The organism is Clostridium sp. CM042 (genome assembly GCF_055080995.1).
On record NZ_CM143646.1, the window covers coordinates 1,555,960 to 1,671,302 of the forward strand.

Sequence of the window (115,343 nt, forward strand, 5' to 3'; positions counted from 1 at the left end):
TTATCAGATTTTTTTGCAATTTCTTTAAATGCATCACTTAACCTATCTATAATATCTTTTCTTTGTATTACCGTAAAATGCCATGGCTGCGTATTATTAGCACTCGGTGCATAAATACCTGCATCTATTATATCTGTCACATGTGCTCCATTAACTTGTTCTGGTAAGAACGCCCTTGTGCTTCTTCTATTTCTTATATTTTTTAAAGTTTCATTCATTTTAAAATCCTCCTAATAATATCAAATAATTAATTTACGCTACCTAAAATAAACATTTATTTTTATTGTCATTAGTTATAATAATACTACTATATTAGTTTAATGTAAGTACGCACTTTTACAACATATAGTCACTAAAATTATACCATCAATATATTTTATTTATTAACAATAATCAACGAGACTTGTAACTGCAACATGAACACAGTTTATTTTTAAAAAAGAAGTAGAGCATTTCCTAAAATTATATAGGACTTCTCTACTTCAATAATATTTTTGAGATAAATCTACAGGTAATATCTTATATCATCAATTACAATTCCTGAAATCAGAATCATGATATTTACAATGAGTATCACATTAACAAAGTTTATAACTTGAAACCTTTCTTTCCACTGCTTATCATTTCTAAGTGATCTTCTTGCGTTTCTCTTTAATATAAAACCAGAATAAACAATTAAGCCAAGTCCTCCTACAATGAATAATGTACTACGTACAATTTCTAGTATGACTTTAGTGCCACCATGTTTTACTAAAATAGCTCCTAATATAGATATTAATATTAATATTAGGGATATTATTAATCCCAATATGATTGATTTAATAATATCCTTAATAAAAATTAAAATTTTGTCCATATAGTTATCCTCCCCTATACATTTATATTAAATCATAAAATTATTTTAATATAAATGGCACGCCACAAAATGATTTGGAGCTACTTCTTTAAGTAGTGGTGTTTGCTCACTACATAAAGAAGTAGCATAGCTACATCTTGTCTTAAATCTACATCCAACTGGAGGATTTATTGGGCTTGGAACTTCACCTTTAAGCATTATCTTTTCTCTTGTTCTTTCAAGTCTTGGATCAGGAATTGGAATTGCTGATAAAAGAGCTTTAGTATATGGATGAAGAGGATTTTTATAAAGTTCTCCACTCTCTGTAATTTCAGCAATAACTCCTAGATACATAACAGCCACCCTATCAGACATATGTTTAACCATTGAAAGATCATGAGCTATAAATAAATAAGTAAGTCCCATTTCTCTCTGAAGTTTAATGAGAAGATTTACTATCTGTGCCTGTATGGAAACATCAAGGGCTGATATAGGTTCATCACACATTATGAATTTAGGTTCAACAGCTAAGGCTCTTGCTATTCCTATTCTTTGCCTTTGTCCACCTGAAAACTCATGAACAAATCTATTACTATGTTCTTTATTAAGCCCAACTAGTTGTAAAAGATTCTGAATTCTATCTGTTCTATCTTTATCATTAGCAGCTATTTTATGAATATCAATTCCTTCTGCTATTATGTCTCCAACTGTCATTCTTGGATCTAATGATGCATATGGATCTTGAAAGATTGTTTGTACTTCTTTGTAAAATGCTTTCTTTTCAACCCCATGTATTTTATGAACATCCCTTCCCTTATATAGAACACTACCGGAAGTTTTATTATACATTCCTATACAAGTTCTACCGCAAGTAGTCTTACCACAGCCGGATTCCCCAACAAGACCTATTGTTTCACCTTCTCTTATTACAAAACTCACATCATCAACTGCTTTTAAAACTGCATCTTTTCCTACATCAAAATATTTCTTTAAATTCTTAACTTCTAATACTACATCTTTTTTATTTTCTGTCATTATAAAACACCCCCGCCAACTTCAAAAGGTATATTTAACTTTGGAGCCATTTCATGATGTAGCCAGCAAGATGCCTTATGTTCTCCCCCAAATTTATATGCAGGGGGTTCCTTTGTTAAACATATCTTCATACAATGTGAACATCTCTGTGCAAATCCACAGCCCTTTGGAGGACAAACCATATCAGGTGGTGTGCCTTTAATAGCTACTAGTTTTTCCTTATTTTCAAGATCTAATCTTGGCACTGCTTTAAGTAATGCCCAAGTATAAGGATGCTTAGGGTTGTAGAATATATCTTCAAAACTTCCTCCTTCAACTACCTTGCCAGCGTACATAACAAATATCCTATTAGCGAGGTCAGCAACCACTCCAAGGTCATGAGTAATTAGTATAACCGATGTTCCTAGCTTTTGTTGAAGACCTTTAATTATATCTATAATCTGTGCTTGTATTGTAACGTCTAAGGCTGTGGTTGGCTCGTCAGCTATTATCATACTTGGATTACATGCAAGTGCTATGGCAATCATAACTCTTTGCCTCATACCACCTGAAAATTCATGTGGATATTGCTTAAGCCTTCTATCCGCATTAGGAATTCCAACAAGCTCCAACATTTTTAAGGCCTCTTTTAAAGCCTCATTCTTATCCATGCCTCTGTGAATTATTAAATTTTCTGCTATTTGGTTACCAACTTTCATAGTTGGATTTAATGCTGTTAAAGCATCTTGAAAAATCATACTACATTGCTCACCCCTAAACTCTTGCCACTGCTTCTCAGTAAATTTTAATATATTTTTACCTTTATATATAATTTCACTACCTTCTTTAACAACACCTTGTGGTGATTGTATTAGTCCCATTATTGCCTTAGAAGTAACAGTTTTACCACATCCTGATTCTCCAACTATTGCTATACATTCTCCTTTATCTACGTCAAAGGACATGCCTCTTACCGCTTGCACTTCACCGGCATAAGTATTATATGATACTTTTAAATTTTTAACTTCTATTAACTTTTCCATAGTTTGCCTCCTACTATTGACGAAGTTTTGGATCAAGTGCATCTCTTAAACCATCACCAAACAAGTTAAATGCTAACACTGTTAAACAAATTGCAAAAGTTGGAAAAAATAATTGATATGGATAAAAAGCCATTGCACTTTGTCCATAGGATATAAGCACACCCCAGCTTGTATTTGGAGCTTGAAGTCCGAGTCCTAAAAAGCTTAGTCCTGCCTCTGCAAATATATATCCTGGTATGCTAGTTGCAATAGTTAATATCAATACTCCTATTGTATTTGGAATTAAATGTTTTATTATAACTCTCGTTGGGGAAGCACCTAATGCCTCAGCTGCAAGTATATATTCATTTTCCCTAAGTTGCATCAACTGCCCTCTTATCATTCTTGATGTACCACACCATGATGTAATGGTCAATGCAATAATTAAAGTTGTAATACTATTACCTAAAACCACTATTATTAGTATTGTTAAAAGTAATGATGGAATACTAGTTAATACCTCTATAATTCTCATCATAACCTCATCTATCCATCCGCCAAAGTAAGCCATTACACCTCCGTATAAGCATCCAATAATAATTTGTATAGCTGTTGCAATTAACCCTATTGCAATGGATATCCTACCACCATACCAAATCCTTGCGAATAAATCTCTTCCTAGTGAATCAGTTCCAAACCAATACTCACTACAAGGTAATATATTCTTCTTGCTTCCATTAACCGTCTTGAAATCATTTCCATTTATATACGGACCAAAAATAACCATTAATATCAATACTATTAATACTACTAAAGATATCATTGCAATAGGATTTTTTTTAAGTCTTCTCCAAGCATCCTGCCAGTATGTTATATTGGGTCTTGTTATCATATCAGCATTTTGCTGTTCACAATCAATTAATTCAAACTCTTCTTTTTTAAATTTTGTCATTGATAACTCCCCCCTTTATTTTTTACCACCTGTAAGTCTTATTCTTGGATCAACAACTGTATACAATATATCGGACATAAATATACACAATATATACATAGCCGTAGTTAATATTGTTTGTCCCATAATTATTGGAAGATCTAGTCCTTGAACTGCTCCTATATAATAAAGCCCCAGTCCCGGAATAGAAAATACTCTTTCAATAAAAAATGATCCCGTTATACACATTACAATAGTCATAGGAAGAAATGTAACTATTGGTATCATTGAGTTTCTCATTATATGCTTAGATATTAATCTCCTACTTGATAATCCTTTAGATTTTGCAGTTAACACATAATCTTGATTAATAACATCAAGCATAGAAGTTTTTAAAAGTCTTGAATAATGTGCAATATAACCAAAACATCCTGCTAATGTAGGTAGAACTGTATACTCCCATCCACCCAGCCACAAATCTTTACCCTTAGGCCACCCTATTACTGGAAACCACCCAAGATTTCCTGCAAACCATTTTTGAAGTAGTAATGCAAATACAAAGGATGGTATAGAAATAAGAAAAACAGCACCTGTTATTACGGTATAGTCAACCCATGTACCTCTTTTCATAGCTGCAAGAACCCCCAGTGCAATACCAATGATTACACCTACTACCATTTGTTGTATTCCAAGTCTTGCAGATGCTGGCAGCTTGTCTTTTATTATAGATCCCATGGTTTGTCCAGGATAAACTATGGATTCACCAAAGTCCCCTCTTAACATACCTGTAATACACTTAACATATCTTTCACCAACTGGTCTATCATATCCATATTTTTTATAAATTTGTTCTCTTATATTTGTTGGTAATTTTTCCACTTTTGAAATTAGTGGATCACCTGGCACTGCTTGCAATAAAAAGAAAGTAGCTGTTGCTATTATAAAAAGCGTGAGTAACATTTCCCCAAATCTTCTAATAGTATAATGAATCATGAAACTCTCTCCTTTTTTATAACGCGCAGGGCTCACAATGAGCTCCTGTGCATTATTATTATGATTACTATTTTCTACCAGAAGTGTATGCCCATCTCCATTCATAAGTGGCTCCAAAATGAGGATACATGAAATCTTTAACATAATTTTGTAAAAATCTTCTTGTATCTTGGTAATAAACTGGAGCTAAAGCAACGTCATCTTTAACTAGCATTTCTTCAAGTTTTTGATATTGTTTCACTCTATTTGCAGGGTCTATCTCAGTTTCAAGATCTTTCATTATCTTATTATACTGTGGGTTATTATACTTTATTGTGTTATTGTTACCTTCACTAGCAAATAATTCTAAAAAGTTTATTGGATCATCGAAATCCCCTGACCATGCACCGAAGTAAACATCCCATTTTCTATCTTTTTTAGCTTGCTGTAAAAGTGGAACAGTTCCAAATACTTCTACAGATAAATCTATTCCTAAATTCTTTTTGAATTGTTGCTGCCACCATTCATTAGTTTGTTTTGCAACTGAGGAATCTCCCACAGTAATATATTTAAGCTTTATCTTGCTTAAATCAGTTGTATCTTTTCCAAGCTCTTTAAGTCCTTCTTTAAATAATGCTTGAAGTTTTTCAGGTTTGTTTACATACTCATTTGCTAGGTCTTTTAATGGTTCCTTAACTTCATCTCTGTACACATCTTTTCCTGATTGTAATGACTTTGGAATCCACCCATAAGCTGGAGAGTATCTGTTCACAAGTGTATTTATATAGTCTTCTCTATCAAATGCTAATGACATTGCAAGTCTAATCTTTTTATTTGACATTAATCCATTTGGGCCACCATCATTATTTAAGCCTAAATACCAAGTCTCTGCAACGTCCCCTTCTCCATATTGAAATTTTCCTTCCTTTGCTTCGGCTTGCCACTTCTTAATATACTCTTGCCTAGATCCAGTAACGTCTAGTTGTGAACTTTCAAATAATTGAGCTTGAGTTGAGAATTCTGGAATGGCATTCATCTCTACCGTTTTAATGAATACGTTATCAGCATCCCAATAGGTAGGATTCTTTTCAAAGGTTATGCTGTTATTTTTTACCCATTCCTTTATTTTATAAGGTCCACAATAAACTTGTTTTGCAATGTCTGTTTTCCAGTTGTCTCCACCTTTTTTTATAACATCAAGTCTTATTGGTCCGAAAGCATTAAATGATAATTTTTTTTCAAAATATGATGTAGGTCTAGCTAAAGTTATAACCAATGTCTTATCATCTTTTGCCACTACCCCAACATCTTCAGCCTTTCCAGTACCCTTATTGAAATCCTCAGCACCTTTTATTTCATATGCATAGTATGCATATGAAAAGGCATTATCCTTTTTCAGAAGTCTTTGGAATGAATCCACGTATTGCTGAGCTGTAACTGGCACTCCATCGCTCCATTTATAATCTCTTAAGTGAAAAGTCCAAGTTAACCCATCCTTAGATGTTTCCCAGCTTTTAGCTCCTGCTGGTTCAATTTTGTCTTTCCCATCTACAACCTTTGTTCTTGCTAAGCCTTCTTGTATTTCATTTATTGTTGTTCCAGAGTCTGTGTCCGATGCTTCATTTGGATCTAGCGTCAAAGGTTCAATAAATACTAGCTTTAAATGTTGATCATCATCCTTTTTAGTACTAGTATTCGTTGAAACTGTTGCTTTGTCTTTTTTGCATCCCACTAGGCCCGTTGCAACCGTTAACATCATTGTTGACGTCAGCAGCAAACTAAGTATTCTTTTTGTTTTCACTAAATAATCCCCCCTAAATATTAAATAATTTCTATATAAACCTTATACTAAGTATAAGGGAATATATCCTTAACATTTTGGTGTTTTAATTCTTAATTAACTCAATATCCTCTTATTATTAACATTAATGTCATTATTTTCCATTTTATTATATATTAATCTATAATTTGGTAATTTGCAATACATTTAAATATTTAAAATTAGTTCTTTATTCTTTTTCCATTACTTTAAAATATAAGGTATAATTAAAGTTGATAAATTTAAGCATAAGAGGTGGAATAAATGATAGAAATAAATGATGCAGTAGCCGCTCTCATAGAAAGTCTAAAAACTTCAGATGATAAGCAAAGATCTGCGATAATAAATAAACTTTCTCTAGATTATAATAATGCAATACCCATGTTGTGGTCAAAAGTAATAACTGAGGATAACCCAAGAGGACTACTTTCTGTTTTAAGGGATATTTTAAAAAAGGAAAAGCCAAAAGGAATGTTCAAAAGAACTATTGGTAATTCAAAGGAAAAACTTAGCGCTCTTCTTTCACATTCAGATCCAAAGGTGCGAAAGAATGTATGTGGTGTTATTGGAGAACTAGCAGACCCTGCATATTTAGAAGCTTTATATAATGCCTATAACTCTGAGGATAAACTATTTGTAAGATATTCCTACGTACTTGCAATCGGAAACTGCGGTAGCGAAAATGACGCAGAAAAATTAAAGAAAATGTTTGAGGACGTAGTAACAAATGAAAAAGCTTGTCAAGAAAATGACTCACTAGTAACAACTAATAAGCATATTAATGAGGAAAAGCTTGCACTTACAAGAGCCATCGATAAATTGTCACCCACAGCGCGCCATGAGTTTATTGGGTTTGAAAGTCCTGTACCTATGCTGCTAACTGTTATGAATTATCAGTATCAGCTTACTTTAGCTGAGCTAGATGATAAATGGATTAATGGTAGACTTGTAGATGATGGTATACTTATTTGCGAGAAGGATTTAGATAAGATTTACACATGCAGGACCTTTTATGAACTTTTGTATCCTTTAGCTGAGTGTGAAGATTTAGACTTTGATTATAAGGTAATAGCTGATGCAATTATAAATGCAAATTTTGTAGATTTTTTAAATCAGTGTCATGATAATGATTCTAATGACCCTTTTGGATATAGAGTTGAATTTAAAACTATGGATTCTAATAGAGAAAGGTCAGAGTTTGTAAAAAACTTATCTAGAGAATTAGATGAACTTTCTTGTGGAAACTTAAGAAACAGCCCTTCCTCATATGAAGTTGAAATTCGAATACTTGAAAGAAATAATCTCTGCAGTGTATTTGTCAAACTGTATTCCGTAAAGGATAATAGATTTGACTATAGAAAAAATGACTTAGCTACATCCATAAATCCTGTAACTGCGGCTATTGCAATAAAATCAATAGAAAAATGGCTAGACTCTAGCGCTAAAGTTATAGACCCCTTTTGTGGCGCTGGAACAATGCTTATTGAAAGAGCTAAATTAGAAGAATTCGGATCTTTAACAGGAGTTGATATATTTAGAACAGCTATAAACGCTGCAACAATAAATTCCAAATTAGCTAATGTGGATATAGACCTTATAGCTGAAGATATATTAGAATTTGTGCCTTATGGCCAATTTGATGAGATGATAACAAATATGCCTTTTGACAATAAGTCCACCACTCATAATAAATACGCGGACTTATATAGTGAATTTGTAAATAAAATTCCTGATTTTATAAGACCGGGAGGAATGGCATTTATTTATACAATAGAAAAACAATTATTTAGGGAAGTTCTGCTGGATAATGATCAACTTGAATTACTTCAAGAGATAAAAATTGAAAGTGGTAGGCTTACACCTCATGTATTTGTGCTAAAAGTAAAATAATGCACATGAAATACATACTGACTTCTTATTTACTTGAATTTGCCTTATAACAAAAAAGATGCACCTAATGAATAGGTGCATCTTTTTCTTTTACTAATTTATTCAACCCACCAAGCATCTTTTGGAGCAACTGGTAAATGTCTTTTGTGTTTAGAAACTGTATACAATTTCAATATCTGGTTCTCATATTCTTCTGTGATATCTTCACCTCTTAAATACATACAAACCTGATGATTTAACTGCGTTACTTCTTCTAGGTTTGATTTGTTATCCCACATACCAGTGGTAGAAACTTTATCAATTATAGATTGGGGTGCATTAAATATTTTTGCCATTTCGTAAATTATACCTTTTGTTATTCCCGCAAGTGGTCTTACATCTGCTGCATTGTCACCATACTTAGTCACCATTCCTAGAGTTAACTCAGCCACATTTGAGAATCCAGCAACTAAAACATCATAAACTTCAGCTATTCTATATATCACGGTCATTCTTATTCTAGATTTTGTATTCCCTATATCTACTTTCGAAGAAGGTAAATTATGAAGAAGCTCAATGCATTCATTTACAGGGCCCATTACATCATATGTCCTAAATACATCTGGCTGTATAATTCGTATTGCAAGTTCTATACCAGCTCGGTCTGGGTTAGTTCCAAAAGGAAGAGATAGATTAATTAACTCAAGTCCTGATTTTTTAATAAGCATGCTTGTAACAAAGCTATCTACTCCACCCGAAAGATTACAGACATAACCTTTTTTACCAGTTAGTTTAGCATACTCTTTTAAGAAAGTGCATATTTCTTCTATCATTCTATGTGCATACTTTACATCTGACTCATCTTGAAGAGGATAAGATATACCAAATTCACTAATTATTTCTTGTTGTTTAATTTTATCCATATAGAACCCCCTTAAACTTATTTATACGTTTATTATAACACATATTATGTAGATATTGTTAAAACATTAACATATTACCTCTTATAGTTTTAATACTAATATGATTTAAAGTATAAGATTTATTTTATAACCGCACTTTGGACATATATCATCACTAGTATTAACATAAATATGATATGCATCTCTTGTAATAAGCTTGTAACCACACTTTGGGCAGTATGTTGAGTTATCAGTATTAGTTACATTACCCACGTATACATAGTTAAGGTATTCTTTTGCTATATCTCTATCTTGTAGCATAACCTCAAGCTTTGTAGCAGGGTTTTTCATCTTGTAACCCGGGAAATATCTTGATAAGTGAAGTGGAATATCTTTATTTACTGAGGCTATGAATTCTGCAATTTCTTTAATTTCGTAACTAGAGTCATTTTCTCCACTTACGAGTAGTGTAGTTACCTCAATATGACACTCTTTTGATGATATCTTAATAGTATCCATTACAGGCCTAACACTACCTCCACATACGTCTTTATAATACTTGTTATTAAAAGCTTTTAAATCAATATTCATAGCATCCACATAAGGAAGGAGTTTCTTTAAAGGTTCTTCTTTTATATAACCATTAGTCACCAACACTATATTTATATTTTTCAGTGTTTCTTTTAATAGCCTTGATGAATGGTATACATATTCATACCATATAGAAGGCTCATTATATGTAAATGCCACTCCAATATTATCCCCAAGGCTTTTGCATATTTCCACTAATTTTTCTGGAGGTATATATTCGCTACTTGCTCTCCCTTGTGATATAGAATGATTTTGACAAAAGTCACAACTAAAATTGCACCCAAAGCTTCCTACAGAAAGTATATTGCTACCTGGTTTAAAATGATATAAAGGCTTCTTTTCTATGGGATCCTTTGCAATAGAAGTTATTTCTCCATAATTTATTGTATAAAGCAATCCATCTCTATTTATCCGTACATTACATTTGCCATATGCCCCCTCTTTAACAAGGCAATTATGAGGGCAAAGTTTGCAACCTATTTTATCTCCTTGTTTTTCATAAAATAAAGCTTCTTCTTCCATGTCCACAACTCCTATTTATGTCTAATAACCTCAAATTTTTCTATTGTATAATTTTCATTTGGAGAAATTGATGCTTTATTTAACACAATGCTTATTTGCTCCTCTATGGTATTAACACCTTCAAGGTCTGGTAATAGCAGTCCACTCTTACTGCCACTTCGTACAACCACTCCATATTTTTTAGGATTTAGTTGTTCTTTTAAAGCTGCTATAGGCTTAGTTAAAACATCTACAGAAAAGACAATATCCTCAAGCTCTCCAACTGATACATTACTAAACCTTGGGTCGCCTTCTCCTGCTTCAATGGCATTTCTAATTATTTCTTTTGAAGTATTCTCAGTTACTGGGAAAATGGTACCTATGCAACCTCTTAATGCTCCAAATTTTTTAAGAGACACAAAAACTCCTCTTTTATTATTTATCATTTCAGAGCTTACATAGCTTGGTACATCCATTAAATTACCCTCTGTTAGGTAATGAGTAAGACTTTCTCTTGCTAGCCGAACATAAACATCTTCATTGTTTACTCTTTCATTATATTTTTTTCTTTTCTGTACAATAATTTCTGATAATATATCTCTGTCACTGTTTTTAAGTTCAAATTTCATTACCGCATATCCAACTCCAAAAGTGCCTTCATAAGAAAGAAGTTCACCCTTTATATCATTACCTTCCATTGCTCCAAGCATTATATAATAAGACCTTAAACCACACTCTCCAGCATTTTCAATCATTTCAGGATTTATGTTAAATACTCCTGCTACATCACCCTTTGTTAGTAGACTTATTATTTCCTTATCAAATTTTTCTCCATATGGACTATAATCATAAGGCCCTTCATCTTTAAGACGATGAGAAAGATCACCGCTGCCAATAAATACAGCGTTTTTATTGCTTTCCTCTACGGACTCCTTGATGAGTTTACCAAATTTATATAATTGTATGGGGGTAAGCCCACCGTATGTAATATGAACAAGCTTAAAGGAATTATATTTATCTTTAACAAAATACAATGGAACTATGCTGCCGTGATCTAATTCATATTCTCTGCCATAACTTTTAAGGTTGCTGCTTGTTTCCCTGACTGTTGGTATATTGTTTTCATCAGACTTATCCATAATTTTTTGTGTCAAATCCATGTCTATTTGAAGGTTCATAGAAACTTTTGGAGCGCCAAATTGCTTTAAACTACCCGAAATAGAATTTTCAAAAGAAAGCGCTATAGCATCTGAAAACATAGTACCATGTGGCGTCACTACAATTATTACCTCTGGTTTTATTTCTGCTATTTCACGTCCAATACTTTCACAAGCGTCATATGTGTTTTTTATCTTTTTTTCCTCTCCACGTCCCACCTCTGGAATTATTATAGGGGGATGTGGCATTGTAACATAAGCTATTATTTTACCCATTACAATCACCTCTCATATTAATTACTATAAATATTTTGCCCACTACTTGCAGTTCATATCCATAAAGATTAATCATCTTCTGCGAAGCTATTAATCATCTTCTACGAAGCTGTAATACACCTTTAAGATAACTTTTTTCTAATGAGATTGTAAAAAAAGAGATGCATCTGCATCTCTTTAATTTTATATTTATAACGCTACTGTTGCACCCTTTAAATATGCTAGTTCTTCTCCTTGTAAATATGGAGAAAGTTTCTCAAATACAGTTCTATGATAATTATTTAGCCACGCCTTTTCGTCATATGTTAATAAAATCGCATCTATAGCTTCTAAATCTATAGGACAAAAAGTTAACGTCTCAAACTTCATAAATTGTCCACCATATTGAGTTTTTTCATCTTCCTTAACAGTAACTAAGTTTTCTATTCTTATACCATGTTTTCCATCCTTATAAACTCCTGGTTCATTAGACACTATCATCCCTTTTTCAAGCTTAATAGTACTCGGAACCATAGATATTCTATGTGGCCCCTCATGAACATTTAAGAAGAAACCTACTCCATGTCCTGTTCCATGTTTAAAATTCATACCTGCATTCCAAAGTGGAATTCTAGCTATAATATCCAAATTTGAACCAGTGGTTCCATATAAAAATCTCTGCATACTTAAATCAATCATTCCTCTTAAAACTAGAGTGAAATCTGTTTTTTCCTCGTCAGTTAAGGGACCTACTGCTAGAGTCCTTGTAATATCTGTTGTTCCATCTAAGTACTGAGCACCAGAATCTAATAAATAAAGGCCCTCTTTCTTTATAGTAGCCTGATTTTTTTCTGTAGCAGTATAGTGAGGCATAGATGCATTTGCTCCGTAAGCTGAAATCGATGCGAAACTTAAATCATAAAAATTTTCTCCTTCTTTTCTTATTTCGCAAATTTTATCTGATGCTTCTATTTCAGTAATATTACGTGTTTTTATAGTTTTTTTCATCCAGTTTATAAATTTAACCATAGCCACGCCATCACGTACCATTGCCTTTCTAACATTTTGAATTTCAACATCATTTTTTATACCCTTAAATTTTGTAGTTATATCCATAGCTTCTACCGTTTTAATCTTTATGGCACTATATATCCAAGTACTATTTTTTACTGGATCAAATAATATTGTTCCGGCTTTAATATTCGCCAAAAATTTCCCTATACTATCGTACGGCATTATTTCTACATTATCCTTTTCAAGCTCAGCTCTAACTTCTGAATTAATTTTTATATCATCTATAAATAAATAACATTTTTCCTCTGAAATAACTGTATAAGCTATTGTTAAGGGATTACATTTTACATCTCTTCCTCTAATGTTTAATAGCCATGCTATATCATCGAGTCCTGATATAACATAGTAGTTTGCTCCCATATTCTTCATTTCTTGTACTACCTGTGCAAGTTTTGCTTGTCTTGACTTTCCTGCATACACTATATCGTGCAAAATCACCTCACTGGAAGGTCTTGCTGGTCTATCTTTCCATATTTTATCTATTAGATCTTCATTAACTTCAAATGAAAATTCCTTATTTTCTAAAGCTTTCTCTAACCCTCTAAAATACTCTACTGAAATAACCTTGCCATCAAAAGCAACCTTTGCTCCTTTGTTAAGAGATTCCTTCAAAAATTCCTCAACAGTTGGAACCCCACTCTCTCCCATTCTAAATAAAGTTACACCTGTACCTTGTAATTCACTTTCTGCCTGAATGAAATACCTTCCGTCTGTCCAAAGACAAGCATCCGTAAGTGTTATAATTGCAGTACCAGCAGAACCTGTAAATCCGGTTATAAACGTTCTAGCAGTATAATGTTCTGCTACATATTCACTTTGATGTGGATCCGAACTAGGTACTATATATGCCTCTATACCTCTTGCTCTCATCTCATTTCTTAACTCTTCAATTCTTTCTTTTACATTCATCATATTCACCCCATTAATTTGCAAGCGTTTACTTACAATATTTATGTTACTTGCTTAAGTATACCATAGATAAGATAGGATTATTCAACCAAAAACTGTGGGTTTATATAATTTTTAAGTTTTGCAACTGGTATTTCAAATAATGGAAGATAGCAAATTGAAGTTATCCCCTTTCTATGAACGATTTTTACGGAATATAAAATTTATTAACTTTCATTTATGATAAATAAAGTTAAAAAAGGCTCTAGCAAAATTGCTAAAGCCCTTTATTTTAGTGGCGAGAAAAATATATATTAAAAATAAATAGATCTTTTGGATCTTTATAGATTAATTACGCCATTTAATGTTGGTTTGTTTTCATTTATTGAATTTAGCTCTATTATATCTGGTAATTTCCAATTTCTTTCTCCTCTATTAAATCTCTGTGGTAATATATATTTAGCTGCCTTATAACCTTTTTTCCGGTGCTTCATTATATCTTCCTCAAACATCCTTTTTACTTCATTCATATGACACCTATTTATTTTAATTTGTTTAAACTTAAGCTCACTTACAATTTTCAAAAACCTATCTACTTCACTTTGAAAAACTTTAGCAAAAAAAGCATTTTCTTTATTACCATCACAAATTAATATTGGATTTAGTTGACTTTCATTTATAATAGCTTTCAATTTAAATACATCTTTTTTATTCTTCCCAATAAAATAACCATAATTAATATAATTAGGATCACCATCTTCGGGAAAAATCACATTATATAACAATTCTTCTTCTTCTTTCATTTTAATCCTCACCTTTCTAATAAAATACTAGATTAATAAAACTAAAATTTTCAAAGCCTCAAATATATATATTCGTTATAGTTATTATAGTAGTTAATTGTAAAGAATATGTTATGAATTTGTTTAGACTTAACTACGCATTGTTAATTTTCAAAACATTCTTTAAATTTCTTCTTAATAATTAAAAAATCCTCTAAATCATTTAAAAACTGAAATAATAATGCAGCTCCACAGGTGATGATTTAACTTAAAATAATTGTTTTTCAACTATAATACTTCTTCCCAAATTAGGAACTTCCACTTCTTTAACATATTTATATCCTAATGCATAATAAAAATTTTGTGATGTTATACTTGAAGATATCTGTATTAAGTTAATGGACTTTTTCTTAGCTTTATCTTCTATAAAAGATATTAGTTTTGAGCCAACACCACGTTTATGATAATCGATATTCACAAAAACAGTATAAATCATATTATTTTCCAAACTTGCAGTGCCAATTAATTTTCCATTTAATTCAGCAACAAATATATCACGTTTTTTCGCTTTTTCTATCATGTACTCAGGTATATATCGATTACACATATCATTAATAATTTCTTCGGGATAGTCTTTGCTATTTATTTCAGTCAAGTTTCTTCTTATAATTTCGCACAGTTTTGAACTATCAATATCATTAAATTTTCTAATAATAATATTTTGAAATTTCATTATTTACACCTCTCCATATTAATTTCATGCTACTGTACCCTTGTTTCCACTGATGCATCATATAACAAAAAAACTTTGAATTTAAAGGTTTTTTATTTATTTTCTAGAGTGCGATCCATATTTCTATTGACTTTGCTGAGATAGCGATAGATACTCGGCTCTGAACAATAAAGTTGTTTTGCTACTTCACTTACAGCTCCCTTAAGCATAAAAACACCTTTTCGGTTTAATATATCAATGATATTGATCCGTTCATTCTGCGATAATCGATCAATAGGGATGTTATTGTCGTCTAATACCTTATTTAAAACTGTTTCTGTTACTTCGGCAATAGATCCCGAAAAGGTCTCAGTATTATCATTAAAAAGGGAATTGACAGATTCATAGGTGCTATTTTGCTCAATTAATTTATCTGGGTGACAAAGCTTTAATATTTGGTCGCTGATATCTACATATTTTTTATCGTCGAAATTGATGCACAACATTCCCACAAGCTCATCGTTTTCGTTCTTAATAAACATGGTTGAAGATCTTAATATACGTTGATCTTTAGAAACTCCATTATAGTTGAGTTTGTAGTTGTTATTTTTGTAACTCTTATCTGAGATTATACTCAGTGCAAGATTAGTCATGGGAGCACCAACGGTTCGTCCGCTGACATATCCATTTGCTATAGCAACTATAGAATTGGTATCATATCCAAAATCATGTAAAGCAACTTCATAGTCTGGTCCTAAGGACTTTCCTAAAAATTCTACAAGAATACTATATTGTTTTAACATAATGTCATTCATTTTTTCACCTACTCTTATATATTTATTACACCACTTTATATGAAACCTCATAACTAGTGTATTTATTTTAGAAATTTTAAAATCAAACTTATAATATGCTATATAGATTATCACAATAATAGAAAAGTTACAACGTAACCGATATTTTTCAATAATATATTATCAACGAGATAACTTATTATCGATAATAAGTTCATATAAAGCGATAAAAACTCCTTCAACTAAGTAAAAGCTATGATATTTCCCATCTAATAGTATTCTTTTACATTTATTAGTAATAATTTTATTGAAACTGTTGACTGAATATTATTGTAGTGATAAAATTATTCTATAGGGGGTGTAAAATATAAAAGCCATTATATTACAAGGGGGTATAAAATGTGAAAAAAATTATTGACACTAAGAAAGCTCCGTCCGCAATAGGACCATATTCACAAGGAACTGTAGGTTCAAAATTAATATTTGTTTCAGGACAGCTTCCAATTGATCCAAATACAGGTCAATTTGTAATAGGTAATATTAATGAACAAACTAAACAATCTCTTGAAAATTTAAAAGAAGTATTAAAATCTCAAGGATCTGGCTTAGATAAAGTTTTAAAAACAACTGTTTTCTTAAGTGACATGAATAATTTTGCAGATATGAATAATATTTATGAAGCAGTATTTGGGGACGCTAACTATCCAGCACGATCTGCTGTAGAGGTTGCAAGGTTACCTAAAGATGCCTTAGTAGAAATAGAAGCCATTGCTTTAGAATGCTAATTGCAAAATGGTTTATTCATTCAACATAATTACATTTTAAATAAATAAATAAATAAAATGGAGGTTTTTATTATGAGCATAAAATATATACCAGAACCATTTAGAATTAAGATGGTAGAGACTCTTAAGATGCTTACACGTGAGGAAAGAAAACAAAAGATTGCTGAAGCAAAATACAATATGTTTAACCTTCGTGGTGAAGATGTTTATATTGATTTATTAACAGATAGTGGAACTAATGCAATGAGTCAAGAACAATGGGCTGGTATCATGAGAGGCGACGAAGCCTATGCTGGTTCATCAAGTTACTATAAGCTTGTAGAAGCAGGTCAAGATATTTTTGGTTATAAATATATTCAGCCAGTTCATCAAGGTCGTGCAGCAGAGAAGGTTATGTTTGGATTATTAATGGAAAAAGGTAAATACGCTATCTCTAATACCTTCTTTGATACAACAAGAGCACACGTAGAAGCAACAGGTGCAAGAGCTATTGATTGTGTTGTTGCCGAGGCTAAAGATCCAGCTAAAAGATCACCTTTTAAAGGAAATATGGATGTTGAAAAATTAGAATCTTTAATTAAAGAGTACGGTGCTGATAAAATTGGTCTTGTTGTTATGACAGTTACAAACAATTCAGCAGGTGGTCAGCCAGTATCTGTAGAAAACGTAAGAGAAACATCAAAGATTTGTAAAAAATATGGTATTAAGTTATGTATCGATGCTGCACGTTATGCTGAAAACTCTTACTTAGTAAAACTAAGAGAAAAAGAATTTGCAGATAAATCAATTAAAGAAATTGTAAAAGAAATGTTTAGTTATGCAGATATGTTTACAATGAGCGCTAAGAAAGACACAATTGTAAATATGGGTGGATTAATTGGCATTAAAGATGATGATAAACTATTCCAACTTTGTAAAGCACGTACAATTTTATTCGAAGGTTTTATTACTTACGGCGGTCTTTCAGGTCGTGATCTTGAGAGTTTAGCAATTGGTCTTTATGAAGGACTTGATGAAAATTACCTTGACTATCGTATTGGACAAATGGAGTATCTTGCAGCACGACTTGATGACGCAGGCGTTACGTACCAATCACCAGTAGGAGGCCATGGTGTGTTTGTAGATGCAAAGGCATTGCTACCTCAAATTCCATACTATGAATTCCCAGGGCAAGCCCTTGCGATTGAACTTTATATAGAAGCTGGAATTCGTACATGCGATATTGGATCTTATATGATGGGGAATGATCCTGATACAGGAAAACAAATAGAATCAGAATTTGAGTTTACACGTTTTGCAATTCCACGTCGTGTTTATACTCAATCACATATCGATATTATGGCAGATGCTTTAATTGCAATCAAAAAAAGAGCAAGCGAAATAACAGGTTACAGAATTACATGGGAGCCAGCTGTTCTTAGACACTTCCAAGCAAGTCTTGAACCAGTAAAAAAATAAGAATAGAATAAAAGCTTGCAATTTTAAAAATTGCAAGCTTTTATATTACTCTACTACGCCTTCCATTACATTGATAACTCCATCCTCAGCATCCATTTTCACCCTTGCTCCAATGGGAAGAGTGAGTTTTGGATAGTCATGACCCGAGCAAAACCCTGAAAACATAGGAATGTCTAAATTATATAATCTATCCTGAAAAACTTCTTCTAAAGTAAGGCTTCTTTGAAAACTAGGTATATCACAACCTTTAAATTGACCTAAAATAATCCCCTTGCATTGTTGAAGTTTTTTAGCTAATAAGAGTTGTGTTAGTATTCTATCAACTCTATAAGGTTCTTCTCCAACCTCTTCTATAAATAATATTTTATCTTTTATATTAATTTCATAGGGAGTTCCAAGCGAGTTGCATAATAGCCCAAGATTACCACCTATAAGATTACCCTCAGCCTTACCTTTTGTAATACACTTAGTAGTAAATTCAGATGGGTTTTTAATAGTATAGGGCTTATACCCTTCCATAAATGTGAACATAAAACTTTTAAAGGTTTCAATATCTCCTAGATTAGAACTGCCCATTGGGCTATGAAATGTAGTTAGTTCACATTTCTCATAAAATGAATTTAGAAAAACTGTTATGTCACTAAAACCTGCAAATATCTTTGGATTTTTTTTTATTACATCGAAATCTAGATAAGGGAGTACTCTGCTTGAACCATATCCCCCTCTTATGCAGAGGATCATATCTACTGCTTGATTTTTGAACATTTCCATAATATCTGTTGCTCTGTCTTTATCCTTGCCAGCAAGATATCCCCACTTATCATATAGGTGTTTTCCTTCTATTACATTAAACCCACTATTTTTTAGAAATAAAATTGCCTTTTGTATTACTTTGATATTTTCTGGGCTGGCAGGAGCAATAAGCCCAATAGTGTCTCCTAAACATAGTCTTTTTCCCAGCATTATTAACACTTCCTCGAATTAATTTGAGATAATATCTTTTATAAAATATTCGAATTAAATCCTCTACCATCTACTTCTGAAGCATCTATTATAGAAATTAAAGCATCCTCGTCTATTTTCTGCACTGAATATTTAAACTCTGGTAATTTTGATACATGTACTATGCAGTAGATAACTTTTCTTTCTTTGCCTGTAAGTGCGTTACCCTTTAGTATTGTAGCTCCACGGTGCTTAGAGTTTGTTATATACTCACAAACCTCCTCCTCTTTATCTGTAATTATAAGTAATACCTTTTTTCGTGACAAACCACGGATTATCTTATCTGTAACAAAAGCTGCTATATACATGCTCATTAACGTGTATAATGCAATAGTTATTCCATTTAGTAGCATTCCTAAAAATACTATAACGCAATTTACAATAAAACCCAATTGACCCACATCAAAACTATCACATTTCTTTTTAATTAACATTACTATTATGTTCATACCACCCTCTGAGCCGTGGTTTGAGTATGCAAGCCCTGCTCCTGAGCCCATTAATACCCCTCCATATACACAAATTAGAAGTGCATCGTGTACCGTAATAATACTACTTAAATTTCTAGTCATTACTAAAAATAATGATAGTGAGACAGTCCCAATCATACTGTATATAGTAAATCTTTTGTTTAATTTCCTATAACTTAATGCCAATAAAGGTATATTAGCTAGTAGTACAGTATATCCTGCTGGAACCTTCAAAGCATACTGTATTAAAATTGCCATACCTGACAGACCCCCACTGAATAGTTTTGCATTTACTAAAAACATATTTACACCTATAGCAGATAATAAACACCCCACTATCACAAAAAATGCATTCTTTATATTTTGCTTGTTAAATATCGTATTAATTTTCATACTAGCCTCTCCATTTTTATTTATTTTGATTATCTTTACTCATAAACGTAAATGTTCTTCTTTATACCAATATATAGTCAAATTATTTTTTTGTACCGTTTCTAGGCTAAAGATTTATTTAGCCTTAAACTTTGCCCCTAATTTTGTCTTTATTAAAATTTTAAAAAATTATTGACATATTTAGTAGTTCTGATATAATAAAAATTGTGATTCACTGATAATGATTTTCATTTTCAATTATCATTGATATAAATAATTTATGATTTTGGTTAATCATCGGGTCGTATACATATCTAATTCAAATTAAACTAGGAGAGATTTATTATGAAGAAAAAAAGATTATTAGGATTAATAACATTAACAGTAATTTCCTTTAGCGTTTTTACAGGTTGTTCAAAAACCGCGGAAGAAGTTAAAGAAAAGAGTGTAACCAAGGTGGTTAGTACAATAAAAGGTGATGTAACAGTCCCTACTACCCCTAAACGTATTGTAGATATATCTGGATCAAGCGAGGAATTATTAATTTTAAACCATATCCCCGTAGGTACTGCAAATGCTGATTCTTATAAAACTACGGAAATACCAAGTTATCTAAAAGATAAAATGAGTACCTCTGAACTTGTAGGCTTTTCCATGATGGATACTATGGATATGGAAGCTATACTAAAATTAGATCCAGATTTAATTTTAATGAGCGAGAGGCAAACAAAAATATATGATCAGTTAAAAGCTATTGCACCTGTCGTAATGCTTAAAGACTATGCTAACGATTGGCGTTCAAAATTAACTGATGTTTCCAAACTATTTGAGCAAGAAAAAGATGCTCAAAAATGGTTAGCTGAATACGATAAAAAAGCTATTCATATAGGATCTGATATAAAGAAAAAAAATGGCCCGCAAACTTACCTTACGATACTTGCCAGTTCAGGTAAATTTTATATTTTCAGTGATGCAGGTATAGGTTCAATACTATTGTCAGATATGAAATTAGCTCAACCGTCTAACATGCCAAAGCAAGAAGGAATAAGTTTACCAGTAGTAACTATGGAAGGTTTATCATCCATTGATGCAGATCATATTGTGGTTATAGCAGCTGATGCTGATAAAAAAGATTTAGAGAGTAGTACTGTTTGGAAAAGCATGAGAGCTGTAAAAGCTGGAAATGTTACAACACTTGCCAGTAGCCCATATTTTGCACAAGGTTATTCTCCAATAGGAAGAGAATTATTACTTGATTTGATAAAGAAAGAATTCGTGAAATAACATATATTATATTTCTGGGTGATAAATGATATATTCCCATATACCGTTATCACCCTTTTATCTTAACACATTTTAATCTAAGGCTAATGTGAGGTGCAGCGTTTTAATGGAAAAATCGATAGTTACAGAACAGAAGAAAAAAATGAATAGACTAATCATAAGCTCATTATTAATTGTAATTGGACTTATTATACTATTTTTTGGTATGGTATTGTCCGTATCCCTGGGTGCAAAACATATAGACTTATATACAGTATTTAATAGCATATTTTCAGATGGCGTTGATATAAACTCAAAGATTATCCGTGATATAAGACTTCCCCGGATAATTGCAGCTGCTTTGGTCGGAGCTTTTTTAGCAGTATCTGGTGCTATAATGCAAGGAATAACAAGAAACCCAATAGCTGACCCCTCTATAATGGGTATTACTCAAGGTGCAACTTTTACCATAGCTATAGCCTTTGCAATGAGGGCTAATATAGGGACTTCAGGACTGATGTTTTTCGCTTTTATTGGAGCTAGTTTAAGTGGTGTATTCGTGTATCTATTAAGTTCAAAATCTAGTAAAGGTGTTAGTCCCATTAAACTTATTTTAGCGGGAACTGCTCTAGGAACTCTTTTAATATCTCTCGCAACCGCTATTGCAATGTATTCTAATTTATCTCAGCAACTAAGCTTTTGGTTTGCTGGTGGATTTGTTACTGCAAAATGGCAAGGGGTAAAATTATTAGCCTCCGTTGGTGCCTTTGGTGTCATTGCCGCAATAATTATATCTCCTAAAATAACCATTTTAAGTCTAGGGGAAGAGATTGCCATAGGCCTTGGTCAAAAGACAAATATCATAAGATTTATTGGTATAGTAATCGTAATATTACTTAGCGGTAGTTCAGTGGCGGTAGCCGGAAATATTTCTTTTCTTGGACTTATTGTGCCACAAATTGTAAGAAGTTTAGTTGGACCAGATTATAGATTTATAATCCCATGTTCACTAGTACTCGGTGCGGATTTGCTAGTTTATAGCGATATAGCAGCTAGGATGATAAATCAGCCTTATGAAACTCCTATCGGGGCGCTAACAGCATTACTGGGTGTACCCTTCTTCATATATATTGTCAGAAAGGAGGACAATTCATTATAATGCGAAACCATAAAAGAAAGAAAAAGCTAATTTTGATTATAAGCATATTATTCGTTCTACTCTTTTCAATATTTATAATTAGCTTTAATATTGGAACTTTTGCTATAGGTCCTCTAGATGTAATTAAAACTTTATTTGGACAGGGAAATAAAAAGCAGGAACTGGTACTCTTCACTATGAGGCTTCCACGAATAATTATAGCTATACTTGTGGCAAGTGCCTTAGCTATAGCAGGAACCGTACTTCAAGGAATAACTAAAAATGATCTGGCTGACCCCGGCATATTAGGCATAAGTTCTGGTGCAGCCTTGGCTGTAGTTATTTATATATATTTTATGAATGGAGAAGTATATTCTGATATAAGCATACTAACAGTGTTTACCATACCTATCGTAGCTTTGCTTGGAGCAGGTTTTGCAGCTTTCCTTATTTATACTTTAGCTTGGAAAAAGGGTCTAAATCCTACTAGATTGATTTTGATGGGGATAGGTATTAATTCTGCTTTTAATGCTATATTGATCCTATTTCAATTTAGATTTACAACTCAAGATTTCAACAAAATAATGGTTTGGACCTCAGGAAGTATTTGGGGAACCAATTGGAGTTATGTTATTGCAACTCTGCCATTTGTATTTATTTTTACTGGACTTATAATTTATAAAGCAAGATATCTAGATGTTTTAAGTTTAGGTGACGAGCTATCAGTTGGACTCGGCGTACATATAGAAAAAGAAAGAAGATCACTACTAATATATACCGTGGCATTAGCTGGTACGGCTACAGCGGTTGCCGGAACTATATCATTCTTAGGACTAATTTCCCCACACATAGCAAGGCGGCTTGTTGGACCAAAGCACAAATTATTAATACCAACTGCAGCACTAGTTAGTTCAATAATTTTATTGTTGTCTGATACCATAGCTAAAAATGTTTTAGCTCCTATTGAAATGCCCGTTGGAATAGTTGTTTCAATTATCGGAGTACCCTATTTCATCTATTTAATTATGAAGGAATAAATTAGGAGGTTACATATGAACAGCATAAAAACCGAAAATTTGTCTATATCTTATGGAGATTTTGAAATAGTAAAAAATTTAAATTTAAACATACCTAAAGGAAAAATCACAACCATTATAGGTTCTAATGGATGTGGGAAATCAACTATATTAAAGACTATTGCAAGAATATTGAAGCCTAAAAGTGGAGTCATATACATAAATGGTAATGACATTCAGGATTTAAGTTCTAGCTTCATCTCTAAAGAAATGGCAGTTTTACCACAAAGTCCTCAAGCACCAAATGCATTAACTGTTGGTGAGCTCGTAGCCTATGGAAGATTTCCTCATCAAAGTGGATTCGGTAAGCTAATGACTCAAGATAAAGAAAAAATAAATTGGGCACTGAAGATAATTGGCATGCAAGAATTTAAGGACAGACTTATAGAGTCATTGTCAGGTGGCCAAAGGCAAAGAGTTTGGATAGCTATGGCCTTAGCCCAAGAAACTGAAATATTATTATTAGACGAACCTACTACCTACTTAGATTTAGCACATCAACTAGAAATTCTACAATTACTAGAAAGTTTGAATAAGACGCAAGGACAAACCATTGTTATGGTTATTCATGATCTAAATAATGCCGCAAGGTTTGCAGATTATATGGTAGGAATTAAAGATGGTAACATAGTTTGCACTGGTAGTCCTAAAGAAATAATGACTAAAGATAACTTAAGGAATATATTTAATATAGATGCCGTAGTAGTTAATGAGCCCCTAAATAATAAACCAGTTTGTATTACATATAACTTAATATAAAATTTGCATTATTATGTAAATAAACAAATTAAAGGAGAGGTTTTCCTCTCCTTTAATTTGTTTTATTAGCACATTTTCTACTATTAATTAACTTGTTTTTCTGTATTTATTTCTTAACGTATCATATTATCAAAATTATCTCCACTTAATACTAATGTATCCCCACTTTTAATCATTGTCGCTCCCTTAGGGTGTATTACATTTTCTGCACGCTTTATCATTACGACTAGGATCTCATCAGGTATATTCGCATCCATTATAGTTTTATTAACCCAATAACTTTCTGGAGTAATTTCTAATTCATATAGTTTTGTATTTGATTCTTCTTGATAGTCATTAAATGTTTTTAAAACTGCTGACTCATTATCAACAAGATCCAATTTCTTTGCAATTGGTGCAATTAATGTACCTTGTAGCGCAACTGAAAATAATGCTATGAAGAATACTATGTGAAAAATATCGGATTGTATGACTGCTTCATTTGTTACAGCGAGTATAGCAAAAACAATAGATGAAGCACCTCTAATTCCAACCCATGAAACAAACAATTTATGTTTCAAAGGAACCTTAAAAAAATTAAGGATTCCGAATGTTGCAATAGGTCTAGCAACAAAAATTAAAAATAATGAAATTAAGATCCCTGGTATTAGAACTGATTGTAAATGAGAAGGGAAAGATAACAGACCCAATATAAAGAAGAGCATTATTTGCATTAGCCACGATATTCCATCTAAAAATCTAACCAAACTCTTTTTATTTTGAATTTTGCTATTTCCAATTATAATACCAGCAATATATACACTTAAGTACCCATTACCACCAATCCATGAGCTCATTGAATATGTCAAAATAGCTATTGCCATAACAAACACGGGATATAGTCCTTCTATTTCAAAAGTAATATTTTTTAATATCCAAGCACTTGCTTTTGCTAATACAACACCAATTAATACTCCAAAAAATATTTGAAATACTAGAAGTTGAAGCGTAGATTGTTCCCCTCCGCCTTTCATTAAACTTAAGATTGTTATTGCAAGCATATATGCAATGGGATCATTACTACCACTTTCAATTTCTAGCAGTGAAGCTAGCCCATCTTTTAAATTTAGTTTTTGAGAACGTAGAATTGAAAAAACCGATGCTGCATCAGTTGATGCTACTATAGATCCAATAAGCAATCCTTCTAAAAGTGATATTTTAAGAACTACTGTGCAAAATAAGCCTGTAATCCCTGCTGTTATAACGACCCCCAAAGTTGACAGTAATACAGCCTTTCCAACAACTGGTTTTGCTATTTTCCACTTTGTACAAAAGCCTCCATAGAAAATTATAAATATTAAACCAAATGAACCCAGTTGCTCAGCAATACGATAATTTTCAAAACGTATTCCAACTATTCCCTCTGAACCAAATGCCATACCTAATAAAATAAATATAAGTAATGATGGCACTCCAAATTTATATAAAATTTTGCTCGAAAATATACATATTAATACGACTAGTGAGGCTATAATCAAAGGTATTGTCATCTATTATTCACTTCCTTTCTAAATTTTATATTTTGTAATAGAATTATGCTTAATACGCTTTATCGCATCTCGCCTTAAATAATATGATTATATTAATCTTTATTTATACCTAAAGATAAACATTCATTTAAAAGATTTAATCCCTCCACAATTCTATCTTTTTTATATTCTTCTATTTGACTTAATGTAGGAATAATATTTTCTGATATTTTTTTTGCTACATCTATCATTATTCCTACCGAATATTCTGTCATTTTAATATTCACGTATCGTTCATCTTTTGAATTTCTAACGCGTTCTATAAATCCACCTTTTTCTAACCTCTTACATAATGGAGATAAATTACTCTTTCCCATACATAGATGATTACATAAATCAGTAACATTTTGTTCTCCATTTTTATGTAATTCTAGTAATACACTAGCTTGCACTGATGTTAACCCATATGGTTCATAAAAATCATGTAGGATCCCATTAAATTTTCCATTAACAGATTTCAACAATTGAATAAATTTCACTTCAAATTTAGTATCAATCATAATTTTCCCCTTTAATAAATGTAATTCATATATTAACTGTTCATATATTAACTATTCATATATGAATTATACCATTCTTTACTCGTTAGTTCAAATAGTTAAGAAAAATCTATTTAAATAGTTGTGAGGTAATTGAAATATATATTATTGGTAAAAAAATTGATAAGTTTTACAGCGAGGCTATAAATGAATACAAAAAGGTTACTCCATTATTGTAAAATCACTGTTTTCTCTCTTAATAATGAAATTAAACTATACAAAAACGCCAAAATCAAGGGCCCTAACATTTCTGCTAGAGCCCTTGATTTTGGCAAAGAAAGAGGGATTTGATTGCTGCTACGCATCAATTACGTCGACACCCGTATCCGGGTCCTGTCTCCTTAGTCATAGCTAAAAACATTTTCTTACCGCTATGTGCCCTCACGGGTTCAAAGCCCTATTATAATTGACGTAAAAGAACTCGCCTAACAGCGAGTTCTTTAATTTTGGCGGAGAAAGGGGGATTTGAACCCCCGGAACGGAATAACCCGTTCGCCTGTTTTCGAGGCAGGTACCATAGGCCACTCGGACATCTCTCCATATATTAGATTGCCTTTTATATTATACCATATTTGAATTTTATTTAAAATACTTATTTTTAAGCAAATATTTAAATTCTTAATGAAATCATCTCCTGAACAAAAACGTAATAAGCATAATGCGTCTTATCCTAGTCATGTTTTTATTACGCCCTATTTAAAATATAAAAAGAGTTCATATTGAATATGAACTCCTCTGCACAATGGTAGGCGTAGTAATCACCTGCTACTCCTAACATCTCCATGATATTTTATTCCTCCACTACAATATCATATCCAGCCTTAATATAGCCCTCCTCAAGCACCTTAGCGAATATGCCTTCTCTTGGCATTATACAGTCACCAACCAACTTCATAATTTCACAACCCTTATGACATTCCTTTCCTATTTGTGTAACCCCTAAAACTACCTCTCCAATTTTAAGCTTAGTTCCCACAGGAAGCTCATACAAAATTATTCCCTCTGTAGTAATATTTTCAGCAAACTTACCTGAACATAAGCCTTCTACTCCAGTAGCTTTCATTTTATTAATGCTCTCAACCCCAAGAAAGCTCACTTGTCTGTGCCAATTCCCTGCATGTGCATCTCCAAGAAGACCATGGTTAACTTTAAAAAAGCCTTTCTCTATAGGGTGTTTTATCACACCTTTTTTCTCACTTATATTTACAGCAGTAACCTTTGCCATTACAATCCCTTCCTTTCAAATATTCCTGATTTTCCTCCACTTTTTCGTGCAAGCATGATATTATTTATAACCATTTCCCTATCAATTGCCTTACACATATCATAAATAGTTAGTGCTGCAACAGATACCGCACTAAGTGCTTCCATTTCAATGCCTGTTTTACCTACAGTCTTCGTCGTTGCAGTTATTTCTATTTTTGTACTTTCAAAGTTAATTTTAAAGCTAATATCACAGCCAGATATCATTATAGGATGACACATTGGTATTATTTGCGAAGTGTTTTTAGCACCCATAATTCCTCCTACCTGTGCTACAGCTAATACATCTCCTTTTGAAATAGATCCATCATTTATTCTTTCAAGGGTTTCTCTTTTCATAGAAATCGACCCAACTGCTACTGCTTCCCGAACAGTAGCACGTTTTTCAGATACATCTACCATTTTTGCTCTTCCTTCTTCATTTATGTGCGTAAGTTCCATTACTTTATCCTCCTATCTGATACATCATCTTTTCGCTCCTACTAATCTTTTCCTCCTCAAGATGATGTTCGAGCGGTTTATTAAAAATTGCCTGTTTTAATGCATCTGTAAGCATCTCTTCGTTATTTAGGTACCGCTTAATATTTATTTCTTCCTTTGAATGAAGACATTGTTTAATAGTTCCTGTAGATGTAAGCCTTATTTTATTACAATCTTCACAAAATTTGCAACTTATTGGACTAATAAAGCCAATTTTCCCTTTTGCCCCTTCAAGCTTGTATAATTTGGCGGTGCTACTTTTTGGGGTTTCTATTTCAATTAACTCAGGATGCAAATTTAGCATTTCCCCAAAAGTTAATTTACTTTTTTCATAAAGCTTAATACCTTCACCTATGGGCATGAGTTCAATAAACCTTACTTCTATTGGTAATTCGCGAGTTAAGTTTAAGAAATCCTCAAACTCTGTATCGTTAAAACCTTGCATTAATACTGTATTTATTTTCACAGGTTTTAATCCAAGCGTTAAACATTTATCTATGCTTTCAAGTACATTATCTAAATTCCCTACTCTTGTTATACTTTTAAACTTTTCTTTGTCCAAGGTATCAAGGCTAATATTAACTCTTTTAAGTCCAGCTTTTTTCAAATCACTTGCCATGCCAGATAGTAAAATACCATTTGTAGTTATGGCAATATCATCTATCCCTGGCAGTTTTGAAGTTTCATATATAAGCTTGTCTAAGTCTTTCATTACTAGTGGTTCCCCACCAGTGTACCTTACTTTATTAATACCTAATTTCTCTGCTGCCTTTACAATTTTTAAAATCTCTTCAAAACGTAAAATATCCAAATGACTCTTACTCTCAATTCCTTGCTCCGGCATGCAATATGTACATCTTAAATTACACCTATCAGTTACCGATGTCCTTAAATAATTGATGTCTCTTCCATGACTATCTCTCATAAAATCGTCTCCTAAAGTTCAATTATCTCTCCTATTTGCGTATAATCATAGCCTAAAGATACCACATTAAAAGGTTCCATTCTTATACCTCCTTTGCTAACTTTTAGCGCATTAGCTAACCTCTAGCACACTCGCTAGCTTCCCCTGTAAGTATGGCAATACCGTGTGGAATTGCAGATATTATAAATTGAAGATTTTCTACAGCACCTTTTGGGCTTCCAGGAAGATTAATAATTAAGGTTTTTTTGCGAATCCCTGCAATACTTCTTGAAAGCATAGCATTCGGCGTAATTTGGAGTGATTTCATTCTCATAACTTCGCCAATACCAGGTACATATTTTTCAATTACATTTTGAGTTGCTTCTGGAGTAACATCTCTTTGTGAAAAGCCAGTTCCACCATTAGTTAAAATTAAATCTACCTTAAGTTTATCACATAAATAAATCAATTCTTTTTCTATTTCCTCTTTTTCATCAGAAATCATTTTATAAAAGCTGATAACAAATCCTTTACCTTCTAATTCACTTCTTATTGCAGGACCTGTTCCATCAATTCTTTCTCCCCTAAATCCCTTATCACTCATGGTTAATATTGCAGTTTTTATCATTTTAAGCACTCCCTTTCAAAATTCGACTTAGCAATTTATGTTCTAGGGCCCTAACAAAAACAAAACTTCAGCGGGAGTCTAAATCTCCCTCTGAAGTCGTTAATGCAGCTGCGCAGGTAATGATTTAACGCTATTATTATGTTCTGGATTACTGAATAATACAATAAATACGGCTTTAAAAATTAACAAGTATGGAATAATAAATGATAATATTATATTTACTAGTTATTTTAAAATTTATGTACTTTTTTTGTTTAATTATATCAATTTTATTCACTATAATACCATTAGTTTACCACATTTATAATTAATATACTATGCTGCTGGTCACCTGATACTCCCGCGCCTAAAGGTTATTAGGCAACGAAAATATAAATGATGTCTTTTCAAATGGAATGCTTTCTACACTTATTGCTCCCTTATTACTTTTCACTAACTGTTTAACTATACTAAGTCCAATACCAGTTCCACTTAGCTTGGCACTTCTTGAATCTTCAACAGTATATAACCGTTCAAATATCAGTTTTAAATCTTTATTAGCAATACCCTTACCATTATCCCATACTTCCACATAAACATAATTATTATCTTCTTTAATTGCTACTTCAACTCTATCTCCATCTTTTCCATATTTCAAACTGTTAGATAATAGATTATTCAATATTCTATTCACTGAAATTTTATCTGCTAAAACATACAGATTTTCTTCAGGTATTTCTATATCTGGTGATATACCTAATTTTTTAAAATCATTATAAAAAAATACTATCTGTTCTTGTATTACATCCGTTAGATTTATTTCTTCTATATTTAATTTTTCATCACTTGACTCTAATCGTGCCAAATAAAAGAAATTTTCTAATGTTGAATTCAAGTAATATGCTTTATTATGAACGATATCTAGATACTCCCGTAACTCTTCTATGCTCAAATCATCACTTTCTTTAATTAATTCAATATAACCAATTAATGATGTAAGTGGAGTCTTAAAATCATGTGATATATTTGAAATCATTCTTGACATCGTATTATTTTTCTTCACCTTTTCGTTTTCAATTTCACACATGTTATCTACAATGCTATTTATATTATTAACTAAATCTGTTATAGACTTTACACTGTTATTTAACGTAACTCTTCTATTTATATTCCCTGAAAGCACGTCATCCAAAACTATTTTAATATATTTCAACTTTCTATTCATTGAAACTATTATTAAAAATAAAATACTAATTATAGCTATACTCAAAATCAGAAATATTTCATTCATAATATTTACTCTCCCAATTTATATCCTATTACCCAAACCGTTGTTATGTACTCAGGGTTACTTATATCATCTTCAATCTTATCTCTAAGTCTTTTTATATGAACCATAACCGTATTATCATTTCTTATAACATCTCTTCCCCAAACACTGTCATATATCTGAGATTTAGTAAAAACTTTATTAGGGTTTAAAAGAAACAGCTTTAATATTTCAAACTCTAAGGGTGTGGCCTTTATTAATTGATCCCTTTTTACTAGGGTATAAGCTCTTATGTCCATTACTAAATCTTTATAATTTATAATTGATTCCTGAGCAGCTTCTTCATTATTAAAATATATATATCTTCGGAGCAGGGCTTTTATTCTAACCACAAACTCATTTATAGAAAAGGGTTTAACAATATAATCATCTGCCCCCATACTTATAGCTGATACTTTGTCCATTTCTGTATTTTTTGCTGATATTACAAGTATAGGTACAGTACTGTTTTGCCTTATTCTCCTTATTATTTCAAAACCATCTATAAAAGGTATCATTAAATCCAATACTATTAACTGAAACTCTCCATCAAATTGAAACTTATCCATTGCATTTCTCCCATCGAACGCTTGTACAATTTCAAACCCTTCTTTTAATAAAATCTTATTAATTAGGGTATTTATTTCTCTATCATCCTCAACTACCAAAATTTTTATATTACCTTCAACATTCATTATTCCACCTCTTAATACTTATTTTAACATATAACACGTCAAATAAGCACTATGTTCTATCTAACCCCCTCCTCCATACTATTAATATTATTTGATTGTATTTAAAATTTCTAATATCTGTTTATTTATAGTTTTTGGCGCATACTGATGTATATCATGATTTGTGTTTGGAACAATCATTTGCTTACTGTCTGAGGACCAATTTTCAAAGGTCTCCTGGCTATTTATCCATTTAGTATTTGCAGTAGCTTCGCTTTCAGAAGTTAATATTGTAAGAGGTACATTGCCTAGTTTATCGTTTGATACTACCTTGGAAGCATTTATTTTAATATTCTTGTTTTCATCGTTTTTATTTTTATTTATCATGTTTTTTAAATACATTGCCTTATCAAGCTCTTTTAAATCCTTTGGAACTAAGGCAAAGTTATTTCTGGCTGAATATGCTGAAGAATAAAAACTTGGTACGTTAAACAGTAATCTAAATCCTCCAAATTGTTTAAGTGCTGACCTTAGTAAACTATTTGACGTTGCAGTATCATTTATGTCTTCTTTTGAATAGTACTCGGGATTGCCTGCATCTATCATAACAATTCCTTTTACTTCTTCTTTGTACATTTGAGTAAATCTTATGAGTTCAAGTGAAGCCAAAGAATGTCCAACAAGTATATATGGACCTTTTTCTCCTGATTTTTCAAGTAATTCATGTAGTTCTTTTGTTATTGTATCAATATCTCTAGGTGTTTTTGCTACATCACTCCATCCATATCCCGGTCTATCATAAACAACTATTCTTGTATGTTTAGATATTTCATTGTGCAGTGGGTAAAAATCGGTATATGGGCACGGTATCCCCCAACCAGATGCAAATACTACTGTTGCGCTTCCTTCTCCCTTAGCGAAAATGTGCATGTTATGTCCATTTACTTCGATTATTTTACCCACCGGTTTGTATTTTTTTTCGTCAGAATAACTTCCAACTTTTTCATATGCAAATCCTATAATCAATACTACTATTATCACTGCAGCTATGCCTACAAAAAATCTTTTTACACCTAATAATTTCTTTTTACTAATGGTTCCTTTATTGTTTATTACCTGTGTATTCATATTCTTCACTCCAATCAATTTTTATCTTACAAGATATAAGTATACAGATTACTTTTTACAATGTACTTTAGTATTTCTTAACTTTTTCTTACGATTTTTTTAAATAATTTAATATTTATATTAAAAAGCACTGAAATCATATTGAATATAATTTCAGTGCTCATATTATTTAAAATTCATTCCATCAAACATCTTTCACTCTTGATAATTGAAATATACATAATAGTATTCCAATAACAAACACTCCTATAGCTAAATTTGCTGTGCTGATTACATCTACACCTCTATAAAGCTTCATGAATGGCAAATATGGCAATATAAATGGCCAATATTTATACTTTCCAATTACATAGACAAAAAAATCAGAAAATAAAACCACCACTGCTATCATAGCCGACGCTGTTGTATTTTTAAATATGTTAATTATAAAAATCAAAAGAGGTACTAATGCAAATTGCATTACCATAGAAGTTATATATACGCTAATATTCATGAAGAAAAATTCTTTTGTAAGTGATTGGTTTATTACCAGTCGTCCTCCAGAAAACACTATTATAAAATGTAGAAGGTATATTACTGCTACTATTATATATATGGTTAGCATCTTACTTATAAATATTGATATTTTACTTACGGGGTAACTATATAATACCTTCACTGTATTGTCTGAATATTCCCTGAGAAATATATAGGATGATAGTAATATAAAAACTATTATTCCTACAAACATAAACATAATATCTTCTGTTTCTGTAGTGTATGTTACCCATGTTTGCTTTTGAATGTTAAATGGCGTTATCAAACACCAGAAAATGGGGAAAACCATACTACTTATGATTATAAATATAAGTGTTTTTGATTTTTTAAGTTTCAATATTTCTGAGTAAACCAAATTAAACATTTTTTTCACCTCCTGTTAATCTTAAAAAATAATCTTCAAGAGTTTCGCTATTCACCTTTAATTCCCTTATTAAAACCCCACTATCCAGCATCTGCCTATTCATATTTTCAGCTTCATCTACATTATCAAAAATACGTATAATATTATCTTCGTAAACTTTATATTGGCTAATACCACATTTCTGTTCTAAAATAGTAGCAGCCTTTTTCTGGTTATTTACTTTAATCTGAAGATATGTTTTATTTTTTTCTTGTAACTCTTTATAGAGAGCTTCTTCTATTAAAATTCCGTCGTTAATAACCCCTATCTTTGTTGCCATCTGTTCTATTTCACTTAAAATATGGCCGCATATAATTACAGTAGTATTTCTCTCTTTATTAAGCTTTAATATAATTTCCCTAATATGACTTATTCCTACTGGATCTAACCCATTAGTGAGCTCATCTAAAATTAAAATTTCCGGACTATTAAGTAATGCTCTTGCCACTCCTAATCTCTGTTTCATTCCCAATGAATACTTCCCTACACTCTTGCTTCCTTCATTACTTAAATCTACTAAGGCTAAAACTTCATCTATCCTTTTTTTATCTTGAATTCCCATACATCTTCTATGAATTTCTAAATTATCCTTTGCTGTTAACTTAGGATAAAATGTTGGAGCTTCTATCAATATACCAATTCTACTTTTATATTTATAATCTTTATGACTTATGGTTTTTCCAAAAATGTCTATGCAGCCACTATCTATAGCTGCTTGTCCCATTATCATCTTTAATGTAGTTGTTTTCCCCGCTCCATTTCGTCCCAAAAATCCATATATATCACCTTTATTAATAGTCATATTTATTTTATCTACTACAATTTTATTCTTATATTTTTTAGTCAAATTCATAGTTTTTAATATTGGTTCCATTTTTCATACTCTCCTTAATCTTAATCTAAATTTTCTTAATCTCAATCTCCCCATCTCTGATTCTCATTATGTCAGTTCCATAAATTGCTGCATCTTCTGAATGAATAACTTGTATTATTGTTTTATTAAATTCTTTAATAATATCTCTAAATAAGTTCATTATTTCAGTCCCCGTCTTCGAATCCAGGTTTCCTATTGGTTCATCGGCTAATATTATTTGTGGATTAAACAAAAGCGCTCTTGCAATTGCCACTCTTTGCTGCTGTCCTCCTGATAGTTCCCCTGGAGTATGTTTTTTTCTACTAGTCATACCCGTTATGTCTAACATTTTATTTAGATCATACTTTAAATCCTTTGATTTTTTACCATCTATAAGCAATGGTAACATTATATTGTCCTCAACAGATAAATTAGGTACTAAATTATAAAATTGAAATACAAACCCTATATCCCTTCTTCGCATTAAACTTTCCTCTCTCTCGCTCATGGACGCTAAATCCTTTCCGTTTATTACTATATTCCCTTTTGACGGTTTATCTAGACCACCTAGTAAATATAAAAGGGTTGATTTCCCACAACCAGATGGTCCCATTATTGATAAGAATTCACCTTTTCTTACATTAAAACTCAATCTTTTTAATACGTCAACTTTTTCCTTTCCTAGATCAAAAGATTTATAAAGATTTTCAACTTTTATTGTGTTCATAATCATATGTATCTCTCCCTTATTCATATTTTAATTCTGTTACAACCGATAGCTTTGAACTTTTAAATAAAGCTGGACAACTTGATAAAATCATAATTATTATTATTTCTATACTAATCATTGAAAAAGATTTAAAATCATATTCTATTGGTATTGGAAGATGTATGAGCTTCACTAAATTGTTAGATAGTGCAACTGCAAAATAAGATATTATTCCACCAAGACCAATTGCAAAAATAGCTGAAAATATTCCTTCTATAAGTAACATAACGCAATTCCCAGTACTACTCATTCCAACAGAACTTAAAACTGCCAACTCTTTTTTTCTTTGAATAAAGCTTACCCCCATATTGTTTATTACTCCAAACATCCCTGTTACAATAGTCATAAATGAAAAGAACAGCAATATGTTCAGTATAAGTTTTATATCGTCAGTAATCTTTTTTACATCTTCTTCAAAGGTTGTGACCTTAGCCGCAGTACCCTTCAATTGTTTTTCCAGCGATTTTTTAAATTCATTTGGATTACCGCTGATTTTTAAAGCATAACTATCTGGTACTGTTACTTTAAAATCTCTTATCATATTCTCTTTGTTAATTAGAATCTGATTTGGTGAAAGTTTAGCATTAAAAACACCCGTTATTTTATATTTGGATTCTATATTATTAACCTTCAACACAACATAATCACCTTAAGCTTGCTGAACAATTACTGTTTTTTTCATTGAAGCTTTTAATGAATTTATTACTATCAATATTGTTTTTCAATTTAACCAACATAATTCTTGATATTAGTGGTATTTTCATTATGTTTACCTCCTAAAAATGGTATGAAAAAAGCACCTGTATCAACAGATGCTTTAAAACGAAAAAGAAGTAAACCATATAGTTTTTACCCTCCCATAAATGGAATAATTCAGGCAATAAAAGCTATTCATTATTCCTCAACAAGGCGACTCACAATCTCTAAAATCCGCTTTCGCTTGTCATAGTTAAGCTGGTCCAAATGCTTTTGTAAGCAGGAACATAAATTTAATTCTGTTTCAGACAAGTCCTCTGCCATAATATCTGTTTTTATAGGATGATGCTTGATAAGTGCAGCAATATCTACTTCGCCTAACATGTTAAATATCATTTCAATTTCAACATTGCTAAATTCAGCATCCAAAAGTACATCTTCCAAGTCGCCAAACGTATGAATTCTCCCTTTGACCAATGCAAGTTTATCGGAGGTCAAACGACAAGAAATCAATTCCTCTATAATTTTACGATATTCATTATTTTCCATCTTTTCACCTTTAAAAAATCTGATTTTAGGGAGTAAATCCAGATTTTTTAAAGGTGGAAATACAGTTGGTAGTGTATCTGATTTTACTGCATTAAAGATATTTATAGTTACTTTAGACAAACTCATTTCAATATATCTTTTTAATGAGGATCTTTTTATATCCAGTAGATTTACAAGCCTATTGTAGGCTAAATGAACAGTTTCGGCAAGCTCATTAACACTCATATTTAATTTACTGCGCATGATACAGATATCCTCTTGCGTAATATTAAGGCTAATTGGGTCTTGTCCGACGATGATGCACCCTAAGGATGTTGTTAATACCTGTTCAAAAATATTGATAAGCAAGTCCTCATACTCGTCATCATAACCACAGAGTAAACGATGAATGATAGTTGAATCAAAATATCTGCAAAATTGATTTTCATAAAGCAAATTTTCCGTATATTTTTGAATAAACTCAACTCCAACCAAATCATCTACCGGATTGCAAAGCTGATAATCAATTGATGCAGGCGATTCGTGAGCTTCAAAATCAAGATTGTAGGTTTTGAAAAAAATGCCTATACCACTATTGGAAATCGTTGCATTGTATGTGAAATTTGGGTTATCTATTTTGTTATCCTGCATCATCAAGTAGATATGTTTAGTTACTTTAAATTTGGTATCCATTATCTTTCGACCCTTTTGATACATCTCGGAAATTGTTTCAGCTTTTAATTGTAATGCTGCGCTATCTTCATCAAATAGCGACTTTAGGAATATTCCTATGGTATAAAGATTGGATTTCATAATACTTTCGGCAATCTCTACCCTAATGGAACTACTGTCGCCACTGTTATACATTTCACATTTATACGCCAGAAATTCAACGCACTGTATTTGCAGTTTTTTCAAATCATTCTCCGTAAGAATACCGCTGACATAAACTTCCCGCAAAATAGAAGTAAAATATTTTTCACCGCTCAAACGAGTCTTGTCAATAATATGTCTTTTATCAATATTCGCCATCTTCATCCTCCTCACACTCTTCATTTTCTAAATAATCTGGGGCATATCCATGCCGAAGGTTGCGTGCCATACGAGCAAGCTCTCGATCTGAGAGCAGTTGAAGTGAGCCTTGGCAAGTACCATCAAAAGAATTTTTCATAAATTTTATCAAGTCATCGTCACTCATTAAATCAAGCGTTTCATTTTTACAATTGTAAAACATCTCCACAAGTTCATGAATCGTCCCTGCATAATTGAGTTTTGTGATATATGGAGAATCACAAAATTCATTTATGATTATGTTGATAACACCGCCACCGAATTCAATACGCCCATTATTTTTTAAGGACAAAGAACGCGTTTCTACCAATTCAATAGCTTCATTATGTGACAAACTCAGTCCGAACCTTGATGTCAGGTCATTGCATTTTTCAATTTCAGCTACCGCTTGCTCTTGTATCAGCGATGAACAAATTCTTATCAGTTCAAATGCCAAAATAATCCCCTCCCGTATTTTCAAAATATAATTTAAAATTTTGAGAAACCTATTGACATGAATATAAAACTATGATATTATATAAGTAATAAGTATTATATTTTATCGTGTTCTTCATTATATAATTCAGTAACTTAAAAGTCAATATAAGGATTAAAAAGCAGACATAAAAAATGTCTTTTTTTATTTTAGCGAGATTATATAATATAATCAGAATATTTTTGTGCATTATTGCTTTAAGGGAAACTTCTAAAAACATCAAATTCTAAAATCACATTTTCAAAAAATCAGCCTGTAAAAAGACCCTAACAAAAATTGTTAGGGCTTTTGATTTTGGCAAAAAAAGAGGGATTTGATTGCTGCTATGCAGCAATTACGTCGACACACATATCCGTGTCCATTCGCCTGTTTTCGAGTTGTTATGAAGATATTTTGTATAGTCTCCCCTGCTGAAATGTACCTGCTTCTATTGATGTTTAATTTAGGGTGTCATCTTCTTTAGCTTCCGCCCGAATGACTAAGATTGCTACTAATTCAAAATAGCTTTATCAAATTAAAGTTATTTATATAGTTAAAAATATTGCATGTTTCGATATAAACCACCATATAGCCCCCTAAAGGTCTGTATAAAAGCAGTTGCGCTTTCACACTTGGCGGTGCGTTCAAGCCGCTTATCATTTATCTCGGCAAGACCATTTTTAACGATTTCGTAGCGTTCTGCCAAGGCCGAATACCGCTCATTGTATTCGGCTTGGTCTAAAGCCGTAGTGGCCTTTCCCTCTACGCACTTGTGAAGGAGTTCAGTAACCACAAGTGTTTCACCTTGTAGCTTTGCACTTTGCTTATCAATCTCTGTGGTATCGGTTAGGGTGTGAATAATACCTTCATATCCCTCAATAATTTCTGCCTTGTTGGAAAGTAAACTATTAAAAGCACCAAGGAATGCTTGTTTTAAGGCATCCTCGTAGAGGTGAGGTGTACAGCACTTTTTATCAAAATAAAAAAGAGCCTAAAATTAAAAATCCTAAGTTCTTTCAAAAAAATCCACTACTATAAAAAAATTGAACCGCACCTAAAAAAATTAAGCCGTTAATTCGAATTTTCCTGAAGTAGTTTCATTAATAGCATAGTAGCACTTGTTTTCTTCAATCTTCGCATATATCTCCATTGATTTTATATCCTTTTGAAGCTTTCCTTTAGTGGGTGTTACATACTATAACAAATAAAAAACTTCAGTGGGGGGATAACAATTGATAATTGTTATCTGCCCCAGAGGTCTACAAAGATGTAAATCTCCGTCAAGAAGTGTTAATTTATCTTCTGCGAAGCTATGCAGCTTCGCAGAAGATGATTTAAGGTAGAATTAATTTGAAGGTTATCTTACCACAACTGAAACTCCATCTGGTATCACTGTAATTGTTGCATCATTTCCCTTTATCTTAAGAGCCCTAACAAGTGCTTCTTCAAAGGTAAATGCATGCTGCATATGCATTTTCTTTATCATTTCAGGGTCACACATATCTGTAACAAAAATTACGGTATGCGCATCTAGTATCCGGGCAAGAATCTGAAATTCCCATTGATCTGGCGCTGTATCATTTCTTCCTACTTTAATTACCCTATCAAGAACTGCTCTTGGGCTACTTGAATTTGCAATATTGTCATAAAATGACTGACCTCCATGTCCATCATTACAAGCAGACACCATGATTATAACTCCGCCGACCTTGCAAGTTGCTTCTGCTGCAGTCATACCTTTTACAGACTGATATATATTTTGGTCTAGTGGATATCCTCCATTAGTTGATATGGCAATATCTGCTTTAACAGCTTTCACAGCTGCAAGCTCCATTACAAATTTACAACCTTCAGTGTGGGCAAGCTCACTATCTCCTGCAAATGCATTTATAACATTCTTCTCACTGTCAATAACAACATTTAGTATAAATGCTAGTTTAGCTTGCTTGGCAGCGTAAAGCATATCTCTATGAATTGGGTTATTTTCAATAACTCCAGACCGCGCATACTCACTTGCTATAAATTCAGAGCAATGATTTGCCATAACTGTCTTTGCTGATGCCACTCCAGGAAGAACACTCTTACGTCCTCCAGAAAATCCTGCAAAGAAGTGTGGCTCTATAAACCCTTCTGAAATTAAAAGTTCTGCTTCCATTGCTAACTTATTAAGCAATAGTTCCCCACCTGATGGAAGGGTTCCGACGCGTACCATATTGCCATAATCCTCTGACACATGATTTATTATAACTTCATTATCTACAATTTCCTGCCCAAATTTATTGATCATTTCCTCCCTTGTAGTAGGTCTATGGAACCCAGTAGCAATTAATATTGTTATTTTAATTTTAGGGTTCGATAATCTTATTCTTTCAAGTAATATTGGAAGTGTTACCTTACTTGGTACAGGTCTTGTGTGGTCACTCGTTATTAATACTAAGTTTTTCTTTCCTTTAACTAAATCCTCCAATTTCGCACTTCCAATTGGATTATCGAGTGCCTTATTTACAATTTCTTGCTGAGTGCTTTCTACTTTGTAAGCATGAGCTTTTGATTCTAATATTGCTGCCAAGTTTTTATCCGGTATTTCAATTTCCAAAAACTGTTTTGAATATGGTATTTTCACTTTAGTCATATATATTCCTCCCTACATTGTAAAATATGTTGCTCCAAAGTACGTAATTAATCCTAAGATTGCTACATATGCAAGACAAAATTTTAAAGTTGCCTTTAATATCTTACCCTCAGCCCCTACAAGTCCAGTTGCTGCTGTGGCAACTGCAATACTTTGAGGAGAAATCATTTTACCTGCGGTTGCACCACCAGTATTAGCAGCTGCTAACCAATAAGGACTCATGTGTAAATTTTTTGCAACTTCAACTTGAAGTGGTCCGAACAATACGTTTGCAGAGGTATCACTACCCGTTACAAAGGTACCTAAAGCACCTATAATTGGAGCAAATAATGGATAAAAGCTTCCTGTTGCTGCAACTAAAACCACAGCAATAGATGTTATCATTCCGCTATAACTCATTACCTTCGCAAGAGATACTATAGCAACTATTGTAATTGCTGTTTTGCTCATTTGTTTACAAGTATTAATAAATACTTGTACTATTTCTTTAAACTTAGCTCCCTGAACAAGCCCACCTATAAATGTGGCAATGATTATAAGCGTCCCTGGATTAGCAATCCATATAAACGTACTGATTTTTGCATGTGGACCAGTATATATTTGAATAGAAGTTTGTATAGCTGATAATGGTTTATTAATTGCTGGAACTAGCGAGCTTGTGATTAATATTAAAGTCAGAATTAAAATAAATGGCACCCAGGCAATTATCCCTTGTTTTGCAGATACCTTAACTTTATCTGTAGCTGCAGTTTTTTTATAGAATATTTTAGCTATTGCAACTGTTACAATAATACATATTATTGAACCAATTAGTGCTGGAAGTTCAGCTCCCAGATATTTTGCAACTAAAAGTTCTGGTATTGCAAATGCTAAGCCTGATGCAAGACAAATAAACACAACTCCCTTTATCGCTTTTACACTTTTACCAGTTAACATTACTAAGATTAATGGTAAAATGGCAATTAATACAAATAATTGAATCCCAACTGCATAGCTTAAAGTAACCGGATCAATTGCTGCAACCTTTGCTAAGGTTGTTACAGGTAGTCCTATTGCCCCAAAAGCTGTTGGTGTTGTATTTGCGATAAGACATATTATTGCTGCAAATACTGGATTAAAGCCAAGTGCCGCTAAAATACTGGCAGGTATTGCAACTGCTGTACCAAAACCTGCAATTGCTTCAAGAAATCCACCAAAACCCCAAGCAACAATTAAAACTAAGATTCTCTTATCAGTTGTGATCCCTGTCATCATATCTTTTATTACATCCATACTTTTTGTATGAATAGAAAGATTGTAGGTAAAGACTGCTGCAATTATTACAACAATTATTGGCCATATTGCCATTGTTGCACCCTCAAGTGTTGCCGTGAGAGCTTGACTAATTGGTATCTTCCAAACTAGGATTGCAAGTACTATCGTAATCACAAGTGTAATTGAACAGGTTTTATGTCCTGGCATTTTTAAAACACCGAGCGATACCATGAGCCATACAATGGGGATAAGTGCTATGAAAAATAATAAATAATTATTCATCTTTTATTCCCTCCTCTATTGATAATACTAGTCACAATACTGAAATCGACTACATAAAAGTATTATTATATCGCCAACATCTTTAAAAGATATTGGCGATATATTTTACTTTATTCACAAACCTTTCCTGGATTTAATATATTATTAGGATCAAATGCCAATTTTATATTTTTCATAAGATCTATATATACAGGACCAAATTGTTCAAGCATATATGCTTTCTTAGCAAATCCAATTCCATGTTCTCCAGATACTAACCCTTTGAGCTCCCTTGATTTGTTATACATTGCTTCGAATACTTCTTCAATTTTCACTGACCATGCTTCATCTGTAAGCTCATCTTTTAATACATACACATGTAAATTACCATCACCTGCATGTCCAAAGCTTCTTATTCTTACATCAAATTCTTTTTGAAGTTCATTAGTATACTTAATAAACTCAGCAACTTTATTTCTTGGAACAACAACGTCACATTCATCCATATCAGTTGTTGTTGCTTTAACAGCTTCAAGAAATGCTCCTCTTGCAGACCAAACAGCTTCTTTCCTTTCATCTGTATCGGTTATAAATACATCAAGAGCACCTTCCTCAAGGCAAATATTAGCAACGCTTTCATAAGCCTTTTCTATTTCTTCTATGTTATTACCATCAAAAGTTAATAAAAGATATGCATCTGATGAATTATCCGGGAATTTTTTTCCGAGGAATTCTTCAGCAGCAATAATAACTTCTCTTTGCATAAATTCTATAGCAGTTGGCGCAGATTTTGATTTAACTATCAAAGGCACTGTATTTATTGCCATATCAAGATTTGGGAAAGGTATTAAGAGCGATACAGCTTTCTTAGGTAGTGGTATTAGTTTTAATATTATTTTTGTAATTATTCCCAGTGTTCCTTCAGACCCACATATTAAATCTTTTATGCTGTAGCCAGTAGAATTCTTAACTACTTTTCCTCCAACATTAAGTATTTCTCCACTTGGAAGAACCACTTCGAGGCCTCTTATGTAATCTCTAGTAACTCCGTACTTAACAGCTCTCATCCCACCTGCATTTGTATTTATGTTACCAGCAATTGTAGCAGATTTTTCACCTGGATCTGGTGGATAAAATAAATCAAACTCTTCGACATACTTGCTTATCTCCATTAAAAGTACACCTGGTTCAAGAGTTAGAGTTAAGTTTTCTTCATCAATCTCAAGTATATTATTCATTTTCGACATATTTATCATAATTCCGCCGTAAATTGGAACTGATGCCCCAACTAGTCCTGTTCCTGAACCTCTTGCTACTACAGGAATCATGTTTTCATTTGCATATTTCATAATCTTTGACACTTCACTTGCTTCAAGAACTTCAACTAATACGTCGGGCATTTTGCTTATTCCACCCATCTCATCATGGCTGAAATCATCATTTATTGCATCACCAGTAAACACTCTATCTTTATCTAATATTGACACTAAAAACTCTATATCCGCAGCATCAAGTTTTTTATAATCCATAAAATTACCTCCTAGAATCTGAATTTAGTGTGAACACTAACTTACTTATTATCTATAACTCCAATTTAAAAGTTAACGTATACAATACTCAGCTCCTGAATTTTTAATATTTTCAATCAATTGAGGAACTATTTCATAAATGTCTCCCACTATTCCATAATGAGCTACATTGAATATAGATGCATTTTCATCTTTATTTATTGCAAATATACGCTCTGAACTATTCATTCCAGCTGTAAACTGAACTGCACCAGAAATTCCAAGAGCTACTATTAGCTTCGGCTTAACTGTTCTACCAGAAAGACCAATTTGTTTCTTAGCATCAATCCAACCTGCTTCAATTGTTGGTCTTGTCCCGGCTATTTGAGCACCAAGAAGGTCTGCTAATTCTTGAATCATAACCATGTCCTTTTCTGACTTTAATGCCCTACCAACTGCAATGATTACCTCTGCATCTGAAATATTTTCTTCTGCTTCTTTTTTGGTAACCTTTAATACTTCAATGTTCGAAGCGAGTTTTGCTCTATCCATTTCACAGATTGTAATTTTGCCTTTTGCATCACACTGTTTTTCAGGTGCATTCATAACCTTATATCTTACTGTTGACATCTGTGGTCTATTATTAGGACATACAATTTGAGCCATAATGTTACCACCAAAAGCAGGTCTTATCTGTACAAGGTCTGTATTTTCTTTCATTTTAAGTATTGTACAGTCAGCTGTGAGTCCCGTTCTAAACCTTGCTGCTACTCTTGGAGCAAGAGATCTACCAATTGTTGTAGCACCAACCAATAATGATGATGGCTTTACCTTATTTACAAAGTCTTCAAATGCAGCAGTATAAGGTTCTATCCTAAACTCCTCAAGTTCTTTATAATCGTATACATATACCTCATCTACTCCATAATGAAGCAACTCCTCAGCCTTTTCCTTTATGTTATGACCAATAAATACACAATATACTGGGAAATTAACAACTGCGGCAAGCTCTTTAGCTTTTCCGATAAGCTCCATTGTTACAGGATGTATAACTCCTTCTACATGGTCAACATATACTCCTATACCCTTCCATAAGCTTTTATCAATTTTTATATCTTCTGTTTCAATAAATTCCATTACACCTGTTGGACCTTTTTTAACGCAAATCTTACACATTTTACATCCTGCATTAACTTCAATTTTGCCACCTATGTATTCAATAGCACCAAAAGGGCAAACCTTTATTAATTCTTGAATATTTGAATCGTTTACTTTCTCTTGGTTACAAATTAACTTACTCATTAGAATTCCACCCTTCTTTATACAAATTTTAATTCTTTAAGTTTTGCAGCTATTTTTAAACTAAGCTCCGCACCATTGCCTGTCCATGTTTCACGATCATTGTTTACATCTGGTGGAAATATTCTTTCTACCTGAGTTGGTGAACCGTTAAGTCCATATTTCTTTTCATCTTTATCTTCAAAATCATTTAATGTTATCATTTTTATTTCTCTATCTTTTGTAGCTAATTTTTTTCTATAAGATGGAAGCCTTGGCTGATATATATCTTTTTCTACAGTTAAAAGACACGGAAATTGAATCTCGGCTACTTCAACAGTATTTGCCATATCCATTTCTACAATAACTGATTTTTCTTTTATTTCTATTATTTTTAAAACGTTTGCAATGTGGGGAATACTGAGATACTCAGCCATTTCTGGTCCTACTTGAGCAGTGTCTCCGTCTGTTGTCTGCTTTCCACATAATATAAGATCAAATTCTCCCATTTTTCTTACACCTTGTGAGAGTGTATAAGATGTAGCAAGAACATCTGCTCCTGCAAATTTTCTATCAGATACTAATGCTCCTTCGTCTGCTCCCATCATATATGCTTCGTGAATGACATCCTTTGCTTGTGGTGGTCCCATAGTTATAACCTTAATTACTCCACCTTGTTCTTCCTTAATTTTAAGCGCTGTTTCTAATGCATATAAATCGTAAGGATTCATTTTTGAATCTACACCATCTCTTTTTAAGACACCTGTAACTGGATCTACTTCAACTTTTGAAGTTCCTGGAACTTGCTTTATACAAACTAAAATTTCCATATATGTTCCTCCATTCTTTTTATAGAAAGTCTAAAAATTTGTTAATGGTAAGATGGTCTGACCACCTTTTAAAATATAATAGCATACTATTTAAAATATTTCAACAATTATTAAGCAGTTAACAATCTTTTTTTATTAAAAAAATTAAAGATGAAAGTAATATCTTATTACCCTCACCTTTGTCTTTTCATATAATTATATCTTTTACCTTGCCCCTACATACTTATTTGCAAAATCTAAATGTTCCCGCATAGCCTTTCTAGCATCTGCTGAACTATGTTTTTCTATAGCTAAATATATCTCATTGTGTTGAGAAAAAAGTATTTCCTTATTTTCTCTTTCAACTAATATTAATTTTCTTGCATCCGCAATAAAATGATCTACGAGAGTCGAAACTGTTTTAAGAATGTTAAATATTAAAACATTACCTGAGCATTCTGCAATCTTATAATGAAATTCTTTGTCAATTGCAGCATTAATATCTTCATCCTCACAGTTCATGAATCTTTGAGTAATTTCTTTTAACTCTATTAGTTGTTCACTCGTTATTCTATTCGCAGCGAGGCCTGAAGCCTCCACCTCCACGATCTTTCTAATCTCCCATATCTCTTCTGGATTGCTGCCCTCTAACATAAACATAATTGATAGTGGTTCAAATAATTTATCTTCAAAATTTGCTTTTATATAACTACCTTCTCCTTGTCTGCACTCTATAAGTCCAATGACTTCTAATGCCCTAAGCGCTTCGCGAATAGAAGCTCTACTTACCTTTAATTGCTGCACTAAATTCCTCTCTGAAGGAAGTTTGTCGCCCTTTTTAAGCGTACCTTTATCAATCATATTTTTTATTTGATCTATTACCTGTTCATAAACTTTTGTGTTTTTTATTGGACTAAACATTTTGTTCCCCCTGTATATTTCTCCAAATGGTTAAATCATCATATATGCAGCTGCAATATTAATAGTTTTATCCATCGTATTTTTTTTATTTTAATTTTGTAAATCCACATTATATACATTATAACATAATAATTACAGTTTCATAATTCCTTATTATTCCAAATTAAAAAAACCGATAAGATATATATAATCTTATCGGTTAAATCATCACCTTCGCAGCTATCCATCACCTTCGATGCTACAATATTTACCTTATAGCTTAAATTTTTGAACCATACCATTTAGCTTTTCTGCTAAAATAGCTTGGTCTTGAGATGCTTTTGTTATTTCGTCAATAGCCATAACAGATTCATTGACGCTTGCAAGTATCTCTTCTGAGCTAGCAACTGATTCCTCAGCTGTAGCTGATACATTTTCAATTGCTTTCTTAATTTCTGATACAGTTTCATTTACTATGTTCATTGAATCTCTAATATTTGAGGACATCTCATTAAAGACTACCGCATCTTCACCATATTGCTTACCTGTATTTACAAACAATTGATAATCAGGTTTAACTTTATTATCAATAAAGCTTAACACCTCCTGAGCATTGCCGGAAAGATTCTGAAATGCTTGTTCAACTTTCCTAGTTATCTCTTGAATCTTTTGAACTGTAGACGATGACTCTTCAGCTAATTTTCTTACTTCATCAGCAACCACGGCAAAGCCTTTACCTTGTTCTCCTGCTCTTGCTGCTTCAATCGCTGCATTAAGTGCAAGAAGATTTGTTTGACTTGCTATATTTTCTATTTCATCTGCCATTATTTTAACTTCACGGACAACTTTGCCCTCTTCAATTGCTTTTAATATTTTTTCTTGCTTTTCAAAATATAATTTATCTGTACCATTAGAGCTATTTTCAGCAGTTTCTCTAACTTGTTTTGCTCTCACTTCTATATCATTTGCAATATTAGTTCCTTTATTTGCTCGACTAGTAACATCAGCCACATTTTCTGCAATATTTTCTGTTGTTGCATCTATCTCCTCTGTTGTGGCGCTTAACTGTTCCGCTCCTAATGATACTTGTCTTACTGATTCATTGACAATTTCCATTTTTGCTGCTATTTCTTCTGTTGTAGCAGATAATTCCTCACTAGTAGCGCTAATATCAGTAGCACTTCCTGCTATTTCTCCAATTAACGTTTTTAAGTTTACTATTGCTTTATTTAAAGCTTTTGCTAAATTTCCTATTTCATCCTTACTATCAATATCAACAGTTTTTGATAAATCATTTTCACCAAGCGCCTGTGCTACTATTAAAACCTTCTTTATCCGCCTTGAAATTGTAATAGAAAATATTAAACCGATTAAAATAGCAAATATAAATCCTAAAGCAGTTACTACTATAATTTGAACATTTGCTTTATCTTGTAACACTTGACTATCATCATAGCTAGCTTTTGCCATCTCTCTAGTCAATTTCATCTCTTTGTCTAAAACTGTAAACATATTAATTCTAATCTCAGTAATACCTGGTGCAAGTTCATTTGCCTTGGCATAGTCACCTTTCTCAACTTCTTTAATTAAGGTATTTCTGGCTATACGATGATCCCCAAGTAATTTTTCAAATTCTGCAAATTGTTGTCTATCTAAATCAGTTGTAATGGTCGTCTTGTATTCTAGAATAAGTGTATTATCAATATTTACAAGACGTTCAATATTCTCTTTGTTCTTTTGTACATCATTTTTGTATTTAGGATCAAGAATTAACAATAACTCCTCTCTCATTTCTAATAAATTTGCTTTAATATTACTAATATTATTAACACCAACCAAATCTATGTTATAAATACTATCAATATTTTTATCAATTTTATTAATATTATTCATTCCAATAATCCCAACAATACCTATAAACAATGCAACCAGGACAAATGATGACACTAGTTTTTGAATCGTTTTTAAGTTACTAAACCATTTCATTAATCTTCACTCCTCGAATAAAATATTATTTTAAATTTTTTCTCAATAAATAAATGTTTATAATAGCATAGCTATCTTAATAATATAATCGTTGCTTTTATATGTAACTTTAACAAAATTCAACATTATAAAAAAACATCTGCAAATATTCTTTTATATTAGAATTAGTTAATTTTTTATTAGGGTTAAATATGTTTTTTTGTAGAAAATGTGCTAAATTTCAATATTTACTTCACTGGATCTAAATGTTAGATCCAGCAAAAATAAAGATTAGAAATTTTTATAATTTCTAATCTTTGTTTGAAAATATACTTTTAATTTTATTTTACAATTGGCAACGTAGATGCTCCATATGGCATTACCAAAACTTTTGCATCAGTGCCTTGCTCCTTAATAGCTTTATCCACTGCTGATTGCACATCACTAAAGGGTTCCATAAATATTTTTCTTACAAAGTTTGCTTCCATTTCAGAAACTAAGAATATTTTTGAATCTCGCAGTACCATTGCAATCGCAGCACTAGTAGAAACTCCAGGCATAATTGCCTTTGCACCACCACTATATCCAGCAAAATAGTGATATTCAATATTTCCAAGACAAATTCTCATATCTGCCTCTGCTACTTCAGTAAAAACATCTATTGGCGTTCCTCTCTTTGTGAAACCTAAATGTTTAAAATCCTTTGAATCACTATCTACACATCTAATTTTGTCATATACTACTTCTTCTTCATTCATTAAACCAATCTCTAATTTATTGGGAAGTATTTCCGCTAATAAATTTTCTTTTTCTATATTAAATGTCACAGTCTTCTTTCCAAAACCAAGTTTAAATTCCAAATAAAGCCACCTGCACTTTACTTTATAAAAAATGGTAGGAGCAGCGCCCCTACCAAAGTTTCACAGTTTAGACCTAGTTAAACAAATCTATTCTTCTACTTTTACAGCTCTGCCTTCTAATAAAGATTTTTTTGCAGCAAATGCAATTAAAACTGGCTTTAATCCATCTATTCCTGTAACTGGTGTTTCTTTATTTTCCTCAATTGCTTCAAAGAAATCTTTCAATTCAGATATGAAGGAATCCTTATATCTTTCTAAGAAGAAATATTTTGGTTTATCACTAAATACACCTTCTGATGTGCTTAAAACTGCTGAACTTCCTGTATCATTAGAAACAGTTATTCCACCTTTTGATCCAAAAACTTCTACTCTTTGATCATATCCATAAACAGCTTTCCTACTATTATCTATTACACCAATTGCTCCATTTTTAAACTTTAAAGTAATAAGTGCTGTATCAACGTCTCCCGCTTCACCAATTGCTGGGTCTACTAATACCGCAGCAGCTGCATATACTTCATCAACCTCGCTACCAGATAAATATCTTACCATATCAAAATCATGAATAGTCATATCTAGGAACATTCCACCAGATACTTTAGCATACTCAGGTGTTGGGGGTTCAGGGTCTCTTGAAGTAACCTTTATTATATGTGGATCACCAATTTTACCAGCTTGAACCATATCTCTAACTGCTTTGAAATTATGGTCAAATCTTCTGTTAAACCCAACTTGAAACTTAACTCCTGCAGTCTTTACCGCATTTAAAACAGCGTGAATTCTGCCAAGATCATAATCAATTGGTTTTTCACAGAATATATGCTTACCAGCCTTTGCTGCTTCTATTGAAATTGGCGAATGCGTATTTGTTGAAGAGCAAATAAGTATAGCATCTATTTCTGGATCATTTAATATATCATGATAATCGCTATAAACATTTTTAATACCAATAGAATGTGCCCAAGTTTCTATTTTATCTGCAAATACATCTGCTATAGATTTTACTTCAACATTGCCGATGTTATTTATTAAATTTTCCGCATGTAATTTCCCTATTCTTCCTGAGCCTATAATTCCAACTTTAATTTTTGTCATTTTATAATTCCTCCTTTATATTCCCGCTTTTTCTTTAATAAAGTTTCTTGCATTTTTTGCATATTCAAAGGGATTTGCTAGTGCGGGATCTTGTTCCGCTTCTACAATAAACCAACCCTCATAATTGTTCTCATCTAAAATCTTGAATAATGGTTCAAAATTAATCATGCCATCACCAGGAATAGTAAATACACCTGCTTTTACTGCATTTAAGAAACTCATATTTTCCGCTTTAACTCTACCTAATACTTCTTTTCTGATATCTTTCAAATGAACATGCTTTATTCTACTTATATATTTTTTTAACACCGCCTCTGGCTCCACATCAGAGAATGTTAAATGACCTGAGTCAAATAATAAATTTACAAGACTTGAATCTGTTAATTCCATTAATTTATCAATTTCTTCAAAAGTCTGAACTCCCGTACCCATATGATGATGGAATACTATTTTCATATCTTTTTCTGCAGCTATTCTTCCGAGTTCTTCTAATCCTGAGGCCAATAACTTCCACTCTTCTTCATTAAATATGTGTTTTTTTGTTAAAACCGGTGTATCCATCTGTCCCTGTATGCCATGACCTTGTTCTGATACAACTATTACCTTCGCTCCCATTTCACAAAGGAAATCTCTGTGTAATTTGAATGCATCTACTGTTTCTTGTAACGGTTTTGTAGTTAAAAATGAACTAAACCATGCGCTGGCGATATTCATGCCTCTTAATTCTAATTCTTTCTTTAAAATTTTAGTATCTCTAGGGTACTTATTCCCCACTTCACTACCAGTAAATCCAGCTAGTGCCATTTCACTTATACATTGTTCAAAGGTGTTTTCGCAACCTAGCTCTGGCATATCATCGTTTGTCCATGCAATTGGTGCAATTCCAAGTTTTACTTTATTTGATTTAAACATTTTTATATACCCCCGTTATATGTTATTTAAGATCTTCTAAGATTTCGCAAATAAAATCTCCTACTTCAGACGTAGAAGCCTTTCCACCTAAATCCGCAGTCAATCTTTCCTTATTTTTCAATATTTCTTTAATACCATCCATAACCCTAGCACTTAGTTCTGTTTCTTCAAGGAATTCCAGCATCATTTGAACTGTCCAGACCATAGCTATAGGATTTGCTAACCCTTTTCCTGCTATATCTGGTGCTGAACCATGAACTGGTTCAAACATTGATGGATACTCTTTTTCAGGATTTATATTGGCTCCTGCCGCAAACCCAAGCCCTCCCTGTAATACGGACCCTAAGTCTGTTAAAATGTCCCCGAAGAGATTGGAAGCAACTACAACATCAAAAATTTCTGGTTTTTGAATCATAAACATGGATATAGCATCTACATGATGGGATTCTGTACCAATTTCAGGATATTTTGACGAACTTTCTTTAAAAATCTTATCCCAAAACACCATACTATAATTTAATGCATTAGACTTTGTTACACTAGTAACCCTGTTGAACTTATTTCTTTTTTTTGCTAATTCAAAAGCATATTTCATCACCTTTTCTGTGTTTTTTCTTGTAAATACAGCCGTTTGAATCGCCACTTCATCCTCTTGACCTTCATTAAATATTCCGCCGATCCCTGCATATTCGCCTTCTTTATTCTCACGGACAAATATCATATCTACGTCATCGAAACCCTTGTTTTTTATGGGACATTCCACATTTGGTAGTAATTTTATTGGTCTTAAATTAATATATTGATTAAATCCTTGTCTAATTTTCAAAAGTAGGTCTCTAAGTGAAATATGATCTGGTACACCTGGATATCCAACAGCTCCAAGCAGTATGGCATCATACTTCTTTAGTTTTTCTAGTCCATCATCATCCATCATTTTCCCATGTTTTAAATAATATTCACAACCCCAGTCAAAATGATCATATTTAAACACTACATTTCCATATAAACTAGAAACTTTATTTAAAACTTTAAGCCCTTCATCCATTACTTCATTACCAATTCCATCACCTGGAATAACTGCAATATTATATTCTTTCATTATTAATTCCACCTTTTTAATATTTTCTAGCTTTCCTTATTCCTGCTTGCATATCTTCATAAGCTTTTTGTACACTCTCTTTTACTGAAACCTCAGCGACTCCACATCTCCACCATGATTCATATCCATCTGTCATTGTTTTTGGTAATACTTTAATATCTAATAATGTAGATACAGTTTGTTTCTTAGCATCAACAATCGCTGCTCTTAATTGTTCTATAGTTTTAACTGTATATGTTTTACAACCATAAGCTGCTGCACTCATAGCAAAATCTATTGGTACTAAATCACCATCTAATTTACCTGTTTCTTCATTTCTAAATCTAAATTCCGTTCCAAAGCTTCCCATACCATTACCCATTTGTAAATTATTAATACATCCAAATGCCATGTTGTCTAATACAACAACATTAATCTTTTTCTTTTCTTGTATAGAGGTTGGTAGCTCTGAATGTAGCATCATATAAGAACCATCACCTAAAAATGTGTATACTTCTTGATTTGGTGCTGCAATTTTTACTCCTAAAGATGCATTTACTTCATATCCCATACAAGAATATCCATATTCCACATGATAGGTATTGGGTAATTTAGGTCTCCAAACTCTTTGTAAATCTCCTGGTAAACTTCCTGATGAACCAACTATGATTGCATCATCAGCTAACATTTCATCAAAAACTCCAAGTACTCTTGTTTGAGTTAAATAGGATCCTGTTTGCTTTCCAAACTCTTGTAACACATGACCAAGATGCCCTGATACTTCTGGAATAAATCCTTCTCCTGTATACTCTAAACTGAACAATCTATTTAATTCGGCATTCCATTTAGCTTTCGCTTCTTTAATTTCTAAGGAATATGTTGATTTGTATCCTACTTTCTCTAATTTTTCTGCGATTGCTTCTAATCCTACTTTAGCATCCGCCACTACTTTTACTGCATCCAATTTGTATGCATCAAATTGTGCTACATTTATGTTTAAGAATTCTACTTCTGGATTTTGAAATAAAGCTTTCGATGCTGTTGTAAAATCTGTATATCTAGTTCCCACTCCTATTACTAGGTCAGCTTCTTTAGCAATTACATTTGCTGCATAATTACCTGTTGTTCCTATTCCACCTAAATTCAATTGATGATCCCATACTATTGCACTTTTACCTGCTTGGGTTTCTCCAAAAGGTATATTGAATTTTTCTGCAAATTGCTTAAATACATCTGCCGCTTCAGAGTACCTTACCCCTCCTCCACATATAAGTATTGGTTTCTTCTTTCGCGCTATCAATTCTAATGCGTCTTGAATTATTTCTTTAGTTGCTGGTCTTCGCTCTATTCTGTGTACTCTTTTTTTAAAGAAAGATTCTGGATAGTCATAAGCTTCCCCTTCAACATCTTGAGGCAACGCTAATGTAACTGCTCCTGTATCCGCAGGATCTGTAAGTACTCTCATTGCATTTATTGCTGCACTCATTAATTGTTCTGGTCTTTCTATCCTGTCCCAATATCTACTTACAGCTTTAAAAGCATCATTTGTACTTATACTTAAATCATGAAATTGTTCTACTTGCTGAAGCACTGGATCCGGCTGTCTACACGCATATACATCCCCCGGCAAAAATAGTACTGGAATTCTATTTGCTGTAGCTGTCGCCGCTGCTGTTACCATGTTTGCTGCACCTGGCCCTACTGATGAAGTTACAGCGTATATCTGTTTTCTATGCATCTGCTTGGCATATCCCATCGCTGCATGAGCCATTCCCTGTTCATTTCTTCCCTGATGAACAATTAAATCACCAGGATTCTGTTCTAATGCCTGTCCTAAGCCTAGTACATTTCCATGTCCAAAAATTGTAAATATACCTTTAACAAACTTTTGCTCATTTCCATCAAATTCTACATATTGCTTATCTAAAAATTTAACAAGTGCTTGTGCCATTGTTAATCTTATAGTTTTCATGCACTCACCTCTTATATTATTTTATTTATCCGGCCATATTTTAGCATCTGGATCCGTTACCCAAAGATGCTCTGGAACAAAGGTTGGAGTAATGTATGGATTACCATCTAAATGCCTTATTACCCAAAGATAATACATCGCATAGCCAGGTGCTGTTATTTGAGGGTGTGTAACACTTTCCAAAATCTTTACAGTATCATTTTGTCTTAATTTTACAGCCTCTTCTCCTAGTTCTGAGAACCCATATCCATTTTCGGGATTAAATTTGTAATAATATATTTCTGGTTGTGGATGATAGTGTGGTGGATAACTTGACCACTTTCCTGGGTGATCTATTACTTCTCCAATTACTAAGTTTGAATCTGGTGAATTTGATTTGTCAAACACTGTTCTTACAGTTCTTGTGGAAGCTTCTTCCATAGTTCCTTTTCCACGTTCTTCACTTCTACATTCTTCTTGCGTATATAATTTTGATGAAAATACCTTATCATTAGTTGTCTTTGTAACAGCTAGCTCCGAATCCTCGCAGACTCCTGTTATTATTACTTCGACATTTTGAGGTACATGTAAAACCCAGGGGCCTTCATCAAAACAATTAGTTCTTTTAGCAGTTTCTTTATGACCATCCCACTGAAAAGTTACCTCTCCTTGAACTAGCAAGTAAGCTCTTTCCTTAATATCTGTATTTTTTTCTATTCCAGCCTTAGCTAATCTTAGTACACCAAAATCCATCATTGTATTATGTTGTATTTCCTCCATAGTAGTAATGGCAGTATATCCATATGGAAATTCTCCATTTTGCCTTACTTTAATCATATTTACACCTTCTTAACAATTATTTTTTCTAGATATAGCCTTTTTAGCTTTTATTACAATTTCTTCTGCTGTTAATTCAAACTTTTCTCTTAAATAATTCACAGGACCCACTTCTCCAAATAAATCCTTTACACCCACTCTTTCTAATGGAACTGGTATATTTTCTCCAAGTACTTCTGCTACTGCAGAACCCAAAGCATTTATTATGCTATGATTTTCAGCAGTAACAATTGCACCGGTTTCTTTTGAACACTTTATTATTAATTCCTTATCTATTGGTTTTAAAGTAAACATATTTATTACTTTGGCTGAAATTCCTTGTTCTTCTAGCTTTTCAGCTGCATCTAGTGCTTCCTTAACCATGATGCCAGTTGAAATAATCGTTACATCCTTTCCTTCTTTTAAGATTACTCCTTTTCCAATTTCAAAAGTTGAACCTTCTTCATATATTTTTACTGCATTCTTTCTAAGCAATCTTATATAGAATAATCCATATTTCGCTGCAGTTTGAACTAGTAACTCTTTAAGCATAACTGTATCAACGGGTTCAAGAATAGTAATATTCGGAATATTTCTAAGTATTCCTAGGTCCTCAAAAGACATATGAGTTCCCCCATTAAATGCAGCTGTAATTCCAGGATCACTTCCTACTATTCTTACATTTAATTTTGAATATCCAACAGATAAGAAAATCTGATCATAGCATCTTCTTGATGCAAATGGTCCAAAAGTGTGGGCAAAAGGAATTAACCCAGTAGCTGAAAGTCCTGCTGCAACACCAATCATATTTGCTTCTTGTATTCCAACATTAAAAGTTTTCTCTGGATATTTCTCTAAAAATGGCATCATTCCCATTGAGCTCATTAGATCTGCATCTAAAACGACAACCTTATCATTTTCAGAAGCTAATTTAAGTAATGTTTCACAATAAGCATCTCTCATTGCTAATTTTTCTGTTTCATATTTTTCAGCTATACGTACTATACTCATGATTTCACCACCTTATTCATTTCAACTTGTAGCTCTGCTAGACCTTGCTGCATCTGTTCTTTGCTAATTGTCACATGATGATTTTTTTCTTTTCCTTCTACAAAAGAAACACCTTTTCCTTTTATTGTATCTAGTACTATTACTGATGGTTTTCCGCGTCGTCGTTTTGCAGCTTCTATTGCTTCATAAATTTGTTCTACATCACTACCGTCAACATCTACCGCATCCCATCCAAAGCTTTCAAATTTAGCTTTAAAATCAAGAGTGTCATGAATGTTTACAGTGAATCCATCTAACTGTTGCTTATTATTATCAACGAATGCAATCAAATTATCTAACTTTCTAAATCCTGCAAATGACACCGCTTCCCAAACTTGTCCTTCTTGCGACTCTCCATCTCCTAATATAAGATATGTAAAATTATCTTTTTTACTATATATATGCCCTAAAGCAACTCCTACAGAAGTTGATGCTCCTTGACCGAGTGATCCTGTTGTCATATCTATACCTATTGTAAGATTTCTATCACAATGACTTGGGAAATGAGTGCCTGGTGTATTTAAAGTCAATAATTCTTCAATTGGGAAATATCCCTTTAATGCGAGGGCCGCATAAATTGCTGGACCTGCATGCCCCTTTGAAGACACGAGCCAATCCCTTCCTTCCCATTTAGGATTTTTAGGATCAATTTTCATTATGCCACCATATAGCACTGCAAGTGTATCCGCTATGGATAATGCTCCTCCCAAGTGACCAAAGCCAAGTGTCCCCATAGACCTCACTGTCTCTATTCTGATATTTGTAGCAAGAATTTTTAGTTCCTTAACTTTTTCCTTACTTAACATTTCACACCTCCATAAAATTTTTATTGAAATTCTTTCTTAAATACTTTTTTCATTGCCTTTATTAAAGGCATTTCTTTTCCAGATAAGAACTGTACCATTGCACCGCCAGCTGTGCATACATAACTTATATCTTTTAGAGATATAAACTTTTGCGCTGCACTTACCGTATCGCCTCCGCCAATTACAGAATATCCACTTGATTTCGCAATAGCCTTCCATATTTCTTTGGTTCCATTTTCAAAAATTTCTTTTTCATAAACACCCGCTGGTCCATTTACAAAAATCGTACCGGCTTTATTTAGCTCTTTCGCAAATACTTTAATTGTCTTTGACCCAATATCTAAAAGTGATTCTTCTATTGGTAAATTTTCTATATCAATTTCTAATCTCTGTCCACCTTTTTCATAAGCTAAATCTGATGGAAAAATAATTTTATCTGGATATTTGGTTAAATACTCTTTTGCGGGTTTTACAAACACATCTAATGATCTGTCCTTTATAAACTTTTCATTTACCTTCCCTATAGAGTGCCCTTTTGCCATAAGCATTATATTTCCCGTTACTCCAGATGCTAAAATTTTATCTGCGCTGCCATTTTCAAGCACCTGCTTCATCATGCCAAAGGCATCTGATATCTTGGCTCCCCCTAGCACAAAAACTGATGGTTTGTCAGGACATTTCATTACCTTTGTAAGTGCCGAGATCTCCTTAATCATTAAAAGTCCACCTGCTGTAGGCAACAATTCCTGAAAAGCTACCATTGATGGTGCATTTCTATGTGCCGCTGAAAAAGCATCATTAACATAATAATCTACAAGTGGAGCTATATTTCTAATCAAATAAGTATTTAACATCTCCTCCGGTTCTAACTTAACAACATTTTCAAAAGTGGAAACTTCTTCTGTTAAGTAACGTAAATTACCAAGTAAAACTGCTTCTCCAGGATTTAAATTTTTGATTGCCTCTTGCGCTGCTGGCCCTGCAACATCATCAACATATTTAACATTAATTCCTAATTTACTTGAAAGCTTTTCTGCATGTTCATCCATAGAAATTAAGTTTTCATAATCTAATGTATCTCCTTGATGGGCTATAATTACCAATTTTGCCTTTTGATCTAAAATATATTTGACTGTTGGAATGCTCATATTAATTCTATTTTCACTTATTATTTTTTTTGTATCAATGTTGATTGTAGAGTTAATATCAAGTCTTAATAAAACTGTTTTTTCTCTATATTCAAACTCATCCATACCTTTTATTTCAAACTCCATTTTCCCATCCCCAAATACATATTTGTCTTTCCAACTGCTTCTAATCTATCTGATTGCATTCCTGTTGCTGCACGAATTGCATCTATATTTTCAGGGATTACTACTGCTTCTTGTGGTACATTAAAAGCAAACATGATGTCATTACCAGACTCTACTATTGAATCTTCCCAAACAGCAATTTCGTACATGTCACCTCTTGGATTTCCTAAATCTCTTGCATATCTAAACAAAGATGCATTTCCAAGAAATCCTTCATCAATACTTACTACTCTAATTCTTGGATGTTTTCTAAACATTTCTAAAAGTTCTGCTTTATTTGTCTTTTTCTTAGTAGTTGCAACAACTGTAATGATATGACCATGGGTTACAGGTGCCTGCACTAAAATCCCAGTTGCACTTACATGAGGCATAATTGTCATTAAGTCCAATGCCTGGTGGCTTGGTGCCTTATCAATTTGAAGTGCATTAGTAAGTCCTCTATGGTAATCTCCTGGATCTGCAACTCTTCTTATAATCGTGATTGCAATTTTTTCTACTCCTATTTCTCTATCCATACAATCTATTGCACGAATCAATCCCGTTGTATTGCAAGAAGTAAGTTTTAAAAATTGTTTTCCTATTCCTTCCTCGAAGTTTGCATAACCATGGAAGAATACATCAGCTACGCTGTTACTCTCTCCACCTTGAAATATTGCTTTTTTATTATACTTTTCATATATTATTTTGTTTTTGGCCCCTACTCCAGCACTTGTAGCATCTAACATAATATCTACCTTTTGAACTAATTCCTCTAAAGTTCCAGAAACTTTAATTCCAGACGCTTCAAAAACTTTATCATTTCCAGGAATTGCATTATAAAGATCATAAGGCATACCTTTTTCTTTTAATGCTCTTACAGCAAGTGTAGGTGAAACATCTGCTACCCCTACAAGTTCCATGTCCTTTTGCAGTGCTACTCCATCTGCTAATCTTTGTCCTATAACACCGTATCCAGCAACTCCAACTTTTATCATTTTGAATTCCTCCTGTTTTTTATTTACTTCTAATCAAGAAGTCCCTACAACTTTTATGCTACTACTTTAACTTTTTTTGCAGCTGAATTTCTTATAACATCAACGTACACTGCTCCAATAATAACTAACCCTATAGCAACAATTTGTATATCCGGTGAAACCCCTAAAAGATTTAATCCATTTCTCAAAACTGCCATAATCATTGCTCCAATCAAAGTTCCACCCACAGTACCAATGCCTCCCATGAATGAAGTTCCTCCTATAATGCATGCTGCAATAGCATCCAAATCAAAGTCTAATCCACCAAGTGGAGAAGCTGAATTTACTCTACCTACCATTACGACCCCTGCAAGTGCAGCCATTAATCCACATAGTGTATAAACTAGAATTAAAGTTTTATCTACATTTACACCAGATAATTTTGCTGCCTCTTTATTTCCTCCAAGTGCATATATATGCCTTCCTTGCGCTGTCCTATTCAAGAATATATAGAAACCTAAACAAACTAATATAACTAATATAAAGCTTATTGGAATAGGTCCTATTGACCCAGAGCCTATATATTGTATAGATTTAGGAAATCCTGAAATTGGTGATGCTAAAGTAATAATAAGTGCTAAACCTCTTGCAACATTTTTCATTGCTAAAGTAGATATAAACGGATGTGGCAACCTTAATTTAGTAAGCAGCACTCCGTTCATTAATCCTAAAAACGCTCCTGTAGCCAAACATATTAAGATGCCAAAAAAAGGATTCATATTCCAGTTAACAATTGACATTCCCATAAGGCAAGTTGATAACGCCAATATAGAACCTACTGAAAGATCTATTCCGGCAGTTAATATTACCAGAAGCATTCCCATTGAAACTAAACAATTAATTGAAGATTGGTTTGCTATATTCATTATATTCTTCACCTTTATAAAGTCCGGTGACAAAATTGAAAGAGCCAAACAAAGTAATATTAATCCTAAAAGAGGGCCAAATTTTTCCGCTATTTCTTTCAACTTATTTTTTTTACCTACTGCGAATCTTTTGGACTTTTCACTGTTTAAATTTACTTCACCCATTTTTATAAACCTCCCGCCGCTGCTTTCATAATATTTTCTTGATTTGCATCATGCATGCTAAACTCACCTGTTACTTTACCTTCATGCATAACAATGATACGATCACTCATTCCTAGTATTTCTGGAAGTTCTGAAGAAATCATAATTACTGCTGCTCCATTTAATACAAGTTCATTCATAACATTGTAAACTTCTACTTTTGCTCCAACATCTATTCCTCTTGTTGGTTCGTCAAATATAAATATATTTGCATGTGTATTAAGCCACTTCCCTATAACAACTTTCTGTTGATTTCCTCCACTAAGTTTCCTTACTGTAAAAGTATCTACAGGTGGATTTATATCTAATTTTTCAATATTTTCCATTGTTATTTGTTTTAACTTCTTAATATCAAGGAGCATTCCTGATTTACATCTATTTAATGATGCTAAATTCATATTAAAAGCCACAGTATTGTCAAGTACTAAGCCTTGTTCTTTTCTATCCTCAGTTAAAAATGCAAGCCCATGTGCCATAGCATCTTTAGGTGATTTTATATTTACCTCTTTTCCATTTATATATGTTCTACCTTTATTTTTCATATCAACTCCAAAAATTGCTCTTGCAACTTCTGTTCTTCCTGCACCTACAAGCCCTGACAATCCTAATATTTCTCCTTTATGAACTTTAAAACTAACATTGTTAAAAACATTGTTACTAGTATAATTTTCAATTCTTAAAGCTTCTTCACCTACTTTGGATTCAACTTTAGGAAACTGATTTTTTAAATCTCTTCCCACCATTAAACGAATAAGTTTCTCCAAAGTTACTTCCTCGATTGGAAGCGTTGTTACTTTTCTACCATCTCTCATTACAGTTACTCTATCGCACACTTCCATAATTTCATCTAATCTATGAGATATAAATATAATTGAAATACCCTTTTGTTTTAATTCTTTTATGGTCCTTAATAATTCTTTTACTTCTTTTGAACTCAAACTAGATGTAGGTTCATCCATTATTAAAAGCTTTGTTTGTACAGAAAGCGCTTTTGCTATTTCTACCATCTGTTGTTGGCCCATCCCTAATTTAGATATAGCAATCTTTGGATCAATTTTTTGACCGAGTTCCATTAATAATTCTCCTGATTTTCTTATCATCTCTTTTATATTAATTAAAGGTATGCCTTTATTTTTAAGTTCTCTACCTAAATAAACATTTTCAGCTACACTTAACTCTCTTACGATATTTAGCTCTTGATATATAGCTGTTATACCTAACCTCATTGCTTCTTTTGGACCCTGAATATAAACCTCTTTTCCTTCAACTAAAATCTGTCCTAAATCACTTCTATGTGCACCGGTAAGTAATTTTATTAATGTAGACTTACCAGCACCATTTTCTCCAACTAATCCAAGGATTTCACCAGGGTAAACATCTATATCAATATTATCAATTGCTATTACTCCTGGAAATATTTTCGATACTCCTTTTAGCTCTATAAATGGTTGAGCCATTATTTAGTCACCTCTCTTTTTCAAAAATAAATTTTTATTGAATCTAATAATTTGAATTAACAATTTATTAGATTCAATTATTTCTTTAAAAAATTATTTTATCGAGCTAATATTTTTGCTAAATCGTCTTTTGCTTTTTGAGCATTGTCTTTTGTTATTAAATTTGTACCCGTATCAATTCTAGCATCAATTTTTTCTCCCTTTGCTACTTTAACTCCTGCCTCTACTCCTGCTTTCCCTATGTTATATGCACTTTGAGCAACAGACGCCGTAAGTTCTTTTGCAATAATGGAATTTAATGCATCTGGCGAACCATCAAAACCTACAACAATCACATTTGTCTTATTAGCAGCTTTAAGTGCTCTAACTGCTCCTAATGCCATTTCATCATTTGAACAGAACACAGCTTTTACATTTGGATGAGTTTGTAATAAGTTTTCCATAACTGACATTGCTTTATTTCTATCACTATCTGCTGGTTGAACTGCTGAAACTTTAAATCCGCCAGCTGTTAAAGCATCTGTTGCACCTTTTATACGTTCATCATGAGTTGCATCACCAAGAGCACCTCTGATCATAACAATATCATCTGAGGTTTTGAGACTCTTTGCTATATAATCTCCCCCAACCTTACCACCTGCTTCATTTCCAGTTCCTACAAATGATTTCTTTTTATCCCATTTTGCATCTGTATCTATTAATATAACTGGAATTTTATCTGCATCAGCCTTATCAAAACTTGATAAAGCAGCACTTGGTTGTGATGGTGCTACAACTAAAGTAGATACACCTTTTACTATTTGATCTTCCATCATTGAAGCCTGTCCAGCTATATCTGTTTCTGCATTTGGTCCAACAACTTGCACTTCTACATTTAATGATTTACCTGCATCTACTGCACCGGCTTTTACTTGTTTCCAGTAATCACTGTTTATTGCTTTTAAAACTACTGCTATTTTAACTTTTTTTGGTGCTGCTGGATCTGATGCTTTAGAACTTCCACATCCGCCTAAAATTGATACCACCATTGTAGCCATAACTAAAACCCCTAAAACTTTACCTTTCTTTCCCAATTTTACAATCCCCCTTAATTTTAATTCATTGCCTAATTTACAAAACTTCTTCCGACCTCCCTCCATATTAAGAATGAATTTTCAGCAAAATGGTTTACACTAATACTTCATCTTCAAGTAAAACCGTTCACATTAATTCTGTCGATTGTATTCGGTTTCATTGAATTTAGCTTACATCATTTTCAGAAAATTCGAAACTTTAAAAATTAAATAATTCATTGATTTTACTCAATTTATGTACTTTGAATATTAACAATCTATTTGAAAATTCACTAAATTCAATGATATTATACGATTTTGAATATATCACTTTGTTTTAAATATAAAATTCTATATTCCAATTTTATATAAACACAAGTTACTATAAATTAACAAAATCGTTTTCATTTTGATCGTTCTGTGATATATTAATTACATTAGTAATTAATCTCAAATATGATATTTTTTACATTATATGATTTTGCAAGGAATTCACCTTATTAAAATGCTGAAAACCTTTTATTTTACAATAGGTGAAGTCGCGTTTTGTTTGCGAAATTTGAATCTATATTTATAATATTTAGTGGTTCGTTCACTTATTTTATAAAAATACTCAACTCTCATATATTAAATGATATATGCCTATTTTCAACTAAAATTTAGCATATAGCTGCTGTAATATACTTTATGAAGGGGGCCGACCTTCCATGAAACTTCATTTACCGAAAAGAAATTTTATAAATTTGAAAGGTACTTTTACAAAACTACTTTTTTCTTATATCTTGCTTAGCTTTATGATATTAATTATTACAACCTTCGCTCTTTATCAAGGTTATAAGACTCAAATTCTTCAACAATCTAACAATGTTTATGATAAATTATTAAAACAAGCAAATTATTACACCCAAAACACTTTAGATTGGGCCAACTCTTTTGTTTATCAATTGTATATTGATGATAATATTTATAACTTAATGTATAGTTCAAGCAAAATTCCCGCTAAACAATCTGTGGGGATTTTGAAACTAGGCCAAGCTTCTTCTGTTATACCTTTAACTCAATCAATTTATGTTTATAATAATACCTTAAAAATGTTTTATTCTTCAGTTGGAATAAATTCTTCTTCAGATAGTTTTTACGATCAAGACATTGTATCAATTTTAAGGAAATCAAACGGTTCACTTACTTCGGAATTTATTCCTAGGACAATAAAAGTTCCAAATAGATCTACCTCGACGAATGTGCTTACAATTGTACTTGCAAGTAACAAACTCGAAGATAATGGACTTCCAGAGGGGGCGATCATCTTAAATTTAAGCGCAAATGAAATTGGTAATTACTTTAAGGATATCTCTAATGTAAATAACAACTTATTTGCTATTAACAACAAAGGCTTAATTGTACTTAATTCAAAGACAAGTAATTTTAATGGAGATATTTCTAATTTAAATTACGTTAAACGGATATTAAATTCAAAAGACCCTCAAGGTCATTTTATAGAAAAACTGAATGGAACCTCTTGCATTATTAACTTTATGGAATCGAAAAGAACAAATTTGAAATTTATCAGCATTACTCCTTATAAAACATTGCTTGAAAGTATGAACAAAATGCTTAATTTATTACTAATCATATTTATTATTATTTTTATTGTTGGAATCTCGGTTTCTTATTTTATTTCCAAGAAAATATATTCTCCAATAGATAGAATTGTTAAAAATGTAAAGAAAAATTTATCTTCAAGCGATCTTATAGAAAAAAACAAAAATGAGTTAGACTATTTATCCTCTGCTATAAGTAAAATATTAACTACTTCTCTATCTTTAAAAAATTTATCCAGTGAGGATAGCATCTTTATTAAGCAGAAAATTTTAAAAGATCTACTTCTAAATTCTTTAAATAATGTAAATGTAATCGAAAAAAAATTAATAGACTTAAACATACGCTTAGATCCTAAAAATCTTATGATATTCGTACTTAGAATTGATTCTTACAAAAAATATAGTTCTAGTTATTCAAAGGAAGACCTAGAATTGTTTCAATATGCTTTAACAAATATTTCTATTGAGGTAACTAGTACTAAATACAACTGCGAAGCAGTAGATATGGAAACAGATCATATTTCAATTATTTTAAATATAGGAGAGGAACCTTCATCCCAAGCAGTAACCTCCATTATTGAATTGATAAAACAAATACAAGATATCATTTTTAACTCCTTACATTTTTCCGTCAGTGCTGGTATAGGCAACTTTGCAAATACTCTCTCTGAATTACCGAAGTCATATAAATGGGCTTATGAATATACAAACTATAAAATTAAATACGGATCTAATTCTATATTGTACTATGATAAAGTTGCACCAGCTATAAGAGAAAACTATAAATATCCTGAAGAGAAAGAAAAATTACTTTTTAACGCTATAAGATCTGGCAAAATTGATGATGTTGAAATACAATTGACCAATATACTTGAAGAACTTTTAAATTATCGTTATTTAGATATGTTAATGTATATTATGCAACTAGCAATGAATTCGAACAAATTATTGAATAATTTAAAAAAGATTAGTGCAGAAAACCTTCTTATTAACTTTGACTTTATCAGAGAGAATCTTCAACAATTTGAAAATATTAATGAAATACACGCTTGGCTGATGTCTTCTTATAATATGACTTTACTACAACTTCAAGAAACCAAAGAGAATAAAAAAGATATAATAGTAAATAAAATTATATCTTATGTCGAATTGAATTATGACAATTCAATTCTTTCTCCTGAATATTTAGCAGACTATGTAAAGATTTCTCCCAATTACCTCCGAACAATCTTTAAAGAAATTCGAAATCAATCTCTATCTAATTATATTACTCAATATAGATTTGAAAAAGCTAAATGTTTACTTGAAAACACACATCTTACTGTTAATGATATTTCTGAAAAAGTTGGTTTTGTAAATACTAACTACTTTTATACCTCCTTCAAAAAATATTACGGTGTTTCTCCAACTGAATTGAGAAACAATATCTAACAAATAAAGAAGCCTCATACTAAATTATAAAATGGATCCTATATGATAGACACTAAAAAAGTCTATTCATATGGGATTTTTTTTTGTACAATTAAATTAGAAAGGTTGTGAGCATTATGAGTAAAAAAGTATTTACTAATGAACAAATTTTAGCGCTCTCAAAAAACAGATATATTAAACGAGTTAGTGAAAAAGGAATTACATATACAGATGAGTTCAAATCCTTATTTGTAGCTGAGCATATAATGGGGAAATTATCGTCTCAGATTTTTCAAGATGCAGGGTTCGATATAGAAACACTTGGTAATACTAGAATCAAGTCTTCTAGTAAGAGGTGGCGCAAGGCTTATAAGGAATCTGGCGAATTAGGCCTTAGAGATACTAGAAAATTCAGCAGTGGACGCCCACTTAAACGTGAATTAACCCTAGAAGAAATAATCACAAGAAAAGATGCTGAGATTGAATACTGGAAGGCAGAAGCAGAACTATTAAAAAAAATCGAGCTGCAAGAAAGGCAGGTGAAAAACGGTAGTTTAAGGATCTCTTCAATTTTTGCACTTATTCAGAACATTCTCTCTAAATCTAAATATAAAAATATGATTAGACATCTATGTGGTGTAATTGGAGTATCAAGATCAGGTTATTATAATTACCTAAAATCAGAATCTACACGTAATATTCGAGAACAAAGAGATTTACAATTAAGGAAAATAGTTCTTAAGGCATTTGAACATAGGGGTTACAAGAAGGGTTCACGTTCTATTAAGATGGTACTCGAGCAAGAGTTCAATTTAATTATTAATAGAAAATGTATTCAAAGAATTATGCGTAAATATAATATCAAATGTCCAATTAGGAAAGCAAATCCTTATCGTAGGATGATGAAAGCAACTCGAGAACATACTGTTGTACCAAATCTTTTAAATAGAAAATTCAAACAGGACATAGCTGGAAAGGTTTTGTTAACGGATATCACTTATATGCCATATGGAGCTTCTTGTATGGCTTATTTATCAACAATTAAAGATGCTTCTACAAACGAAATACTTTCATACCACCTGTCTAAGCGCATTACATTAGATATTGCAACGGAAACGATTGAAAGATTAATTAGACGTCATAAGAAATTATTGACTTCAGAATCGTTTATACATTCTGATCAAGGGGCTCATTATACCAGTCCCAAATTTCAAAAACTACTTAAAAAATATAAACTTGGACAGTCAATGTCTAGAAGAGGAAACTGTTGGGACAATGCCCCACAAGAATCATTTTTTGGTCATATGAAGGATGAGATTGACTATAAAAGTTGTGATACATTTACTGATTTACAGAATCTAATTGATAATTATATGGATTATTATAACAACTATAGATATCAATGGGGATTAAAAAAGTTGACTCCTGTACAATACAGAAATCAACTTTTAGTTGCATAGTCTTTTTTAAATGTCCTTGACATAGGATCCATTTTATTAATAGTATGAAGCTTTTTTATTTGTTTTGTTCTAAGTCTTCACCTTAAAAAATTTCTACTTTATATCGGCCCAATTAGCAGGATATGTCACAAACATAAATTTTGCATAATTCGGAACACTAAATTGAATTTTTGAGTTTTTAGGTATTAAAATCATTTCCCCTTTATTGGCTACAACTTTTCTTCCATCAATGTTTACTTCTAAAGTTCCCTCTATAACATAATCTATTTCATCATATTTTAATGTCCAATCAAAGCAAGTTTCTTTCATTTCCATAAGACCGCATCCAAGTCTCGGACTTTCTTCTAATGTTACAACATCAGTTAAAAGTACGTCATCTCCCTCTTTGCCAGTATCAAACTTATTCATTTTTACAGTGTTTAATTTTATTGACATTATACCACTAGGATCTACGTGCTTTTCAATTTCGCATTTTTCCTTTGATAAACTTTCTGCTATGATTTTTCTAACCATGTCTTCAATTAATTTTGCATCTATATTTTCCATTTTAATTCCTCCATTCATTATTATCTTATACTACTATTATGCTTGAACAGACTTATTTTTTTTATTTTTCGAAAGTATAAAACAAGCTAATGCAACCGCTGCAACTCCACCGACTAATTTTGCAACTATCATAGGGAATATCATTCCTTTTTCTACTCCAGCAACAAAACCTAAATGATCTCCAAATACAAAAGCTGCACTAACTGCAAATGCAACGTTTATTATCTTACCCCGCTCATCCATGTCTTTCATCATTCCAAACATTGGTATACTATTTGCAAGACTTGCCACCAAACCTGCTGCTGAAATATCATTCATACCTAGTAATGAACCAAGCTTCATTAGAGGTTTTTTAAATACTTTTGTTATAACATAAACCATTGGGAATGCTCCTGCGAGTACTATTGCAATAGAACCTACTATCTCAATGCCTTCGGATAGTGGTGCCATTCCAGGAATAACAACTACTCCTGTTAAAGTTTCTATTATTATAGCTGCAAGACCTATTGTTATAAGCACAACTACGCCTTTTCCGAAAACGGTAAAGCCTTTTATCATTTTTTCAGGAATCAACCATAATCCTACAGCGAGAAGTGCTGCAAATATTATTATTGGCACAAGATTTTTAAGTAACATTATTACTCCAAATCCAGCTACAAGTCCACCTATAAGCGCGCCTATAGGAATTGTTATTATCCCTGCAAGTACACCTGTTGCCAAAAATTTATGGTCTTCTTTCTTAATTATTCCAAGAGCAACTGGTATAGTAAATACAATAGTTGGTCCCATCATAGATCCTATAATTACGCCTGAGAAGCTTGCTGCTTGTACTGTTTGTGCAAGTTCTTTTGCAAGAGGATATCCTCCCATATCACAAGCAAGTAAAGTAGTAGCAAACATAGATGGATCTGCTCCTAATGCAGTGTAAATCGGAACTATTATAGGTTTTAATACACTAGCAAGTACTGGTGCTAAACAAACTACACCAACCATAGCTATAGTTAATGAACCCATTGCCATAAATCCCTCTTCAAATTGTTCTCCTAAACCAAATTTATTTCCTATGCACTTATCTATTGCACCTAAAACCATGAAAACAACCATTATATATATAATAATTTCATTTATTCCCATTTTTTTCTCCTTCCAGAAAATTATTTTTTGATCATATGTATTTTTTTAGAATTTATCTACATTGTTAACTATTATTATAAGCTACTGATTAGTTCCTTAGATGGTGATGGAATTACTATACTTGAAACTATTTTTTTCTCATCAATTTCTCTTAAAGCTTCTTTTACAGCTTCTTGCACAGAACTTACATCACCATATATAATAAAATAAGATTTTCCACCAATTAAAGTGCCGAGACTTAACTTAAAAAGCCTTACCTCCGCTGCTTTAAGCGCCTTATCTAATGTAAATATTCCAGAAACTACATTAGTGGTCTCCACTACTCCTATAGCTCCATTAGGTACTACTTTTATTTTATTTTTTAATGATTGTATAATATCCTTATGTACATTAGGAAGTAGAAAACTTCCTATCAAAAACCCTTTACTTTGATTCGTCCCCTTATCTAAGGCTTCTTTAACAGATCCTACTTCTCCTGATATAAGTATCATAAATTTCCCTGGACAAATAGTTCTACAAAATACTAATTCTACCTCTGCTGCTTTTAGAACTACATCCGCTATTTCTATTCCTTTTGCAATACTTCTAAATTCCATCATTCCTAACGTTTTAATCATAGATTCACTCCAAATAAATTTATTTATACGAGAAGTGCTTTATTATAGAAATTCTGCATCAACTTCTAAACTATCTATTATACCTACTATAACAGCATCCACAGGCACATCTTTTATATGCAGTGATGCGCTTGCAGCGCTACCTTTAGTCACTAGTACACTATCCCCTATGCCAGCCCCTACTATATCTGCGGCAACAAAAATCCCGCTTGCCTCGCCGGCTGCAGCTTTAGATGGTTCTATCACTAAGAATTTTAATCCATTTAATTTTTCATCTTTTCTTGTAGCCCAAACATTACCTATAACTTTACCAATAATCATTAACTGCCCCCCCCTTTTTATCTTTTTAAATGTTTTAGAATAACCCTATACTCTATTTATCTTTAATCGTTTTATTCTTATAAAATCTTGAGCAAGTGGAGTTAATATAGCTTTTTTAATTAAGTTTACTTCCTTTATTCCGTTCATATATAATTTTCTAAGGTCTGATTCTGTAATAAGTCTTTTATTATTTATTTCCACTATTTGATGAGATTGTACAGTGTCCTCTGGAACCGCTACTTTAGCCTGTGATTCAGTTTCACTATGTATATCATCGATTACTATATTTGATTCTATTGAGCAAGATTTTTGCACTGATTCATCATTGCAATTAGCGCCCATTTGCATGCTTTTTAATAAATCCTTTTGATGGACTAAAGCAATTCCATAAGACATGATTTTGTGTTCATATTGATTATATAGATTATATAAAGCTTCATTAGACGTATTTAAATGTTTTCTATACTGTATTCCCTCTTTTAATACATATACCTTCTTACCGTTAAAAAGAGCCTCTACAATAAACGCTTGTACACCATTATTACATAAGCCAAGCGCCATTGATGATAATCCTTTATTACATAAATTTGTAACTATTATATGCTCATAGTTACTCAAATTTATATCTTCTTTATCATAAATATGAACCTCGTATTTCTCTTCTACAAGCTCTTTAATCACTGTTAATTCTTCTTCAGAGGAACTTATTACCAATACCTTTTCTTTATCCATTGCAGTATTATTTCTACTGCTAGGAATCCTCTTCATAACTTCCTTAGTGATCATATCCACTAATTTTTCTATATCCACTTAAATCACTTCCTTATATAAAAATTATAATGTTTAATACACAGTAACATATAAGGTATATCATCTTATTTTTAAAATCATCTATAAAACAACAATTCTATTTTATAATTTTTGCAGTAGTGCCTTTATTATATCCACAGGCATTTGCCTCATCATAATCTATGTGCATAAATGTTCTAAATTCTTTCTTTACCCTAATTACAACATCATCAAAGATTAGCGGTCTTTCCCCAGAAACTTCAACTTTAACTATATCTTTATCACAAACCTTAAATAACTTTGCATCTTCTAATGATAAATGTATATGACGTTTTGCAACTATTAACCCCTCTTTAATTGTTAAAGAAGCTTTTTCTGTAGATATGGTTATACCTGCACTACCCTGTATTTTTCCTGATTCACGAATTGGTGCTTTTACCCCTAAAATAACAGCATCACTCTTAGATATTTCAGCCTGTGTTTCACTTCTTTCTGGTCCAAGTACAACTACATTTTTAATTGTTCCTTTAGGCCCAGTTAGGCTAACTCTTTCGTTGCAGCTATATTGACCTGGTTGTGATAATTTCTTTGCCTCTGTTAATTTATAACCCTTACCAAATAATATATCAATACTTTCTCTTGAAAGGTGAACATGTTTTCCTGAAGCTTCCACTGTAATTTTAAATTTTTCATTTACTCTTTTTATGACTTCTTCTATAATGTATTCAATGTCTATACCGGTCACGGATGTGCCTCCTCTATTTATATTTTCCTGACAAAAACTTAAACATCATTATATATAAACAGCTGCTTAATCTATTTAAATATCTTATAATATCGTTTCTTGTTATCTCCCCGTCAATGTCTTTAAATGCCTTGAAACCACATATTTCAACTTCTCTTATATTACTTCTTATGGAATTAAGTCCAACAACTATTTCACCCATTTTATAATTAGGCATAAAATGATCCATATTAAAATATTTTTTAGGATTATGTGACATTTCCCTCAGGTCATTCTCACTAATTCCTAAAATAGAGAATTCTGGAAGATTTTCTTCTAATACTTCCGACCTTAATATGTTACGTACAAAAGATAGAATCTCCTCTAAGTCTTTTGCTACTCCTTCATTTTGAAGTTTTGAAGCTATTACTTGAACTTCCAAGATTTTAGATTGAAGACTATCAAGTCTTCCTCTAAACTCTATTTTCCTATGATCTTTAGGTACTAATTTATTTCCATATAACTGTGTCATATGCTCTGGTTTTTCCTCTACATAACCACCCTGAAGGCAAATATATTTTGGAAAAATCTTTCCTTCATCTTCTTTTTCAGTTTTGGAATTACCTTGTTTCTTAGCACCCAAAGCATCAACAATTACTAGTTTAATATTTTTATCTTGTAGATACTGTTTTGCAGAGGGGGTAATAATAACACCCTTTACTACTTCGTATTCTTTAATATCTGCATTTTTAAGTTGTTTTCTTAGTTCACTTTCAGTTAACAAACTCATATAACTCACATCCCCTTAAGAAGATTGTATATAAGCATACTACCCCACAACCTTTTGAATTGTGGGGCTAGTATGTTTTTAAATATTATTCTTCTATTACTTCTTTTACTTTTGGAAGTATTGCATCTACTTCAGCATGTGGTCTTGGAATTACATGAACAGAAACTAATTCTCCTACTCTCTCTGCAGCAGCAGCTCCTGCATCTGTAGCAGCTTTAACAGCTCCAACATCTCCTCTAACCATTACAGTTACGAGTCCTGCACCAATTTGTTCTTTTCCTACTAATGTAACATTTGCAGCTTTAACCATAGCATCTGCAGCTTCTATTGCACCTACGAGTCCTCTTGTTTCAACCATTCCTAATGCGTTTGTACTTGCCATTTTATATTCCTCCTAAATTTTTTTTATTTTTATCTATATTAATTTTATATAACTAGCTTTTTAATTTTTCCATGATTTTTTCTACTATTAGATTTATAGAGTCTTCATTTAAATCTTCTTTGCTAATATTAGAATTAACAGTGTTACTTCTATCTACTATATCCTCTATTTCACGAGTTCCATAAACCAATCTTCTTATATTCAATAAGTTCATAGGTCCAACATTATCAGAAGTTGCACTTCCGCCAACTGCTCCACAGCCTAAAGTTAAAGCTGGTACTAAGCTTGTAGTAGCTCCTATTCCACCTAGTGAACCTGGAGTATTAACTAATAATCTTGATACAGGTTTTTTAAGTGCAAATTCTCTAATTACAGCCTCATTATTTGAGTGTATTATAAGAGTATGCCCTGCTCCCTCATTGTTTAATATATCAATACATTTTTCACAAGCCTTTTCCCAAGTTTCTTCACAGAAGAAACCTAAAATTGGAGCTAACTTTTCTCTTGAATATGGATACTTATGTCCTACATTTGTTTCTTCAGATATAAGTACTCTAGCTCCAGTAGGAACATTTAAGTTAGCCATTTTAGCTATAGCTTCAACACTTTTTCCTACTATTTGAGGATTCATTGAACCATTACTTCTAAGTATAAATCCTGCTAATCTATCAGCTTCTTCTCTATTTAAGAAATAAGCGCCCTGTGCTTTTAATTCAGAAACTACTTTGTCCTTAGAGCAAGCTTCAACTACTATAGATTGTTCTGAAGCACAGATAGTTCCATTATCAAAAGTCTTACTATCTAATATTCTCTTTACTGCTAAAGGAATATCTGCAGATTTTTCTATGAAAGCTGGTCCATTTCCTGGTCCTACTCCTATAGCTGGGTTACCTGAGCTATAGGCTGCTTTAACCATAGGTGTACCACCAGTTGCGAGTATTAATGAAATATCACTATGTTTCATTAACTGATCTGTACCTTGCATAGTAGGTATAGACATGCATCCAATAGTTCCTTCTGGTGCTCCTGCAGCCACAGCTGCTTCAGATATTATTCTTACAGTTTCCAATATACATTTTTTACCCATTGGATGTGGTGAGAAAACTATGGAATTCCCTGCTTTTATAGATATCATAGCTTTATATATAGCTGTAGATGTAGGGTTAGTTGATGGAATAAGTCCTGCAACAACCCCTACTGGAACTGCCACCTCAACTAATTTTTTATCTTTATCTTCATTTATTATTCCTACAGTTTTTAAATCCTTTATATATTCATAAACTCCCTTACTAGCAAAAGTATTTTTCACAATCTTATCTTGCCATTTTCCAAAACCAGTTTCCTCTTCTGCCATTTTAGCTAATTTTTCAGCATTATTGTAAGCTGAATCACTAATAGCTTTAACTATTCTGTCGATTTCGCTTTGGCTCATTTCGCCTAATTTCTTTTGTGCAATCTTTGCTTTAGCTATTAGGTCCCTAACTTCTTGAATTGACATTAAATCCTTATCCACTATTTACCCCTCCTTTGATAGAATAATACGATCTCTTCAACAAGCCTATCTTTTTTAGCAAACTTTATCTGTTTCTTAGTCATATTATCTAAGTCAAGACTTCTCGCTAATGTTCTGAGTTCATTTACTTTTTCACTCTCTAACTGCTCTTTTAGGCTTGTACTATTCCCTAGAGTGTTACCTCCAAATTCTATCGCTTTAATCTCTTGTGTTTTTTTATCTTTATTTACATTCTTGATTTTTTTACTTTTAACAACTAATATATCTTCACTACTTTCCTTATGTTCACAATCCTTAGTGCTTGTATTTTCCACAATAGTGTTCCATACTGATAAGTCTGGTCCAGGAATTACATGAGCTACTACTAAAACATTTAACTTTGTCACAGCAATTTCAGCCGCTTCAACAGCTGCTTTAACTGAAGAAACATCACCCTTTATCTTTACTGTAACCAAACCACCATCAACTATTTCACAACCTATAAGATTTACATTAGATGTCTTAAGTGCCACATCTGCAGCTTCTATGGCACCAAGGTACCCATGTACCTCAATTAACCCTAACGCTCCCTTATACATTTAATTGCTTCACTTTAAAAATTTGTAGGATTTTCAGCTACAAATTGGACTGCTGCTGCAAAAGCATCACAAGCTGCTTGACAAGCTGATTGGCTACCTGTAAGCAATGCTCCACCAAAGTTAGTTTCTGATGGTGGTCCATAAAAAGTTACTAATTTAACATCTGCTGCTTTCAAAGCTGCATCTAATGCATATACAGCTTCAAGTGGAGGAGCTATTAAATAAGCTATAGGCTCTCCCTCTTTAATGTTCGCAGTTTTCGATAAAAAGCTGCCTGTTCTTGATACACAGTGAGCATAATATGGAACTGTATTATCATCATTAGCACTTGTAAAACTTGCTCCATTTTCTATGAAATCTAGAGCAGAATTAAGTCCACTTCTAACCTCTGCTGGACTTGGTCCAGCCATTATTCCTATAACTTCACCTGCTAGTTTTGTACTTGCATTTGCAGAACCTGCATACATTGATTTTGCATATACTATTTCTACCTCTGCTGATTTCGTAGCTTCATCTAAAGCTGTATAAGTAACATCATCTATATCTGCTGTTATAATTCCTAAACTCTTATGATGTGGAGCTAAATTAAAGGCTTCTACCAAATCTTGACTAACATTTGATATTATTTTTACACCTAATACCGTTGCACGAATAGCTTCATTTTTCATGTGTTTTGCCTCCTAATTATAATTTCTTTACTATAATTTTAAATCTACTCCACTTGCTTTCTTTTCTAGCATTAATTTTATTATTTCAGAAATATGAGCACCTGCTTCTACTGGAGGAGTACCACCTTTATGTATATTAGATACAACTGTTCTTCTAGCTTCTGGCATATTTACAGTAGCTTTGTATGCTATATAAGCACTCATACTTTCTGCTGTAACAAGGCCTGGTCTTTCCCCTATAAGTACACAAGTAACATCTGCTTCTAAGGTTTCAGATACTACATCCATAACGCCTACTCTTCCATTTTTAACGAAGAATGGAGTTCCTACAGAAATTTTGTAGCCCTCGAGGCCCTGCACCATAGCTGGAAGTACATCACGAATATTAGCTTCTATAGCTGCTGAGCTTAATCCATCTGATACATATATTTGTACCTGTGGTCTCATTTTACAGTTAGTTTTTATAGCTTTTATACCCTCTTCAGTTATCTTCTTCCCAAGGTCTGGTCTTGTTATAAATTCATCTTTATTGATGCATTCTGTTTTAACAGAAAATAAATTCATTTCCTTTAAGAATTCCTCTGAAACATCTGAGAAAACTGAATCTTGAGCTGCCGCATGATCTGCTCTAACTCTTAAAGCTGTTTCAGTTTTATACCTAGGACCTGCTCTCCAAATTCCTAATCTCGCTGGAGTAGACTCCTTCATTTTTAAATATCCCTTAGCATCTGCTGGATTTGGAACTAAAAGTTGTTTTTTAATATCAACAGTTGTAATATCCTCAATAAATCCATCTTCAACCTCTGTTTTAATAGGATTTTCAACTTTAGCTGTAACTTTCTTATCTTTACTTGTCATTTCAAGCAGTACCTGTTCAACCAACTTTTTTAAATCATTTTCTGATACCATTATTTTTTCCTCCTCTCATTATTTAAGAAATACAGATGCATCTCCTGTTTTTTCAGTCAATTTCCCATCTTTCGTGAATCCCATTTTTTCCATCCAAACTTCAAACTCTTTTATTGGTTTTAAGTGTAATAAATCTCTTAGTGTTGCTGTTTCATGGTATCCAGTAGACTGGTAGTTAAGCATTATATCATCACCATGAGGTAATCCCATAAAGAAGTTACATCCTGCCGCTGTAAGAAGTACAGATAAATTTTCTATATCATTTTGATCTGCCTTCATGTGGTTTGTATAACAAGCATCAACACCCATTGGTACTCCAGTTAATTTACCCATGAAGTGATCCTCAAGACCTGCTCTTATAACTTCTTTACTATCATATAAATATTCAGGTCCTATAAATCCAACAACAGTATTTACTAGGAACGGGTTATATCTCTTAGCAAATCCATAACATCTTGCTTCCATAGTTACTTGGTCTACACCATTATGACTATCTGAAGATAACTCTGAACCCTGTCCTGTCTCAAAATACATTACATTAGGACCAGATCCTGTGCCTTGTTTAAGCGCTAACTGTCTTGCTTCTTCTATCATATCTGCATTTATTCCAAAAGCTTCATTTCCTTTTTGAGAACCTGCTATACTTTGGAAAATTAAATCCGCAGGAGCTCCACGTCTTATAGCTTCCATTTGTGTTGTTACATGAGCTAATACACAGTTTTGAGTTGGTATTTCCCATTTATTTTTAAAGTCTTCAAAGGTTTTAAGAACTCGCATTACACTTTCAACGGAATCATCAACTGGATTTAAGCCTATAACCGCATCTCCAACACCATAAGTTAATCCTTCCATAAGAGAAGCTAAAATCCCCTGTGGATTATCTGTGGTATGGTTAGGTTGAAGTCTTGCAGATAAGGTTCCGTCTATTCCTATTGTTGTATTACAATGTGCAGTGATTCTTATCTTTTTTGCTCCATAAATTAAATCTAAATTAGACATTAACTTAGCTACAGCAGCTACCATCTCACTAGTAAGTCCGCGACTTATCCTTTTAATATCTTCTCCAGTAGTATTTTCATTTAATATCCACTCTCTAAATTCAGATACTGTTAAGTCTTTAATTCCAGCGTATATCTTTTCATTGACATCATCTTGAATTATTCTTGTTACCTCATCTATTTCATAAGGTACTGCTGGACAATTCCTCAAATCCTCTAAGGTTAAATGACTTAAAACTACCTTAGCCGCCACTCTTTCTTCTGAAGATTCTGCTGCAATTCCTGCAAGCTTATCTCCTGACTTTTCTTCATTTGCCTTTGCCATAACTTCCATTATTGATTTAAAATCATACACTTTTCCAAATAACTTTGTTTTTAATTTCAAGATAATTCACCCCTCTTATTTTTTATGAATTAAATATTAGTGTTTTAATTATTACTGGTACTACCCTACCATTTGCTAGAGGTTTACCTATGTCTATGTAATCGCCATTTTCGACGTTTATAGTGTCAATACACACAACTTCTTTTTTAAAATTAAGCTGTCTATATAAAGTTTGTCCCAGGACTTTAGCTATATCATTTTCAACTACTAAAACAGTTGGAAAATCACCTTTTAAAATCTCTTCCATTCCCAAAAGCAAAGTCTCCGCTAGTTTTTGCACCTCTATAAAGCTAGGATTCAACTTTCCTTTTATGGCTATAGCCACGGGTTGAAGCTCATTCTCTAAAGTAAACCATTTAAGTTTTTCTTTTATAACCTTAACCATGTTTTCATAACCTGAATTTTCTTCATCCTCTGAAAGTTTTAGTATTGGAAGGTTTTTAATAGGAAACTTATCCTCTGTATATGTTATTGTACTGCCGCTAATTTCTGTGGTGTGAGAACCAGCTCCTACCACCGTAGCCCTTATGGTCTCTATAGATTTTTTAACCACAATTTTAGTACATAACTTTGACTTACTAATAGCTTGACCAAGTAATATACCTATATCTCCATACTTAAACATTTCTTCAGGTTCCAGATTGCAAACATAATCTGCAACTCCTCCAGAGAATGTAATATAATCTATTTCTATATCACTTCTAATCCCCTTATTGGTAAGTATTCTTTCATAGAAGGTACTCTTTTCTCTTATATTCACACTTTCCTCTAAAAGTTTAATCATTTCATCGACTATAATATTCAAAGCCTCAAAGGTTGGCTTCTGCCCCTCTTCTATAGAAACATGATTTAACTTAGCTAATTCCTTTATCTTATCCGCAATATATAGAACCTTGCCCGAAGACTTATCAATTTTAATAAGTCTTCCACCTATATCTAAACATCCTGTATCTAAAAGTTTTCCTTCTTTGAAGACTGCTATATTAGTAGTTCCTCCACCAATATCCAAGTTAACTACAGTAGACTCTTCATCCTCAGAAATTTTATCTGCTCCTGCACCTTTTGCTGAGATTATTGATTCTAAATCAGGTCCTGCAGTAGCTACAACAAACTCTCCTGCAAGTCCACTTAATTTTTGCAAAACATCGTTAGCATTTTGCTTTCTAGCAGTTTCACCGGTTATTATAACCGCCCCAGTTATAACATCTGAGGGTGCTATTCCTGCTGCAAGGTACTCTCTTTTTACTATTTCGCGAACTTTTTCACCATCTATCTCCTTTTGTGATTTAAGTGGTGTGAAGTATATTTCACTTCTATATATAATTTCCTTATCCACAATGGATATTCTAGGTATAGAGAAATTTGAGGCCAAATTTTCTATAATTATCTTGCTAAATACAAGTTGTGTTGTTGAAGTACCAATGTCTATACCAACACTTATAATTTCTTCTCTCATATTAATTCCTCTTTTCAAATGCCTTATGAATTTTCAGAAACACAGTTTAAAGAACAAAAAAAGGCTTAAAGTCATTTGAAAAAATAACTTTAAGCCTCATCGCTTACCTTAAAAACACGCCCTTGTGTTTCCATTATCCATTAATTTTTGAAATCAAATACCACTCTAGTTCCTTCTGAATCTGTTGCTATATTAATATAGCCATTTAGCTTATCCTTAACTATAGTCTTTACTATACTAAGTCCTAAACTATTTTTTCTAACCTTATTAATATCAAATCCTGTACCATTGTCAACTACTACAATGGTAGAATATATTTCACTTTTTTCGATTACAAGATCTATATTACCTGAAGTTTTATCTAGAAAAGCATATTGCATAGAATTATGAAGTAATTCATTTACTACAAGAGCTATTGAAGTCGCTTTATCAGAACTTACTTTAAAATTACCTCCAATTAAATTCACTTTAATATTTTTATTAGTTGCATTAAAATATCTTATAGCGTTATCTTTAATATTAGAAATAACTTCTTGTATACTTACTTCATCCAGACCTTCTCGCGATAATATCTCATGGGTAGCTGCTATACTTAAAATTCTATTCATGCTTTCATTTAATGCATCTTTAGTCTGCTGGTTATCACTTCTTCTTGCTTGAAGTCTTAATAAACTTGCTATAGTCTGTAGATTATTTTTCACTCTATGGTGAATTTCTTTAATAGCTACAGATTTTAAAATTAATTCCTTCTCTTTTTCCTTCATCATTGTTATATCCCTAATCATAGTAACAAGTTTTAATTTTTTATCAGTTAATATTATTCTCTTAACTTTTAAAAACAGTTTTCCTAAATGCACTTCACATTCATTAGAATTAGGAAAATTCATTACCTCCGTAAAATTAATATCATCTAGAGCTAAATTATCATAATCCATGCCTAGTAGGCTGTCCTTGTAGCCAAGCTTTTTGTATAGTAAATCAGCAATAGGATTTTTAAACCTAACTACTCCGTCTTCATCAAAGATAATAATAGCTTCATCTAAGTGATCAGCTATGTTATTTTCATTTTCTGTAGAAGATACTAAAGTATTAGCTAACTCCTCGTAGCCTTGTGCTAGCATTTCCATATGTTTTTTTTTATTTATTTTTTCTGTTATGTCCTTCTCTACTATTAGAACCCCTATAATTTTGCCGTTATTCTCTATAGGTGACACCGTTTGTCGTACATTTATATGTTCTTGAGTTACAGCCTTCAAGTCTTTGGTTGTTATTCCAAGATCTAATGTTCTAAGCACAGCAGGCTCATTATCTCTTAATGCTAGTTCTCCTACTACAGTATTTTGATACATCGAAGGTCTATTAATAGGTTTTGCCTCAGCTATTACTATAGCTTCATCAGCTTCTCTAGTTGGACAATCTATGAAAACATCTGCATTTAAAATGTCGGCAAAATATTTAATACAAGATGACATTTGCTGTATTTTTAAAATGTCATCTTCATCTAAATTAGTGTACATTCTACATAGTTCATATATATTTTTACTGTTCATAACTCATTATTATAGCCTCAGCTATATCTCCCATTGAACATCTTTTATTCATACTAAGTGTTCTAATCTGGTCATAAGCATCTTGCTCAGTAATTTTATCTCTTTGAATCAATAAGCCTTTAGCTTTTTCAATAATTTTTCTTTCTTCTAGCTTACTGCTACCTTTTTCAATTTCTATTTTCATTTTTTTTATTTCTGCACTCTTGGATATAGCTACCTCCAAAGTTGGAATAAGTGATTTTTCATCTATAGGCTTAACTATGTATCCTATAGCCCCTACTTTGGTAGCTTTTTCTACAAACTCTTTGCCACTATAAGCAGTTAGTAGAACTATCCCACTGGCCAAATTTTCATTTTGGATTATTTTAGCTGCGTTTAATCCATCAAGAAGAGGCATCTTTATATCCATAAGCACTAAACCTGGTGAATGTTTTCTACACAATGATACTGCATCAAATCCATCTGAAGCTTCCCCTACAACATCGTATCCTGCCGCTTCTAATATTTCTTTTAAATCCATTCTTGTAATAGGCTCATCATCGGCTATTACTATTTTTTTATTCATACTTCACCTCATAAAATAAAAATAGATTTTTAAAAAGCTTAATTCATAATATAATCCTTTAAATTTTCTAAACTAGATTTATCAAAAGAACTTATTCTAAAAATTCTTTCTACTCCTGCGCTTATTAGAACTTCTTCTGCTGCTTTTAACTTGTTTTCATCACAGCACAAATCAGTTTTTGTAATAATTCCAATAACCGACTTTGCAAATATACTAGCAAAGCTCGGTGGAAAAATACTATCTTCCTGCGTACAATCCTGCATCATAGCGATTACATCACTATCTGCAGAAGTAACTATAAGAGCTCTATAATAAGATCTGTTTTCAATGTACTCACCAGGAGTATCTATAATTCCATCGATAATTTCAACTGTCTGAGTCTTTTTATATTGTATATCTTCTTCATTTATTGCTTGAGTTAAAGTAGTTTTGCCACAGTTTGTTTTTCCAATTAGCATTAAGGTTTTCATATTGCACCTCTATGATCTAGTTATCTTACATTCAGAAAAATCGAGTACATTACTAAGAACCTTAATAACTTCAGTAAGTGCTGACTCTACACTGCCTACATCACCAACTATAACCACTGATCCACTAAATCTATCCACAAATCCAATAGATACATCTGCCGACTTTGTTGCCACGTCTGCTGCTATAATAGAGGCCTCGCTAGGTGTTATAGTAAGTATCCCTAAGGCATCCTTATGATCCGCTGTAAGTCCTAGTTTTTTATATAGATCTTTGTTGGGGTTTGCAATTAAGTGGGCTAATGTAACTTGCTTTCCAGGAACATATTCTTGTATTACTCTTTGTTTCTCTTCCATAGTATCACCACTTCTTTGAATTTTTATAAAAAATAGACTCACTAAAAATATAATTATATTTTTAACAAGCCTCATTGCCTTCTTTAAAATGTACACGCCATTGTGTACCTATGCTTAAATATTATACTCTTTATTCTAATTTGTCAATATGAAAAATTAATATGGAAAACGTTTTTAATATTGTTAATTTCTCCGTGTTATTTATATCAATGTGCCCTATTATTTTTTATCAAAAACCCTTTCAAATAAAGCTATTATTTCCTCTATATTAGGTACTCGTGGATTCGTTTCAGTACATCTATCCTCTATAGCTATCAGGGCCATTTCTGAAACTTCTTTTTTAAAATCCTCTGCCTTTATCCCTGTTTCTTTTAGTGATGTAGGCATATTTAATTCCTTTAAAAGCTTATTTATAGCTGCTATTAGACTTTTTACCCCTTGTCTAACATTTGATGATGGCAATCCTAATATTTTGGATATCTCTGAATATTTTTTAGCTGCATCAGTATAATCATTTGAATTAAAACCTTTTAAATCTGCATTGTATTCTATTACATATGGCAGTAATATAGCATTAGTTTTTCCATGAGATACATGAAATCTTCCACCAACAATATGTGCCATTCCATGATTTAACCCTAGTGATGCATTATTAAAAGCTATCCCTGCTATACAAGAAGCATTGTGCATTTTTTTTCTTGCGTCTAAATCATTACCATTCTTATAAGCTCTCATTAAATTTTCAAAAACCAATTTTATAGATTTTTCTGCTAATGCATCTGTATAATCTGTTGCGTTAGTAGATACATAAGCTTCTATAGCATGGGTTAGTACATCCATTCCTGTATCTCCTGTTATAAAATTTGGCACAGTTGTAACAAGTTCTGCATCTAATATAGCTTCGTCAGGTAGTAGTTCATCTGATACTAAAGGATATTTTATATTCTTACTTTTATCTGTAATCACAGAAAAGCTTGTAACCTCTGAACCTGTGCCACTAGTTGTAGGTATAGCTATAAATTTAATTTTTTTATTATTCTTCACGCCACAATCCATACGCTCATGTACCTTAGAACTAAAAGAACATATTGCTTTTGCTGCATCTATAGCAGAACCTCCACCTAGAGCTATTACTACTTCTGGATTAAATTTCATCATAACCTCTATACCTTTTACCACAACTTCGATTGGTGGATCTGGTACAATATCTGAAAATATCATATACTGAATGTCACCCTTCGAAACTTCATCAGTAATCTTGTTTATGGCACCTGACTTTACCATAAAAGGGTCTGTAACTATAAATGCCCTTTTACAATCAAGTTGACTTAATCTTTCTAATGAACCGTCTCCAAAATATATCTGCGTTTTAATATTAAAACTTTCCATTAATATTCTCCTTTCAGAATTAAATAAAAAAGCCCCATAGGAATCAATTCCCACGGAGCCTCAATGCTCATTTAATACACTTCATTGTGCATAATTAAAAATATAAAATTATGTTATCACTTAAATTCTATATTTTAAATTATAATATGTCAAGGATTAATAATATTACATTTTTTGTTGGTAAAAATGGATTAGGTGATGAAGATGTTTTTATATGATACTATATATATAATAAAGATAGTGTTAACACTATTCAGAATGCTTAGGAGGTCTTATAATGAATTTTCATGGAATTTTTATTGGCATTGCTGCCTTTCTTATTATTGGAGTTTTTCATCCTATAGTAATTAAAGGAGAATACTACTTTGGTAAAAAATTATGGCCTGTATTTTTAATTTTAGGAATTGTTTTTGTGCTTATCTCATTGTATATTAAAAATACTACACTATCAGCTATAGTAGGGGTAGCTGCTTTCTCATGCATTTGGAGTATTCATGAAATTATAGAGCAAGAAGAAAGAGTTAAAAAAGGATGGTTTCCCAAAAAAGCAAATATGAAATAACTAAAACTACCCTACAGGATAGACTTTTTTAAAATTGTCTACTCTATAGGGTACATTTTAGTTAGTTCCTTGCTAAAATTTTATGAAAAAGCCACTTCATCACTTATAAAGTCATTGGAATTTTTGTTATTAAATCGGTCTAAAAGTTTGGGTATAGTCAAACTTTTCTTTTCTTCTCCGCTGATATCTAAAACTATTTCTCCACCATGAAGCATTATCAGCCTATTTCCTATATCTATGGCATAATTTAAATTGTGAGTTATCATAAGTGTAGTTATATTTTTTTCACTAACTGTATTTTTAGTTAATTTTATTATATTTTCAGAAGTCTTTGGATCTAAGGCTGCGGTATGCTCATCTAAAAGCAATAAATCAGGATTAGATATAGTTGATATAAGTAGTGACAAAGCTTGTCTTTGACCACCAGATAATAAACCAACCTTTTTATTTAAATTATTTTCAAGGCCCAAAGAAAGTCTGGATAATGACTCCTTAAATAGAATCAAATTTTTATTGTTAATGCCAGAGGTTAATCCAAATTTACCTCCTTTATTGTAAGCCATTGATAAATTCTCTAATATGGACATAGAAGGTGAAGTACCTAAAGTCGGATCTTGGAATACCCGTCCTATAAATTTTGTTCTTTTATATTCCGGAAGCGATGAGATATCTCTTCCATTTAAACAAATAGAACCCTTGTCAGGTAATATTGAACCAGATATTAAATTTAATAGAGATGATTTGCCGGCACCATTGCTACCTATTACAGTAATAAAATCTCCCTTGTTTAAATGAAGGTTCAAATTATCAAATATAACTTTTTCATTTATTGTATCCTTGTTAAAAACCTTTTGAAGATTATTTATCTGAAGCAATTGGAACACCTCCTGACGTAAATTTCTTTAACATTTTAAAACTTAAATTAACCTTTCGCCCATTTAAGGACAAAGCAAATATAACAATTATACAAGTTATAAGTTTTAAATCCGTTGGAGGTAATCCTAAGTTTAAAGCAAGAGATATACTGCCTTTATATAATATTGAACCTAAAATTGCAGTAGTTGTTGGAAGTAACCATGAAGTTTTTTTGAAAATAGCTTCTCCTAATATAACAGAAGCTAGCCCCATAACTATAATTCCAGTTCCCATGCCTACATCAGAAAATCTTTGATATTGAGCCATCATAGAACCAGAAATTGCTACAAGACCATTTGAAAGCATAAGACCAAGTATTTTAATAGTTCCTATATCAATTCCTAAAGAAGTCACCATTTGAGGATTATCTCCTGTAGCTCTTAATATAAAACCAAGTTTTGTCTTTAAAAACAAATCTAAAGCTATCTTAGCTAAAATAGCAAATAAAGCAATTATTATTACTGGATGAATATCATTAGAAAAAATAGTGTTTTGTGAAAACAATGGTACATTAGCTTTACCCATTATTCGAAGATTTATAGAGTACAGACCTACCATAACTAAAATACCCGAAAGTAAATTTGTTATTTTAAGCTTCACATGAAGTATTCCAGTAATTCCTCCAGCCATTACGCCCGAAATAAAAGCTAAAATTAGTGATACATAAGGATTTACACCTTTTATTAATGTGGCTGCTGTAACCGCAGCACCTAATGCAAATGTTCCATCTACCGACAGATCCGGGAAATCTAATATTTTATAAGTTATATAAACCCCTATAGCCATTATTGCAAATATAAATCCTTGTTCTAGTATATTTATAATAAGTCCATCCATTACTTAGCACCGCCCTTAACTAGCGCTTCTTTTGCCTTTAAATCACCTGGTATAGTGATTTTAAGTTTGCTTGCTGTATCTTCATTTATGGTAAGTGTTGTTTCCTTTAAAGTTTGTATAGGCATATCATTTGGCTTTTTACCATTTATGATATCTACCGCCATAAGACCTGTCTCAAAACCAAGTTTATAGTAGTCTATACCTTCTGTAGCTAATGCACCCGCATCTACATGGGCTTTTTCAGCGCCTATTATTGGGATTCCTTTTTCAATGGATTTTGAACTGATGAGAGGCATTGAAGATGCTACTAAATTATCAGTTGTTGTATATAAAACATCAATTTTAGGAAGCAATGAAGCTAATGCTTGAGATATATCGTTAGAACTTGAAATCCCCACAGCTATTATTTCTAAATTTATCTTTGAACCTTGCTTTTTTGCCATATTTACTTGAATTTCTGAATTTGCTTCACTAGTATTATATAATATACCTACCTTTTTACAGTTAGGTTTTAGTTTTTTAATTAAATTAAATTGTTTATCCATAGGCAATATATCACTAGTGCCTGTAACATTTGTATCGGGTTTGTTTAGAGATTTTACAAGACCTGATTTTACGGGATCAGTTACAGCAGTTATAAGTATAGGAATACTTTTAGTACTGTTATATGCTGCCTGTGCTGAAGGCGTTGCTATAGCATATATCAAATCCTTTTTGGTTGAAGTGAAATTACTTGCAATAGTTTGAGCTGTTGGAATATCGCCTTGGGCATTCTGAAAGTCTATTTTAATTTTTTCACCATCTTTAAACCCCTTAGAACTAAGGGCGTCTATAAAACCTTTGTGAGCTTTGTCTAGTGCGGGATGTTCTACAAGTTGAATTATCCCAATACTTGTCACCTTACCAGAATTACCTTTACTTTTTGTTTTAGCAGTCGAACAACCTGCTAAAACTGAGGTACCTAAAAACAACGTACCAATTACACATAATAATCTCTTTTTTGCTACCATACTACCATCCTCCTAAAATATTTAATTATAAAAATAAAAGCTACTATTAAGTTTATAGTTAGCTTTATTTACGTCTTAATCCCTACCATTATTACACTACCATACTACACTACCATACTACATGCTACAAAATACCTTCACTACATTATGATTCTATATTAAATTTGTTATTAATATTCTTTTAAAACTTTAAATAATAATATAGCATTTTTTTTAAATTGTCAATCTATTTCTAAATATTGTCCTCACGCTAAAAAACAATGGATATATTTGAAAATACAAGACTTTTAAATGATAAAATTCAAGTTAATAAACATCAGGTATAGAACGATGTGAAAGCCCTATTACAACTTCATTTAAATGGAGCAAACCTATACTTAAAAATATACATATGCTTATATGTTCACCAGATCTAGCTATGCCTATTTTCCCGCCTACATTTAATCCGTTAGCTTTAGGTGCAATTTGGGCTAAAGCGTCTTTAGTAGCACCAGCTACTGCACCCTCGTGAACATGACAATCTTTTATAAGGCCACCTCTTTTAGATGCTACAATAGCACTTTCAATTACCTTTGTAGTAAATGCAGAAAAATTACCCCCAATATCTATTGCGGTAACCAATACTCCTTTTTCTTTGTAAGCTGCGATGAGTTTTTCTTCACTAGCTCTTGAACATAGGGACATTTTCACAGAAACTTTAGCAATATCTGTACTTTTATGATCCATAAGTATCACCTCTAATTTAATATTTTTCAATTGTAGTATAACATATATTATACTCGCATCCAAAAGTTCTATCATTTTATATTTTTTATGCTACGAACACAATTCTATAGGATATAACCGAAATCCAGCTCCTTGCTACCTCATTGACTAACTCCTTAATTATAAATATAATATACATAATGCGCAGGGAAAGGAGCTGTAATGTATGTCACAAACCACAAAAAAAGCTTTAGCATCATCATTGAAAAAGCTAATGAATACTACTCCGTTAACAAAAATTACAATTAATGATATTGTTAGGGACTGTGGGGTAAATCGCCGTACATTCTACTATCACTTTCAAGATATCTATGCACTTTTGGAATGGATTTTCGGAACTGAAGTTGCAAGTGTTATTGCAGAAAATAAAACGTATCAAACATGGCAACAGGGATTTCTGCAAATATTTCTCTATTTAAATCAAAATCGTAAAATAGTGTTAAATACCTATAATTCCATTGGGCGCGATTATTTGGAGACCCATTTATATGACGCAGTGTACAATCTTGTCTTTGATGTTGTAGATGAGATTGCCGTGGACATGAAGATTTCGGAAGAAAAAAAGGATTTTATAGTTAATTTTTATAAATTTGCATTTGTAGGGATATTACTCGATTGGATAAGAACAAAGATGATTAAAAATCCTGAACAACTTATTGATGATCTCAATATAATAATAAGTGGAGATATCCATAGATCATTATTAAAATGCAAAATACAATAATAGTAAACACTTCTACCAACCATGCTGTCACTGATAACATCTTTGTTTAAACGTCAGAAATTGTATGTGGTAATTATTATAAAAAATATGCAAGAAAAAATAACAAGGAGAATTAAATCTCTCCTTGTTATCTTTCTTGTAGATTTAAATTAAACCTTCAAGTGTTGTGTCTTTCAATAGCTTCTTCACAATCATCTCAGCAGGTAGAGGGCGTCCGCTATATAATGTCTTTGTTGCCGCAGCAATTACGCGAACATCATATTTAGTTGGATATACATCTGGTACTTTTTTCTCAAGATCAAGTAGCGTATAAACTGCCATCATAGCTGAACGAATGGAATATTCAACTGTAAATACACAATCATCTGCAACTTCTGCAAATTGTCCTAAAAAGGCAAGATTGGTACACCCTTTCGGAATAACGTCAGGACGATCACCCTTGACACGTGGCATAAACTGACTAGTGGTATAAGGCATCATGCAAGGGATAACATTAACGTTTTTAAGAATTTCTGGTATTTCATCTTTCTTACCCATATGGTATAAAAGCTCCGTTACAAGTTCTTCACCGGTGCAATCGCACATTCTCTTCTTCACAAAATCGCCAATGTTATCAGGGAAGAGACCATAAGCCCATAGTACCAATACATTTTTAGGTTGATCAATAAAGTGAGGCTGTCTATTACAAGTTACGCTCAAAAGCCAGCTTGAATCTTTGATAGTTATAATGCCTCCTGTAACAGTTTTACCGGAATATGGATCATTACCTGTTAATTTCTTAAGAAGGTCTGCTATTTTAGGATCTGTGCTAGTTATAGTAAAAGATTCCCATTTACTTTTGTCTATGTCACTACAAAAAACTTCAGGTTTCCCAAATGAAGGATCTTTCTTAGCGATGTTTTTCCATAGATCCCAGCAACCTCCTGTCCCGCGATTAATTGTTGCAGGTTTGTCCATACTTCCAATAGTAGAATTTTCTGTCATAGATCCATTAGTAACAAATACCAAATCATTCTTGGTTGTATGAATTATTTCTTCCTTGCCATTATGCAATAATCGAATGGCAGTAACAGTTTTTTTATCGGCCTCTATATCAATATCCAAATCTGTAACCTGTGCATGTAGGTTAATGACTACATTTTTGGATTGCAACCATTTTTCCAAAGGAAGGATCATAGACTCATACTGATTGTACTTTGGAAACATAATGTTCTTCATATGGCTCATTCCAGGAAGTAAGTGCATAAAACGTTGCATATAGCGTTTCATTTCCACAACACTATGCCAATTTTCAAATGCAAACATAGATCGCCAGAAACACCACATATTAGTTTCTAAAAAAGATGGGTGAAAATACTGCTCAACAGTTGTAGTGCCCAAATTTTCTTCGGTTGCAAGAAGGAGCATAGTAAGTTGCTTAATATGAAGATCGTTTAATCCAAGAGATGAAAAATCGGCCTTTTCACCACAATTATGAAGCAATCGACAAGTTGATTCGTTAGGGTCAGCCATATTTAGCTCCCTGAATTCGTCCAAAACAGTTCGATTAGGAGCGCTTAGAGAAGGAACCGCGCTAAATAAATCCCAACAGCACTCATAATGTTCTTCCATTTCGCGTCCACCACGAACAATGTACCCGTCCTTTGCGTTTCCAGCTCCGTCCATACTACCTCCGATAATATGTGCTTGTTCTAAAATAGTGATATTTTTACCATCCATATGGCCATCTCGAATCAAGTATGCGGCAGCCGCAAGAGAGGCTATACCCCCTCCAACCAAATACGCTTTTTTGTTATCAATGCCTTCTGGTTTTAAAGTATTAATATTTTGAAAATTCCCCATAAATATTCATCCTCCTAAATGTTAGTTAATACACGTCTACTATTAAATTACTACAATTAAAGAAAAAAACAAATCATCAATCTTCACCAAATGTGCAATATTGCAATAAAATCATAAGTTTGTGTAATAAATTCATAAGATCTAGCACCCTCATTAACGCGATTTCGTTGACAAATACTTATCAAAAAAAAACAAATCACTATATTGACAATATTCTTAAAATGGTTTATCATAATGTTTAAGCAAACGATTGCATAGATAATGTCCAATTAGAATATGGGGGGGTATTAATAATGAAAAACACAAAAAAGCTTATAGCAGTTGCATGTACAGTTGCTATAATGACAGGTATGTTATCTGGTTGTAGTAAAAGTACAGATCCTGCTGCTTCAAAGGCGGTAGGCAAGGACGTCGTAGTGGACATATTCCAATTTAAAGTTGAGGCTAAAGATGCTCTTGAAAAAGCTTCAAAAGAATACATGGCATTAAATAAAAATGTTAAAATTAATATACAAACAGTTGGTGGTGGAGAAGACTACGGTGCGGCATTAAAATCTAAATTTGCATCAGGACAGGAACCAACAATATACAATATCGGTGGAACTCAGGATGTCCTTGACTGGAAAGCTAAACTTCAAGATTTGTCAAGTGAACCATGGGTATCACAAGCTTATCCAGGAACTTTAGATGCTGTAAAGATGGATAGTAAACTTTATGGTATGCCATTTGACCAAGAAGGATATGGACTTATTTACAATAAAACAATATTCACAAAAGCAGGAATTGATGCTTCAAAAATTAAAACATATGCAGATTTAAAAGACGCATCGAAAATATTGGATTCAAAAAAGAAAGACTTAAAACTAGATGCAGTATTTGCTTTACCTGGCAAGGAAACTTGGGTAACAGGATTGCATTTATCTAACGTTGCTTTTGCAAATGAATTTCCAACAGTTGTAGATGCATTTAATTCAAAAGAAACAACATTCAAACAAAATGAGCCATTAAAGAAGCTATTAGATCTTCAAATTGAATATGCGTATAAGCCAGATGGTACTAATAAATCAATTAATAGCGTGGATTATTCTACTCAAGTTGAAAAAATGTTCTCTATGGGTAAAGTAGCAATAATTCAACAAGGAAACTGGGCTTTTGGATCAATCGACGGCATCGATCCAGAATTATCCAAAAATATTGGTATATTGCCAATGCCTTTAGATGGCGTTAAAGAAGGTTGTATCCCAGTCGGAGTACCTATGTATTGGGCTATTAACAGTTCAAAAGATGATGGAGCTAAAAAAGCTGCTGCCGACTTCTTAAACTGGTTATATACTTCAGACAGAGGTAAAGAAATGATCATTAAAGACTTTAAGTTTATACCAGCTTTCAAAGGTTATGACGGTGAAAACTTACAACCAACAGATGCACTAGGTAAAGAAGTACTTAGATACGTAAAGGAAGGAAAAACAATGCCATGGGTATTTATGGGATATCCCACAGGTTGGGGAATGGAAAAATTCGGAACAGATGTTCAAAAATATACTGCTGGTACCATCACATGGGATAAATTAGTAGATGACATGAAAACAACATGGTCAGCAGCAAGAAAAAAATAATGAATATGATTTAAGATTTCAAAATCCTGGGAAAGTTCAAATCTCTTCCAGGATTTTATTAATATCGGAACGAATATACGAAAGGAGATAATGTAATGAAAAAAAATAATGCGTCATTTTGGATGTTTGTAGGTCCACTTTTAGCTATATTCACTATAGTTATGATCATACCATTGCTTTTTGGAGTTTACTATTCTTTTACAGACTGGAATGGAATTGCATCCGATATAAGTTGGATTGGATTTGCAAACTACGTCTCTGCATTTAAGGATGAGACTTTTCTTACTTCATTCTTATTTACAGCTAAATTTACTATAGTTTCAGTTGTTGTAATAAATTGTATTGGGTTTGGTCTCGCTTTACTTGTAACAACTGGAATGAAAGGTAATAATTTACTTAGAACTATATTTTTTATGCCTAACTTGATAGGAGGGCTTATACTTGGATTTATTTGGCAGTTTGTTTTTACACAAGTTTTCGCTGGACTTGGAACTATTTTTCATCAGCAATGGCTACTTGGATGGTTATCGGATGGGACTACTGGATTTTATGGATTAGTAATATTAATGTCATGGCAAATGTCAGGATATTTGATGGTTATTTATGTAGCTGCTCTTCAAAACATACCACCAGAACTTACGGAAGCAGCTGAGATTGATGGTGCAAATGCATGGCAGAGAATAAAGAATATTACATTCCCTCTAGTAGGACCTGCCTTTACTGTAAGTTTATTTTTAACTTTATCTAATTCCTTTAAGCTTTATGACCAAAATTTATCCTTAACTGCAGGTGGGCCTGCAAATTCAACACAGATGCTCGCTATGAACATTTACAACACAGCATTTAAATTTAATCAAATGGGCGTAGCACAAGCAAAGGCTGTTATATTTCTACTAATAGTTGGTGCGGTTACTTTAACACAGGTATATCTTTCTAAGAAAAATGAGGTGGAAGCATGATAAAAAAAGCTAAAAAATTAAATGTAGGTAAACTAGCTCTAGGAGTTGTTGGTATTGCCTTAGGCGCATTATTTTTATCACCTTTTTATATTATTATTATCAATTCCCTTAAAACAAAAAAAGAATTATTTGCAAGTGTATTGTCCTTTCCTAAAATATTCACTTTAAATAATTATAAGGAAGCATTTGATAGGTTAAACTATTTAAATGCAATTACTAACTCTTTAACAATAACAATATCTGGTGTTATTATTATTGCAATATTCGCTTCAATGGCAGGCTGGATGTTAGAGCGAACAAAAACAAAACTTAGCAACGCTATTCTTTTGTTATTTATTTCATCCATGTTAATACCTTTTCAAGCAATCATGTTGCCACTAGTTAGAATTATGGGTAAATTTAAACTATTGAATATGGGTGGGCTCATATTTATGTATCTTGGCTTTGGATCAGCCTTATCCATATTCCTGTATCATGGTTTTGTAAAAGGAATCCCCAAGGAGTTAGATGAGGCTTCCATGTTAGATGGTTGCAACAAATTTCAAACCTTTTGGTATATAATATTTCCTTTATTAAAACCAATAACCGTTACGGTTTCTATCTTAAATACAGTTTGGATTTGGAATGATTTTCTGTTGCCATCCCTAGTTATTAATAGACCAGAAACACAAACATTACCATTAAGAACTTTCTTTTTCTTTGGTGAATATACCAAACAGTGGAATTTAGCTCTTGCGGGGCTAACCTTAGCAATTATTCCAGTTATAATATTTTATTTTTTAGCACAAAAACAAATTATAAAATCTATTGCAGCTGGAAGTATAAAATAATCGATTTTTCTTTAAATTGCAAATATCCTTAGTATGAAACAAAGCTTAGAAACCCTTACAATTTCTAAGTTTTGTTTGAAAATTTCTACATAATTACCAACAACAATAAATCCCGGAGGATGTTAATTCTCCGAGATTTATTATTTGACTATTTATTCAACAGATTCCTTCAGAAATATGAGTTTTACCATGTGATAGTTGATTTACAACTAAATTCAGTAACCTTCTAGGATTGTTCTTCATATGTTAGTACAGTAGAAATATTTGAAGGGAGCCTTTTATGTTCTATTGTCCAAAAAATTATACTAATCCTTATTCGCTATATAGAGTTAACCCTAAGAATTCATATTTTAGGATTCTTCATGCTTCACCTAAATCCCCAGCTGTTGATGTATATATTAATGACATGTTAAAATTTAAAAAACTTACTTATGGTGCTTTTACAGATTATATAGAGGTTATGACTGGTAATTACACTGTAAAATTGTATGCTGCTGGTACTAAAACTACACCTATACTTAATAAAAATATTTTTGTTCCGCCTGAAAAAATTTACACAGTTGCAGTTATTGGTCTATTACCTAACATTGAGTTACTACCTGTTCCAGAGCCTAAAGTTATTAACCCTAGTAACAATGCTTATATTAAATTTGCCCATTTATCACCTAATCTTGGTGCTGTAGATGTTGCATTACCAGACGGTAAAATTCTATTTAAAAATATTAATTACAAACAATTTACTGATTATATAGAAGTTCCTGTTGGAACTTATACTTTAGAAGTTAGACCTACTGGCACCAAAACTATTGCTTTATACGTTCCTAATATAAATCTAAAACCTCAGCGTTTTTACACTGTTTATGCTGTAGGCCTAGCTAACGATCATCCAGGCCTTCAAGCTCTAATTCCTCTAGATGGTAGTTCTTATTTAGATTTACGCGAAGACTAGTTATTACATTCATTACTTATAATTGACACAACTCAAAGATTATTAATAGTATGATTTAATACATAAAGTGCTAGGAAATCTTCCTGGTGCTTTATGTTTTTTTATGTGTGTTTGCACATTCAAAAATAACAAGTCAAATATACTAGTATATTTGACTTGTTATTTTTTTCGTATATCTTATTGATGTGTTTATAATAAGATGTTATAATGTTGTCAGCTATATATGTATATACACCAGTGTATACATATATAGCGAGTTAAATACCAGTTAATGTACATAATATTATAAACATCCTTTATATTCATAACTTAGCAACGTATTTATTTTATTAGGAGGAAACCTCATGGAAAAATTTAAAACTGTTGTAAAAAAAGGTCTTAAACGATATTTCTTAGATGCCTTAAGTGCAATGGCATTAGGTCTATTTGCTTCATTAATCATTGGACTAATACTAAGTCAATTATCAAAAGTTCCTGGCCTAATCTTTCTTGAAGAATTTGCAGAAATTATTTCAGCTAAATCACCTGTAGTTGGCGCAGCCATTGGTGTAGCTATAGCTTGGGGCTTAAAGGTTACCCCACTTACTATGTTTTCCTGCGCTGCTACTGGTGCCTTTGGATATATGTATATGGGTGGTGGCCCAGTAGGGGCTTTCATTGCTGCAGTAATAGGTGCAGAGCTTGGCAACTTTGCGAGTGGAAAGACTAAGATTGACATTGTTATAGTTCCAATTGTTACTATTGTTACTGGAAGTATAGCAGGTAAGTTTGTTGGCCCTTATATCTCAGTTCTTATGACGGATTTTGGTGCAGTCATAAATTCTGCTACAACTCTTATGCCAATTCCAATGGGTATTGCTGTATCTACTTTAATGGGTTTAGCGCTTACTGCTCCAATTAGTAGTGCCGCCATAGCAATTTCGCTAAAAATGTCTGGCCTTGCAGCAGGTGCTGCCACTGTTGGTTGCAGTGCTCAAATGATAGGTTTTGCTGTTTCTAGTTATAGAGAAAATAAGATAAGTGGTCTAGTATCTCAAGGACTAGGTACCTCTATGCTACAAGTACCTAACATAATAAGACGTCCTCAAGTTTGGATACCTCCAACGCTTGCCGGTGCAATACTTGGACCTCTTTCTACTACCATTTTCTCTATGAAAAATAATTCTCTAGGTGCAGGTATGGGAACTAGTGGTCTTGTAGGTCAATTTGGAACCCTTGCCGCTATGCAGGGTAGCCAACCTACTTCAGTGATAGTTTTAAAAATATTACTTCTACACTTTATAGCCCCTGCTATTTTAACGATACTCTTCTCAGAGATTATGAGGAAGAAAGGTTGGATTAGTGAAGGAGACTTAAAGCTTAAGCTTTAAATTAGTGGAATTCAAAAGAAGCTGCAAGTGATAGTACACCCTTTGGGTGAGTACACCCCTTGGGTGAGTTCACCTGCAGCTTCTTTTGTTATAATATTTAACGACATTTCAGAAGGATAGTCCCCCAACTTCTATAAGTTGGGGTAGCTACCACAGCAAAAAAGAAAACTTCAATGAAATTCTAACTCTCCTTCTGAAGTCGTTGATATTGCAGCTTCGCAGAAGATGATTTAATTATATAAATCACTATAAATTATTTTAAATACCTCTAAAGCCTCTTCTATTTTATCTTGTAGTAGGTATTTTTTATTTTCTAGCTGCCTTCTACCTTCCACCGTGATTTTATAAATTTTCTGTGCTTTCTTAGAATTACTCCATTCCCCAATAACCAATTTTTCTTTTTCTATTTTTTTTAAAAGAGGATATATGCCGCCTGTACTAGGAATCCAAAGACCATTTGTTCTATCACCAATTTTATGAGATATATCGTTTCCATTAGTTTCGCCTAAACTTAGAATGTATAGTACGTACAAAGGCAGTAACCCTTTTGTGAATACCTGACCCACTGCTTCTTTTTCCTTTTTAACTTTTCGGAGTTCTAAAAGTTTTTTCTTGTATTCAACGTACAACTTCTTTTCCTGCGCCCTAATGTTTATCTCACTATCTTTATTCACTATATCATCCATTTTTATTTAAGGTTCCTCTATACAAACCATTCCTACCAAACCTGGTCCACTATGAACCCCTGATACAGGGCTTATACATCCTCCGAATTCTACAGAAATAGCATTTGGATGGAGACTTATACTTTCCATTACTTTTTTAGACTCTTCTAATGCATCACCGTGCAATAGATACACCTTACACTTCTTTTTATCTAAAATATTGTTTGTAAGTTCTACAAGCTTATTAAGAGATTGCTTTCTACCCCTTACCTTTTCACATGTACAATACTTACCGTCATCATCAAACGAGATTATAGGTTTAATGTTTAAAAGCTCAGCTATTGTGCCTGCAACTTTCCCTATTCTTCCACCTTTTTTTAAGTACTCTAGAGTCCCTACTACAAAATATAGATGGATTCTTTTTTTAATAGATGGAATAGCTTCAACAATTTCTTCAAAACTCTTTCCTTCTTGTATCAGCTTTCCACATTCCGTTACTATTAATCCCTCGCCCAGGGCTATAGATTGTGAATCACATACATGAGTAATAATACTTGGATGATTTTCACTTGTAAGCTTCACAGCATTAAATATACCTGATAACCCAGTAGATAAAGTTATTGCTATAACGTGAGTGTATCCTTCTTCTTCTAATTTCAAAAACAGTTCTTCCATATCCTTCATTGATGGCAAAGATGATGTAGGTACTTCTTTTTTCATATTATCATAAACTTCTTGTGGCGTAATATCTACATTATCCAAATATTCTCTATCAGAATAGATAATCCTAAAGGGTAATACATTTATATTATATTTCTCTATTGTTTCTTTACTTAAATCGCTTGTAGTGTCTGTAATCAACGCTATTTTATTCAAATTAAATCCTCCTACATTATATAATATCATTATTATATCACTATAATATATGTGTATCAATAGTGATACATCCACAATCATTTATATTACTTTTATTAGTTTGTCCAAATGGCTATAAATGTATGCAGATATGGGGGACAGTTAATCACTAATTAAAATAATACATAATTATAAACCCCTTTAGTTAATGTTAAACTAAAGGGGTTTGTATAAACTAATTTTCACATTGTTAAATCCGATATATATTTTATAAGTTCTATTTCACTATAAAACACCTCTGAATATTCCATTGGTTTTCTTCCTATTATAAACGCTGGTATATTATTATCTATAGCTGCTTTTATTTTGCCTTCAGTTCCACCTTGAACTCCGCTATCCTTCATTAGTATTGCTTTAGCCTTATATTCTTTAATAAAGCCACAATTTAATTCATAGCCTACAGGACCCTTCATTGCCACTATATCCTCAACTCTTATTCCTAATTCTAAAATCTCTTCTAGAACCTTAACAGAAGGTAAAACTCTATGTATTATCCTATTATTTAAATTAAAGCTTAGAATTTTGTCTATATTTCTGCTACCTGTGGTATTTAAAATATTTCCCTCTACTTTTGTAAGCTGTTTATAGAGACTATCATAATCTTCCACCACAATAACGTTTTTATTTTCCTTAAACTTTTCAATAACTGATGGCCTCTCATATCTAACATATTGTACTCCATAGATTTTACATGCTTCCATTGCATTTTCAGTAATTTCTAGAGCATAGGGGTGAGATGCATCAATTAATATTTTTATATCATGTAATCGTATGACTTTCATCAACCCTGAAAGGTTTAATGGTTTTTCATTGAAAATTTTATATTTATAATCTTTCAAAAGATCTGCGCCATAAGCAGTAGCTGTTGAAATGAAAATATCCTCTGTAAACTCATTCAATCCTGAGAGAATATTTTTCCCCTCTGAAGTACCTACAATTAAACCTATCATTTTTATTCACATCCTAAAATAGTTGGGGACGGTTAACAACTTTGTGTTGTTTATTAGTTGCTAGAAACTTAAATTATCTCCTACGGAGCTGCTGTTAACTGTCCCTCAATTTCTTTAAACCTTATACCCTCTTGGCGTTATAAACTTACCATCTTTTACATAACTTTGGCTGTTACCAATTATAACAATTGAAAGCATATCAACTATGTTTTCGTCAAAGGTATCTAATGTAGATATACTTACTTCTTGTCCATCTCTAAGCGCATTTTTAACTACAGCTATTGGTACAGTTCCTGCTCGATATTTTCTTATTGCATTTATACTTTCTCTTAAATAATGAGGTCTACCCTTACTTTTAGGATTGTATAATGAAATTATGAAATCGCCTTCTGCGGCTAACCTTACTCTTTTTGTAATTAATTCATATGGAGTCATTAAATCGCTTAAGCTGATATTACAATTGTCATGCATTAAAGGTGCTCCTAGTACTGAAGCTGCTGCTGACGATGCTGTAACTCCTGGAATAACCTCAACCTCCTCGTCTATTCGAAGCTGAAGAATTAATCCTGCCATTCCGTAAATTCCAGCATCACCAGTACTTATTACACTAACTATCTTGCCGTGGCAAAGCTCTAATGCCCTTTTGCATCTCTCTTCTTCTCCCTTCATACCTGTAGAGAATACTTCCTTGCCTTGTAATAATGGTTTTATCATATCTATATATTTGTTATACCCTACAACTATATCACTCTCTTTAATGGCTTCCATTGCTCTTATTGTCATATGAGAAAGTCCACCTGGTCCTATTCCTATTACATATAATTTTCCCAATTCATCGTCCCCTTCGCTATTTATTTTTTTCCTTCTCTAAACATATGTGTAAATGTCTTGTCATACAAAAGGCTCTTTTCATATTCACAATCTATAAAATCGCCTACAAGAATTTGAGCACATTTTGTTATTTTAGCTATTTTTACCTTCTCTGCTATATCATCTAAAGTTCCAATAATAGCTCTTTCATCTGACCAAGTAGCTCTTTCAATCACAGCTATTGGAACATTTCTTCCGTAACCTGCTTTAAGCTTTGCAACTACTTTGTCTATCATACTTATAGATAGAAAAATAGCCATAGATGCTCCAACCGATGCAAGCCTTTCTAAATCCTCTGTTTCAGGTACTGGGGTTCTGCCCTCTACTCTTGTTAAAATTAAAGTTTGAGTTACACTTGGAAGCGTAAATTCTTTTTTTATAACAGAAGCTGCTGCTGAAAAGGAGCTTACTCCTGGTACTATTGAATAACCTATATTTAGTTTATCAAGCTCGTCCATTTGTTCTTTTATAGCTCCGTATATAGCTGGGTCTCCAGTATGCAGTCTTACTACATTTTTATTTTCAATGTGTGCCTTTCTCATAACTTCGATAACTTCTTCGAGTGTCATGGAAGCAGAATTATGAATTACTGCATCTTCCTTACAGAAAGTCATATGCTCAGCACTCACAAGCGATCCCGCATATATAACTACATCTGCACTAGATAATATATTTCTTCCCTTAACTGTTATTAAATCCACATCTCCTGGCCCTGCACCTATAAAATAAACCATAAAATCCACCTATCCCTTATTAATTATTATGATATAGTTGTTAACTGTCCCACCTTAATTAGTTATTACCTATCCCTACCTTATTACTTCTTAGCAATTATTAAACTCATGTACTCTTTATTTTTTAATATATCCGCACGGCTTCTTAGAACTTCTTGCCCTTCCCTACCTGCTTTTTTAACATATACATAGCTATATCCCTTTGCTTCTAGATGATTTATTACTTCTTCTTCTACTTTATAAACCTTCATAATTACTAAGAATTTTTCATCCTTTATAGTATCGAGCCTAGATGCTGGAAGTATTAAAAGAGGCTCATTACCAATTACTAAATACTCATTTGCAATACTCGCACAAGCACAAAATGATGTTATGCCTGGAACTGTTTCAACTTCATATCCGCTTTCCTTTATATAATTTAAAAGATATATGTATGTACTATATACAAACGGGTCTCCTATAGTTAAAAAAGCCACATCTTTTCCAGCTTTTAGCTTTTCTTCAACAGCTTTAAATGCTTCATATATTTTAGATTCCTGCTCTTCTCCCCCCATCGGAAAATGCTTAACTAGCACCTCAGAGTCCTTGCTTATATATTCTTCTGCTATTTCATGTGCTATACTTTTGCCTCCATTCATAGCACTAGGCACTACTATTACATCACATTTCCCAATAGTTTTTATTGCTTTTATTGTAAGTAATTCCTTATCTCCAGGTCCTACCCCTACACCATATAATTTTGCCATGTTTAATCCTCCATATCCAAGTAATCACAAACAAATCGATATTATTGTTTATCTTTATGTGCCTTACTTAATTTAAATTTTCAATAACAACCACACTAAGGTCGTCAAAAGTTTTCCCCTTAATTTCTTCCACTGTACCTTTTATTATTCTTTCATCCTCGTATGATAATTCTTCCCCAACATATGCTGTTGCTTTAATATTATTTTCATAGAGTTTTGTACATAGTGCTTGTGGCGAATTACTTTTATCCGTAAGCCACACAGATATCTCGTGTTCCCTCACAACTTTTATGAATTCTTCTCGTCTTCCATGCATACTTCCTAAATAAGCATTTTGCCACGGTTTTTGGAGCTTACACATTAAGTATTGAAAAGAACTTATACCAGGTATTATTTCTATTTCGCCTTTAAAATTATTCTTTATATAATTTGTTATACCATAAAAACACGGATCACCAGATGCTATTATTGCGATATCTTTCTCTATGTTTCTTGTTATATACTCCATAATATCCTTTAATGTTTTCACTACTATCTTTTTGACATTAAGCTTAGGTATACTCATTGTAGCTCTTTCAAAGCCTATGATTACATCAACATTCCCCATAGTCTCTACTGCCAAAGGAATAATATATTTAGGGCTTCCAGGCCCAATACCCACTATATAAACCATATACCCTGCTACCTTTCAATATTTAGTTTTTTATTTATTATTTATTCATTAGTTGTTAACTGTCCCTACTTCTTTGTCCTTTGCATTAGTTGTTAACCGTCCCTACTTTTTTCCTGGTGTCACACAGAATTCCCTTATCCATAGAAAACATAATAACCTCTGCCGGAATTGTTTCATAAGTATACTGGAATAATTTTCGCTTTACCTTTTTTGCAATATTTCCATATATATCCTTATATTCTTCACCTACTAGCTTTATTGCTCCTTCAGTAGTTTTTTCCTTATACACCTGTGTAATAAGCTGCGTAGGCGCTCCAACCAAGGCCAGTTCTAAAGCTATTACCTCAAGCCTCACATCACATACTCTACTGTGAGTTTGAAAACATCCTGCTGCAATTTTACTTACCTTTCCTATATGTCCTACTAAAATTACACTTTCTACTTCTTTTTCCATACAACTGTTTAGTGCAAATCCTATAAAGTTTGAAATCATTACTATATTGTCAGTTTCAAGGCCTACCTGCGTCGCCATATCCTCTCCCATATTTCCAAAAACCAAGGTGAGATTTTTATGCCCCGCAGCTACTTTTTGACATATTTCTATATGTATAGATTGTGTGAGAGCTTCCTCTGACATCGGCGTTACAATACCTGTAGTTCCGAGTATTGATACACCACCTTCAATGCCAAGTCTAGGATTAAATGTTTTTTTAGCTACTTCTTCCCCTTTAGGTACAAATACAGTTATTATAATCCCAGAGGCCTTGGGAAGTACCTGTTTCACTTCTTTTTCTATCATTTTTCTAGGTATCGGGTTTATTGCCCATTCCCCTTTAGGTACGTACAATCCTTCCCCTCTAACTACTCCAACGCCTTTTCCACCTTTTAGAGTATATCCTGACTCTGCTTTATCAGCCCTTGCCCATATTTCCATACCATTGGTTGCATCAGGGTCATCTCCCCCATCCTTTATAATACAACACTCAGCAAAATTTTCTCCTTTTACTACCTTATATATTGGAAGTAATAATTCTATACCCTTTGGGGTGTCTATTCTTATTTCGTCTATTTCAGTATCATAAAATAAGATTTGCGTGGCAGCTTTTGCGGCCCCAGCAGCGCAAGATCCAGTGGTATATCCGCATCTAAGTTTTTTACCATTACTATTAACATATAAATTCAGCATTATTATGTACCCCCTGTTAAGTTTCTTATTCATTTAAAGATACCTAACATTTATTTCAAAATGCCTAATAACTATGAAACTCCAGTAGATTACTAACTTCTATCTACTATCATGTACATCAGTGCATTTAAAATAGATGCAGCAACTGTGCTTCCACCTTTTCTTCCTCGCACTGTTATCATTGGAAGATCTAATTTTTCAATTTCTTTCTTAGATTCTGCTGCTCCAACAAAACCTATAGGTGCTGCCAATATAAATTTAGCATTACACTTTCCTTCCTGGATTAATTCCTTTAATCTAAACAAAGCTGTAGGTGCATTACCAAATATGAAAAATTCTACTCCATCATCTACCGCTTTTTCAACTGCTGCCATAGATCGAGTTATGTGACGCGCTTTTGCTATCTCTGCCACTTTTTCATCGCTTACATAGCATAAAGCCTTACAATTTAAATCTTTAAGAGCTTTTTTGTTTATACCTGCCAGCGCCATTTTTGTATCAGTATAAATGGTAGCTCCTTTTTTAAGTAACTCTACAGCCGCGTCTATTGCTCCATCCCTAATATAAACTATGTTTTTATAATCGAAATCTGCTGTAGTATGTATTACTCTTTTAATTATTGAAAGCTCTCTGCTAGAAAATTTATTTTCTCCCATTTCTTCTCCAATAATTTCAAAGCTTTTTTTTTCTATATCCATAGGAATCTTTATATAATCCATATTTTAATCTCCTTTTCTTTTAATTTAAATAAGTGTTCCAATAAGTAGGCAATAGGTAGGGACGGTTAATAACTAATTAACCTATTTGAAAATCTCGTTAAACCATTGTAAGTTTCCAAAAAAATGCACATGTCCATAAGCTGCTATAGTATTTTTTTTAACATATCCACATTGCCAATTTTTCTTGTTTCCATCATAACCTTCTTTAGAAAGCTTAAATACCTTTTCTTCAGATAAATTAACAAAAGATTTATGAAACTCATGACAGTTTATACTCATATTTTGTGATAAAATCTTATTTTCTACCTCTACCTTTATTTCTGCATACCCAAAGTTCTGAAGTTTTTTTGTTAAGGTGTAATACCCCTTAAAAAAGCCAACGGTATTATGTGATATTTCTTCTTTGCCTTGCAGTTTTTCTCCCTCAGTAAGGTACATTAATCCTCCACATTCAGCATAACAGTGCAGCCCATTATCAAGAGCTTTTTTTATACTGCCAAGCATTGATGTATTTTCAGATAGCTCCTTTATAAAAACCTCAGGGTACCCTCCACCTATATAAAGAAAATCAATATTGCTAGGTATCTTCTTATCTTTAATTGGACTAAAATATATAACTTGTCCCATTTCCTCTAGAAGCTCTAAGTTTTCTTTATAATAAAAACTAAAGGCCTTGTCATAAGCTACAGCTATCCTTTTCCCCTTATTCTCCACATGGAAATCATCTACATACCTTTCACTTTCTTTAAATTGTTCTAATAATAGATCCATATCCAAATGCTTTTCTAATAACTTGGCACAGATTTCAATTTTCTCATCTAGATCCTCTAATTCACTGCTTTGAATTAGCCCTAAGTGCCTACTTTCCAAGCTTAATCGTTCATCTTTTGGAAGATAGCCTAACACCTTCAAGTTACAGTTTTCTTTAATTGCTGCCTTAAGTAGCTTATAATAATTTTCTGTTATGTTGTTTAGTATTATGCCCTTTATATTCGAGTCTTTGAAATTCGCTATTCCATTAATTTCTGCACAAAGGGTTGCTACCTGAGCCTTTGGAGACAATACAAGTATGATAGGCAAATCTAAAACCTTTGACACGTGATACGTAGAATAGGATGTATCTATGCCTTTTCCATCATATAAACCCATTACGCCTTCAACTACTCCCAAGTCTCCGCATCCTCTAGAAAAACTAGCCTTAACTCCCGCCTCCCCCATAAGATATAAATCCAAATTTCTAGAATCTTTACCGGTTATCTTTGTATGAAAAGCTGAGTCTATATAATCAGGTCCTACTTTATACCCTTGTATCTCAAATCCCCTATTTTTAAACGCTTTCATAATTCCGAGTGTTACTGTGGTTTTACCACCACCACTTGAATTCGAAGCTATGACTATACTCTTCATTTATATTCACATCCTTTTGCGGACTGTCCTCTAACGTGCAATTAGTTGTTAACTGTCCCCAATGTTTTCACTATCAATTCTAAGTTTTTCAAACACTGAATCACTTTTCCATTCCTATCATTATCCTTAATAGCAAGCCTTACATATTGTTTATCTAGTCCTCTAAAATTGTCTGCTTTTCTTATAACAAATCCTTGAGCTATACATAGTTTATAAAGTGTCTCTGCGTCTAATCCTTTTAATTTGCATAATACATAATTTCCATAGGTTAAATAGACTTTATTTATAAATGAAATATTTTCAAGTGATCTTATAAACCTAGGCCTTTCGCCACTTATCCACTCTTTGCTTTTTTCAATATAAACATTATCTTTTAACACATGGAGTGCAGCGACTTCTGCAAAACAGTTTATGTTCCAGGGGTTTTGTTTTTCTTTAATTTTTTTTAATAAGTCTACGTTACTACTTATTCCATACCCAAATCTTATACCAGGCATCGCAAAAAATTTGGTTAATGCTCTTATTATAAATAAACATTTGTATGTTTTAACTTTTTCACTGAAACTATGCTGTGAATCTCCAGTAAATTCTATAAAAGCCTCATCTATTATTATGACTTTGTCATTACGCTCACAATATTCAAGAATTTGTTGAAACTCAGCCTTATTTATGATATTGCCATTGGGATTATTTGGATTACCTAAAACCACACCTTCTACACTCTGTAATTTATTAAGAATATCCTCATAATCATAGGAAAGTTCAGCATATTCATGCTTTAATAAGGTATTCTCATTAATCTTCTCTTTTAAGTAAGAATACTCTATACTACAATTCCACTTTTTAGCATCAATTTCGTACTCTACAAACGATGGCACCACAATTAGTAAACTTTTATGACAAGCTATAACTAAGTCAATTATTTCTGCAGCCCCATTTCCTAAAACAAAATACTCTTTTGGGCAATTAATATATTCTTTTAATCCTTTCAACACCTCCCTATATTGAATATCTGGATATCTTGTTAAAGCATCTACTGCTTCACTAATGTTATCAGTGAAGCTACTCGGAACCCCTAATGGATTAATATTAGAACTGTAATCTATTAATTCTCGACCCTCAAGTAATCCATTAGTATAAACATCTCCACCATGTATCATTGAATACCTTCCTTTCTACTTGTAACTTACGCAGAATTTTAATTTCCCTTATGTGTTTTCCCTACATTCTTAAACTTTTCATTAATTACATCATTAATATGCTGTATATATATATCTTGAACGTCACTATTTTCTCCTAACCCATGCAGATAAATTTTAACTTTAAACCCTTTTGCCTCTAAAATACTCTTCCAGGAGTCTTCGGTGTCTCCCGCCATGTCATTCTTGGCATGATCCCCCGCTACGAGCAGTAGTGGCATTAAAGTGACTTCGCTAATACCCTGAGCAGCAACATTAGGTATTACTCTATCCAAAGTTGGATACCCTTCCACGGTTGCTACATGAACATTGTTAAATCCTCTATCCCTTAAAACGCTTTCAAAACAGCAATATACTGCATTTGCAATATGGTTTGTACCATGACCCATCAAAATTACTGTATCCTCTGGTTGCAATTGCTTTGAGAGAGCGTCTACCATTATTGAGTAATCATCTGGCACGCCTAATTCTTCTCCCTTAAAACATATAAGCGGTCTTCCTATTACTATATTCTCAAATGTTTTAAATTCTTTATATCTATTAACTACATTATTTATATAATCAAATTCTACTCCAGGAATAACATGCAAAGGCTGAACAATTACCTCATTATATCCTTCGGTCTTTAACTTTTCCAAAGCTTCTTCTGGAGTATCTACATGAATATTATCCCTATTTTTAAGCACTCTAAGAATAATATGTGAAGTAAATGCTCTTCTTATATCATACCCTTCAAAAGTATGTCTTATTTTTTCTTCTATTGCATCGATAGTTACTTTTCTTGCATCTTCATGTGTTGTTCCAAAACTTACAATTAAAATTGCCTTCTTCATTTCGTTCATCCACCTTACTAAATATTTTCCTAAATTCCTCATAACATTTACATATAATGCTTTTTAAAACAAAAAAAATAGTACGCATGCGATAGCGACTACTTTTTAATTAATCCATAATTAAATAGTTCTTTCCCTCCGAAAGCTTGTTAACATCATTTAGGCAGGTCTCCTGGCTTTTGATTCTTCCTTTAATTATCCCTCCTCATTTTTAATTTACGAAGTGGCATTTAAAAGTTTTTCATCAATTACAGTAGCGGGGGCTGCTGTGGATTTAAACCACATTCCCTTTTCACCTATTTCAAGGCACCTAAAATTATATTCAATTTTACTATTAATTCTAATAATATTATATTTAAGCCTTACTGTCAATATTTAGAGTGTAAACTTAAATTTAATAAATAAAAAAATAATTAGGGACGGTTAGCAACTATTTAAATCATTTATATATTAGCTTAAGATTATGCCTATGAATATCGTCCCGATTTATAGGCAATAATTCAAATAAAACTCTATGAGGAAAGGTGATTTAAATGCCACGAAAAGCAAGAGAAAAAACAGATGACTCGATATTTCATATTATGTGCAAAAGTATAAGCGAAATAAATTTATTCAAGGATAATGAGGATAAGAATAAGTATTTATCACTTGTAAAGAAGTATAAATCTCTCTATAATTTTAAAATCTACGGTTACTGTCTTATGGATAACCATTCACATTTAATGATTGATGCTAATGGTACTGATATATCAAAAGTAATGCATGGAATAAATTTTTCTTATGCAATGTACTTTAATAAAAAATATAAAAGGGAAGGACATCTTTTTAAAGATAGGTTTAAGGGTAAAATAGTTAATAATGAACGATATTTGAAGACTTTATCTCTATATATACACAATAATCCTACGGATATAGATGAATATAAAAATTGTCCTGAAAAATATGCTTTTTCTAGTCTAGCCATATTTTTAGGAAAAAGGCATGATTCTTTTAAATTAGTTGATTATAGATTTATTATGAGTTCTTTTGGTAATAACCTAAAAAGTGCAAGAAAAAATTACTATAATCTTGTCTTTCGCTGTAACAGAGAAAAATTAAAACAAGAAATAGAATTTAAAGATGAAAAAACAGAGTATAAATTTGAACGAAAGATACTTGTAAGAAACTTTAAGCCAGAAGATATAATAGAATTTATAGCGTCAAAGATGAATGTATCAAAGACTCATCTTTATATGAAGTACAGTAGAAATCTTGTACGAGCAAAAGCGTTAACAGTTGTCCTAATGAGGAGCCTCTGTAATTTTAAATCTAGCGATATATCCAGCACTCTTGGAAACATTACACAGGCTAGAGTATCTAGCTTAAGCACTATTGGCATCGAATTAATTGGAACAGAAGAAAAATACGAGAATATTATCATGGATTTTATTAAATGTTATGCTTAGTAATAATTTATTAATCTCTTGTAGTAAATAAAAAAATTTAAAATACGATATATGTATTTATATTTAATAAACTTGGACAAGCATTCAAAATAAAACATTTCACTAATATATAATATAAAAATAATTAAAATAATCGTTCAATAAATTAATTCAACGATAAAAAGGTACAAGTTTTCATAAACAACTTGTACCAAAAAGAAGATAAATAATTGTTAACCGTCCCTATTTAGCTTAATTTATTGCTATATTTAGCTTAATTTATTGCTATAAATAAAATCATAGTTAGAATTTCAACTAATTCATTATTGGCTCCCAAGCTATCTCCCGTAAGTCCTGTAATTTTACTCTCGCAAAACTTATTAAAGAAATAACTTAAAAGTAACGCTGAAACTATCAATATAATACTTTTATTAAATCCTATTAATAAAGTTCCAAATGCAATAGTTATAATACCTGAAATTACCACCCTTGTAATGTCAATATTTCCAATAAATATATTGCCTGAGCCTGTTTCTTTAGCATTTTTCCCAATAAAAGATATAAAAACAACGGTAAATCTTGCAATTATTGGCGTTGCAATTAATATGAGTGGTAGATTCATTCCTATGATAGTGCAGACCGCTGCATATCGTGCTAACATATCAAATACTATAGCAATAGTAGCGTAAGTTCCTACTGTGCTATCCTTCATAATTTCTATTATTTTATATTTATCACCTTTAAACGAAAAGAAACCATCACAGGTATCTCCAAGTCCATCTACATGTAATCCTCCAGTAATAACTATTGGTATAATAACTACAAATATTGCTGTAATATTTACCGGTAGCACTTTTATTAATATATAATAAATTATCCACTGGACAATCCCTATAAATAATCCTACCATGGGGAAAAATATGGATCCACGCCTAAAGTTTTCTTTGTCACAGTTTAAACTTTTATTTATAGGTATTCGTGTAAAAAATTGGAAAAACAGTAAAAAGTCATTTAAATATTCTCTCATTTTATTTGCTCGCAAAGACGTATCCTTGCAAAGCTCACCTCTTTCCTAAATAGTAATTTTTATTTTAATTTTAAAGGTAATCCGCAAGAAACAAATATACCTCAGATCAATTTCCTAACTATGCATTATGAATAATGGCATCAATATATAAATTACCATATTCATATTTTATAACGCTTATATCCCCATTTTTACAACCAAATTTCCAAAACAAATCTATATTTTCATTCATAATATAACAATATATAGCTCTTATGGCTCCCGAATGAGCGCAGATTAAAATATTATCACATTCCAGCTTTTTAATATGCTCCATAAAGTTCTTAACTCTTTCACATAGTTTAATATAACTTTCACCACTCGGAGGTACAAATTCCTTCCAATTATTTTGCCAAGAAATACACTCTTTAGGATATGAAACTTTAATTTCCTCGTATGTTTTCCCTTCAAAATCTCCAAAATCAGTTTCATTTATTCTACTATCTTGTATAACTACAATTTCCTGTTGTCCTAAAACTAATTTTGCCATTTCTAAAGTTCTTTTTTTGTCACTAACATATACTCTATCTAATTTTATGTCATCAAAGAAATCTTTAGCCTTATTGCCTTGAGTTATCCCAATTTCATTTAGACTTATATCCAAATTACCATAATATGAACCTTTTCTATTTTCTTCAGTCTGGCCATGCCTTAATAAATAAATATTCATAAATTCTCACACCTAAATTTTACCCTATGGTATTCTCCCTTATATCTATATATTTTTTGCTATCAAGCGTCGCCTCTTCAAATGTACCCATATTATCCATAGTAAAAAGCGCCGCCTCAATTATATTAAAAGCAAGGGGACACCCTGACCCTTCGCCGAGTCTCATGTTCAAATTCAGCATAGGTTTTAATCCTATTTCCTTCATTATAAAAGCTGCCCCCGGTTCCGCAGATAAGTGAGATGCAAATATATATTCCTTCACTAATGGGTTTAGTCTATAAGCACATAGCGCAGCTGCTGAGGCTATAAATCCATCAATAACAATAGGTACTCTATTCTTCGCAGCTGACAGGAAGCACCCACATAGTCCTGCAATGTCAAATCCTCCAACTTTTGAAAGTACATCGATAACATCATTTTTATCTGGTTTATTTACTTCAATAGCTTTCTTAATTACCCTCTTTTTATTAATAAATTGCTCCTGTGTAATTCCTGAACCTTTACCTACTGACACATCTACTTCAAGTCCTGAAAGAACGCTCAAAATTGCTGCACTTGTGGCAGTATTTCCTACCCCCATTTCCCCGGTACCAAACAAATCATACCCCTTGCGTGCTAAATCATCAACTGTATCGATTCCAACTTCTATAGCTTTGATTGTTTGTTCCCTAGTCATTGCCGGCCCCTTCATCATGTTCATGGTACCATATGCAATTTTTCTATTTATAATTTTAGGATTGTTAAAGTCTGCATCAACACCTATATCTACAACTGTAATCTCACTTCCAACAAATTTTGCTAAAACATATACACCTGTAATTTTTTTAGTGAAATTATTAGTAACTATAGCCGTTACGTTTTTAGGGCAGTTAGACACATCTTCTTCCACCACTCCATTATCGCTGCACATTATAACTACATTCTTTTTATTAATTTTATTATGTATCTCTCCAGTAATTCCTGCCATCTTAGCTATAATATTTTCTATTTCACCAAGACTCCCTATAGGTTTTGATAAACTATCAAGTCTATCCCATGCCTTTTTCATAGCTTCTTTATTTAGTGGTTTAATACACTGTAATGTATTGTTTAGTAGTTCCATTTGTTTACCCCCCTGCTTATATAGTTTATTACATAATATTAACACATTTAAACACACCTTCCCCTTTTTTCAAGGAAAAACTTTTTGGATATAAATTACAAATCAATTAATGTGCATTAGTTGTTAACTGTCCTTCCTTATAAAGTCATTAAAAAACAGGGACAACGAATGTCCCTGTTTTTTAATGACTTTAATATATATCATTATCATCTATAACTGGTAAACTGTCTAAATTATTGGATTTATCTTGATCAGGTAGACTTTTTAAAAATTCTTCACCTTTTTTTGAAGTTGAGACAGAAACTCCACTTATATTTCCTTGTTTTGCAAGCAGTACTGCTTGTTCTTTTGAAACTATTTCTCCATTTTCAAGTTCGTATGCTGTAATTTCTCCTTGGCTGTCTTTCGCTACTCTACTAATCACATGAGCTGCGATTTCGTTTTTATTCATAATAACACTACCTTTCTTAATACATATCAATATGTATCTCTTATTGGTAGATACTTAAATAATATTATAAATAATATTATATATACTTTTAAATTAAGTATCGCCCTATACAGTTTTACCAATTATATAAATTTTATGAAAAATATTAATATATTTATTTATCAATAACACTAGAGATTATTGCAAGTTATTCGCATTTAGGTGTATACTACTTGTTGCTACTATTTTTTTGTACATATTATTATTGCCTTTTGCATAGTTAATTTTGTAATAATTAATAGTTGTTAACTGAAAGAATTAATGAGGAGGATTTACATGATTAACATAAAAAATTTATGTTTTACATATACAAATTCAAAGCCCTATATACTAGATAAGGTTAATCTTAAAATTGAAAAAGGCAGCTATGTCTCAATACTAGGCGAAAATGGTAGTGCCAAGAGTACTTTAGTTAAATTAATATTGAACTTATTAAAACCTAATAGTGGTCAAATTATTATATTTACTTCTAAAATCGCATATGTAGCGCAAAAAGTTGAAAATTTTAATGCACAGTTTCCTATAACAGTTTATGAGATGCTAAATTGCCACAGGAAAGTATTGCAGCTTAAAGATAAAAGTTTAATTTTAAAAAGTCTTCAAGCTGTAGGTATGGAAAATCATACTCATACGCTTATTGGAAATCTTTCTGGAGGTCAGCAACAAAAAATCTTTATTGCTAGAAGTTTAATTGGTGACCCTGAGCTATTAATTTTAGATGAGCCTTCTACTGGTATAGACATTCAAAGTATGGAAGATATATATAGAATTATTAAAGGCTTAAATAAAAATCTAGGTATTACAGTTGTTTCTGTAGAACATAATTTAAAAGCCGCATTAGATAATTCAACTGATATTTTTGAAATGGGTAATGGTAGTGGAATACTTTATAATATACATAATTATAAAAATAAATTAAATGAAGAAAGGAGGTAGCATTACTTTATGTTTGAATATGGTTTTATGCAAAATGCTTTAATTGCATCAGTTTTAATTTCTATTTTGTTCCCAATTGTAGGAGTTTTTCTTGTATTAAAAAGGTATTCCATGATGGGAGATACTATGTCGCACGCCTCCTTCGCTGGGGTTGCTATTGGCTTAGTTCTTGGATATAACCCTATAATTTGTGCTTTTGTTTTTACAGCTCTATGCGGTTTATCCATTGAATTTTTAAGAGATTATTATAAAAAATATGCAGAATTGATTTTAGCAATTTTACTTACATTTAGTGTAGGTGTTGGTATAACTTTAGTAAGTACAGGTAAAGCAGGTGCTAATGTTAATTCTTATTTATTTGGAAGCATACTGACTGTTACAAAAAATGATTTATACATAATGCTTGTACTTAGTATTATTTCTATAGTAACTCTACTTTCTTTATATAATCAATTATTATATATTACTTTCGATGAAGAAGGTGCTAAGGTTTCTGGTGTAAAAGTTAAGGTGATCAACTATATTTTTGCGCTACTCGTAGGAGCTACTATTTCAGCATCGCTAAGAATACTCGGAATACTTGTTATGTCCTCTATGATAGCGTTACCCGTAGCCACATCACTGCAGCTAAATAAAGGTTTTAAGCATACCCTACTTTACTCGATAATGTTCGGCTTTATTGACATAATTTTAGGACTTGTTATATCTTACTACATAAACTGTGCCCCTGGGGGAACTATAGCTCTGACTTCTGTCTTTGTCTTAGTGCTTGTAATCGGCAACAAAAAAGCATTTTCTAGAGTTTAATTACCACCTGTGCAGCCGTTCATCATCTTAGATGCTGTAATATTAAATAACAGTCGTAAATTTAGATAAAATGGAGGAATTCATTATGATACAAGCTATAAATTCAAGAAAATCCATAAGAAATTATAAAGATAAAAAAATGTCCGTGGAACATTTGCAAAAAATTAAAACTATTATAGATGATGCTAAACCTTTGTTTGAGAATATACCTATGGAAGTATTACTAATTGAAGATGGTGAAAAAATTACGGATACATTTAAGGGTCTTATTTCTAAATATATAAAAGTTAAAGCTCCGCATTATTTAGCCTTTACTTCCGAAATTAAGGAAGGTCATTTAGAGAATATAGGCTTCATTGGTGAGGAAATAGTTCTTAAGCTAACAGAGCTTGGAATTGGAACTTGTTGGTTAGGCAGTGCAATTAAACAGGAATTATTTAAAACAATATTCAAAGTAAAAGATAAACAAAGCTATATAATTTTAGTTGCTTTTGGGTACCCAGCTTCTCAATTAAAACCAGTGGTAAATAGAAAGCGATTTGATAAAAGCAAACTAGTTACTGGTGCTTATGAACATCAATATGAAACTATAATACAATCACTTATTGATGCTCCCTCTGCAATTAACTCTCAACCTTGGAAATTATCAATTAACAATAATAAATTTGACTTATATCTAGAAAACAGAAATATTTTAACTAAAAAAATGCTTAAAGACACTAACCGTATAGATATGGGCATAGGGCTTAGTCATTTATATAATTCAGCAATTGAACTAGGCTACAAAGTCGAGCTAAAGCAAACTTATCATGACGTAGGCAACTCCCTTTATATTCTTAGTGCCATATTAATTAAATCTTAATTAATATATTGTCATTTGTAAGTTCGAAAAATCAAAATATTTCGTAAAACGAAGACTGAGAGAAAAATACCAAATTTTCATCCACAGAGAGCTAATATTTGGTGGAATTTAGCGTTAAGATAGGTATATAATAATCCCTCCTGAGTGCCTTCCCGCAGTATAATTATATTCATTTAAATTTAAGAAACTATATAGTTTCTTAATAAAATTCATTGCTCCTATTTCTATAAGCCTAATATTACTATACTCTACAGGAGTTATTAAGTAAATTTAAGTTTTTGCTATCTATTTTCTAAAAATAAAAGATATAGGAGGTTTCACTTATGTCTCCTATGTCTTTTATTTTTTTATTTATTTTCATGTGCCTTAAGCCATCTAATTACATCCACAATTACTTCTTCCTTGTTGGTTTCATTAAGCATCTCATGTCTTCCATTCTTATAAAGTTTATAATTTAAATCCTTGATTCCATGTTCTTTATAAGTCTTAACCAGTTTTAGAACACCCTTCCCATTCTTTCCCACGGGATCTTTATCTCCCGAGAAAATATAAATGGGTAAGTCTTTAGGAACATTTTCAATTTCCATATCACATGCTATACTCTTGAGTCCACCTAAAAAATCATAGAAAAATCCCGCTGTAAAAACCGTCCCACAGAATGGATCGTCTATATATTTATCTACTTGTTTGTTATCCCTACTTAACCAATCAAAATCTGTTCTATTCGGCTTAAAATAATTGTTATAACTTCCAAAAGATAATTTATCTAATTTATTACTTTTTCCACTTCTTCCAAT

The 115,343-nt window shown here is 32.3% G+C and carries 112 protein-coding genes, 1 tRNA gene, 1 pseudogene and 1 riboswitch (2 of these 115 only partly in view); of the genes and pseudogenes, 20 read left to right on the forward strand and 94 right to left on the reverse strand.

What is annotated here, in order from left to right:
- The 7 genes from ACWJJ7_RS07345 to ACWJJ7_RS07375 form a co-directional block, all read right to left on the reverse strand.
- Positions 1-218, reverse strand: the 5' end (the start) of a protein-coding gene (locus tag ACWJJ7_RS07345) for a nitroreductase family protein (RefSeq protein WP_462964592.1). 343 nt of this gene lie to the left of the window's left edge; the window shows 218 of its 561 coding nt (coding positions 1-218); its start codon is at positions 216-218; its stop codon lies off the left edge, out of view.
- A gap of 287 nt (positions 219-505) precedes the next feature.
- The gene (locus ACWJJ7_RS07350) at positions 506-856 is read right to left on the reverse strand and encodes a hypothetical protein (RefSeq protein ID WP_462964593.1); all 351 of its coding nucleotides are present in this window, start codon (positions 854-856) and stop codon (positions 506-508) included.
- A 45-nt stretch (positions 857-901) separates the two neighbouring features.
- Positions 902-1,870 carry an ABC transporter ATP-binding protein gene (locus ACWJJ7_RS07355; RefSeq protein WP_462964594.1) on the reverse strand — a complete coding sequence of 323 codons (969 nt, stop codon included), beginning with the start codon at positions 1,868-1,870 and terminating at the stop codon, positions 902-904.
- Entirely contained in the window at positions 1,870-2,892 is a 1,023-nt protein-coding gene (locus ACWJJ7_RS07360) for an ABC transporter ATP-binding protein (RefSeq protein WP_462964595.1), read from the reverse strand. The genes ACWJJ7_RS07355 and ACWJJ7_RS07360 overlap by 1 nt, the downstream gene beginning before the upstream one ends.
- Before the next feature lie 13 nt (positions 2,893-2,905).
- Positions 2,906-3,823 carry an ABC transporter permease gene (locus ACWJJ7_RS07365; RefSeq protein WP_462964596.1) on the reverse strand — a complete coding sequence of 306 codons (918 nt, stop codon included), beginning with the start codon at positions 3,821-3,823 and terminating at the stop codon, positions 2,906-2,908.
- 15 nt (positions 3,824-3,838) lie between these two features.
- Positions 3,839-4,795, reverse strand: a complete 957-nt coding sequence (locus ACWJJ7_RS07370) for an ABC transporter permease (RefSeq protein WP_462964597.1) — start codon at positions 4,793-4,795, stop codon at positions 3,839-3,841.
- Positions 4,796-4,862: 67 nt separating this feature from the next.
- Positions 4,863-6,575: a peptide ABC transporter substrate-binding protein gene (locus ACWJJ7_RS07375; protein ID WP_462964598.1), complete on the reverse strand. Its 1,713-nt coding sequence runs from the start codon at positions 6,573-6,575 to the stop codon at positions 4,863-4,865.
- A 282-nt stretch (positions 6,576-6,857) separates the two neighbouring features.
- On the opposite strand from ACWJJ7_RS07375, the gene ACWJJ7_RS07380 reads away from it, so the two are divergent.
- Positions 6,858-8,483, forward strand: coding sequence for a HEAT repeat domain-containing protein (locus tag ACWJJ7_RS07380; RefSeq protein WP_462964599.1), 1,626 nt, complete (start codon positions 6,858-6,860; stop codon positions 8,481-8,483).
- A gap of 98 nt (positions 8,484-8,581) precedes the next feature.
- Here ACWJJ7_RS07380 and nadE read toward each other — a convergent pair whose 3' ends face one another.
- The 7 genes from nadE to ACWJJ7_RS07415 form a co-directional block, all read right to left on the reverse strand.
- The gene (gene nadE, locus ACWJJ7_RS07385; RefSeq protein ID WP_462964600.1) at positions 8,582-9,385 is read right to left on the reverse strand and encodes an NAD(+) synthase; all 804 of its coding nucleotides are present in this window, start codon (positions 9,383-9,385) and stop codon (positions 8,582-8,584) included.
- 105 nt (positions 9,386-9,490) lie between these two features.
- Entirely contained in the window at positions 9,491-10,477 is a 987-nt protein-coding gene (gene amrS / locus ACWJJ7_RS07390) for an AmmeMemoRadiSam system radical SAM enzyme (protein ID WP_462964601.1), read from the reverse strand.
- Positions 10,478-10,488: 11 nt separating this feature from the next.
- Positions 10,489-11,889 carry an AmmeMemoRadiSam system protein A gene (gene amrA, locus ACWJJ7_RS07395; protein ID WP_462964602.1) on the reverse strand — a complete coding sequence of 467 codons (1,401 nt, stop codon included), beginning with the start codon at positions 11,887-11,889 and terminating at the stop codon, positions 10,489-10,491.
- Between the two features lie 189 nt (positions 11,890-12,078).
- The gene (locus ACWJJ7_RS07400; RefSeq protein WP_462964603.1) at positions 12,079-13,851 is read right to left on the reverse strand and encodes an aminopeptidase P family protein; all 1,773 of its coding nucleotides are present in this window, start codon (positions 13,849-13,851) and stop codon (positions 12,079-12,081) included.
- Between the two features lie 320 nt (positions 13,852-14,171).
- Positions 14,172-14,633 (reverse strand): hypothetical protein, encoded by a 462-nt coding sequence (locus tag ACWJJ7_RS07405; protein ID WP_462964604.1) that lies wholly within the window; start codon positions 14,631-14,633, stop codon positions 14,172-14,174.
- A gap of 247 nt (positions 14,634-14,880) precedes the next feature.
- Positions 14,881-15,345 carry a GNAT family N-acetyltransferase gene (locus tag ACWJJ7_RS07410; protein ID WP_462964605.1) on the reverse strand — a complete coding sequence of 155 codons (465 nt, stop codon included), beginning with the start codon at positions 15,343-15,345 and terminating at the stop codon, positions 14,881-14,883.
- Between the two features lie 92 nt (positions 15,346-15,437).
- Positions 15,438-16,139: a helix-turn-helix transcriptional regulator gene (locus ACWJJ7_RS07415; RefSeq protein ID WP_462964606.1), complete on the reverse strand. Its 702-nt coding sequence runs from the start codon at positions 16,137-16,139 to the stop codon at positions 15,438-15,440.
- Positions 16,140-16,519: 380 nt separating this feature from the next.
- Here ACWJJ7_RS07415 and ACWJJ7_RS07420 point away from each other — a divergent pair, with 380 nt between their 5' ends.
- Both ACWJJ7_RS07420 and ACWJJ7_RS07425 read left to right on the forward strand, forming a co-directional pair.
- The gene (locus ACWJJ7_RS07420) at positions 16,520-16,903 is read left to right on the forward strand and encodes a RidA family protein (protein WP_462964607.1); all 384 of its coding nucleotides are present in this window, start codon (positions 16,520-16,522) and stop codon (positions 16,901-16,903) included.
- 72 nt (positions 16,904-16,975) lie between these two features.
- On the forward strand, positions 16,976-18,361 hold the full coding sequence (locus tag ACWJJ7_RS07425; RefSeq protein ID WP_462964608.1) for a tryptophanase: 1,386 nt from the start codon (positions 16,976-16,978) through the stop codon (positions 18,359-18,361).
- 45 nt (positions 18,362-18,406) lie between these two features.
- Here the strand turns inward: ACWJJ7_RS07425 and ACWJJ7_RS07430 are convergent, their stop codons facing one another.
- Both ACWJJ7_RS07430 and ACWJJ7_RS07435 read right to left on the reverse strand, forming a co-directional pair.
- Positions 18,407-19,324 (reverse strand): S66 peptidase family protein, encoded by a 918-nt coding sequence (locus ACWJJ7_RS07430; protein WP_462964609.1) that lies wholly within the window; start codon positions 19,322-19,324, stop codon positions 18,407-18,409.
- 38 nt (positions 19,325-19,362) lie between these two features.
- Positions 19,363-20,226: a YitT family protein gene (locus ACWJJ7_RS07435; RefSeq protein WP_462964610.1), complete on the reverse strand. Its 864-nt coding sequence runs from the start codon at positions 20,224-20,226 to the stop codon at positions 19,363-19,365.
- A gap of 324 nt (positions 20,227-20,550) precedes the next feature.
- Here ACWJJ7_RS07435 and ACWJJ7_RS07440 point away from each other — a divergent pair, with 324 nt between their 5' ends.
- The 4 genes from ACWJJ7_RS07440 to ACWJJ7_RS07455 all read left to right on the forward strand — a co-directional run bounded on the left by ACWJJ7_RS07440 (position 20,551) and on the right by ACWJJ7_RS07455 (position 24,441).
- Complete coding sequence (locus ACWJJ7_RS07440) at positions 20,551-21,489, forward strand: ABC transporter substrate-binding protein (protein ID WP_462964611.1); 939 nt, start codon at positions 20,551-20,553, stop codon at positions 21,487-21,489.
- Between the two features lie 106 nt (positions 21,490-21,595).
- The gene (locus ACWJJ7_RS07445) at positions 21,596-22,627 is read left to right on the forward strand and encodes a FecCD family ABC transporter permease (protein WP_462964612.1); all 1,032 of its coding nucleotides are present in this window, start codon (positions 21,596-21,598) and stop codon (positions 22,625-22,627) included.
- Positions 22,627-23,643: a FecCD family ABC transporter permease gene (locus ACWJJ7_RS07450; protein ID WP_462964613.1), complete on the forward strand. Its 1,017-nt coding sequence runs from the start codon at positions 22,627-22,629 to the stop codon at positions 23,641-23,643. The genes ACWJJ7_RS07445 and ACWJJ7_RS07450 overlap by 1 nt, the downstream gene beginning before the upstream one ends.
- Before the next feature lie 15 nt (positions 23,644-23,658).
- Entirely contained in the window at positions 23,659-24,441 is a 783-nt protein-coding gene (locus ACWJJ7_RS07455) for an ABC transporter ATP-binding protein (RefSeq protein WP_462964614.1), read from the forward strand.
- A 113-nt stretch (positions 24,442-24,554) separates the two neighbouring features.
- On the opposite strand, the gene ACWJJ7_RS07460 is transcribed toward ACWJJ7_RS07455, so the two are convergent.
- From ACWJJ7_RS07460 to ACWJJ7_RS07640, 37 genes and pseudogenes are all read right to left on the reverse strand, one after another.
- A complete protein-coding gene (locus ACWJJ7_RS07460; RefSeq protein WP_462964615.1) occupies positions 24,555-25,970 on the reverse strand; it encodes a potassium/proton antiporter in 1,416 nt (471 codons plus the stop codon).
- Positions 25,971-26,062: 92 nt separating this feature from the next.
- Entirely contained in the window at positions 26,063-26,509 is a 447-nt protein-coding gene (locus tag ACWJJ7_RS07465; protein ID WP_462964616.1) for a MarR family winged helix-turn-helix transcriptional regulator, read from the reverse strand.
- A gap of 486 nt (positions 26,510-26,995) precedes the next feature.
- Positions 26,996-27,087: transfer RNA gene (locus ACWJJ7_RS07470), tRNA-Ser, on the reverse strand.
- A 251-nt stretch (positions 27,088-27,338) separates the two neighbouring features.
- Complete coding sequence (locus ACWJJ7_RS07475; protein WP_462964617.1) at positions 27,339-27,773, reverse strand: MOSC domain-containing protein; 435 nt, start codon at positions 27,771-27,773, stop codon at positions 27,339-27,341.
- A complete protein-coding gene (gene moaC, locus ACWJJ7_RS07480; protein ID WP_462964618.1) occupies positions 27,773-28,252 on the reverse strand; it encodes a cyclic pyranopterin monophosphate synthase MoaC in 480 nt (159 codons plus the stop codon). The genes ACWJJ7_RS07475 and moaC overlap by 1 nt, the downstream gene beginning before the upstream one ends.
- A gap of 4 nt (positions 28,253-28,256) precedes the next feature.
- Positions 28,257-29,216 carry a GTP 3',8-cyclase MoaA gene (moaA, locus tag ACWJJ7_RS07485; RefSeq protein WP_462964619.1) on the reverse strand — a complete coding sequence of 320 codons (960 nt, stop codon included), beginning with the start codon at positions 29,214-29,216 and terminating at the stop codon, positions 28,257-28,259.
- Positions 29,217-29,331: 115 nt separating this feature from the next.
- A complete protein-coding gene (locus ACWJJ7_RS07490) occupies positions 29,332-29,823 on the reverse strand; it encodes a MogA/MoaB family molybdenum cofactor biosynthesis protein (RefSeq protein ID WP_462964620.1) in 492 nt (163 codons plus the stop codon).
- A gap of 346 nt (positions 29,824-30,169) precedes the next feature.
- Positions 30,170-31,093, reverse strand: coding sequence for a sensor histidine kinase (locus tag ACWJJ7_RS07495; protein WP_462964621.1), 924 nt, complete (start codon positions 31,091-31,093; stop codon positions 30,170-30,172).
- Positions 31,094-31,098: 5 nt separating this feature from the next.
- Complete coding sequence (locus tag ACWJJ7_RS07500; RefSeq protein WP_462964622.1) at positions 31,099-31,806, reverse strand: response regulator transcription factor; 708 nt, start codon at positions 31,804-31,806, stop codon at positions 31,099-31,101.
- An 87-nt stretch (positions 31,807-31,893) separates the two neighbouring features.
- Complete coding sequence (locus ACWJJ7_RS07505; protein ID WP_462964623.1) at positions 31,894-32,913, reverse strand: alpha/beta fold hydrolase; 1,020 nt, start codon at positions 32,911-32,913, stop codon at positions 31,894-31,896.
- A 184-nt stretch (positions 32,914-33,097) separates the two neighbouring features.
- Entirely contained in the window at positions 33,098-33,814 is a 717-nt protein-coding gene (locus ACWJJ7_RS07510) for an ABC transporter permease (protein ID WP_462964624.1), read from the reverse strand.
- A complete protein-coding gene (locus ACWJJ7_RS07515; RefSeq protein ID WP_462964625.1) occupies positions 33,807-34,727 on the reverse strand; it encodes an ATP-binding cassette domain-containing protein in 921 nt (306 codons plus the stop codon). The genes ACWJJ7_RS07510 and ACWJJ7_RS07515 overlap by 8 nt, the downstream gene beginning before the upstream one ends.
- Before the next feature lie 25 nt (positions 34,728-34,752).
- A complete protein-coding gene (locus ACWJJ7_RS07520) occupies positions 34,753-35,433 on the reverse strand; it encodes an ABC transporter ATP-binding protein (RefSeq protein WP_462964960.1) in 681 nt (226 codons plus the stop codon).
- Between the two features lie 19 nt (positions 35,434-35,452).
- On the reverse strand, positions 35,453-36,112 hold the full coding sequence (locus ACWJJ7_RS07525) for an ABC transporter permease (protein ID WP_462964626.1): 660 nt from the start codon (positions 36,110-36,112) through the stop codon (positions 35,453-35,455).
- 257 nt (positions 36,113-36,369) lie between these two features.
- Positions 36,370-37,731 (reverse strand): DUF6179 domain-containing protein, encoded by a 1,362-nt coding sequence (locus ACWJJ7_RS07530; RefSeq protein ID WP_462964627.1) that lies wholly within the window; start codon positions 37,729-37,731, stop codon positions 36,370-36,372.
- Positions 37,718-38,206 (reverse strand): DUF6323 family protein, encoded by a 489-nt coding sequence (locus ACWJJ7_RS07535; RefSeq protein WP_462964628.1) that lies wholly within the window; start codon positions 38,204-38,206, stop codon positions 37,718-37,720. Before ACWJJ7_RS07535 ends, ACWJJ7_RS07530 begins: the two co-directional genes overlap by 14 nt.
- A 1,081-nt stretch (positions 38,207-39,287) precedes the next feature.
- A pseudogene (locus ACWJJ7_RS07540) lies at positions 39,288-39,392 on the reverse strand (DUF6465 family protein); the annotation flags it as partial.
- A gap of 189 nt (positions 39,393-39,581) precedes the next feature.
- Positions 39,582-40,856 (reverse strand): nickel-dependent lactate racemase, encoded by a 1,275-nt coding sequence (gene larA / locus ACWJJ7_RS07545; protein ID WP_462964629.1) that lies wholly within the window; start codon positions 40,854-40,856, stop codon positions 39,582-39,584.
- Positions 40,857-40,868: 12 nt separating this feature from the next.
- Entirely contained in the window at positions 40,869-42,392 is a 1,524-nt protein-coding gene (locus tag ACWJJ7_RS07550; protein WP_462964630.1) for an L-lactate permease, read from the reverse strand.
- Positions 42,393-42,502: 110 nt separating this feature from the next.
- Positions 42,503-43,900, reverse strand: coding sequence for an FAD-binding oxidoreductase (locus ACWJJ7_RS07555; protein WP_462964631.1), 1,398 nt, complete (start codon positions 43,898-43,900; stop codon positions 42,503-42,505).
- 72 nt (positions 43,901-43,972) lie between these two features.
- Positions 43,973-45,181 (reverse strand): electron transfer flavoprotein subunit alpha/FixB family protein, encoded by a 1,209-nt coding sequence (locus ACWJJ7_RS07560; RefSeq protein WP_462964632.1) that lies wholly within the window; start codon positions 45,179-45,181, stop codon positions 43,973-43,975.
- A gap of 17 nt (positions 45,182-45,198) precedes the next feature.
- Positions 45,199-45,987, reverse strand: coding sequence for an electron transfer flavoprotein subunit beta/FixA family protein (locus ACWJJ7_RS07565; RefSeq protein WP_462964633.1), 789 nt, complete (start codon positions 45,985-45,987; stop codon positions 45,199-45,201).
- Between the two features lie 204 nt (positions 45,988-46,191).
- Positions 46,192-46,887 carry a FadR/GntR family transcriptional regulator gene (locus tag ACWJJ7_RS07570; RefSeq protein WP_462964634.1) on the reverse strand — a complete coding sequence of 232 codons (696 nt, stop codon included), beginning with the start codon at positions 46,885-46,887 and terminating at the stop codon, positions 46,192-46,194.
- 252 nt (positions 46,888-47,139) lie between these two features.
- Positions 47,140-48,852 carry a methyl-accepting chemotaxis protein gene (locus ACWJJ7_RS07575; protein WP_462964635.1) on the reverse strand — a complete coding sequence of 571 codons (1,713 nt, stop codon included), beginning with the start codon at positions 48,850-48,852 and terminating at the stop codon, positions 47,140-47,142.
- 320 nt (positions 48,853-49,172) lie between these two features.
- A complete protein-coding gene (locus ACWJJ7_RS07580; protein ID WP_462964636.1) occupies positions 49,173-49,691 on the reverse strand; it encodes a lactate racemase domain-containing protein in 519 nt (172 codons plus the stop codon).
- A gap of 87 nt (positions 49,692-49,778) precedes the next feature.
- Positions 49,779-50,786, reverse strand: coding sequence for an inositol 2-dehydrogenase (iolG, locus tag ACWJJ7_RS07585; RefSeq protein WP_462964637.1), 1,008 nt, complete (start codon positions 50,784-50,786; stop codon positions 49,779-49,781).
- Positions 50,787-50,801: 15 nt separating this feature from the next.
- Positions 50,802-51,698: a myo-inosose-2 dehydratase gene (iolE, locus tag ACWJJ7_RS07590; protein WP_462964638.1), complete on the reverse strand. Its 897-nt coding sequence runs from the start codon at positions 51,696-51,698 to the stop codon at positions 50,802-50,804.
- Between the two features lie 22 nt (positions 51,699-51,720).
- Positions 51,721-52,797 carry a tartrate dehydrogenase gene (locus tag ACWJJ7_RS07595; RefSeq protein WP_462964639.1) on the reverse strand — a complete coding sequence of 359 codons (1,077 nt, stop codon included), beginning with the start codon at positions 52,795-52,797 and terminating at the stop codon, positions 51,721-51,723.
- Positions 52,798-52,813: 16 nt separating this feature from the next.
- A complete protein-coding gene (gene iolD, locus ACWJJ7_RS07600; RefSeq protein ID WP_462964640.1) occupies positions 52,814-54,748 on the reverse strand; it encodes a 3D-(3,5/4)-trihydroxycyclohexane-1,2-dione acylhydrolase (decyclizing) in 1,935 nt (644 codons plus the stop codon).
- 21 nt (positions 54,749-54,769) lie between these two features.
- Complete coding sequence (locus tag ACWJJ7_RS07605; protein ID WP_462964641.1) at positions 54,770-55,564, reverse strand: 5-deoxy-glucuronate isomerase; 795 nt, start codon at positions 55,562-55,564, stop codon at positions 54,770-54,772.
- A 12-nt stretch (positions 55,565-55,576) separates the two neighbouring features.
- Positions 55,577-56,554 (reverse strand): transketolase family protein, encoded by a 978-nt coding sequence (locus tag ACWJJ7_RS07610; RefSeq protein ID WP_462964642.1) that lies wholly within the window; start codon positions 56,552-56,554, stop codon positions 55,577-55,579.
- Complete coding sequence (locus ACWJJ7_RS07615) at positions 56,551-57,399, reverse strand: transketolase (protein WP_462964643.1); 849 nt, start codon at positions 57,397-57,399, stop codon at positions 56,551-56,553. The genes ACWJJ7_RS07610 and ACWJJ7_RS07615 overlap by 4 nt, the downstream gene beginning before the upstream one ends.
- A gap of 20 nt (positions 57,400-57,419) precedes the next feature.
- A complete protein-coding gene (locus ACWJJ7_RS07620; protein WP_462964644.1) occupies positions 57,420-58,673 on the reverse strand; it encodes a phosphoglycerate kinase in 1,254 nt (417 codons plus the stop codon).
- Entirely contained in the window at positions 58,658-59,686 is a 1,029-nt protein-coding gene (locus ACWJJ7_RS07625; RefSeq protein WP_462964645.1) for a type II glyceraldehyde-3-phosphate dehydrogenase, read from the reverse strand. The genes ACWJJ7_RS07620 and ACWJJ7_RS07625 overlap by 16 nt, the downstream gene beginning before the upstream one ends.
- Positions 59,687-59,739: 53 nt before the next feature.
- Positions 59,740-60,756: an ABC transporter permease gene (locus ACWJJ7_RS07630; RefSeq protein ID WP_462964646.1), complete on the reverse strand. Its 1,017-nt coding sequence runs from the start codon at positions 60,754-60,756 to the stop codon at positions 59,740-59,742.
- Between the two features lie 2 nt (positions 60,757-60,758).
- Complete coding sequence (locus ACWJJ7_RS07635; protein WP_462964647.1) at positions 60,759-62,252, reverse strand: sugar ABC transporter ATP-binding protein; 1,494 nt, start codon at positions 62,250-62,252, stop codon at positions 60,759-60,761.
- Between the two features lie 98 nt (positions 62,253-62,350).
- Positions 62,351-63,325 (reverse strand): sugar ABC transporter substrate-binding protein, encoded by a 975-nt coding sequence (locus ACWJJ7_RS07640; protein WP_462964648.1) that lies wholly within the window; start codon positions 63,323-63,325, stop codon positions 62,351-62,353.
- Between the two features lie 686 nt (positions 63,326-64,011).
- Here ACWJJ7_RS07640 and ACWJJ7_RS07645 point away from each other — a divergent pair.
- Both ACWJJ7_RS07645 and ACWJJ7_RS07650 read left to right on the forward strand, forming a co-directional pair.
- Entirely contained in the window at positions 64,012-66,336 is a 2,325-nt protein-coding gene (locus ACWJJ7_RS07645) for a helix-turn-helix domain-containing protein (RefSeq protein ID WP_462964649.1), read from the forward strand.
- 116 nt (positions 66,337-66,452) lie between these two features.
- A complete protein-coding gene (locus ACWJJ7_RS07650) occupies positions 66,453-67,775 on the forward strand; it encodes an IS3 family transposase (RefSeq protein WP_462961899.1) in 1,323 nt (440 codons plus the stop codon).
- 93 nt (positions 67,776-67,868) lie between these two features.
- On the opposite strand, the gene ACWJJ7_RS07655 is transcribed toward ACWJJ7_RS07650, so the two are convergent.
- From ACWJJ7_RS07655 to ACWJJ7_RS07745, 19 genes are all read right to left on the reverse strand, one after another.
- The gene (locus ACWJJ7_RS07655) at positions 67,869-68,321 is read right to left on the reverse strand and encodes a cupin domain-containing protein (protein WP_462964650.1); all 453 of its coding nucleotides are present in this window, start codon (positions 68,319-68,321) and stop codon (positions 67,869-67,871) included.
- 36 nt (positions 68,322-68,357) lie between these two features.
- On the reverse strand, positions 68,358-69,455 hold the full coding sequence (gene eutH / locus ACWJJ7_RS07660; protein ID WP_462964651.1) for an ethanolamine utilization protein EutH: 1,098 nt from the start codon (positions 69,453-69,455) through the stop codon (positions 68,358-68,360).
- A gap of 74 nt (positions 69,456-69,529) precedes the next feature.
- On the reverse strand, positions 69,530-70,072 hold the full coding sequence (locus tag ACWJJ7_RS07665; protein WP_462964652.1) for a BMC domain-containing protein: 543 nt from the start codon (positions 70,070-70,072) through the stop codon (positions 69,530-69,532).
- A gap of 42 nt (positions 70,073-70,114) precedes the next feature.
- On the reverse strand, positions 70,115-70,393 hold the full coding sequence (locus tag ACWJJ7_RS07670; RefSeq protein WP_462956532.1) for a EutN/CcmL family microcompartment protein: 279 nt from the start codon (positions 70,391-70,393) through the stop codon (positions 70,115-70,117).
- A gap of 45 nt (positions 70,394-70,438) precedes the next feature.
- Positions 70,439-71,203, reverse strand: a complete 765-nt coding sequence (locus ACWJJ7_RS07675; protein WP_462964653.1) for a hypothetical protein — start codon at positions 71,201-71,203, stop codon at positions 70,439-70,441.
- A 97-nt stretch (positions 71,204-71,300) separates the two neighbouring features.
- Positions 71,301-71,927, reverse strand: a complete 627-nt coding sequence (gene eutD / locus ACWJJ7_RS07680) for an ethanolamine utilization phosphate acetyltransferase EutD (protein WP_462964654.1) — start codon at positions 71,925-71,927, stop codon at positions 71,301-71,303.
- 13 nt (positions 71,928-71,940) lie between these two features.
- Positions 71,941-72,696 carry a cobalamin adenosyltransferase gene (locus tag ACWJJ7_RS07685; RefSeq protein ID WP_462964655.1) on the reverse strand — a complete coding sequence of 252 codons (756 nt, stop codon included), beginning with the start codon at positions 72,694-72,696 and terminating at the stop codon, positions 71,941-71,943.
- Between the two features lie 85 nt (positions 72,697-72,781).
- Positions 72,782-73,078: an ethanolamine utilization microcompartment protein EutM gene (gene eutM, locus ACWJJ7_RS07690; RefSeq protein ID WP_165411577.1), complete on the reverse strand. Its 297-nt coding sequence runs from the start codon at positions 73,076-73,078 to the stop codon at positions 72,782-72,784.
- A gap of 52 nt (positions 73,079-73,130) precedes the next feature.
- On the reverse strand, positions 73,131-74,576 hold the full coding sequence (locus ACWJJ7_RS07695; RefSeq protein WP_216303449.1) for an acetaldehyde dehydrogenase (acetylating): 1,446 nt from the start codon (positions 74,574-74,576) through the stop codon (positions 73,131-73,133).
- A gap of 14 nt (positions 74,577-74,590) precedes the next feature.
- Positions 74,591-75,169, reverse strand: coding sequence for a BMC domain-containing protein (locus tag ACWJJ7_RS07700; protein ID WP_462964656.1), 579 nt, complete (start codon positions 75,167-75,169; stop codon positions 74,591-74,593).
- Positions 75,170-75,183: 14 nt separating this feature from the next.
- On the reverse strand, positions 75,184-75,837 hold the full coding sequence (gene eutL, locus ACWJJ7_RS07705) for an ethanolamine utilization microcompartment protein EutL (protein WP_165411575.1): 654 nt from the start codon (positions 75,835-75,837) through the stop codon (positions 75,184-75,186).
- Between the two features lie 30 nt (positions 75,838-75,867).
- Entirely contained in the window at positions 75,868-76,746 is an 879-nt protein-coding gene (eutC, locus tag ACWJJ7_RS07710; RefSeq protein ID WP_462964657.1) for an ethanolamine ammonia-lyase subunit EutC, read from the reverse strand.
- An 18-nt stretch (positions 76,747-76,764) separates the two neighbouring features.
- Positions 76,765-78,129, reverse strand: a complete 1,365-nt coding sequence (locus ACWJJ7_RS07715) for an ethanolamine ammonia-lyase subunit EutB (RefSeq protein WP_462964658.1) — start codon at positions 78,127-78,129, stop codon at positions 76,765-76,767.
- A gap of 22 nt (positions 78,130-78,151) precedes the next feature.
- Positions 78,152-79,585 carry an ethanolamine ammonia-lyase reactivating factor EutA gene (gene eutA / locus ACWJJ7_RS07720; RefSeq protein ID WP_462964659.1) on the reverse strand — a complete coding sequence of 478 codons (1,434 nt, stop codon included), beginning with the start codon at positions 79,583-79,585 and terminating at the stop codon, positions 78,152-78,154.
- Positions 79,586-79,725: 140 nt separating this feature from the next.
- Positions 79,726-81,135, reverse strand: coding sequence for a sensor histidine kinase (locus tag ACWJJ7_RS07725; RefSeq protein ID WP_462964660.1), 1,410 nt, complete (start codon positions 81,133-81,135; stop codon positions 79,726-79,728).
- A complete protein-coding gene (locus ACWJJ7_RS07730; protein ID WP_462964661.1) occupies positions 81,125-81,700 on the reverse strand; it encodes an ANTAR domain-containing response regulator in 576 nt (191 codons plus the stop codon). The genes ACWJJ7_RS07725 and ACWJJ7_RS07730 overlap by 11 nt, the downstream gene beginning before the upstream one ends.
- Before the next feature lie 38 nt (positions 81,701-81,738).
- On the reverse strand, positions 81,739-82,170 hold the full coding sequence (locus ACWJJ7_RS07735) for a EutP/PduV family microcompartment system protein (protein WP_462964662.1): 432 nt from the start codon (positions 82,168-82,170) through the stop codon (positions 81,739-81,741).
- 9 nt (positions 82,171-82,179) lie between these two features.
- Positions 82,180-82,524 carry an ethanolamine utilization microcompartment protein EutS gene (eutS, locus tag ACWJJ7_RS07740; RefSeq protein WP_165411568.1) on the reverse strand — a complete coding sequence of 115 codons (345 nt, stop codon included), beginning with the start codon at positions 82,522-82,524 and terminating at the stop codon, positions 82,180-82,182.
- 219 nt (positions 82,525-82,743) lie between these two features.
- On the reverse strand, positions 82,744-83,913 hold the full coding sequence (locus tag ACWJJ7_RS07745; RefSeq protein WP_462964663.1) for a 1-propanol dehydrogenase PduQ: 1,170 nt from the start codon (positions 83,911-83,913) through the stop codon (positions 82,744-82,746).
- A 277-nt stretch (positions 83,914-84,190) separates the two neighbouring features.
- Between ACWJJ7_RS07745 and ACWJJ7_RS07750 the strand changes: the two genes are divergently transcribed.
- Positions 84,191-84,475: a DUF4491 family protein gene (locus ACWJJ7_RS07750; RefSeq protein ID WP_462964664.1), complete on the forward strand. Its 285-nt coding sequence runs from the start codon at positions 84,191-84,193 to the stop codon at positions 84,473-84,475.
- 80 nt (positions 84,476-84,555) lie between these two features.
- Here ACWJJ7_RS07750 and ACWJJ7_RS07755 read toward each other — a convergent pair whose 3' ends face one another.
- The 4 genes from ACWJJ7_RS07755 to ACWJJ7_RS07770 all read right to left on the reverse strand — a co-directional run bounded on the left by ACWJJ7_RS07755 (position 84,556) and on the right by ACWJJ7_RS07770 (position 87,963).
- Positions 84,556-85,350 carry an ABC transporter ATP-binding protein gene (locus ACWJJ7_RS07755; protein ID WP_462964665.1) on the reverse strand — a complete coding sequence of 265 codons (795 nt, stop codon included), beginning with the start codon at positions 85,348-85,350 and terminating at the stop codon, positions 84,556-84,558.
- The gene (locus ACWJJ7_RS07760; RefSeq protein WP_462964666.1) at positions 85,334-86,227 is read right to left on the reverse strand and encodes an ABC transporter permease; all 894 of its coding nucleotides are present in this window, start codon (positions 86,225-86,227) and stop codon (positions 85,334-85,336) included. The genes ACWJJ7_RS07755 and ACWJJ7_RS07760 overlap by 17 nt, the downstream gene beginning before the upstream one ends.
- The gene (locus tag ACWJJ7_RS07765) at positions 86,227-87,237 is read right to left on the reverse strand and encodes an ABC transporter substrate-binding protein (RefSeq protein ID WP_462964667.1); all 1,011 of its coding nucleotides are present in this window, start codon (positions 87,235-87,237) and stop codon (positions 86,227-86,229) included. The genes ACWJJ7_RS07760 and ACWJJ7_RS07765 overlap by 1 nt, the downstream gene beginning before the upstream one ends.
- 306 nt (positions 87,238-87,543) lie before the next feature.
- Positions 87,544-87,963, reverse strand: coding sequence for a HutP family protein (locus tag ACWJJ7_RS07770; RefSeq protein ID WP_462964668.1), 420 nt, complete (start codon positions 87,961-87,963; stop codon positions 87,544-87,546).
- Positions 87,964-88,168: 205 nt separating this feature from the next.
- On the opposite strand from ACWJJ7_RS07770, the gene ACWJJ7_RS07775 reads away from it, so the two are divergent.
- Entirely contained in the window at positions 88,169-88,726 is a 558-nt protein-coding gene (locus ACWJJ7_RS07775; RefSeq protein WP_462964669.1) for a TetR/AcrR family transcriptional regulator, read from the forward strand.
- Positions 88,727-88,870: 144 nt separating this feature from the next.
- Here the strand turns inward: ACWJJ7_RS07775 and ACWJJ7_RS07780 are convergent, their stop codons facing one another.
- Positions 88,871-90,568 carry an oleate hydratase gene (locus tag ACWJJ7_RS07780; RefSeq protein WP_462964670.1) on the reverse strand — a complete coding sequence of 566 codons (1,698 nt, stop codon included), beginning with the start codon at positions 90,566-90,568 and terminating at the stop codon, positions 88,871-88,873.
- Positions 90,569-90,861: 293 nt separating this feature from the next.
- Here ACWJJ7_RS07780 and ACWJJ7_RS07785 point away from each other — a divergent pair, with 293 nt between their 5' ends.
- The 5 genes from ACWJJ7_RS07785 to ACWJJ7_RS07805 all read left to right on the forward strand — a co-directional run bounded on the left by ACWJJ7_RS07785 (position 90,862) and on the right by ACWJJ7_RS07805 (position 96,292).
- The gene (locus ACWJJ7_RS07785) at positions 90,862-92,184 is read left to right on the forward strand and encodes an ABC transporter substrate-binding protein (protein WP_462964671.1); all 1,323 of its coding nucleotides are present in this window, start codon (positions 90,862-90,864) and stop codon (positions 92,182-92,184) included.
- Between the two features lie 95 nt (positions 92,185-92,279).
- On the forward strand, positions 92,280-93,143 hold the full coding sequence (locus ACWJJ7_RS07790; protein ID WP_462964672.1) for a carbohydrate ABC transporter permease: 864 nt from the start codon (positions 92,280-92,282) through the stop codon (positions 93,141-93,143).
- On the forward strand, positions 93,140-93,973 hold the full coding sequence (locus ACWJJ7_RS07795) for a carbohydrate ABC transporter permease (protein WP_462964673.1): 834 nt from the start codon (positions 93,140-93,142) through the stop codon (positions 93,971-93,973). Before ACWJJ7_RS07790 ends, ACWJJ7_RS07795 begins: the two co-directional genes overlap by 4 nt.
- Before the next feature lie 280 nt (positions 93,974-94,253).
- Positions 94,254-94,922, forward strand: coding sequence for a DUF4397 domain-containing protein (locus tag ACWJJ7_RS07800; RefSeq protein ID WP_462964674.1), 669 nt, complete (start codon positions 94,254-94,256; stop codon positions 94,920-94,922).
- Between the two features lie 344 nt (positions 94,923-95,266).
- Positions 95,267-96,292: a PTS transporter subunit IIC gene (locus ACWJJ7_RS07805; RefSeq protein ID WP_462964675.1), complete on the forward strand. Its 1,026-nt coding sequence runs from the start codon at positions 95,267-95,269 to the stop codon at positions 96,290-96,292.
- A 230-nt stretch (positions 96,293-96,522) separates the two neighbouring features.
- On the opposite strand, the gene ACWJJ7_RS07810 is transcribed toward ACWJJ7_RS07805, so the two are convergent.
- The 12 genes from ACWJJ7_RS07810 to ACWJJ7_RS07865 all read right to left on the reverse strand — a co-directional run bounded on the left by ACWJJ7_RS07810 (position 96,523) and on the right by ACWJJ7_RS07865 (position 107,189).
- Positions 96,523-96,978 carry a PadR family transcriptional regulator gene (locus tag ACWJJ7_RS07810; RefSeq protein ID WP_462964676.1) on the reverse strand — a complete coding sequence of 152 codons (456 nt, stop codon included), beginning with the start codon at positions 96,976-96,978 and terminating at the stop codon, positions 96,523-96,525.
- A 6-nt stretch (positions 96,979-96,984) separates the two neighbouring features.
- Complete coding sequence (locus tag ACWJJ7_RS07815) at positions 96,985-97,833, reverse strand: DegV family protein (RefSeq protein WP_462964677.1); 849 nt, start codon at positions 97,831-97,833, stop codon at positions 96,985-96,987.
- Positions 97,834-98,054: 221 nt separating this feature from the next.
- Complete coding sequence (locus tag ACWJJ7_RS07820) at positions 98,055-98,822, reverse strand: cobalt-precorrin-6A reductase (RefSeq protein ID WP_462964678.1); 768 nt, start codon at positions 98,820-98,822, stop codon at positions 98,055-98,057.
- Positions 98,823-98,936: 114 nt separating this feature from the next.
- Entirely contained in the window at positions 98,937-99,653 is a 717-nt protein-coding gene (gene cobJ, locus ACWJJ7_RS07825) for a precorrin-3B C(17)-methyltransferase (protein ID WP_462964679.1), read from the reverse strand.
- 20 nt (positions 99,654-99,673) lie between these two features.
- Entirely contained in the window at positions 99,674-100,435 is a 762-nt protein-coding gene (gene cobM, locus ACWJJ7_RS07830; RefSeq protein ID WP_462964680.1) for a precorrin-4 C(11)-methyltransferase, read from the reverse strand.
- A 74-nt stretch (positions 100,436-100,509) separates the two neighbouring features.
- Positions 100,510-101,172, reverse strand: a complete 663-nt coding sequence (locus ACWJJ7_RS07835) for a cobalt-factor II C(20)-methyltransferase (protein WP_462964681.1) — start codon at positions 101,170-101,172, stop codon at positions 100,510-100,512.
- Positions 101,173-101,239: 67 nt separating this feature from the next.
- Positions 101,240-101,845 carry a precorrin-6y C5,15-methyltransferase (decarboxylating) subunit CbiE gene (cbiE, locus tag ACWJJ7_RS07840; RefSeq protein WP_462964682.1) on the reverse strand — a complete coding sequence of 202 codons (606 nt, stop codon included), beginning with the start codon at positions 101,843-101,845 and terminating at the stop codon, positions 101,240-101,242.
- 85 nt (positions 101,846-101,930) lie between these two features.
- The gene (gene cbiD / locus ACWJJ7_RS07845) at positions 101,931-103,031 is read right to left on the reverse strand and encodes a cobalt-precorrin-5B (C(1))-methyltransferase CbiD (protein ID WP_462964683.1); all 1,101 of its coding nucleotides are present in this window, start codon (positions 103,029-103,031) and stop codon (positions 101,931-101,933) included.
- A gap of 92 nt (positions 103,032-103,123) precedes the next feature.
- On the reverse strand, positions 103,124-103,750 hold the full coding sequence (locus ACWJJ7_RS07850; protein ID WP_462964684.1) for a precorrin-8X methylmutase: 627 nt from the start codon (positions 103,748-103,750) through the stop codon (positions 103,124-103,126).
- An 81-nt stretch (positions 103,751-103,831) separates the two neighbouring features.
- Positions 103,832-105,157, reverse strand: coding sequence for a cobyrinate a,c-diamide synthase (locus tag ACWJJ7_RS07855; protein WP_462964685.1), 1,326 nt, complete (start codon positions 105,155-105,157; stop codon positions 103,832-103,834).
- A 41-nt stretch (positions 105,158-105,198) separates the two neighbouring features.
- Positions 105,199-106,317 (reverse strand): pyridoxal phosphate-dependent aminotransferase, encoded by a 1,119-nt coding sequence (locus ACWJJ7_RS07860; protein WP_462964686.1) that lies wholly within the window; start codon positions 106,315-106,317, stop codon positions 105,199-105,201.
- A gap of 38 nt (positions 106,318-106,355) precedes the next feature.
- Positions 106,356-107,189, reverse strand: a complete 834-nt coding sequence (locus tag ACWJJ7_RS07865) for a sirohydrochlorin cobaltochelatase (RefSeq protein WP_462964687.1) — start codon at positions 107,187-107,189, stop codon at positions 106,356-106,358.
- A 145-nt stretch (positions 107,190-107,334) separates the two neighbouring features.
- A riboswitch (cobalamin riboswitch) is annotated at positions 107,335-107,519 on the reverse strand.
- Positions 107,520-107,722: 203 nt separating this feature from the next.
- Here ACWJJ7_RS07865 and ACWJJ7_RS07870 point away from each other — a divergent pair.
- Positions 107,723-108,634 (forward strand): transposase, encoded by a 912-nt coding sequence (locus tag ACWJJ7_RS07870; protein ID WP_462964688.1) that lies wholly within the window; start codon positions 107,723-107,725, stop codon positions 108,632-108,634.
- Between the two features lie 253 nt (positions 108,635-108,887).
- On the opposite strand, the gene cobS is transcribed toward ACWJJ7_RS07870, so the two are convergent.
- The 4 genes from cobS to ACWJJ7_RS07890 all read right to left on the reverse strand — a co-directional run bounded on the left by cobS (position 108,888) and on the right by ACWJJ7_RS07890 (position 111,902).
- Positions 108,888-109,640: an adenosylcobinamide-GDP ribazoletransferase gene (gene cobS, locus ACWJJ7_RS07875; protein ID WP_462964961.1), complete on the reverse strand. Its 753-nt coding sequence runs from the start codon at positions 109,638-109,640 to the stop codon at positions 108,888-108,890.
- A gap of 118 nt (positions 109,641-109,758) precedes the next feature.
- Positions 109,759-110,349 (reverse strand): alpha-ribazole phosphatase, encoded by a 591-nt coding sequence (gene cobC / locus ACWJJ7_RS07880; RefSeq protein ID WP_462964689.1) that lies wholly within the window; start codon positions 110,347-110,349, stop codon positions 109,759-109,761.
- 19 nt (positions 110,350-110,368) lie between these two features.
- The gene (gene cobT, locus ACWJJ7_RS07885; RefSeq protein WP_462964690.1) at positions 110,369-111,451 is read right to left on the reverse strand and encodes a nicotinate-nucleotide--dimethylbenzimidazole phosphoribosyltransferase; all 1,083 of its coding nucleotides are present in this window, start codon (positions 111,449-111,451) and stop codon (positions 110,369-110,371) included.
- Positions 111,452-111,641: 190 nt separating this feature from the next.
- Positions 111,642-111,902 (reverse strand): DUF3892 domain-containing protein, encoded by a 261-nt coding sequence (locus tag ACWJJ7_RS07890; protein ID WP_462964691.1) that lies wholly within the window; start codon positions 111,900-111,902, stop codon positions 111,642-111,644.
- Between the two features lie 315 nt (positions 111,903-112,217).
- Between ACWJJ7_RS07890 and ACWJJ7_RS07895 the strand changes: the two genes are divergently transcribed.
- The 3 genes from ACWJJ7_RS07895 to ACWJJ7_RS07905 all read left to right on the forward strand — a co-directional run bounded on the left by ACWJJ7_RS07895 (position 112,218) and on the right by ACWJJ7_RS07905 (position 114,546).
- Positions 112,218-112,877: a metal ABC transporter ATP-binding protein gene (locus ACWJJ7_RS07895; protein WP_462964692.1), complete on the forward strand. Its 660-nt coding sequence runs from the start codon at positions 112,218-112,220 to the stop codon at positions 112,875-112,877.
- 9 nt (positions 112,878-112,886) lie between these two features.
- Entirely contained in the window at positions 112,887-113,684 is a 798-nt protein-coding gene (locus tag ACWJJ7_RS07900; protein ID WP_462964693.1) for a metal ABC transporter permease, read from the forward strand.
- 85 nt (positions 113,685-113,769) lie between these two features.
- A complete protein-coding gene (locus tag ACWJJ7_RS07905; protein WP_462964694.1) occupies positions 113,770-114,546 on the forward strand; it encodes a nitroreductase family protein in 777 nt (258 codons plus the stop codon).
- Between the two features lie 347 nt (positions 114,547-114,893).
- Here ACWJJ7_RS07905 and ACWJJ7_RS07910 read toward each other — a convergent pair whose 3' ends face one another.
- Positions 114,894-115,343: the 3' portion of an alpha/beta hydrolase gene (locus ACWJJ7_RS07910; protein ID WP_462964695.1), read on the reverse strand. The gene runs 483 nt beyond the window's last position; 450 of the gene's 933 nt are visible here — the last part of the coding sequence; the start codon falls outside the window, past its right edge; the stop codon is at positions 114,894-114,896.

Coding starts and splice junctions, on each gene's coding strand:
- ACWJJ7_RS07350 (WP_462964593.1), bottom strand. CDS start 856: ATGGACAAAATTTTAATTTTTATTAAGGATATTATTAAATCAATCATA.
- ACWJJ7_RS07355 (WP_462964594.1), bottom strand. CDS start 1,870: ATGACAGAAAATAAAAAAGATGTAGTATTAGAAGTTAAGAATTTAAAG.
- ACWJJ7_RS07360 (WP_462964595.1), bottom strand. CDS start 2,892: ATGGAAAAGTTAATAGAAGTTAAAAATTTAAAAGTATCATATAATACT.
- ACWJJ7_RS07365 (WP_462964596.1), bottom strand. CDS start 3,823: ATGACAAAATTTAAAAAAGAAGAGTTTGAATTAATTGATTGTGAACAG.
- ACWJJ7_RS07370 (WP_462964597.1), bottom strand. CDS start 4,795: ATGATTCATTATACTATTAGAAGATTTGGGGAAATGTTACTCACGCTT.
- ACWJJ7_RS07380 (WP_462964599.1), top strand. CDS start 6,858: ATGATAGAAATAAATGATGCAGTAGCCGCTCTCATAGAAAGTCTAAAA.
- nadE (WP_462964600.1), bottom strand. CDS start 9,385: ATGGATAAAATTAAACAACAAGAAATAATTAGTGAATTTGGTATATCT.
- amrS (WP_462964601.1), bottom strand. CDS start 10,477: ATGGAAGAAGAAGCTTTATTTTATGAAAAACAAGGAGATAAAATAGGT.
- amrA (WP_462964602.1), bottom strand. CDS start 11,889: ATGGGTAAAATAATAGCTTATGTTACAATGCCACATCCCCCTATAATA.
- ACWJJ7_RS07400 (WP_462964603.1), bottom strand. CDS start 13,851: ATGAATGTAAAAGAAAGAATTGAAGAGTTAAGAAATGAGATGAGAGCA.
- ACWJJ7_RS07405 (WP_462964604.1), bottom strand. CDS start 14,633: ATGAAAGAAGAAGAAGAATTGTTATATAATGTGATTTTTCCCGAAGAT.
- ACWJJ7_RS07410 (WP_462964605.1), bottom strand. CDS start 15,345: ATGAAATTTCAAAATATTATTATTAGAAAATTTAATGATATTGATAGT.
- ACWJJ7_RS07415 (WP_462964606.1), bottom strand. CDS start 16,139: ATGAATGACATTATGTTAAAACAATATAGTATTCTTGTAGAATTTTTA.
- ACWJJ7_RS07425 (WP_462964608.1), top strand. CDS start 16,976: ATGAGCATAAAATATATACCAGAACCATTTAGAATTAAGATGGTAGAG.
- ACWJJ7_RS07430 (WP_462964609.1), bottom strand. CDS start 19,324: ATGCTGGGAAAAAGACTATGTTTAGGAGACACTATTGGGCTTATTGCT.
- ACWJJ7_RS07435 (WP_462964610.1), bottom strand. CDS start 20,226: ATGAAAATTAATACGATATTTAACAAGCAAAATATAAAGAATGCATTT.
- ACWJJ7_RS07440 (WP_462964611.1), top strand. CDS start 20,551: ATGAAGAAAAAAAGATTATTAGGATTAATAACATTAACAGTAATTTCC.
- ACWJJ7_RS07445 (WP_462964612.1), top strand. CDS start 21,596: ATGGAAAAATCGATAGTTACAGAACAGAAGAAAAAAATGAATAGACTA.
- ACWJJ7_RS07450 (WP_462964613.1), top strand. CDS start 22,627: ATGCGAAACCATAAAAGAAAGAAAAAGCTAATTTTGATTATAAGCATA.
- ACWJJ7_RS07455 (WP_462964614.1), top strand. CDS start 23,659: ATGAACAGCATAAAAACCGAAAATTTGTCTATATCTTATGGAGATTTT.
- ACWJJ7_RS07460 (WP_462964615.1), bottom strand. CDS start 25,970: ATGACAATACCTTTGATTATAGCCTCACTAGTCGTATTAATATGTATA.
- ACWJJ7_RS07465 (WP_462964616.1), bottom strand. CDS start 26,509: ATGATTGATACTAAATTTGAAGTGAAATTTATTCAATTGTTGAAATCT.
- ACWJJ7_RS07475 (WP_462964617.1), bottom strand. CDS start 27,773: ATGGCAAAGGTTACTGCTGTAAATATAAGTGAGAAAAAAGGTGTGATA.
- moaC (WP_462964618.1), bottom strand. CDS start 28,252: ATGGAACTTACGCACATAAATGAAGAAGGAAGAGCAAAAATGGTAGAT.
- moaA (WP_462964619.1), bottom strand. CDS start 29,216: ATGAGAGATAGTCATGGAAGAGACATCAATTATTTAAGGACATCGGTA.
- ACWJJ7_RS07490 (WP_462964620.1), bottom strand. CDS start 29,823: ATGATAAAAACTGCAATATTAACCATGAGTGATAAGGGATTTAGGGGA.
- ACWJJ7_RS07495 (WP_462964621.1), bottom strand. CDS start 31,093: ATGAATGAAATATTTCTGATTTTGAGTATAGCTATAATTAGTATTTTA.
- ACWJJ7_RS07500 (WP_462964622.1), bottom strand. CDS start 31,806: ATGAATGTTGAAGGTAATATAAAAATTTTGGTAGTTGAGGATGATAGA.
- ACWJJ7_RS07505 (WP_462964623.1), bottom strand. CDS start 32,913: ATGAATACACAGGTAATAAACAATAAAGGAACCATTAGTAAAAAGAAA.
- ACWJJ7_RS07510 (WP_462964624.1), bottom strand. CDS start 33,814: ATGTTTAATTTGGTTTACTCAGAAATATTGAAACTTAAAAAATCAAAA.
- ACWJJ7_RS07515 (WP_462964625.1), bottom strand. CDS start 34,727: ATGGAACCAATATTAAAAACTATGAATTTGACTAAAAAATATAAGAAT.
- ACWJJ7_RS07520 (WP_462964960.1), bottom strand. CDS start 35,433: ATGAACACAATAAAAGTTGAAAATCTTTATAAATCTTTTGATCTAGGA.
- ACWJJ7_RS07530 (WP_462964627.1), bottom strand. CDS start 37,731: ATGGCGAATATTGATAAAAGACATATTATTGACAAGACTCGTTTGAGC.
- larA (WP_462964629.1), bottom strand. CDS start 40,856: ATGACTAAAGTGAAAATACCATATTCAAAACAGTTTTTGGAAATTGAA.
- ACWJJ7_RS07550 (WP_462964630.1), bottom strand. CDS start 42,392: ATGAATAATTATTTATTATTTTTCATAGCACTTATCCCCATTGTATGG.
- ACWJJ7_RS07555 (WP_462964631.1), bottom strand. CDS start 43,900: ATGGATTATAAAAAACTTGATGCTGCGGATATAGAGTTTTTAGTGTCA.
- ACWJJ7_RS07560 (WP_462964632.1), bottom strand. CDS start 45,181: ATGAGTAAGTTAATTTGTAACCAAGAGAAAGTAAACGATTCAAATATT.
- ACWJJ7_RS07565 (WP_462964633.1), bottom strand. CDS start 45,987: ATGGAAATTTTAGTTTGTATAAAGCAAGTTCCAGGAACTTCAAAAGTT.
- ACWJJ7_RS07570 (WP_462964634.1), bottom strand. CDS start 46,887: ATGTTTAGTCCAATAAAAAACACAAAAGTTTATGAACAGGTAATAGAT.
- ACWJJ7_RS07575 (WP_462964635.1), bottom strand. CDS start 48,852: ATGAAATGGTTTAGTAACTTAAAAACGATTCAAAAACTAGTGTCATCA.
- iolG (WP_462964637.1), bottom strand. CDS start 50,786: ATGACAAAAATTAAAGTTGGAATTATAGGCTCAGGAAGAATAGGGAAA.
- iolE (WP_462964638.1), bottom strand. CDS start 51,698: ATGTTTAAATCAAATAAAGTAAAACTTGGAATTGCACCAATTGCATGG.
- ACWJJ7_RS07595 (WP_462964639.1), bottom strand. CDS start 52,797: ATGAAAGAATATAATATTGCAGTTATTCCAGGTGATGGAATTGGTAAT.
- iolD (WP_462964640.1), bottom strand. CDS start 54,748: ATGAAAACTATAAGATTAACAATGGCACAAGCACTTGTTAAATTTTTA.
- ACWJJ7_RS07605 (WP_462964641.1), bottom strand. CDS start 55,564: ATGATTAAAGTAAGGCAAAATGGAGAATTTCCATATGGATATACTGCC.
- ACWJJ7_RS07610 (WP_462964642.1), bottom strand. CDS start 56,554: ATGAGTATAGTACGTATAGCTGAAAAATATGAAACAGAAAAATTAGCA.
- ACWJJ7_RS07615 (WP_462964643.1), bottom strand. CDS start 57,399: ATGTTAAGTAAGGAAAAAGTTAAGGAACTAAAAATTCTTGCTACAAAT.
- ACWJJ7_RS07620 (WP_462964644.1), bottom strand. CDS start 58,673: ATGGAGTTTGAAATAAAAGGTATGGATGAGTTTGAATATAGAGAAAAA.
- ACWJJ7_RS07625 (WP_462964645.1), bottom strand. CDS start 59,686: ATGATAAAAGTTGGAGTTGCTGGATACGGTGTTATAGGACAAAGATTA.
- ACWJJ7_RS07630 (WP_462964646.1), bottom strand. CDS start 60,756: ATGGGTGAAGTAAATTTAAACAGTGAAAAGTCCAAAAGATTCGCAGTA.
- ACWJJ7_RS07635 (WP_462964647.1), bottom strand. CDS start 62,252: ATGGCTCAACCATTTATAGAGCTAAAAGGAGTATCGAAAATATTTCCA.
- ACWJJ7_RS07645 (WP_462964649.1), top strand. CDS start 64,012: ATGAAACTTCATTTACCGAAAAGAAATTTTATAAATTTGAAAGGTACT.
- ACWJJ7_RS07650 (WP_462961899.1), top strand. CDS start 66,453: ATGAGTAAAAAAGTATTTACTAATGAACAAATTTTAGCGCTCTCAAAA.
- ACWJJ7_RS07655 (WP_462964650.1), bottom strand. CDS start 68,321: ATGGAAAATATAGATGCAAAATTAATTGAAGACATGGTTAGAAAAATC.
- eutH (WP_462964651.1), bottom strand. CDS start 69,455: ATGGGAATAAATGAAATTATTATATATATAATGGTTGTTTTCATGGTT.
- ACWJJ7_RS07665 (WP_462964652.1), bottom strand. CDS start 70,072: ATGATTAAAACGTTAGGAATGATGGAATTTAGAAGTATTGCAAAAGGA.
- ACWJJ7_RS07670 (WP_462956532.1), bottom strand. CDS start 70,393: ATGATTATTGGTAAAGTTATAGGTAATGTTTGGGCTACAAGAAAAGAT.
- ACWJJ7_RS07685 (WP_462964655.1), bottom strand. CDS start 72,696: ATGAGTTTGTTAACTGAAAGTGAACTAAGAAAACAACTTAAAAATGCA.
- eutM (WP_165411577.1), bottom strand. CDS start 73,078: ATGGCAAGTACAAACGCATTAGGAATGGTTGAAACAAGAGGACTCGTA.
- ACWJJ7_RS07695 (WP_216303449.1), bottom strand. CDS start 74,576: ATGTCAATTCAAGAAGTTAGGGACCTAATAGCTAAAGCAAAGATTGCA.
- ACWJJ7_RS07700 (WP_462964656.1), bottom strand. CDS start 75,169: ATGTATAAGGGAGCGTTAGGGTTAATTGAGGTACATGGGTACCTTGGT.
- eutL (WP_165411575.1), bottom strand. CDS start 75,837: ATGAAAAATGAAGCTATTCGTGCAACGGTATTAGGTGTAAAAATAATA.
- eutC (WP_462964657.1), bottom strand. CDS start 76,746: ATGGTATCAGAAAATGATTTAAAAAAGTTGGTTGAACAGGTACTGCTT.
- eutA (WP_462964659.1), bottom strand. CDS start 79,585: ATGAGAGAAGAAATTATAAGTGTTGGTATAGACATTGGTACTTCAACA.
- ACWJJ7_RS07725 (WP_462964660.1), bottom strand. CDS start 81,135: ATGAACAGTAAAAATATATATGAACTATGTAGAATGTACACTAATTTA.
- ACWJJ7_RS07730 (WP_462964661.1), bottom strand. CDS start 81,700: ATGAATAAAAAAATAGTAATAGCCGATGATGAGCCTATTACAAGAATG.
- ACWJJ7_RS07735 (WP_462964662.1), bottom strand. CDS start 82,170: ATGAAAACCTTAATGCTAATTGGAAAAACAAACTGTGGCAAAACTACT.
- eutS (WP_165411568.1), bottom strand. CDS start 82,524: ATGGAAGAGAAACAAAGAGTAATACAAGAATATGTTCCTGGAAAGCAA.
- ACWJJ7_RS07745 (WP_462964663.1), bottom strand. CDS start 83,913: ATGGAAAGTTTTAATATTAAAACGCAGATATATTTTGGAGACGGTTCA.
- ACWJJ7_RS07750 (WP_462964664.1), top strand. CDS start 84,191: ATGAATTTTCATGGAATTTTTATTGGCATTGCTGCCTTTCTTATTATT.
- ACWJJ7_RS07760 (WP_462964666.1), bottom strand. CDS start 86,227: ATGGATGGACTTATTATAAATATACTAGAACAAGGATTTATATTTGCA.
- ACWJJ7_RS07765 (WP_462964667.1), bottom strand. CDS start 87,237: ATGGTAGCAAAAAAGAGATTATTATGTGTAATTGGTACGTTGTTTTTA.
- ACWJJ7_RS07770 (WP_462964668.1), bottom strand. CDS start 87,963: ATGGATCATAAAAGTACAGATATTGCTAAAGTTTCTGTGAAAATGTCC.
- ACWJJ7_RS07775 (WP_462964669.1), top strand. CDS start 88,169: ATGTCACAAACCACAAAAAAAGCTTTAGCATCATCATTGAAAAAGCTA.
- ACWJJ7_RS07780 (WP_462964670.1), bottom strand. CDS start 90,568: ATGGGGAATTTTCAAAATATTAATACTTTAAAACCAGAAGGCATTGAT.
- ACWJJ7_RS07785 (WP_462964671.1), top strand. CDS start 90,862: ATGAAAAACACAAAAAAGCTTATAGCAGTTGCATGTACAGTTGCTATA.
- ACWJJ7_RS07790 (WP_462964672.1), top strand. CDS start 92,280: ATGAAAAAAAATAATGCGTCATTTTGGATGTTTGTAGGTCCACTTTTA.
- ACWJJ7_RS07795 (WP_462964673.1), top strand. CDS start 93,140: ATGATAAAAAAAGCTAAAAAATTAAATGTAGGTAAACTAGCTCTAGGA.
- ACWJJ7_RS07800 (WP_462964674.1), top strand. CDS start 94,254: ATGTTCTATTGTCCAAAAAATTATACTAATCCTTATTCGCTATATAGA.
- ACWJJ7_RS07805 (WP_462964675.1), top strand. CDS start 95,267: ATGGAAAAATTTAAAACTGTTGTAAAAAAAGGTCTTAAACGATATTTC.
- ACWJJ7_RS07810 (WP_462964676.1), bottom strand. CDS start 96,978: ATGGATGATATAGTGAATAAAGATAGTGAGATAAACATTAGGGCGCAG.
- ACWJJ7_RS07820 (WP_462964678.1), bottom strand. CDS start 98,822: ATGATAGGTTTAATTGTAGGTACTTCAGAGGGGAAAAATATTCTCTCA.
- ACWJJ7_RS07835 (WP_462964681.1), bottom strand. CDS start 101,172: ATGGCAAAATTATATGGTGTAGGGGTAGGACCTGGAGATAAGGAATTA.
- cbiE (WP_462964682.1), bottom strand. CDS start 101,845: ATGGTTTATATAGTGGGTATTGGGCCTGGAAGCCCTAAATATATTATT.
- cbiD (WP_462964683.1), bottom strand. CDS start 103,031: ATGCTGAATTTATATGTTAATAGTAATGGTAAAAAACTTAGATGCGGA.
- ACWJJ7_RS07850 (WP_462964684.1), bottom strand. CDS start 103,750: ATGGATTATATAAAGATTCCTATGGATATAGAAAAAAAAAGCTTTGAA.
- ACWJJ7_RS07855 (WP_462964685.1), bottom strand. CDS start 105,157: ATGAAGAGTATAGTCATAGCTTCGAATTCAAGTGGTGGTGGTAAAACC.
- ACWJJ7_RS07860 (WP_462964686.1), bottom strand. CDS start 106,317: ATGATACATGGTGGAGATGTTTATACTAATGGATTACTTGAGGGTCGA.
- ACWJJ7_RS07865 (WP_462964687.1), bottom strand. CDS start 107,189: ATGAAGAAGGCAATTTTAATTGTAAGTTTTGGAACAACACATGAAGAT.
- ACWJJ7_RS07870 (WP_462964688.1), top strand. CDS start 107,723: ATGCCACGAAAAGCAAGAGAAAAAACAGATGACTCGATATTTCATATT.
- cobS (WP_462964961.1), bottom strand. CDS start 109,640: ATGAGAGAATATTTAAATGACTTTTTACTGTTTTTCCAATTTTTTACA.
- cobC (WP_462964689.1), bottom strand. CDS start 110,349: ATGAATATTTATTTATTAAGGCATGGCCAGACTGAAGAAAATAGAAAA.
- cobT (WP_462964690.1), bottom strand. CDS start 111,451: ATGGAACTACTAAACAATACATTACAGTGTATTAAACCACTAAATAAA.
- ACWJJ7_RS07890 (WP_462964691.1), bottom strand. CDS start 111,902: ATGAATAAAAACGAAATCGCAGCTCATGTGATTAGTAGAGTAGCGAAA.
- ACWJJ7_RS07895 (WP_462964692.1), top strand. CDS start 112,218: ATGATTAACATAAAAAATTTATGTTTTACATATACAAATTCAAAGCCC.
- ACWJJ7_RS07900 (WP_462964693.1), top strand. CDS start 112,887: ATGTTTGAATATGGTTTTATGCAAAATGCTTTAATTGCATCAGTTTTA.
- ACWJJ7_RS07905 (WP_462964694.1), top strand. CDS start 113,770: ATGATACAAGCTATAAATTCAAGAAAATCCATAAGAAATTATAAAGAT.